Annotated in this window: 78 protein-coding genes and 6 tRNA genes (1 of these 84 cut by a window edge); 53 read left to right on the top strand and 31 right to left on the bottom strand. The window is 64.2% G+C overall.

From position 1 onward, the window contains the following. Positions 1-70 precede the first annotated feature (70 nt). Positions 71-874, bottom strand: a complete 804-nt coding sequence (locus BN2475_RS06695; protein ID WP_094778763.1) for an inositol monophosphatase family protein — start codon at positions 872-874, stop codon at positions 71-73. A gap of 569 nt (positions 875-1,443) precedes the next feature. Between BN2475_RS06695 and BN2475_RS06690 the strand changes: the two genes are divergently transcribed. Beyond that, entirely contained in the window at positions 1,444-2,307 is an 864-nt protein-coding gene (locus BN2475_RS06690) for an RNA methyltransferase (protein WP_094778762.1), read from the top strand. Positions 2,308-2,484: 177 nt separating this feature from the next. Continuing rightward, positions 2,485-3,321, top strand: a complete 837-nt coding sequence (gene cysE, locus BN2475_RS06685; RefSeq protein WP_094778761.1) for a serine O-acetyltransferase — start codon at positions 2,485-2,487, stop codon at positions 3,319-3,321. 279 nt (positions 3,322-3,600) lie between these two features. Here the strand turns inward: cysE and BN2475_RS06680 are convergent, their stop codons facing one another. The 4 genes from BN2475_RS06680 to BN2475_RS06665 all read right to left on the bottom strand — a co-directional run bounded on the left by BN2475_RS06680 (position 3,601) and on the right by BN2475_RS06665 (position 6,487). After that, positions 3,601-4,398 carry a UDP-2,3-diacylglucosamine diphosphatase gene (locus BN2475_RS06680; protein ID WP_094778760.1) on the bottom strand — a complete coding sequence of 266 codons (798 nt, stop codon included), beginning with the start codon at positions 4,396-4,398 and terminating at the stop codon, positions 3,601-3,603. Positions 4,399-4,435: 37 nt separating this feature from the next. Further along, positions 4,436-4,930 (bottom strand): peptidylprolyl isomerase, encoded by a 495-nt coding sequence (locus tag BN2475_RS06675; RefSeq protein WP_094778759.1) that lies wholly within the window; start codon positions 4,928-4,930, stop codon positions 4,436-4,438. A 130-nt stretch (positions 4,931-5,060) separates the two neighbouring features. Beyond that, a complete protein-coding gene (locus BN2475_RS06670; protein ID WP_094778758.1) occupies positions 5,061-5,642 on the bottom strand; it encodes a peptidylprolyl isomerase in 582 nt (193 codons plus the stop codon). Between the two features lie 56 nt (positions 5,643-5,698). Further along, positions 5,699-6,487, bottom strand: coding sequence for a tetratricopeptide repeat protein (locus BN2475_RS06665; RefSeq protein WP_094778757.1), 789 nt, complete (start codon positions 6,485-6,487; stop codon positions 5,699-5,701). Positions 6,488-6,719: 232 nt separating this feature from the next. Here BN2475_RS06665 and cysS point away from each other — a divergent pair, with 232 nt between their 5' ends. The 6 genes from cysS (at position 6,720) to BN2475_RS06635 (ending at position 13,786) form a co-directional block, all read left to right on the top strand. Continuing rightward, positions 6,720-8,117, top strand: a complete 1,398-nt coding sequence (gene cysS, locus BN2475_RS06660) for a cysteine--tRNA ligase (RefSeq protein ID WP_094778756.1) — start codon at positions 6,720-6,722, stop codon at positions 8,115-8,117. 47 nt (positions 8,118-8,164) lie between these two features. Continuing rightward, complete coding sequence (locus BN2475_RS06655; RefSeq protein ID WP_094778755.1) at positions 8,165-9,226, top strand: endonuclease III domain-containing protein; 1,062 nt, start codon at positions 8,165-8,167, stop codon at positions 9,224-9,226. A gap of 123 nt (positions 9,227-9,349) precedes the next feature. Then, complete coding sequence (locus BN2475_RS06650) at positions 9,350-10,321, top strand: acetyl-CoA carboxylase carboxyltransferase subunit alpha (protein WP_094778754.1); 972 nt, start codon at positions 9,350-9,352, stop codon at positions 10,319-10,321. A gap of 48 nt (positions 10,322-10,369) precedes the next feature. Next, positions 10,370-11,833, top strand: coding sequence for a tRNA lysidine(34) synthetase TilS (tilS, locus tag BN2475_RS06645; RefSeq protein WP_094778753.1), 1,464 nt, complete (start codon positions 10,370-10,372; stop codon positions 11,831-11,833). Positions 11,834-12,261: 428 nt separating this feature from the next. Next, positions 12,262-13,512 carry an aspartate kinase gene (locus BN2475_RS06640; RefSeq protein ID WP_094778752.1) on the top strand — a complete coding sequence of 417 codons (1,251 nt, stop codon included), beginning with the start codon at positions 12,262-12,264 and terminating at the stop codon, positions 13,510-13,512. Between the two features lie 180 nt (positions 13,513-13,692). Further along, positions 13,693-13,786 (top strand) — tRNA-Ser (locus BN2475_RS06635). Between the two features lie 345 nt (positions 13,787-14,131). On the opposite strand, the gene BN2475_RS06630 is transcribed toward BN2475_RS06635, so the two are convergent. The 4 genes from BN2475_RS06630 to BN2475_RS36310 all read right to left on the bottom strand — a co-directional run bounded on the left by BN2475_RS06630 (position 14,132) and on the right by BN2475_RS36310 (position 16,961). Further along, positions 14,132-14,740 carry a PAAR domain-containing protein gene (locus BN2475_RS06630; protein WP_094778751.1) on the bottom strand — a complete coding sequence of 203 codons (609 nt, stop codon included), beginning with the start codon at positions 14,738-14,740 and terminating at the stop codon, positions 14,132-14,134. Between the two features lie 95 nt (positions 14,741-14,835). Next, positions 14,836-15,153 carry a hypothetical protein gene (locus BN2475_RS33435; protein WP_143325736.1) on the bottom strand — a complete coding sequence of 106 codons (318 nt, stop codon included), beginning with the start codon at positions 15,151-15,153 and terminating at the stop codon, positions 14,836-14,838. A 6-nt stretch (positions 15,154-15,159) separates the two neighbouring features. Next, positions 15,160-15,924 carry a peptidoglycan recognition protein family protein gene (locus tag BN2475_RS06625; RefSeq protein ID WP_094778750.1) on the bottom strand — a complete coding sequence of 255 codons (765 nt, stop codon included), beginning with the start codon at positions 15,922-15,924 and terminating at the stop codon, positions 15,160-15,162. A gap of 425 nt (positions 15,925-16,349) precedes the next feature. After that, positions 16,350-16,961 (bottom strand): hypothetical protein, encoded by a 612-nt coding sequence (locus BN2475_RS36310; RefSeq protein WP_174641884.1) that lies wholly within the window; start codon positions 16,959-16,961, stop codon positions 16,350-16,352. Between the two features lie 267 nt (positions 16,962-17,228). Here BN2475_RS36310 and BN2475_RS06615 point away from each other — a divergent pair, with 267 nt between their 5' ends. Next, complete coding sequence (locus BN2475_RS06615; protein WP_094778749.1) at positions 17,229-17,570, top strand: hypothetical protein; 342 nt, start codon at positions 17,229-17,231, stop codon at positions 17,568-17,570. A 180-nt stretch (positions 17,571-17,750) separates the two neighbouring features. Here the strand turns inward: BN2475_RS06615 and fabI are convergent, their stop codons facing one another. Continuing rightward, entirely contained in the window at positions 17,751-18,542 is a 792-nt protein-coding gene (gene fabI / locus BN2475_RS06610) for an enoyl-ACP reductase FabI (RefSeq protein ID WP_094778748.1), read from the bottom strand. Positions 18,543-18,700: 158 nt separating this feature from the next. Between fabI and BN2475_RS06605 the strand changes: the two genes are divergently transcribed. The 5 genes from BN2475_RS06605 to BN2475_RS06585 all read left to right on the top strand — a co-directional run bounded on the left by BN2475_RS06605 (position 18,701) and on the right by BN2475_RS06585 (position 25,324). Beyond that, a complete protein-coding gene (locus tag BN2475_RS06605) occupies positions 18,701-20,692 on the top strand; it encodes an extracellular solute-binding protein (RefSeq protein WP_094778747.1) in 1,992 nt (663 codons plus the stop codon). Between the two features lie 54 nt (positions 20,693-20,746). Next, the gene (locus tag BN2475_RS06600) at positions 20,747-21,784 is read left to right on the top strand and encodes a microcin C ABC transporter permease YejB (protein ID WP_094778746.1); all 1,038 of its coding nucleotides are present in this window, start codon (positions 20,747-20,749) and stop codon (positions 21,782-21,784) included. Beyond that, positions 21,784-22,890, top strand: a complete 1,107-nt coding sequence (locus BN2475_RS06595) for an ABC transporter permease (RefSeq protein WP_094778745.1) — start codon at positions 21,784-21,786, stop codon at positions 22,888-22,890. Before BN2475_RS06600 ends, BN2475_RS06595 begins: the two co-directional genes overlap by 1 nt. Further along, positions 22,887-24,521: an ABC transporter ATP-binding protein gene (locus tag BN2475_RS06590; RefSeq protein ID WP_094778744.1), complete on the top strand. Its 1,635-nt coding sequence runs from the start codon at positions 22,887-22,889 to the stop codon at positions 24,519-24,521. Before BN2475_RS06595 ends, BN2475_RS06590 begins: the two co-directional genes overlap by 4 nt. Before the next feature lie 137 nt (positions 24,522-24,658). Further along, positions 24,659-25,324: a C40 family peptidase gene (locus tag BN2475_RS06585; RefSeq protein ID WP_094778743.1), complete on the top strand. Its 666-nt coding sequence runs from the start codon at positions 24,659-24,661 to the stop codon at positions 25,322-25,324. 198 nt (positions 25,325-25,522) lie between these two features. On the opposite strand, the gene BN2475_RS06580 is transcribed toward BN2475_RS06585, so the two are convergent. Next, entirely contained in the window at positions 25,523-26,470 is a 948-nt protein-coding gene (locus tag BN2475_RS06580) for a patatin-like phospholipase family protein (protein ID WP_094778742.1), read from the bottom strand. Positions 26,471-27,090: 620 nt separating this feature from the next. Here BN2475_RS06580 and gltX point away from each other — a divergent pair. The 7 genes from gltX (at position 27,091) to BN2475_RS06545 (ending at position 30,057) form a co-directional block, all read left to right on the top strand. Beyond that, on the top strand, positions 27,091-28,500 hold the full coding sequence (gltX, locus tag BN2475_RS06575; RefSeq protein ID WP_094778741.1) for a glutamate--tRNA ligase: 1,410 nt from the start codon (positions 27,091-27,093) through the stop codon (positions 28,498-28,500). A gap of 121 nt (positions 28,501-28,621) precedes the next feature. Next, positions 28,622-28,697 (top strand) — tRNA-Ala (locus tag BN2475_RS06570). Positions 28,698-28,862: 165 nt separating this feature from the next. Then, positions 28,863-28,938: transfer RNA gene (locus BN2475_RS06565), tRNA-Glu, on the top strand. A gap of 104 nt (positions 28,939-29,042) precedes the next feature. Then, positions 29,043-29,119, top strand: a tRNA-Asp gene (locus BN2475_RS06560). 61 nt (positions 29,120-29,180) lie between these two features. Beyond that, positions 29,181-29,256: transfer RNA gene (locus BN2475_RS06555), tRNA-Glu, on the top strand. A gap of 83 nt (positions 29,257-29,339) precedes the next feature. Further along, positions 29,340-29,416, top strand: a tRNA-Asp gene (locus BN2475_RS06550). Between the two features lie 176 nt (positions 29,417-29,592). Then, complete coding sequence (locus BN2475_RS06545; protein WP_094778740.1) at positions 29,593-30,057, top strand: GNAT family N-acetyltransferase; 465 nt, start codon at positions 29,593-29,595, stop codon at positions 30,055-30,057. A 26-nt stretch (positions 30,058-30,083) separates the two neighbouring features. Here BN2475_RS06545 and BN2475_RS06540 read toward each other — a convergent pair whose 3' ends face one another. Continuing rightward, complete coding sequence (locus BN2475_RS06540) at positions 30,084-30,983, bottom strand: AraC family transcriptional regulator (protein ID WP_094778739.1); 900 nt, start codon at positions 30,981-30,983, stop codon at positions 30,084-30,086. A gap of 419 nt (positions 30,984-31,402) precedes the next feature. Here BN2475_RS06540 and BN2475_RS06535 point away from each other — a divergent pair, with 419 nt between their 5' ends. Next, positions 31,403-31,804 (top strand): gamma-glutamylcyclotransferase family protein, encoded by a 402-nt coding sequence (locus BN2475_RS06535; protein ID WP_094778738.1) that lies wholly within the window; start codon positions 31,403-31,405, stop codon positions 31,802-31,804. 124 nt (positions 31,805-31,928) lie between these two features. On the opposite strand, the gene aceB is transcribed toward BN2475_RS06535, so the two are convergent. Together aceB and BN2475_RS06525 are read right to left on the bottom strand one after the other, a co-directional pair. Further along, complete coding sequence (gene aceB, locus BN2475_RS06530; RefSeq protein ID WP_094778829.1) at positions 31,929-33,530, bottom strand: malate synthase A; 1,602 nt, start codon at positions 33,528-33,530, stop codon at positions 31,929-31,931. 83 nt (positions 33,531-33,613) lie between these two features. Next, a complete protein-coding gene (locus BN2475_RS06525) occupies positions 33,614-34,435 on the bottom strand; it encodes a haloacid dehalogenase type II (RefSeq protein ID WP_094778737.1) in 822 nt (273 codons plus the stop codon). Positions 34,436-34,611: 176 nt separating this feature from the next. Here BN2475_RS06525 and BN2475_RS06520 point away from each other — a divergent pair, with 176 nt between their 5' ends. Together BN2475_RS06520 and BN2475_RS06515 are read left to right on the top strand one after the other, a co-directional pair. Beyond that, complete coding sequence (locus BN2475_RS06520; protein ID WP_094778736.1) at positions 34,612-35,514, top strand: LysR family transcriptional regulator; 903 nt, start codon at positions 34,612-34,614, stop codon at positions 35,512-35,514. A gap of 223 nt (positions 35,515-35,737) precedes the next feature. Then, positions 35,738-36,172 (top strand): universal stress protein, encoded by a 435-nt coding sequence (locus BN2475_RS06515; RefSeq protein ID WP_094778828.1) that lies wholly within the window; start codon positions 35,738-35,740, stop codon positions 36,170-36,172. Between the two features lie 265 nt (positions 36,173-36,437). Here BN2475_RS06515 and aceA read toward each other — a convergent pair whose 3' ends face one another. From aceA to BN2475_RS06495, 3 genes are all read right to left on the bottom strand, one after another. After that, positions 36,438-37,742 (bottom strand): isocitrate lyase, encoded by a 1,305-nt coding sequence (gene aceA, locus BN2475_RS06510; protein ID WP_094778735.1) that lies wholly within the window; start codon positions 37,740-37,742, stop codon positions 36,438-36,440. A 412-nt stretch (positions 37,743-38,154) separates the two neighbouring features. After that, positions 38,155-39,771 carry a DEAD/DEAH box helicase gene (locus tag BN2475_RS06505; RefSeq protein WP_094778734.1) on the bottom strand — a complete coding sequence of 539 codons (1,617 nt, stop codon included), beginning with the start codon at positions 39,769-39,771 and terminating at the stop codon, positions 38,155-38,157. Positions 39,772-40,310: 539 nt separating this feature from the next. After that, positions 40,311-40,580 carry an acyl-CoA-binding protein gene (locus BN2475_RS06495; RefSeq protein ID WP_094778732.1) on the bottom strand — a complete coding sequence of 90 codons (270 nt, stop codon included), beginning with the start codon at positions 40,578-40,580 and terminating at the stop codon, positions 40,311-40,313. Between the two features lie 159 nt (positions 40,581-40,739). Between BN2475_RS06495 and tsaB the strand changes: the two genes are divergently transcribed. The 4 genes from tsaB to BN2475_RS06475 are packed head-to-tail and all read left to right on the top strand — an operon-like array spanning position 40,740 to position 44,299. Then, complete coding sequence (gene tsaB / locus BN2475_RS06490) at positions 40,740-41,594, top strand: tRNA (adenosine(37)-N6)-threonylcarbamoyltransferase complex dimerization subunit type 1 TsaB (protein ID WP_094778731.1); 855 nt, start codon at positions 40,740-40,742, stop codon at positions 41,592-41,594. After that, positions 41,591-42,085: a ribosomal protein S18-alanine N-acetyltransferase gene (gene rimI / locus BN2475_RS06485; protein WP_094778730.1), complete on the top strand. Its 495-nt coding sequence runs from the start codon at positions 41,591-41,593 to the stop codon at positions 42,083-42,085. The genes tsaB and rimI overlap by 4 nt, the downstream gene beginning before the upstream one ends. Further along, positions 42,072-43,274 (top strand): uracil-DNA glycosylase, encoded by a 1,203-nt coding sequence (locus BN2475_RS06480; protein ID WP_174641881.1) that lies wholly within the window; start codon positions 42,072-42,074, stop codon positions 43,272-43,274. Before rimI ends, BN2475_RS06480 begins: the two co-directional genes overlap by 14 nt. Continuing rightward, entirely contained in the window at positions 43,274-44,299 is a 1,026-nt protein-coding gene (locus tag BN2475_RS06475) for a DUF1853 family protein (protein ID WP_094778729.1), read from the top strand. The genes BN2475_RS06480 and BN2475_RS06475 overlap by 1 nt, the downstream gene beginning before the upstream one ends. A gap of 100 nt (positions 44,300-44,399) precedes the next feature. On the opposite strand, the gene thiD is transcribed toward BN2475_RS06475, so the two are convergent. Both thiD and lplT read right to left on the bottom strand, forming a co-directional pair. Next, positions 44,400-45,206 carry a bifunctional hydroxymethylpyrimidine kinase/phosphomethylpyrimidine kinase gene (thiD, locus tag BN2475_RS06470; protein ID WP_094778728.1) on the bottom strand — a complete coding sequence of 269 codons (807 nt, stop codon included), beginning with the start codon at positions 45,204-45,206 and terminating at the stop codon, positions 44,400-44,402. Between the two features lie 91 nt (positions 45,207-45,297). Then, positions 45,298-46,605, bottom strand: coding sequence for a lysophospholipid transporter LplT (lplT, locus tag BN2475_RS06465; protein ID WP_094778727.1), 1,308 nt, complete (start codon positions 46,603-46,605; stop codon positions 45,298-45,300). A gap of 218 nt (positions 46,606-46,823) precedes the next feature. Here lplT and alr point away from each other — a divergent pair, with 218 nt between their 5' ends. The 3 genes from alr to BN2475_RS06450 all read left to right on the top strand — a co-directional run bounded on the left by alr (position 46,824) and on the right by BN2475_RS06450 (position 49,950). Next, a complete protein-coding gene (gene alr / locus BN2475_RS06460) occupies positions 46,824-47,894 on the top strand; it encodes an alanine racemase (protein ID WP_094778726.1) in 1,071 nt (356 codons plus the stop codon). A gap of 258 nt (positions 47,895-48,152) precedes the next feature. Further along, on the top strand, positions 48,153-49,529 hold the full coding sequence (gene radA / locus BN2475_RS06455) for a DNA repair protein RadA (RefSeq protein ID WP_094778725.1): 1,377 nt from the start codon (positions 48,153-48,155) through the stop codon (positions 49,527-49,529). 142 nt (positions 49,530-49,671) lie between these two features. Then, a complete protein-coding gene (locus tag BN2475_RS06450) occupies positions 49,672-49,950 on the top strand; it encodes a DUF2866 domain-containing protein (protein ID WP_094778724.1) in 279 nt (92 codons plus the stop codon). 10 nt (positions 49,951-49,960) lie between these two features. Here BN2475_RS06450 and BN2475_RS06445 read toward each other — a convergent pair whose 3' ends face one another. Then, positions 49,961-51,019, bottom strand: a complete 1,059-nt coding sequence (locus tag BN2475_RS06445) for a CoA transferase (protein ID WP_094778826.1) — start codon at positions 51,017-51,019, stop codon at positions 49,961-49,963. Between the two features lie 100 nt (positions 51,020-51,119). Continuing rightward, positions 51,120-53,102, bottom strand: a complete 1,983-nt coding sequence (locus BN2475_RS06440) for an ATP-binding cassette domain-containing protein (protein WP_094778723.1) — start codon at positions 53,100-53,102, stop codon at positions 51,120-51,122. Between the two features lie 135 nt (positions 53,103-53,237). Between BN2475_RS06440 and BN2475_RS06435 the strand changes: the two genes are divergently transcribed. Next, complete coding sequence (locus BN2475_RS06435) at positions 53,238-53,717, top strand: glutathione peroxidase (RefSeq protein ID WP_094778722.1); 480 nt, start codon at positions 53,238-53,240, stop codon at positions 53,715-53,717. A gap of 79 nt (positions 53,718-53,796) precedes the next feature. Here the strand turns inward: BN2475_RS06435 and cls are convergent, their stop codons facing one another. The 6 genes from cls to dapC form a co-directional block, all read right to left on the bottom strand. Further along, the gene (gene cls / locus BN2475_RS06430) at positions 53,797-55,248 is read right to left on the bottom strand and encodes a cardiolipin synthase (RefSeq protein WP_094778721.1); all 1,452 of its coding nucleotides are present in this window, start codon (positions 55,246-55,248) and stop codon (positions 53,797-53,799) included. 208 nt (positions 55,249-55,456) lie between these two features. Then, complete coding sequence (gene prmB, locus BN2475_RS06425) at positions 55,457-56,341, bottom strand: 50S ribosomal protein L3 N(5)-glutamine methyltransferase (protein ID WP_094778720.1); 885 nt, start codon at positions 56,339-56,341, stop codon at positions 55,457-55,459. Positions 56,342-56,357: 16 nt separating this feature from the next. Continuing rightward, a complete protein-coding gene (dapE, locus tag BN2475_RS06420) occupies positions 56,358-57,497 on the bottom strand; it encodes a succinyl-diaminopimelate desuccinylase (protein WP_094778719.1) in 1,140 nt (379 codons plus the stop codon). Positions 57,498-57,647: 150 nt separating this feature from the next. After that, entirely contained in the window at positions 57,648-58,013 is a 366-nt protein-coding gene (locus BN2475_RS06415; protein ID WP_094778718.1) for an ArsC family reductase, read from the bottom strand. Beyond that, on the bottom strand, positions 58,013-58,840 hold the full coding sequence (dapD, locus tag BN2475_RS06410) for a 2,3,4,5-tetrahydropyridine-2,6-dicarboxylate N-succinyltransferase (protein ID WP_094778717.1): 828 nt from the start codon (positions 58,838-58,840) through the stop codon (positions 58,013-58,015). Before dapD ends, BN2475_RS06415 begins: the two co-directional genes overlap by 1 nt. A gap of 91 nt (positions 58,841-58,931) precedes the next feature. Next, on the bottom strand, positions 58,932-60,149 hold the full coding sequence (gene dapC / locus BN2475_RS06405) for a succinyldiaminopimelate transaminase (protein WP_094778716.1): 1,218 nt from the start codon (positions 60,147-60,149) through the stop codon (positions 58,932-58,934). Between the two features lie 675 nt (positions 60,150-60,824). Here dapC and BN2475_RS06395 point away from each other — a divergent pair. The 5 genes from BN2475_RS06395 to def all read left to right on the top strand — a co-directional run bounded on the left by BN2475_RS06395 (position 60,825) and on the right by def (position 69,809). Next, entirely contained in the window at positions 60,825-61,829 is a 1,005-nt protein-coding gene (locus BN2475_RS06395; protein ID WP_094778714.1) for a DMT family transporter, read from the top strand. 148 nt (positions 61,830-61,977) lie between these two features. Then, positions 61,978-65,508: a chromosome segregation protein SMC gene (gene smc / locus BN2475_RS06390; protein WP_094778713.1), complete on the top strand. Its 3,531-nt coding sequence runs from the start codon at positions 61,978-61,980 to the stop codon at positions 65,506-65,508. A gap of 106 nt (positions 65,509-65,614) precedes the next feature. After that, positions 65,615-66,913, top strand: a complete 1,299-nt coding sequence (locus BN2475_RS06385) for a cell division protein ZipA C-terminal FtsZ-binding domain-containing protein (protein ID WP_094778712.1) — start codon at positions 65,615-65,617, stop codon at positions 66,911-66,913. Between the two features lie 254 nt (positions 66,914-67,167). After that, positions 67,168-69,279: an NAD-dependent DNA ligase LigA gene (ligA, locus tag BN2475_RS06380; RefSeq protein WP_094778711.1), complete on the top strand. Its 2,112-nt coding sequence runs from the start codon at positions 67,168-67,170 to the stop codon at positions 69,277-69,279. Continuing rightward, complete coding sequence (def, locus tag BN2475_RS06375) at positions 69,276-69,809, top strand: peptide deformylase (protein WP_094778710.1); 534 nt, start codon at positions 69,276-69,278, stop codon at positions 69,807-69,809. Before ligA ends, def begins: the two co-directional genes overlap by 4 nt. Before the next feature lie 155 nt (positions 69,810-69,964). On the opposite strand, the gene BN2475_RS06370 is transcribed toward def, so the two are convergent. The 3 genes from BN2475_RS06370 to map are packed head-to-tail and all read right to left on the bottom strand — an operon-like array spanning position 69,965 to position 75,490. Beyond that, positions 69,965-72,064, bottom strand: coding sequence for a pseudouridine synthase (locus BN2475_RS06370; protein ID WP_094778709.1), 2,100 nt, complete (start codon positions 72,062-72,064; stop codon positions 69,965-69,967). 6 nt (positions 72,065-72,070) lie between these two features. Next, the gene (locus BN2475_RS06365; protein WP_094778708.1) at positions 72,071-74,650 is read right to left on the bottom strand and encodes a [protein-PII] uridylyltransferase; all 2,580 of its coding nucleotides are present in this window, start codon (positions 74,648-74,650) and stop codon (positions 72,071-72,073) included. Between the two features lie 30 nt (positions 74,651-74,680). Further along, positions 74,681-75,490: a type I methionyl aminopeptidase gene (gene map / locus BN2475_RS06360; protein WP_094778707.1), complete on the bottom strand. Its 810-nt coding sequence runs from the start codon at positions 75,488-75,490 to the stop codon at positions 74,681-74,683. Between the two features lie 641 nt (positions 75,491-76,131). Between map and rpsB the strand changes: the two genes are divergently transcribed. The 16 genes from rpsB (at position 76,132) to BN2475_RS06280 (ending at position 92,391) form a co-directional block, all read left to right on the top strand. Then, positions 76,132-76,872, top strand: a complete 741-nt coding sequence (rpsB, locus tag BN2475_RS06355; RefSeq protein ID WP_094778706.1) for a 30S ribosomal protein S2 — start codon at positions 76,132-76,134, stop codon at positions 76,870-76,872. A gap of 193 nt (positions 76,873-77,065) precedes the next feature. Next, positions 77,066-77,947, top strand: a complete 882-nt coding sequence (gene tsf, locus BN2475_RS06350) for a translation elongation factor Ts (protein WP_094778825.1) — start codon at positions 77,066-77,068, stop codon at positions 77,945-77,947. A 216-nt stretch (positions 77,948-78,163) separates the two neighbouring features. After that, positions 78,164-78,877 carry a UMP kinase gene (gene pyrH / locus BN2475_RS06345; protein ID WP_094778705.1) on the top strand — a complete coding sequence of 238 codons (714 nt, stop codon included), beginning with the start codon at positions 78,164-78,166 and terminating at the stop codon, positions 78,875-78,877. Between the two features lie 99 nt (positions 78,878-78,976). Beyond that, on the top strand, positions 78,977-79,537 hold the full coding sequence (gene frr / locus BN2475_RS06340) for a ribosome recycling factor (protein WP_094778704.1): 561 nt from the start codon (positions 78,977-78,979) through the stop codon (positions 79,535-79,537). Positions 79,538-79,599: 62 nt separating this feature from the next. Further along, entirely contained in the window at positions 79,600-80,382 is a 783-nt protein-coding gene (uppS, locus tag BN2475_RS06335) for a polyprenyl diphosphate synthase (protein ID WP_094778703.1), read from the top strand. Then, positions 80,376-81,197 carry a phosphatidate cytidylyltransferase gene (locus BN2475_RS06330; protein WP_094778702.1) on the top strand — a complete coding sequence of 274 codons (822 nt, stop codon included), beginning with the start codon at positions 80,376-80,378 and terminating at the stop codon, positions 81,195-81,197. Before uppS ends, BN2475_RS06330 begins: the two co-directional genes overlap by 7 nt. A gap of 10 nt (positions 81,198-81,207) precedes the next feature. Next, positions 81,208-82,413, top strand: coding sequence for a 1-deoxy-D-xylulose-5-phosphate reductoisomerase (locus BN2475_RS06325; protein WP_094778701.1), 1,206 nt, complete (start codon positions 81,208-81,210; stop codon positions 82,411-82,413). Positions 82,414-82,420: 7 nt separating this feature from the next. Continuing rightward, positions 82,421-83,815, top strand: coding sequence for an RIP metalloprotease RseP (gene rseP, locus BN2475_RS06320; RefSeq protein ID WP_094778824.1), 1,395 nt, complete (start codon positions 82,421-82,423; stop codon positions 83,813-83,815). Between the two features lie 66 nt (positions 83,816-83,881). Beyond that, positions 83,882-86,194: an outer membrane protein assembly factor BamA gene (bamA, locus tag BN2475_RS06315; RefSeq protein ID WP_094778700.1), complete on the top strand. Its 2,313-nt coding sequence runs from the start codon at positions 83,882-83,884 to the stop codon at positions 86,192-86,194. 46 nt (positions 86,195-86,240) lie between these two features. Next, positions 86,241-86,762 carry an OmpH/Skp family outer membrane protein gene (locus BN2475_RS06310; RefSeq protein ID WP_174641886.1) on the top strand — a complete coding sequence of 174 codons (522 nt, stop codon included), beginning with the start codon at positions 86,241-86,243 and terminating at the stop codon, positions 86,760-86,762. 87 nt (positions 86,763-86,849) lie between these two features. Then, positions 86,850-88,049, top strand: a complete 1,200-nt coding sequence (gene lpxD / locus BN2475_RS06305; protein WP_245841161.1) for a UDP-3-O-(3-hydroxymyristoyl)glucosamine N-acyltransferase — start codon at positions 86,850-86,852, stop codon at positions 88,047-88,049. Positions 88,050-88,233: 184 nt separating this feature from the next. Then, entirely contained in the window at positions 88,234-88,698 is a 465-nt protein-coding gene (gene fabZ, locus BN2475_RS06300; RefSeq protein WP_011488858.1) for a 3-hydroxyacyl-ACP dehydratase FabZ, read from the top strand. A gap of 113 nt (positions 88,699-88,811) precedes the next feature. Continuing rightward, positions 88,812-89,600 (top strand): acyl-ACP--UDP-N-acetylglucosamine O-acyltransferase, encoded by a 789-nt coding sequence (gene lpxA, locus BN2475_RS06295; protein WP_094778698.1) that lies wholly within the window; start codon positions 88,812-88,814, stop codon positions 89,598-89,600. A 3-nt stretch (positions 89,601-89,603) separates the two neighbouring features. After that, positions 89,604-90,773: a lipid-A-disaccharide synthase gene (gene lpxB, locus BN2475_RS06290; RefSeq protein ID WP_094778697.1), complete on the top strand. Its 1,170-nt coding sequence runs from the start codon at positions 89,604-89,606 to the stop codon at positions 90,771-90,773. Further along, positions 90,770-91,522, top strand: a complete 753-nt coding sequence (rnhB, locus tag BN2475_RS06285; RefSeq protein WP_094778696.1) for a ribonuclease HII — start codon at positions 90,770-90,772, stop codon at positions 91,520-91,522. The genes lpxB and rnhB overlap by 4 nt, the downstream gene beginning before the upstream one ends. Positions 91,523-91,605: 83 nt before the next feature. Beyond that, the gene (locus BN2475_RS06280; RefSeq protein WP_094778695.1) at positions 91,606-92,391 is read left to right on the top strand and encodes a TrmH family RNA methyltransferase; all 786 of its coding nucleotides are present in this window, start codon (positions 91,606-91,608) and stop codon (positions 92,389-92,391) included. Between the two features lie 87 nt (positions 92,392-92,478). On the opposite strand, the gene ppsR is transcribed toward BN2475_RS06280, so the two are convergent. Beyond that, positions 92,479-93,039: the 3' portion of a posphoenolpyruvate synthetase regulatory kinase/phosphorylase PpsR gene (gene ppsR, locus BN2475_RS06275; protein ID WP_094778694.1), read on the bottom strand. The gene runs 255 nt beyond the window's last position; only the last 561 of its 816 coding nucleotides appear in the window; the start codon falls outside the window, past its right edge; it ends in the stop codon at positions 92,479-92,481.

Genomic DNA, 93,039 nt, shown 5'->3' with positions numbered 1-93,039 from the left:
GCCGATGCCGATGCCGACGCCGATGCCGATGCCGATGCCGACGCCGACCCGGGCTCGGTCCCAGGCGGGCTTAAGCCGACTGCTGACGCGTGCGGCTGAAACGCGACAGGATCGGAACCATCTGCGCGTAAATCTTCGGGTTGCCTGCGACGATTTCGCCGACGTGCAGGAAGTCCGAGTCGCCGGTGTAGTTGCCGACGAGGCCGCCGGCTTCGGTGATCAGCAGGCTGCCCGCGGCGACGTCCCACGGACTCAGGCCCTGCTCGAAGAAGCCGTCCATGCGGCCGGCGGCGACGTTCGCCAGATCCAGCGCGGCCGCGCCCGGACGGCGCAGGCCGGCGCAGGCAGCGGTCATTTCAGCGAACTGGCGGCCGTACGCTTCGAGGGTGTCCGTTTCGCGGAACGGGAAGCCGGTGCCGATCAGGCCGTCGGCCAGCCGGTCGCGCTTGGCCACGCGGATGCGGCGATTGTTCAGGAACGCGCCACGGCCGCGCGATGCGGTGAACAGGTCGTTGCGGGTCGGGTCATAGACCACGGCCTGCGTCACGGTGCCCTTGTGCGCCAGCGCGATCGACACGCAGTAGTACGGAAAACCGTGGATGAAATTGGTGGTGCCGTCGAGCGGATCGATGATCCACTGGTACTCGGATTCGTGGTCCGATTTGCCGGATTCTTCGGCGAGGATGGCGTGATCGGGGTAGGCGGTCTTCAGCGTGTCGATGATCGCCGCTTCGGACGCCTTGTCGATCTCCGTGACGAAATCGTTGTGCTGCTTCTTGCTGACCTGGATCAGATCGAGGTCGAGCGACGCGCGGTTGATGATCTGGGCTGCGCGGCGCGCGGCCTTCACAGCGATATTGAGCATGGGATGCATGAGACTGGATCCTTGTGCCGGGGCAGCACGGCTGCTTGCCGGAAAATGAGCGCTAAACCTGCGCTAACTGGGCACCCTCGAAGAGGCGCGAAAAACAGCACGGAACGCTCGCCCGGCAAAAGACCGGTGCGCATTCCGCCGACGGAGACGAATTGAATAAGAACGAGGCGCACGGCTTGGCGGGGGCTTGAGCCGGACGCGAATTGGCGTATTTTACCTGAGTCCGGGCGTCGCGGCAGCGTTGGCGGCGCGGGCGGGCAAGAGGGCTGGAATCTGGCCGCGATCGGTCCGAGCTCTGACCCGGGACGGCCGCGGCGTGAAGGCCGCATGGCGGCTGTGTGGCTGTTCCATAGCGGCTACGTAGCGACCACATAGCGACCACATGGCTGTGACGTAGCTGTGACGTGGCGGGGTGATGCGGCGGTGACGTGGCGGCGACTTGGTGGCCCCCCCGCCGCTGCCGGGTGGCCCGCCGTTCACGCGCGATCCGCTACGCCGCGCGAACGCGCGATTCAAAACCGCGCGAGGTTGGCGCTACCATACGCGTCTTTAGCCTGCAGAGTTGCATCGTGGACCACACCCACCATTCTTCCGATCCCACCGTGGCCGAGCTGCGCGGCGGTTTCACCTCGACGCGCTTCGTGCTGGTCGAGCCCAGTCATCCGGGCAATGTCGGCGCCGCGGCGCGTGCGCTGAAGACCATGGGCTTCTCGCGGCTCGTGCTGGTGTCGCCGCGCGTGCCGCACGTGCAGAGCGATCCGGAAGCGATCGCGATGGCGAGCGGCGCCGACGATGTGCTCGCCTCCGCGCATGTCGTGCCGACGCTTGCCGACGCGTTGAGTGGCGTGCACTGGTCGATCGCGCTGACCGCGCGGCTGCGTGAATACGGTCCGCCGCAATGGACCCCGCGCGCCGCGGCGGCCGTCGCGCATGAGCAGGCGGTGCACGGCGAGATCGCGTTGGTGTTCGGCAACGAGCGCACGGGCCTGTCGAACGAGGACGTCGAGCGATGCAGCGCGCTCGTGCATATTCCGGCCAATCCGGCCTACAGTTCGCTCAATCTCGCGCAGGCCGTGCAGGTGCTGGCCTATGAACTGCGTACGACGTATCTGTCGGCCGACGACGCGGCGAGTGAGACGCCCGTCGTGCGCGACGTGCGCGACGTGCGCGACGTGCGCGACGTGAGCGCGGGGCAGGGCGGCCCAGCCGGCGTGCGCGCGGCGAGCGACGAGATCGAGAGCATGTTCGCGCATCTGGAAAGCGCTCTGGTCGCGCTCGAGTTTCTCGATCCGGCCAACCCGAAGAAGCTGATGTCCCGCCTGCGCCGGTTGTTCGCGCGCTCCGGCCTCGAGCGCGAGGAAGTGAACATCGTGCGCGGCATCGCCAAGCACATTCTGCTGAAGACGCGGCGACCGGACGACGACGCTTCCTGAGCGCCGCATTCGTCCGACGACCTTGCGGGCAGCGTGGGCTTGCGGCAGGTTTTGCGCAATCGACCTACAATCCCGAAAACGTTCCAGGCTAAGCTGCCGCCGTGCTAAGCGGCAACCCTGCCGTCGCGCGTGACGTAGCGCGCCGGCGGTTCCTTCTCCCACAACACAGTCCCTGCCATGTTCACGAGACTTCGCGAAGACATCGCCACGATCCGCGAGCGCGATCCCGCCGCCCGCAGCGCATGGGAAGTCCTCACGTGTTATCCGGGCCTGCACGCGCTCGTGTTGCACCGGCTCGCGCATGCCTTCTGGCAGGCGAGGCGCCGCTGGCTTGCGCGTTTCATCTCGCAAATGGCGCGCTTCATGACCGGCATCGAAATTCATCCGGGCGCGACAGTGGGGCGGCGCGTGTTTATCGATCACGGCATGGGTGTGGTGATCGGCGAGACCGCGCAGATCGGCGACGACTGCACGATCTATCAGGGCGTGACGCTCGGCGGCACCTCGCTCACGCGTGGCGCGAAGCGGCATCCGACGCTGGAGCAGGGCGTGATCGTGGGCGCAGGCGCGAAGGTGCTGGGCGGCTTCACGATCGGCGCGCAGGCGAAGATCGGCTCGAACGCCGTGGTGACCAAGCCGGTGCCCGCACGGGGCACGGCGGTCGGTAATCCGGCGCGCATCATCGTCCCGGCGGCGGCGTTGGCCGCGGCAACGGCGACTGCGAACGGCGAATCCAGCGGCGCCGCGCACGGGGCAAAACGCGCCGCGGACAGTAGCGCGTTCTGCGCGTACGGCATCACGCCGAACGCGGACGATCCGGTGTCGCTGGCGATTCACGGCCTGATCGATCACGCCGCCACGCAAGCGAAGCGTATCGACGAAATCGTCGCTGCGCTGGAGCGGTTGGGCACGAGCCTCGAAGGCCTGCAAGGCGCGGATGCGGCGTTGCTCGATCTGCGGCGTCTGTCGGCCGCGATTGCGGGCAAGGTGGAAGGAGTGGCGGCGCAGCGCTAGTCGTCGTGCGCCTGGTGCGGCGAATGGTGGCGGGCTCCGTGCGGCTTCGCGCAGGGTGGCTCAGGGTGGCTCAGGGTGGCTTCACGCAGAGAGGCCTGGTTGAGCCGAGGCCTGGTCGAGCCGCCTTCGGTGAGCCAGTTTCAGCGAGACTGTCTCAGTGAGACGGTTTCAGCGAGACTGTTTCAATGAGATTGTTTCGCTTGGCCCAGCTTCGGGTGCACCTTCCGGCACACCTTCCTCAACGAGGCTTCACGCCTGACGGCTGCAACGATCCCACCATCAATCCAGCGGCAGCGCCCGAATCCCTTCTGCATCGATACGCAGATACCCGCCGCGGCGCTGGCCGTGATCGAGATCCCAATCCGGCAGCACCCAACGCGTGCCGCCCGGCTCACGATGCCGCGCCGGCAAATGTGTGTGTCCGTGAATGATCGTCGCCGTTTTCGACCTCTTGAACAACGCGGCGACGGCCTTCGGCGTCACGTCGTATTTCATCGATACCGGCCGCAAGCGGCCATGCTCGCTTTTCGCGCGCATGTTTTCGGCCAGCTTCTGGCGCCAGCGAAATGGCCACGCCAGAAACAGCATCTGCGCGAAACGGTTGCGCGCGACATTGCGGAACAGCTGATAGCCGTGATCGGCGGTGCACAGACCGTCGCCGTGCGCGAGCGCGACGCGCGTGCCGAACGCGGTGATCACGAACGGATCGGGCAGCCAGATCGCGCCAGCCGCTTTCATGAAACGCTTGCCGAGCAGAAAGTCGCGGTTGCCATGCATGATGTAGAGCGCGATGCCACGCTCGGACAATGTGTGCAGCAGCGTCGCGATGCGCGCGACGAACGGCTCGGCCAGCATGTCGTCGCCGATCCAGTACTCGAACAGATCGCCGAGTATGAACACCGAATCCGCCTGCTCGGCGGTGATGCGAACGAAGTGTTCGAACGCGGCGACCGTGCGCGGAATCGCCTCGCTCAAATGAATGTCGGAGAGGATATAAAACGGGCGTGCGGCGTGCGGGCGTTTGCCCTCGCCAGGCACGCCCGCGACGACGCTTCGCAGCGGCGTTTCTTGCAGCATTGAAGATGCCTGATGTCGGTTGGAACGCGCTGACGCCTTAGTCGACGATCACGGCCTTTTCGATCACGACGTCGTCGGTCGGCACGTCCTGATGGAAGCCCTTCGAACCGGTCTTGACCTTCTTGATCTTCTCGACGACGTCCATGCCTTCGACCACCTTGCCGAACACCGCGTAACCCCAGCCCTGCGGCGTCGGCGACGAGTGGTTCAGGAAGTCATTGTCGTTCACGTTGATGAAGAATTGCGCGGTTGCCGAATGCGGATCGTTCGTACGAGCCATCGCGATCGAGCCATTGACGTTCTTCAGGCCGTTGTTCGCTTCGTTGTTGATCGGCTCGGCCGTCGGCTTCTGCTTCATGCCGGGTTCGAAACCGCCGCCCTGGATCATGAAGCCGTCGATCACGCGGTGGAACACTGTGTTGTCGTAGTGGCCGGTCTTCACGTAGTTGAGGAAGTTCTCAACCGACTTCGGCGCCTTGTCAGCGTCCAGTTCGAGTTTGATGACGCCGTGGTTCGTATGCAGTTCAACCATGATGGAATCCTTTGATGAACGGGGTGGATAAACGGCGCGGTGAGTCGTCATGCAATGACGACGGACCGCGCCGGGGCGTGGATTTTGCGTCGACGCGCATGCGCGCCCGAGCTTGAGCGCGTTCGCGTCCTTACTTGCCGACCACCGTGGCCGATTCGATCACGATCGGCTTTTGCGGCACGTCGCTCATCGGGCCGCGCGAGGTGGTAGGCGTGGCTTCGATTTTCTTCACGACCTCCATGCCGCTCGTGACCTTGCCGAACACCGCGTAGCCGCTGCCGTCCGGATTCGGATAGTCGAGGCCGGCGTTGTCCACCGTGTTGATGAAGAACTGCGCGGTGGCCGAATTCGGATCGCTGGTGCGCGCCATCGCCAGCGTGCCGGCCATGTTCTTCAGACCGTTGCGGCTTTCGAGCGGAATCGGCGCGCGCGTCGGCTTCTCAGCGAAGCTCTGCGTGTAACCGCCGCCCTGGATCATGAAGCCCGGAATCACGCGATGAAAGATCGTGCCGCTGTACTGGCCGGACTTCACGTAGTCGAGGAAATTGGCAACCGTCTTCGGCGCTTTCTCAGGATACAACTCGACGCGGATGTCGCCATCCGATGTCTTGAGGAGGACGGACGGATGCGCGGCCTGGGAACCGGACTGGGCAAAGGCGGGTGCGTTTGCGATCAGGGCGGCGCTGCCGAGCGCCAACATCAACCATTTCATGAAAATCCTCGGGGTTGGGAAAACAAGTGCCGCAGGCTGCCAAAACCGTGCCGGCTTTACTGTGACGGCGCCATGTAAGGCGGCATGGCGAGTGAGCCGTTCGTGCCGCCGAACTGGAAGCTCGGCATCTGCATGAGGTTCGACGGAGCGTGCGCCGTTTCGCTGGTGGCTGGCGCCGCGGCCTGTTTGGCCGGGGTACGGGTCTTGGGCGGCGAGACGATCTTCTGGATGTCCGCGAGACGCTGCGTGGTCGTGGCGCTCGCCTTGCCGAGACCCTGCGCGTGACGGTAGGCCTCGTTGGCCATGCGCAGGTACAGGTCGCCGAGATTTTCGTACGCGAGGCCGTAGCCCGGATTGACCTTCGTCGCGGTTTCGAGCGCGGCGCGCGCTTCGGCGAACTGGCCTCGCTTCGCGTAGAGCGCCGCGAGGTTGTTGTACGGCTCGGGCAACTCGGGGTAGAGCTGCGTGAGTTCGGTGAAAGCGGCGATCGCTTCGTCGTCGCGATTCAGGTGCGCGAGCACCGTGCCGCGCTTGAACTTCGCCTGCACGTCGTGCGGATTCGAGGCGATGCGCGCGTCGAGCTGGGTCAGCGCGGCTTGCCAGTTTTTCTGCGCGATCGACGCATCGACTTCCGGCGTGTTGTCGCGGGTAGCGGGGCCTTGCGGCATGACCGCGGCCTTCTGCGCATAGACGGCCGCAGCCGGCACAACCGCAAGGGCAACAGCCACGGTGACGCGCATGGCGAGGGCACGCGTCGCGTCACGGGTAATGCCGCGCGTGACGCCGCTGAACGCCGTCGCGGCGAGGGTCGCAGCGCTGCGCGCGCGGCCGCTGGAAGGTTTCATAGGCTCAGGTCTGGATGTTATACTCCGACCCATTCTAACAAAAGGTCTGCGCGTTCCGTCGAACCGCCGACTGTCTTTTCGCCACTCGTGGTCGTCTCCGCCTTGATCGCAGCCTGACCGCCGCACCAGCTGCACCGGTTTTGCTGTATGCGACGCACCCGCCGTCTCGTTCGCGGGGCCCGGCGCGCACGAAACACAATGCGGATTTCTTTCGGCCCACGCACCGTTCTCTATGGAATCACTGCGCATCTACAACACGCTCGCGCGTGACAAGCAAACCTTCGTGCCGCTGCGAGCAGGCGTCGTGCGGATGTACGTCTGCGGGATGACCGTGTATGACTATTGTCATGTCGGCCATGCGCGGGTGATGGTCGTGTTCGACATCGTGCAGCGCTGGCTGCGCACGCTCGGCTATGACGTGACCTATGTGAACAACATCACGGATATCGACGACAAGATCATCCGGCGCGCCGTCGAGAACGGTGAGACCATCAAGTCGCTGACCGATCGCTTCATCAAGGCGTTGCATGAAGACGCGGACGCGCTCGGCATCCAGCGGCCCGACATCGAGCCGCGCGCCACTGACTTCATCCCGCAGATGCTCGGCATGATCGAAACGCTCGAGGCGAACGGCTACGCGTACCAGGCGAGCGACGGCGACGTCAACTACGCGGTGCGCAAATTTGCCGGCTACGGCAAGCTGTCGGGCAAGTCGCTCGAGGATCTGCGCGCGGGCGAACGCGTCGCGGCCAACGACGCCAAACAGGACCCGCTCGACTTCGTGCTGTGGAAGCAGGCGAAGCCCGACGAGCCCGCCGACACCGGCTGGGACTCGAAGTACGGACGCGGCCGTCCGGGCTGGCATATCGAATGCTCAGCAATGGGCTGCACGCTGCTCGGTGAACAGTTTGACATTCATGGCGGCGGCCAGGACCTGCAGTTTCCGCACCACGAAAACGAAATCGCGCAGAGTGAAGCTGCTACCGGTCAAACCTTCGTCAATTACTGGATGCACAACGGCTACGTACAGATCGACAATGAGAAGATGTCGAAGTCGTTGAATAATTTCTTTACGATTCGTGAAGTGTTGGCGCAGTACGATGCGGAAGTCGTGCGTTTTTTCATTGCACGCGCGCACTACCGTTCGCCGTTGAATTACAGCGATGTGCACATCGACGACGCCCGCAACGCGCTCGCGCGTTTGTACACCGCGCTGAAGGACGTGACGCCGGACGCCGCCGCGCTCGACTGGAACGAAGCGCACGCGCAGCGTTTCCAGGCGGCGATGAACGACGACTTCAACACACCGGTCGCGGTGTCGGTGTTGTTCGAGTTGGCAACTGAAGTGAACCGCACGCGCGACCCCGCGCTGGCCCGTCAATTGCGCTCGCTCGGCGCGGTGCTCGGACTGCTCGGCCGCGAGCCGCGTGCGTACCTGCAGCAGGCAGCGGGCGCCGCGGTCGAAGGCGCGCTCGAGCCCGCCGCGATCGAAGCGAAGATCGCCGCACGCGTGGCGGCCAAGCAGGCGAAAGATTATGCGGCAGCAGACCGGATCCGGGCTGAATTGCTCGAGGCCGGTGTTGCACTTGAAGACAAACCCGGCGGGTTGACCGAGTGGCGGCGCGTGTGAGCGCACCTCGTACTTCCCTTTGATCGACTCGCCAGGCAGGAGGCAGGATGGCAACGGCCACGAAGACGCCGGCTGAACGAGCCGCGTCTCAAAAAAACGCGCAAGCCGCGGCAAAGCCGACACGCTCGTCGGCTCGCGCGGGCAGCGGCGCGGTACAGAAGGCATCGTCGAAAGCCGCCGGGATGGCGGCGAAGAACGCAGCCGCCGCGGCGTCGGGGGACGCGCAAAAAACTGCCGCCAAACGCGCGCTCAATGGCGCATCGGCACCCACGTCCGCTACGTCAGCTGCAAAGCGCGCAAGGACCTCGCGCGCGAAAGGCAATGGCGCATTGCCAGCCGACCTCGCGGGGGATGTGCAGGAACTGGCGCGCGGCGCGAGTGCCGGTGAAGTCGTGCGCAAGACGCGTGCTTCGGCAAGCGTCGACGGCGAAGCAGCGGACGCGAGCGAAGTCGCCGTGCCCGTGCAGATCGGCGGCCTCACGCCTGAAGTTACGCGTCCAGCGTACTGGGACAAGGCGTGTGCGGACCTCGTCAAGCGCGACCGCATTCTGAAAAAGCTGATTCCGAAATTCGGACCGGTGCATCTACTGAGCCGCGGTGATCCGTTCGTGACGCTCGCGCGTTCGGTGGTGGGGCAGCAGATTTCGGTCGCGTCCGCGCAGGCAGCGTGGGCGAAGATCGAGGCCGCGTGTCCGAAGCTGGTGCCGCAGCAGTTCATCAAGCTCGGTCAGGAGAAGCTGACCGCGTGCGGGTTGTCCAGGCGTAAAGCCGAATACGTGCTCGATCTCGCGCAGCATTTCGTGTCCGGTGCATTGCACGTCGGCAAATGGACGTCGATGGAAGACGAGGCGGTGATCGCCGAGCTCACGCAGATTCGCGGCATCGGCCGCTGGACAGCGGAGATGTTCCTGATCTTCAATCTGTCGCGTCCCGATGTGCTGCCGCTCGACGACCTCGGCCTGATCCGCGCGATCAGCGTCAACTATTTCAGCGGCGAGCCGGTCACGCGCAGCGAAGCGCGTGAGGTCGCGGCGAACTGGGAGCCGTGGCGCACCGTCGCCACCTGGTATATGTGGCGTAGTCTCGATCCGCTGCCGGCCGACTATTGAGAACACTGAGCGTGGTCATTTCGAAAACTATTGGCTTTTAAAATTCGATAGTTGAGAAATGGTTTTGACATCGGCGAGCGCGGTTAGAATACGCGCTGCCGGTAAGTCCAAGGATTACAACCAATGAAGACCACTTTTCTGGATTTCGAGCAGCCGATCGCTGAACTCGAAGCGAAGATCGAAGAATTGCGCTTCGTGCAGGACGATTCGGCCGTCGATATTTCGGAAGAAATCGAGCGGCTGTCCAAGAAGAGTCAGCAGCTGACCAAAGATCTGTACGCGAACCTCACGCCCTGGCAGGTTTCGCAAATCGCCCGTCACCCGCAACGCCCGTACACGTTCGATTACGTGAACGAGCTGTTCACCGATTTCCACGAGCTGCATGGCGAGCGCAGCTATGCGGACGACCTGTCGATCGTCGGCGGCCTCGCGCGTTTCAACGGGCAGGCCTGCATGGTGATCGGCCATCAGAAGGGCCGCGACACCAAGGAGCGCGCGCTGCGCAACTTCGGCATGCCGCGTCCGGAAGGCTATCGCAAGGCTGAGCGCCTGATGCGTCTCGCCGAAAAATTCGGCCTGCCGATCTTCACGTTCATCGATACGCCGGGCGCGTATCCGGGCATCGGCGCGGAAGAGCGCGGCCAGTCGGAGGCGATCGGCCGCAATCTGTACGTGATGGCCGAACTGAAGACGCCGCTGATCGCTACGATCATCGGCGAGGGCGGTTCGGGCGGCGCGCTCGCGATCGCGGTCGGCGACAGCGTGCTGATGCTGCAGTTCTCCACGTATTCGGTGATCTCGCCGGAAGGCTGCGCATCGATCCTGTGGAAGAGCGCTGCGAAAGCGTCGGAAGCCGCCGAAGCGCTCGGCCTGACCGCGCATCGTCTGAAGGCGCTCGGGCTGATCGACAAGATCGTCAACGAGCCGCTGGGTGGCGCGCATCGCGATCCGAAGGGCATGGCCGCGTTGTTGCGCCGTGCGCTCGCCGACTCGCTGCGCCAGTTCCAGGGCATGAGTATCAACGACCTGCGTCAACGCCGTTTCGAACGGCTGATGGCGTACGGCAAGTTCAAGGAAACGACGCCGGGCGCCTGAGCCCGCGCGTGTTCCCTTTCGTCCACCGGCGCTCGACGCGCTAGCGACGTGACTCCCTCCGCCAAAATGCCCGCCGACCGCTTCGTTATCGAGGCGGTCGGTTTGGCGCTGGCCACGCTTGCCGCCGACGCCCGCATCGCGATCGCGTTCAGCGGCGGTGTCGATTCGAGTGTGCTGCTCGACGCGGCGGTGCGCGTCGCGGGCGCGTCGCGTTGTATTGCGCTGCATGTGCATCACGGGCTGAGTCCTCATGCCGATGTGTGGCTTGCGCATTGCGCGACCTTTGCGCATGAGCGTGGCGTCGAATTCGACGCGCGCCGCGTGGTGGTGGCGCGCGATGCGGGTGTGAGCATCGAGGCGGCGGCGCGCGATGCGCGGTATCGCGCGCTGGACACGATGTGTTCGGCCCACGATGTCCATACGCTATGGCTCGGGCAGCACGCCGACGACCAGGCGGAAACCGTGCTGCTGCAACTGCTGCGCGGCGCAGGTCTGGCGGGTCTGGCGGCGATGGCGCCGGAGTTTTCGCCGGCCGGCGCGTGCGCCACACGCGTGAGGCCCTTGCTTCATCTGCTGCGCGCGCAACTCGAGCAGTATGCGAGCGTGCACGCGCTGCGCTGGATCGACGACGAGTCGAACGCGGACACACGTTACGCGCGCAATGCATTGCGTCACGAGGTGACGCCGGCGCTGGCCGTGCACTTTCCCGGTTTTCGTGACGCGCTCGCGCGCACGGCCGCGCATGCGGCGTCGGCGCAACGTCTGCTCGACGCGCTCGCGCGCATCGACATGGAGGCGGCGTGCCGGGACGAAGGACGCGCGCTGTCGCACGACGCGCTGCTAGCGTTCGACGACGATCGTGCGCTCAACCTGCTGCGCTACTGGATGCGCACACTGGGTCTGGTAGCGGCATCGAGCGCGCGCCTGACCGATGCGCTGCGCCAGTTGCGCGAAGTCGGCGCTGCGGGTGACGGGCATCGTCTGCGTATCGACCATGCGGGGCAGGCGTTGCGCAGCTATCGCGGCCTGCTTTATTGGGAAGCGGGCGACAGCAGCGAACCCGCCGACGAAACCGCGCTTGCCGCGCGTGAGATCAGCGAACTCGTGTGGCAGGGTCAGTCGATCTGGCGGTTGTCGCAGTGGCGTGGCACGTTCGTGTTTGCGGCGGTGGAGCCGGCCGGCGCCGATGCGAACGTAGCAAGCTGCTGCGCCAACGCCCGCGACGTTATTCCCGTCAGCGTTCTTCGGCGCGCCGTGTTGAGCGCACGTTCGCGCAGCGGTGGCGAACGGATGCGCACGGGTTCATCCGCCGCCGCGAACCGAACCTTGAAGAACCTGTTCCAGGAGCGCGGTATTCCCGCGTGGAAGCGCGACGTGCCGCTCCTTTACGTCGGCGACGAACTGTTGTTCGTGCCGTTGCTCGGCGTGAATCGTGCAGCGTTACCCGAATCGCTGGATTTCGCCGGACCGTGCGTCGAAGTGCTCTGGCGCGAAGATCTGCTGGTCGCGTGAGCGGCTGGACGCGCCACCCGAGGCGTGGCTGATGCCCACGTGATGCCCACTTGGAGCCCACCTTGAGGCTCTAGCCGCCGAAGCGGAAAAACGCGTAAATCCGCACAAAACCCGGCCTTTGCGGCCCCGATTTCGCGCATTTCAATCGTCGTTGCGGCTTGTCTTTTTGCGCTCAATCGGGTACGTTTACTTGTTTGCCCGACCCGATTTCACCATCGCTTTTGTCGCTATCGTCGGTTTCCGAGCGTGATCCGTCGTTTCCGGTCAGCCATTAGCGATCATTCCCGGGCAAACCCGCGCGTGCTGCACGCGTGCTGCACTCACGCCGCCACACACTTTGCCGCCGTTCACAAGACGTTGCGCCCCTGTGCTTTGGTGCGGTTGTCTCCAGCGCGCCAGCGCGGTTTCTCCTCCAGTTCAGAACGACAATGGCACTCATCGTACACAAATACGGCGGCACCTCGATGGGCTCGGTCGAGCGCATCAAGAACGTCGCCAGGCGCGTCGCGAAATGGCACAAGGCTGGCCACAAGATGGTCGTCGTGCCGTCGGCAATGTCCGGCGAAACCAACCGCTTGCTCGGTCTCGCGAAAGAAATCACGACCCAGCCGAGCCCGCGCGAACTCGACATGATCGCCGCCACGGGCGAGCAGGTCAGCTCGGGACTGCTCGCCATCGCGCTGCAGGAAGTCGGCGTCGAGGCGGTCAGCTACGCCGGCTGGCAAGTGCCCGTCAAAACGGATAGCGCGTTCACGAAAGCGCGCATCAGCGAAATCGACGGCGAGCGCGTGATGCGCGATCTCGACGCGGGCAGGGTGGTGGTGATCACCGGCTTCCAGGGCATCGATCCCGAAGGCCACATCACCACGCTCGGCCGCGGCGGCTCGGATACGTCGGCGGTGGCGGTTGCGGCCGCGCTGAAAGCCGATGAGTGCCTGATTTACACAGACGTCGACGGTGTGTATACGACCGACCCGCGCGTGGTCGAAGAAGCGCGCCGGCTCGATCACGTGACGTTCGAGGAAATGCTGGAAATGGCCAGCCTGGGTTCGAAGGTGCTGCAGATCCGCTCGGTGGAATTCGCCGGCAAATATCAGGTGAAGACGCGCGTGCTGTCGAGCCTGACCGATCCGCTGATGCCGCTCGACGCCGAAATGAAGTCCGGCACCCTGATTACTTTTGAAGAAGACGAGACCATGGAAAAAGCAGTCATCTCGGGCATCGCGTTTCAGCGCGACGAAGCTCGTATCGCCGTGATGGGCGTGCCCGACAAGCCGGGCATCGCGTATCAGATTCTCGGCCCGGTGGCGGACGCGAATATCGACGTCGACATGATCATCCAGAACCAGAGCGTCGAAGGTAAAACGGCGTTTACATTCACGGTCGGCCGCGGCGACTATCAGCGCGCGATGGACATCCTCACCGGCCAGGTGAAGGACCACGTGCAGGCCGAGCAGGTGCTGGGCGATCCGAAGGTGTCGAAGGTGTCGGTGGTCGGCGTCGGCATGCGTTCGCACGTCGGTATCGCGAGCACGATGTTCCGCACGCTGTCGGAAGAGGGCATCAACATCCAGATGATCTCGACCTCCGAAATCAAGATTTCGGTGCTGATCGACGAGAAGTACATGGAGCTCGCAGTGCGCGCGCTGCATAAGGCGTTTGAACTGGATCAGGCATAAATTGCCTGCACGACGGGACGCTTGCGAGCATCCCGTTTGCTTTACAGGGCCAATGTGAACGAAATGCGGCGGCAATGACAAAGCTGGCACAAAAAGTGTTCTTCAGACATTGACCTTCGCGGTTCGGCCCGCTATCATCTTGGCTTCGTCGCACTGACTCCCTGTGCGACAGAAAGTTTGGGAGACGTGGCCGAGAGGTCGAAGGCACTCCCCTGCTAAGGGAGCATCTGGGCCAAAACCTGGATCGAGGGTTCGAATCCCTCCGTCTCCGCCAGCAATGGTGGCGAAACCCCGTAAGTTCAAGGACTTACGGGGTTTTTGTTTTTCCGACCCACAAAACAACCCACGTCGCGGCACGGCACAAAGTTATAGGTGCGCCTGCATCGTCCTAGGTGGAGCCAAATTGTCGCGCGCTGCGCCTTTTCGGCATGCCATCCGATGTGTGAAGTATGGGGCTTGTCTCGACTGTGCCCGGCTTCAGAAACAGTCTTCGCAATTGAGCTAGCAAACAGGGCGACGCGCACAACCTCGCCGAGCGTGCAGCGCCGCCCGATGACGGCGGCGGGTGCGCGGATCAGCACAACCTTGGCTTCTTCACGTACAGGGCTAACGGATAGCGTCAGCTTCCCGATGCATTGAGTTTGCGCCTGGGCGAGCTGAAAACGATGTGGATATCGATGGGCTTCTCACCATCGGTCGCAATCTGTGCGTAACCGTTGCTATCGGTCCTTCCAGACTGTCTGGCACCATCAACGTTTGCGATGAATTCGCGGTCATGCAAGGGCTCGCCGGTTGTGCTGTCGACGATGGCGAACCAACGTGCATGCTTCGGCTCGACAGGCAGTGCTGGCGGGGGGGCCGGCTTCTGGGGGCTCGTTGCTTCACGTCTGGCATCGTCGGTGATGGACCATCGCGTTCCGTGGATCGCAATGACGCGCGGTGGGGTCGAACAGTTGCAGTGAATCTCATCCCCGCCGACTGCCTGGCGGCGGGCTCCCCCGGCCAGATCGATCATGCGGCGATTCTCACTGATCCCCGCGCCGCCGACGATGACTCCCGTGCTTTGGCATGCACCACACCAGGCACTATCGCCAATGTAGACCACACTTCGGATTTTGCCGTCATCTCCCTTTACCGTGGCGGCGCGATGGCCTTCGCGTGCAATAACGTGACTATCCTCGTGACTCGTTAGCGGATCGCCGTCCACAGCCGCGTAAAAAAGTCCCATGTAGTTTCCTTTGCTATTTCTCCCTCAGATGGGTTTTGAGTGCAAGCGAGAAAAAGCTTGTGCTCGACCACCCACAGGGAAGCTGTTGAATCAGGTTACTGAATTTCTCGAAGAATCTGCGCCCTACAACCCTCAAGTGACTTTGAGTCATTGAAAGGCACGCCGTAGGCATATTTGCAAAAATCGGAAAGCTCTCTGCGGACATTGGTTGATAGTTCATTGACGGGAGGAGCATCACCTTCATTTGCAAACGGATTGACAAATTCCCTTCTTAAAGTCGGAAATTTCTTTAAAAAATAAATCTCATGCTCGTCATGATCGATATACGAATAATAATAGCCGACATATAAATTAAAAATGAGTGTCAGCACTGCTGAAATAATAAGAATAGCTGAAAACATCTTTTTTTTCATGGTAGATCACTTTCCCGGCGCAGATAGCGATAACCTCGAACGCAGCAATTTCACAACGTCCATCCCAAGATTGCCAGGGCAGGCTCGTCCAGTATTCGTTGCCAATCTTTGATATTCCCTGTGTCCGCCCAGTCTGGAAATATTAAAAAAATATTTTAAGACGCCACACAAAGCTGTAGCAGCCTGAATCTGAGTCGGGGTCGGCTTATCATGCCCTGAAATGGTCCGATCCGTTAGAATCCCGCGAATATTTTTGAGCTTATCAAAAATCGATAGACTGCTGTATTCCTGTTCATAGGCCTCACCTGCCTCAACAAAGTCAGACAGAAACACAATGCCAATTTTTCCGGAATTGCTGCCAGCCACATGCTCACCAACAAACCGAATATCACGGGCTTCATATATCTCGCCCTGACATGAAACTGCATAGTGGTATCCCGCATCATCAAAAGGCGGGCTTCTGCCCATATCTTCCGCCTGTACGCGCTGCATTTCTTCAATAGACGGCGCGCCACAAGAATAGCTGCGGCCCGCGTGGTGCATGACGATATCCTGATAATCCCAATGGCTTTCCCGCATCACACCTCTCGGGGGCTTTGCGTGCCACGCTGAACGCTCAATCAACCTGTAACCTTTTCGTGCAAGCGCTTTGATGATCGCCTGACGGGTAGCGGCGCGGTCATCGATCGATATTGCGATGGCGTTCTGCTTGTCGCCATTCTTTTCCGTAGTTGAAGAGGTCCAAAAATTGCGACTATCGTAGTCGGCCATTATTTTAGATTCCTGATGTATTTAGTTTTCGCGCGGGAGAATGGAAAGCGACGTGAATGCTCACAGACTGTTCGCTATCAGTCTCGATTTTTGCGTAGCCCTGTTCATCAGTTTTGCCGGTTAGCTTGGTGCCAGCTACCTTCGACTACCGCATAGCAAATGCTCATGTTGGTTTTCCGGTTTGTCGCTTACGCGTTTTGTTCCGTTTGTCGTGCAAGTGCGTCATTCCCAAATAGACAGTGTACTCGCCGGCGGGTTCAGTATTGACTGCGGCAATGAGGCTCCAAATCTCGTTTTAATTCTGCCCATTGCTCATTCAGACTCCTTTTAAGAAATAGGTTCGGACTGTACGAATCACGCTAGCACGGTCTGAGATTCTGGTGCAATCAGCCGATTCTGATTTGTTGTTAATCATGCTAAATTAATCAAACTGCGGTTCGCGGATCGTGCGGCGCGTCGCATGCTGATGCTCTCTCCTGGGCATCATGCCGCCGCCCCGTGCGCTCCCATTCAGCGCGGGTCACGCGCTCCTTGAATATCTCGATCAGAAGCTCCCCAAGGTCGTGATTCTTCTTCGTGGCACCCAGCCAGCCCTTGATGAGCCTCAACGCAGCTAGCAAACGGGTCACGCGTGCGCGGGCCTGGCCATGCTCCAGCGAGCCTGGCAGGAATGAGTTGATTGATTGCTCGGCAGCAGAGAGCGCGCAGATGAATTCGGGGCGTTGCTGTTCGAGCGTTCGAACATTTTCCACCTCAGACAACTTTTGTAATTCCGTCGCTACGGGGAAATCGCGGTGTGCAATTGCCCGCTGGCCCGATGGGCCGGACAGGACCCGCGGCCCTTCGGACCGGCCCCGTTCACCACGACCGCCCCGCTGGAGCGGATCATCATAAAGACCGGCGGCGCGCGTGGCGGTGCTGGCCGCCTGTACCGCCTTGCGCCGACGCTGTACGTGATACGCCGACAACGCCGCGTGTGCCACCATGTCGAGCGCCGGTCGCGCGTTGCCGTCGCGGTCGGTCCAGACCTTTGGCATCAGTGACACCGCCGGCGTCGATCCGTTGTCGTGATGTCTGCAACGACGGTGTGGCGATGAATGCAACGCGCACATCACGCACGGATTTGCCCGACACGTTTCCGATTACGCGCACGGCATCTTCACGAATGCGCCCGCATGTAACCAGACGTTACGGACGTCCGGCAATGCGATCTTCCGCATCAGTTATTACAAACTTGAAATGCGTGCTACGCCGCCTTGCGCTATATTTCCGCCAACAAAACACATTCTTTTGATGGGTGATCAATGAAGTCCATTCGTCTTGTTCCACTTCTGATCGGGGTTGTGACGTTGGGCGCATCGGGTGCTGCAATGGCCGGGGTCAACATTGGCGTCAATATCGGCATTCCCGCGCCGGTCTACGTCGCGCCGGCTCCGGTATATGCACCGCCGCCTCCGCCTCCGCCGCCTGTTGTTTATCAGCCGGCCCCTGTGTACTACGGCGGCCCAGGGATCGTGATCGGCTGGCATGGCGACCGTTATTGGGACGGCCGTCGCTACTGGGAGCGCGATGACTGGTATCGCCATCACCCGCAGGGCCACGGCTACGGCCACGAGCACTACGATCACCGTCGTGGCTGGCACTAAGCTGTAGCGCGCGATCAGGTCAGCGTCGCAAATGAAAAAAACCGCCCGGAAAAAGGGCGGTTTTTTACATTTGCAGCACACACCGGCGCGCGGTTGCGGCGGCAACGATCGAGGCAGCGGTTGGAGTCATGCGCTATGCCGCGCACGCATTCATCGCCACGCAGCGAGCGCGTTCATCATCTACTCGGCCACGGCAGCCATGCCGCCCACCACCGCACTGAAGCCGCTATCGACGTGCACGATTTCCGCCGTCACGCCGGCTGCCAGATCCGACAGCAGAAACGCGGCGGTATTGCCGACCTGTTCGATCGTCACGTTGCGTTTGAGCGGCGCATTCTGCTCGACGAATTCGAGAATCTTGCCGAAGCCTTTGATGCCGCTCGCGGCGAGCGTCTTGATCGGTCCCGCCGAAATGCCGTTCACGCGCACGCCCTGCGCGCCGAGCGATACCGCCAGATAACGCACGCTCGCTTCGAGCGACGCCTTCGCGAGTCCCATCGTGTTGTAGTTCGGAATCGCCCGTTCGGCGCCGAGATAGCTGAGCGTGAGCAGCGCTGCGTTCGGTGTGAACATCGATTGCGCGGCCTTTGCGAGCGCCGGGAAGCTGTAGGCGGAGATGTCATGCGCAATGCGGAAGTTTTCACGTGTCATGCCGTCGAGGAAATCGCCTGCGATCGCTTCGCGCGGTGCAAAGCCGATCGAGTGGACGAGACCGTCGAGGCCATCCCAGCGTTGCTTGAGCGACGCAAAGAGGGCGTCGATCTGCGCATCATCGGCAACGTCGCAGGGGAACACCAGATCACTGCCGAACTCGGTGGCGAATTCGCTGATGCGGTCCTTGAAGCGCTCGCCGACGTAGGTGAATGCCAATTCAGCACCTTCGCGTCGGCAGGCTTGCGCGATGCCGTATGCAATCGAACGGTTCGACAGCAAGCCGGTCAGCAGGATACGTTTGCCGGCGAGGAAGCCCATGAAACCTCCTGAACGATTTGCGCGCCATGCACGCGAAGGTCGCGCACGGCGCGCGCTCTTCCAGCGCAGATGGCGCGGATTAGAGGGCGTGGATTAATTGGGTAGAATTCTCTCACATTGCAATTGCCCCTAAATTGCCCTCTATTCAGCAAGGCCCTATGACAACTGGCTCGCGACGGGTTCAAACGCCTCGCGCATTTCGGCGCAGCGTGCGGTGCAGCGCGATTCACGGACCCTCGCGTTTCGGTCTCGCAGCGCTGCGGCGCGCATGGCGCTCGGCCAGCGCGCTCGCGTCAGCGTGCGCGCTCGCCTTGGCCGGTCTGCTTGCAGCGCCGCAGGCCCATGCCGTTCACGCGATCGCGCAATACGGCACGCCGAAATATCCGGCCGGTTTCAAGCACTTCGATTACGTCAACCCGGATGCGCCGAAAGGCGGCACGCTGGTGCTGGCCAATCCGAGCCGCCTCACGAGCTTCGATAAATTCAATCCGTTCACGCTGCGCGGTAATACCGCGCCGGGTGTGGACCTGCTGTTCGAGAGCCTGACGATCGGTAGTAGCGACGAAGTCGCATCGGCGTACGGGCTGCTCGCCGACGACATCGACATCGCGCCGGACGGCTTGTCGGTGACGTTCCATATCAATCCGCGCGCGCGCTTTTCTAACGGCGATCCGGTCACCGCCGAGGACGTCAAGTTCTCCCTCGACACGCTGAAGAGCCCGCAGGCCGCCCCGCAATTCGCGTCGATCTTCAGCGAGATCACGCGTGCGGTGGTGGTCGATCCGCACACCGTCCGCTTCGAGTTTCGCCAGCGCAATCGCGAGTTGCCGTTGCTTGCGGGCGGCATGCCGGTGTTCTCGCGCAAGTGGGGATTGAAGCCGGACGGCAGCCGCATTCCGTTCGACCAGCTCGCGTTCGAAAAGCCGATCGGCAGTGGCCCTTATCTGATCGAGCGCTACGACAACGGCCGCACCATCACGTTCAGGCGCGACCCGAATTACTGGGGCGCCGATTTGCCGGTGCGCGTCGGCATGTACAACTTCGATCGCATCGTCTACAAGCTGTATTCGGATAACACGGCGCGGCTCGAGGCATTCAAGGCCGGCGAGTACGATGCGTTGGTCGAGTATGTCGCGCGCAACTGGGTGCGGCGCGACGTCGGCAAGAAGTTCGATAGCGGCGAGCTGATCAAGCGTGAGTTCCCGCAACACAACGGCACCGGCATGCAAGGCTTCATGTTGAACACGCGACGGCCGTTGTTTCAGGACGTGCGGGTGCGCAAGGCGCTCGATCTCGCACTCGACTTTCAATGGCTGAACCGGCAGTTGTTCTTCAATCAGTACACGCGCATCGACAGTTTTTTTGCCAACACGGATTTGCAGGCCAAGGGCTTGCCTTCGCCGGGTGAACTGGCGTTGCTCGAGCCGTGGCGGGCGCAACTCGACCCCGCCGTGTTCGGTCCGCCGCCGAAGCAACCGGATACCGATCCGCCGGGCTCGCTGCGCGACAATCTGCTGCGGGCGCGTGCGCTGTTGCAGGAGGCCGGCTGGACCTATCGCGACGGTGCATTGCGTAACGCCAACGGCGACCCGTTCCAGTTCGAGATTCTCGACGACTCGGGCTCGGCCACGTCGATGGAGCCGATCGTCGCGACCTTCATCCGCAATCTGCAGAAGCTCGGCATCACCGCGACGTTTCGCGTCGCGGATTTCGCCGTCTATCAGAAGCGTCTTGACGCGTTCGATTTCGACGTCACGACGATCCGCATGCCGGACGTGCAGGTGCCGGGCTCGGAGCAGATCACCCGCTTCGGCAGCAAGGCCGCCGATACCCCCGGCTCCGACAACGTGATCGGTCTGAAATCGCCGGCGGTCGATGCGATTCTGAAGGCGCTCGTGCAGGCGCAGACGCGCGAGCAACTGGTCGACGCGACGCATGCGCTCGACCGGCTGCTGATGCATGGCTACTATGTCGTGCCACACTGGTACAGCGGCACGCATCGGGTCGCGTCCAGGCGCGGTCTTGCATGGCCGAAAACGTTGCCGCTGTACTATGGCGCGGAAGGCTGGATCACGTCGACGTGGTGGCACGAGCAGCCGCAGACCCAGCCGCAGCCGCAAGCACAGTCGCAAGCACAGCCGCACTCGTAGCCGTAGCCGCGTCAACGCGTCATTCACTCACTGCCTTCACTGGAACGCACGCTTATGTGGAGCTACATCGTCAAACGCCTGTTGCTGATGATCCCGACCTTGCTCGGCGTGCTGACGCTGACCTTCGTCGTGATCCAGTTCGTGCCGGGCGGCCCGGTCGAGCAGATGCAGCACGAATTGCGCAAGGGCGCCGAGAGCGGCGCGCCGTTCGGCTTGCGCGCGCATACCGGCGTCGACGCGCAACAGCTCGCGCAACTCAAGCAGCTTTACGGTTTCGACAAGCCGCCGCTCGAGCGCTACGTGCTGATGCTCAAGCGCTTCGCGACCTTCGACCTCGGCCACAGTTATTTCCGCCATCAAAGCGTGTGGTCGCTGATCGTCTCGAAGCTGCCGGTATCGATCAGCATCGGCTTGTGGACGTTCTTTCTGACTTATCTGATATCGGTACCGCTGGGCATCGCGAAGGCCGTGCGCAACGGCTCGCGCTTTGATGTCGCGACGAGTCTCGTCGTGCTGATCGGCTACGCGATTCCGGGTTTCGTGCTGGGAGTGCTGCTGCTCGTGCTGTTCGGCGGCGGCACATTTCTGCAGCTGTTTCCGCTGCGCAATCTCACTTCGGACAACTGGGCGCAGCTGAGTCTCGGCGCCAAGATCGTCGACTATCTGTGGCACATCACGCTGCCGATCACAGCGTCGGTGGTCGGCAGCTTCGCGATCGTCACGATGCTCACGAAAAACGCGTTTCTCGACGAGATCCGCAAGCAGTACGTGCTGACCGCACGCGCCAAAGGGCTGTCCGAAAAGCGCGTGCTGTGGAAGCACGTGTTCCGCAACGCGCTGCTGCCGCTGATCGTCGGATTTCCGGCTGCGTTCATCGGCGCGTTCTTCACGGGCAGCCTGCTGATCGAGACGCTGTTTTCACTCGACGGGCTCGGGCTGCTGTCGTATGAATCGGTGGTGCGGCGCGACTATCCGGTCGTGCTCGGCACGCTGTATCTGTTCACGCTGATCGGCCTCGCGACCAAGCTGATCTCCGACCTCTGCTATGTGTGGGTCGATCCCCGCATCCAATTCGAACAACTGGAGCGCTGATGAATCGAGCCCGCCTTTCAGTCGACGCGGCGGCGCGCACCGAAACCGCTCGCGCGTTCGCGTCGCCTTCGTCCGCGCGCCGCGTATGGCAGCGGTTTCGCCAGCAACGCCTCGGCTACTGGAGCCTGATCGTGTTCGTGGTCGCGTTCGCCGCGAGTCTCGCAGGTCCGCTATGGTCGAACGACAAGCCGGTGGTGGTGCGCTACGACGGCCATCTGTATTTCCCGCTCTTCAAAACTTACGCCGAGACCACGTTCGGTGGCGACTTTCCGACGCCGGCCGACTATCTCGACCCGTACATCAGGCACCGCTTCGATGCGCCGGGCAACTTCGCGCTGTATCCGCCGAACCGCTACTACTACGACACGCTGAATTACTTCTCGAAGGCGCCGAACCCGGCGCCGCCGTCGCGCGAGAACTGGCTCGGCACCGACGACCGCGGCCGCGACCTGTTCGCGCGCCTGCTCTATGGCTTCCGGGTGTCGGTGGAGTTCGGGCTCGTGCTCACGCTGATCGGCACGATACTCGGCATCGCCGCGGGCGCCGTGCAAGGTTATTTCGGAGGACGAACCGATATCATCGGCCAGCGTCTGATCGAAATCTGGAGCGCGATGCCCGAGCTGTACCTGCTGATCATTTTTTCGTCGATCTTCGAGCCGGGTTTCATCCTGCTGATCGTGCTGCTTTCGCTGTTCGGCTGGATCGGCTTGTCCGATTACGTGCGCGCGGAGTTTCTGCGCAATCGCCAGCAGGACTATGTGCGCGCGGCGCGCGCAATGGGCCTGTCGAACTGGCAGATCATGTGGCGCCATGTGCTGCCCAATAGCCTCACGCCGGTAATCACGTTCCTGCCGTTCCGCATGAGCGGCGCGATCCTTGCGCTGACGAGCCTCGATTTCCTCGGCCTCGGCGTGCCGTCGCCGACCCCCAGCCTCGGTGAACTGCTCGCGCAAGGCAAGGCGAATCTCGACGCGTGGTGGATCTCGTTGTCCACCTTCGGTGTGCTGGTCGCGATGCTGTTGCTGCTGACCTTCATGGGCGATGCGCTGCGCAACGCGCTCGATACCCGCATCGCCGACGCGATGCGCGCCGGAGGCAATCAATGAGCGCGACGGTTCAGAACCACGCATCGCAGGTGCCGGCGCCGCCGCTGCTGGAACTCGACCATCTGCAGGTGAGGTTCGGCGAGACCGTTGCGGTGAACGATGTCACGCTCGCGATCCAGCGAGGCGAACGGGTGGCACTGGTTGGCGAATCGGGCTCGGGCAAGAGCGTGACCGCACTGTCGATCCTGCGGCTCCTGAATGACGCGCAGGTGAGCGGGTCGATCCGTTTCGATGGCAAGGATCTGCTCGCGAGCAGCGAGCGCGAGATGCGCGGCTTGCGCGGCTCGGACATCGCGATGATCTTCCAGGAGCCGATGACCGCGCTCAATCCGCTCTATACGGTCGGCGACCAGATCGCGGAAACCATCGTCGTGCATGATGGCGTGACGGCGAACGAGGCGCGCAAACGCGCGGTCGCGCTGCTCGCGCGCACCGGTATCGCCGAACCCGGCAAGCGCGTGAACAGCTATCCGCATCAGCTGTCGGGCGGCCAGCGTCAGCGCGCAATGATCGCGATGGCGCTAGCGTGCCGTCCACGGCTTCTGCTGGCCGACGAGCCGACCACGGCGCTCGACGTGACGATCCGCGCGCAGATCGTCGAGCTGCTGCTGGAACTGCAGCGCGACGAAGCCAGCAAACGCGGCATGGCGGTGCTGCTGATCACGCACGATCTGAATCTGGTGCGCCACTTCGCGCAGCGCATTGCTGTGATGGAGCGGGGCGTGCTGGTGGAGAGCGGACCGGTCGAGCGGGTGTTCGAGGCGCCGCAGCATCCATACACGCAGCGCCTGCTGGCGAGCCGGCCGCAGCGCACGGTGGTGCCGGTATTGCCGATCTCGCCGGTGTTGCTCGAAGCGCGCGAGGTGTCGGTCGATTTCAGAACGAAGCTGCCTGGCTTTCGCGGCTGGTTCCGCTCGGGACGTTTCCGGGCGGTCGCGCAGGCGGACGTGTCCGTGCGGCAGGGCGAAACGCTCGGGATCGTCGGCGAATCGGGTTCGGGCAAGTCGACCCTCGCGATGGCGCTGCTCGGTCTGCAACGCACCGCGCACGGCGAGATCGAGTTTCAGGGCAGGCCACTCGGCACCTATCGCGGCGCCGAACAGACCGCGTTGCGCTCGAACATGCAGGTGGTGTTTCAGGATCCGTTCAGTTCGCTTTCGCCGCGCCAGACCATCGAGAGGATCGTCGGCGAGGGGCTCGCGTTACATCGGCCGCAGATGACATCACAAGCGCGGCGCGACAAGGTGATCTCCGTGCTGCGCGAAGTCGGCCTCGACCGCACGGTGCTGTATCGCTATCCGCATGAATTCTCCGGCGGCCAGCGTCAGCGGATTGCGATAGCGCGCGCCCTGGTGCTGGAGCCGCGCGTGCTGATCCTCGACGAACCGACCAGCGCGCTCGATGTTTCGATCCAGCAGCAGGTGCTGAAATTGCTTGCCGGATTGCAACAGAAGTACAACCTCGGCTTCGTTTTCATCAGCCACGATCTGGCGGTGATCGGGGCGATGGCGCATCGCGTGGCGGTGATGCAAAACGGTTGTATCGTCGAAAGCGGGGAGATTGAGAAAATTTTTGCGAACCCGTCGCATCCGTACACGCGAAAGCTGCTGAAAGCAGCGCTTGACCCTTGATTTTTCACCCTTTCACCAATTAGGTGCGCTTGTTGATTGAATTTTTCTATTTGTTTTGACACGTGAATACTTACTGGCTAGTATCGACCAAACTTTTTTTCGTAGCCCACTGATTTTCAGGCAAAAACTACAGACCAATGCAGCGCAGAAACCTGACCCAGGCTTGCACGCGCGTCGTCGCCGGGATGTTCATTGGCGTCTTGATGGCAGCAGCTCCCGGCGCGTTCGCCGATGAAGCAAGCAATTTCACCCAGAATGTCTCATATTCGACCTCTAGCGGGTCGAATTCTTTGTCCGCCTCCAGTTCGCAAAACGCTGCTTCCGACAGCGATAGTCGCGCCAAATCCTTCCTTTCCGGCATGGCCGGCAAAGCGGGAGACGTGGTGGTCGGCGCACTAAACATGATCGGCGTTCGCTACCGTTGGGGGGGCAATACCCCTGATTCAGGGCTCGATTGCAGCGGATTCGTGCGCTACGTGTTCCAGGATACGCTCGGCATGGCCTTGCCGCGCCGCGCGGAAGAAATGAGCCGCGTCGGCGAGAAGGTCCGCGTGAGCGACCTGAAGCCGGGCGATCTGGTGTTTTTCAACACGATGCGCCGCACGTTCTCGCACGTTGGCATCTATATTGGCGACAACAAGTTCGTGCATTCGCCGTCCACAGGCAGCACCATCCGTGTCGATGACATGGATAGCGGCTACTGGGAAAAGCGCTTCACGGGTGCGCGCCGGATCGAGGCATCCTTTCAGGAAGGCGAAGATCTGCGCAAGCGCGTGAATGCGACGATTGGTGCGAATAACTGATCCGCCTGAGTCCGCGGTGCCGTGTCTGGCATAAGAAAAAGCCTGCTTCGTTCGAAGCAGGCTTTTTGCATTGGGCGGCGGGCTTTTGCGCGCGGGCGCAGCGCTTTTGTGGCTCGGGTCGCGCCGGGATCCTCCTCGCGCGGCTGTACCGCTGCGCTGTCTGGTGGGCAACGGTGCAATCCGCGCCGCGCAGCCAGCTTACGCCGCGACGCGACGTGCGGCCAGCTTGCGTTGCAACTCCGGCATTATCCTCGCCGCCGCTTCTTCACCGGCCAGAATCGCGGCGTTGCGCTGCGAGAAATCACTGCCGCTCATCGCGGCCAGATTCGGCCGGATCACGACGTCGGCATACTTGTCGAGTTCATAGGCCTTGATCGTCTGGCCCATGATCGTGAAAGTCTGCATCAGCACATCGAACGAACTGGCCGTCAGACCGCTTTCCGGGCGCTGCGAGATATCCACGGCGATCACGAAATCCGCCCCCATCTTGCGCGCGAATGAAGCCGGCACCGGACTCACGAGGCCGCCGTCAACATATTCATGTCCGCCGATCTTCACAGGCTCGAAAATCGACGGCACGCTGCACGACGCGCGCACCGCGACGCCGGTATTGCCGCGCTGGAACAGGATTGGCTGGCCGGTTTTCAGATCCGTTGCGACCACGCCGAGCGGCTTGGTCATCTTTTCGATCGGGCGATTGTTCAGCGTCGTATTCAGGTAGTTCTGCAGCGCGACACCCTGCAGAAAACCGCGCGTGCGAAACGGCATGGCCCAGTCGCTGATCGAGGCTTCGTCCATGTTCAGCGCGAGCTTGTTCAGCGCAAAGCCGTTCATGCCCGACGCGTACAGTGCACCGACCACCGACCCGGCGCTGGTGCCGGCCACCAGATCGATCTGAATATTGCGCGCCTCCAGCGCCTTGATCACGCCGATGTGCGCGAAGCCGCGCGCCGCGCCGCCGCCCAGCGCCAAGGCGACACGGATGGGCCGCTGCGGCTTGTCAAGCGGTGGCGGGGGGAGCGTGGGGGTGGCGGCGACCGGGGTGCTGTCGGTTTTGCTGCCAGTGGTGGTGCAGGCGGCCAGTAGCGCGGAGGCGGCTGCCAATGAAAAGTTGCGGCGGGTAAGACGGGGCGACGAGGGTTTCAACGAATTCTCCAGCGACGGCGCGGGCGACGCAATCGGCGTCGTCGCGGGCCGCGATCAGGCTGATAGTCGGACGGCCGGAATCGCGGTGGCGATTCCACGCGCGATTGATCTATCTCCAACCGTCGCGCGCGCACATCATAAATCAAAGCCCTGCGCGCGCGTCGGCCTGGTAATGAAACGTTGCAGAGGAAGCCTTCGGTTGATGCGGCGCGCGGCTTTCGCGAGGCGCGGGCGACCCGGCTCCTGGGCGCTCGATGACGCGCGGCCGATGCATAGCCGACACGCGCGGACGCAGCGAGGCATGGCAGCGGCGCAATCAGGGGGGCGGCTCGCGTGTCTTGCAATCGCTGCGGCTGAACTGCTGACCAGCGCCGCATGCGAGTCCCGTCAGGCAGGCTGAACAAGCCGCCGCGGCAGGCGCCAACGCGCGTCGTCCGCGCGGCCATCAGCCGTTCGGACGAGGTCGGGCAACGCGCGTGCGGCGGGTATAATTCGGCTCTCGCATTTATTTCCTCCGCGTCCATGGACGGCGTTCCCGGCCGCATGGGCGCGCTTTGCTGCCGCGCTTCACGGGTGATATCCGCGTGAGGTGCCGGCGCCTGCTTTTCGAGTAACCGCTAATGACCACCTCCGTTCGTACCCGTTTCGCACCGAGTCCCACCGGCTTCATCCACCTCGGCAACATTCGCTCCGCGCTCTATCCGTGGGCGTTCGCGCGCAAGATGAACGGGGCTTTCGTGCTGCGGATCGAGGACACTGACGTCGAGCGCTCTACCACCGAATCGGTCGACGCCATTCTGGAAGGCATGGCGTGGCTCGGCCTCGATTTCGACGAAGGTCCGTTCTACCAGATGCAGCGGATGGACCGTTACCGCGAAGTGCTTCGCCAGATGCAGGACGCGGGGTTGGTGTACCCGTGCTACATGTCGACGGAAGAACTGGATGCGCTGCGCGAGCGGCAACGCGAAGCCGGCGAGAAGCCGCGTTATGACGGCACGTGGCGTCCGGAGCCAGGCAAGGTTCTGCCGCAGCCGCCCGCGGGCGTTCAACCCGTCATGCGCTTCCGCAATCCATTGACGGGCATGGTCGCGTGGGACGACGCTGTGAAGGGCCGCATCGAAATTTCGAACGAAGAACTCGACGACCTCGTGATCGCGCGCCCGGACGGCACGCCGACGTACAACTTCTGCGTGGTGGTCGACGATCTGGACATGCGCATCACGCACGTGATCCGTGGCGACGACCACGTGAACAATACGCCGCGGCAGATCAACATCCTGCGCGCACTCGGCGGCGAGCCGCCGGTGTACGCGCACTTGCCGACCGTGCTGAACGAGCAGGGCGAGAAGATGAGCAAGCGCCATGGCGCGATGAGCGTGGTGGGTTATCGCGACGCCGGGTATCTGCCGGAAGCGGTGGTCAACTATCTGGCGCGTCTGGGCTGGTCGCATGGCGACGCGGAAATCTTCTCGCGCGAGCAGTTCGTCGAATGGTTCGATCTGGAGCACCTGGGCAAGTCGCCGGCACAATATGACCACGACAAGCTCAGCTGGTTGAACGCGCACTACATCAAGGAAGCGGATAACGCGCGCCTCGCCGGGCTCGCCAAACCGTTCTTCGCCGAATTGGGTATCGACGAAGCTGCGCTCGCTCAGGGTGCGGATCTGCCGGTGGTGGTGGGCTTGCTGAAAGATCGCGCGGTGACGGTGAAGGAGATTGCGGAGAACGCCGCGATGTTCTACCGGGTTCCGGCCCCTGACGCCGAAGCGCTGGCGCAGCACATGACCGACGCCGTGCGTCCGGCGCTCGCCGATCTGGCCGCTGTGCTGAAGACGGTGGAATGGACCAAAGAGGCGATTGCCGCCGCACTGAAGGCCACGCTCGGTGCGCACAAGCTGAAGATGCCGCAACTGGCGATGCCGGTGCGTCTGCTGGTGGCGGGCACGACGCATACGCCGTCGATCGACAGCGTGCTGATGCTGTTCGGGCGTGACGTCGTCGTGAGCCGTATTGAAAAAGCGCTGGCCTGATGCGTTCGCGCGTGCATTGAGAGGGTTTGCATGCGGCTCGAAAAAAGTCGCATGTAATTGCTCAAAGGGTATTTACAAAGCGCAAATTGGTCTCTAAAATCTCGTTTCTCTGATGTGCGACGGGGGTATAGCTCAGCTGGGAGAGCGCTTGCATGGCATGCAAGAGGTCAGCGGTTCGATCCCGCTTACCTCCACCAACAAAGCAGAGTAAAGTTGTTCCGAAGTCCGGAAGTTGTAGAAAAAAAGACTTCACAAACGGTTGTAACGTAGTTAAGATAGCGGTCTTCGCGGTTGACGAAACGAAATAACTGACAAGTTAGCGTAAGTTGGCAGCGAGTTAGAGACAGATCTGAAAAGATTATGTCCCCTTCGTCTAGAGGCCTAGGACATCACCCTTTCACGGTGAGTACAGGGGTTCGAATCCCCTAGGGGACGCCAAACATCAGCGTCGCTTTAGTGTTCGGGTTTCAAGGCCCGATTGGCGGTAAAGCAGCGCAGCTTGCAGAGAAATAACCGACGCTCGCAAGCCAGATGTAAAGACTGGAGTGGTAGTTCAGTCGGTTAGAATACCGGCCTGTCACGCCGGGGGTCGCGGGTTCGAGTCCCGTCCACTCCGCCAGACAAAGCCCGTTCATACAAACCTGAACGGGCTTTTTCATTAAAGGTGTAAGCAGTACGTTGTCCCCTTCGTCTAGAGGCCTAGGACATCACCCTTTCACGGTGAGTACAGGGGTTCGAATCCCCTAGGGGACGCCAGAACTTCGGCGTCGTTCGGTTGGAAGTTTGAACGGCGCAGCAGGCGCATGAGTATCGCTCACACGCCGCGGTGCAAAAAATCTGGAGCGGTAGTTCAGTTGGTTAGAATACCGGCCTGTCACGCCGGGGGTCGCGGGTTCGAGTCCCGTCCGCTCCGCCAGATTTTAGAAAGCCCACTTCGCAAGAAGTGGGCTTTTTTTATTGCCGCTGACCATTGCCCCCGGGCGTGCGCTGGACGCGCTGGCCATCGCCCCTGAGCACGGTCGGGACAAACAGCCATTGCCAGCGCGCGCGGCCTGTTTTACCGTTGATCCGACTCATCCTCGCCGCGCCACCATGTTCGATCCAGCCGAAGCCCCGTCACCGTTTCATCTGCGCAGCGCCAGCATGGATGATTTCGAGTTCGCTGAGGCGCTGACCCGTAACAACATGGGCGGCTACTATGACCGGCACCATCTGGTATGGCGCAGCGATCTGTTCCTCGGCAGCTGGCGCGAATCGGAGAATTTCATTCTCGAACTGGCGGGCCAGCCGATCGGCGTGCTGCGCATCACGCAGGAGGGCGATTCGCTCCATATCCGCGACGTGCAGATCGCCGAAGGGTATCGGCGGCTGGGCGCCGGCACTTATCTGCTCGACATCTCACATCAATGGGCGCGCGAGCGTGGGCTGCGCGAACTGCAGCTGCGCGTGTTCGTCGACAATCCCGCGGCGCGGCTCTATCAGCGCAAGGGATACAAGCTCGCGGGGCCGCGTCTCGCGCAGCTTGGCGCGATCCGCCATCTGGCGCGGCGGGTCTGAGGCCGGAACTCCATTTTCCTGGCGTGCTAGCGTCCGATACCGCTCGGCGCATCCGCGCGATCCCGCGTCATGTCTTCGTCCGCGTCCGCCTTGCCGTGCTCGCCATGCTCCACGCGATGTTCCGAACCCCGCTCGATAAACGCACGCGGACTTTCGCCGAAGGCCCGCCGGAACATCGCGGAGAACGCGCTTTGGCTCTGGTATCCGAGCTCCTGCGCGACATGCGCGAGCGGCCGTCCCTGGCTCAATAGCGGAATCGCCCGCGCCAGAATCGCCTGCTGACGCCATTGCGAAAAACTCACGCCCAACTCCTGGCGAAACAGCCGCGCAATCGTACGCGTACTCGCGCCTACGCTGGACGCCCATTGTTCGAGCGATTCGCCATGAGTCGGGTCCGCGATCACGGCCTCGCATAGCGCACGCAGACGCTTTTCGTTGGGCATCGGCACGGACAGCGGCAGCGGCTCCGAGCGCGTCAGTTCGTCGAGCGCGAGGGCGCCGAGCAACTGCTCGCGCGCCGCTGAAATGCCAGGCGTATCGAGCGCGGCGATCACCTCACGCAGCAGATCGGAGACTTCGACGACGCGCGGCGTATCGAGTCCGGCCGGCACGGTGCTTTCGGTGATATAGAGCGTGCGCAGGAACGCGTCCTCGACGGCCACCACTTCGTGCGTCACATGCGGCGGCAGCCAGATTGCCCGCGACGGCGGCACCATCCATGTCGTGCCGGTGGTCGCGACGCGCAGCACGCCGCGCGACGCATAGGCCACCTGCGCCCACGCATGCGTGTGGCGCGCGATGTGCCAGCCCGACGGCATCGGCCGGGAGCGCACGCGGATCGGGTGCGTTTCGGACGGCTGGAACTCGGGCGGGATGTCGGCCACGCGAACGGAGCCCGACAACGCTGGGTCGGCGGACGAAATCATGGCAAGTTCGGTCCAGATGGTGGAGTGCTGGAAATTGCAAGGACCGGCAACACCGGGTCGCGGCGGCTCTGCCGCCACCAGTCGGAAGCCGCGTTGCCGGCGGGCTCCATCATTGTAGATGTTGGACCGATCCCGCCGTTGCATAATGTCCCGATCGCCGGGACTTCGAGGAAAGCGTAGTGAGTTTTGCCACCGCGGACTTGTGCGACGCGCACGAAGACCAGTTGGCACTCGGCGTGGCGCCGCTTGCAACCTGCCGGCAACGCTGAACTGAAATGCCAACCGGCCCCGGATCGAACCGAAGCCCCGAACCGAAGCCCCGAACCGAAGCCCCGAACCGAAGCCCCGAACCGCAGCCTCGAACCGAAGCCTCGAACCGGAGCTCCCCCGAACCCCTCATACCAGGAGAACCCACGACGATGCAGACCGTCTTTGTATACGGCACGTTGCGCGCCGGTGAAGTGAACGACATCAGCGAAGCCGCAGCGCGCAACGACGTCGCCGCGCCGAATCTGCTCGGCACGGCCACCGTGCGCGGCCACCTGTTCGACTTTGGCGCGTATCCGGGCCTCGTCGTCGACGAAGCGGGCGTCGACGTCGTTGGCGACGTCTACGAAATCGACGATGCGCTGGTCGCGGTGCTCGACGAAATCGAAGCCGTGTATCCGGGCGTCGAGGATCGCTTCGTCGCACGCGAGGTGATGGTGAAGGTAGACGACAGCGTCGTGAATTGCCGTTTCTATCCGGTCATACCGAGCGCGGTGAAGGGCCTGCCGGAAATCAGATCGGGCGATTGGGTCGCGTATCGCAGCACGCGCTGAGCGGATGCAGCGCACGCGTATGCCCACTGCGTGCAACGCGATACAAACGGGCCGGCAGACATGCGCCTGCCGGCCCGTGCCGCTGACACGCGCGATGCGTTGGCGGCCTTGAACGCCGGCGGCCTTAAATTTCCTCGTACAGCGGCAGCGTCAGGAAGTCGGTGAACTGCTCAGACGTCGACATCTGTTCGAAAATCTGCGCGGCGCGTTCATACGGTTTCGTATCACCACCGACTGCCTGCTTCACCTTGTCGAGTTCCTGCACCGACAACTCCCGCACGAGTTCGACCGTCACTTTGCGGCCGTCTTCGAGCTTGCCCTTGGGCGAGCGAATCCATTGCCACACCTGCGAACGCGAGATCTCGGCAGTCGCCGCATCTTCCATCAGGTTGTGAATCGGCACACAGCCATTGCCCGCGAGCCACGAACCCAGGTAGTGAATGCCGACGTTGATGTTGTTGCGCAGACCGGCTTCGGTGATCGGCGTCGCCGGGCGGAAGTCCATCAGGTCGGTGGCGGTGACCAGCACGTCGTAGCGTTGCTTGCCGATCTGGTTCGGCCGGTTGCCGAGCACCTTGACGAACTCTTCCATCGCGACCGGCACGAGGCCCGGATGTGCGACCCACCCGCCGTCGTAGCCGTCGTGGGCATCGCGCGCCTTGTCGGAGCGCACGCCGGCCATCGCCTTGTCGTTGGCCACCGGGTCGTTCTTGATCGGGATCAGCGCGCTCATGCCGCCGATCGCCGGCGCGTTGCGGCGATGACAGGTCTTGAGCAGCAACAGCGCATACGCGCGCATGAACGGCGCCGTCATCGTGATCTGCGAGCGGTCGGCGAGGCAGAAATTGCGGTCGACCTTGAACTTCTTGATTGCGGAGAAGATGTAGTCCCAGCGCCCCGCGTTCAGGCCCGAGCTATGTTCGCGCAGTTCGTACAGGATCTCGTCCATTTCGAATGCGGCGAGGATCGTTTCGATCAGCACCGTTGCGCGAATCGTGCCGCGCGGCACGCCGACTGCTTGCTGCGCGGCGACGAAGATGTCGTTCCACAGACGCGCTTCCAGATGGCTCTCCATCTTCGGCAGATAGAAGTACGGGCCCGAACCGCGTGCGACCAGCTCTTTCGCGTTATGAACCATGAAGAGCGCGAAGTCGAAGATGCCACCCGACACGCGTTCGCCGTCCACCTTCACGTGCTTCTCATCGAGATGCCAGCCGCGCGGACGCACGATCAGCGTGGCGACCTTGTTGTTCAGCTTGTACGACTTACCGTTCTGTTCGAGCGAAATCGTGCGGCGCACCGCATCCTTCAGATTGATGTGGCCGATGATCTGGTTATCCCAACTCGGCGCATTCGAATCTTCGAAGTCGGTCATGTAGGAATCCGCGCCCGAGTTCAGCGCGTTGATGATCATCTTGCGCTCGACCGGACCGGTAATTTCCACGCGGCGACATTGCAGGTCCTGCGGCAGCGGCGCGATCGTCCAGTCGCCGTCGCGCACGCTTTTCGTTTCGGCGAGAAAGTCGGGACGCTCGCCGGCATCGAGGCGCTTCGTGCGTTCCGCTCGCGCGTGCAGCAACTGCCGACGGCGCGCCTCGAAGCTGCGATGCAGCGCGGCGACGAGTTCGAGCGCGTCGCGCGTGAGGATCGTTTCATAGCCCGGCTTGATTTCGCCGGTGATTTCCATGCCTTGCGGCAGCGACAACGATGACAGTGGGTTTGCCATGGTTTCTCCTTGGTCGGTCAGATTGCAAAGATGCGGATGTTGAAAAAACGCTTGATTGACGTTACCGGGTCCGGTGGCGGCCGTCACGTGCCGGGGCTGTGGCGCGTGCGACTGCCGCCGGGATGGCCGGTGGCGCCTGGGTTGCTGCGGGTTCGGCCGGATCGGCCGGGTGGCGCGAGGGTCTGTAGAAAGGCAAGCAGATCGTGCATGGCACCGCCCGCGCCATGCGGAGTCACGCCGAGTTCTTCGGCGGGCGCGTTTTGCCGGTTGAGCCAGAACGTGGTGAAGCCGAACCATCCCGCGCCCGCCACGTCCCAGCCGTTCGACGATACGAAGACAATCTCGCGCGGTTGCGCGTCGAAGGCTCGCGTGCCGAGTGCATAAGCGGCGGGCGAGGGCTTGTAGGCGCGCACGGCGTCGACGGACAGAACATGGTCGAACAGCCCGGTCATGCCCGCGCTTTTGATGGCGATGTCGAGCATGTGCGGGTTGCCGTTCGAGAGGATCGCGAGACCGAAGCGCGCGGTCCGATCGGGTGTTGTGTCGCGCAACGTGCGCAGCGCGGGCACGGCATCGGGAAATGCGGACAGGCACGCGTATTCGTCCATCAGACGCTTCTCCGCCGAGCGGCCCAGCGTGAGCTGATGTTTTTTCGCGGCGAAGCGCAATGCGTCGAGTGTGATGTCCCAGAACGGGCGGTAGTGCGCGCCGGGCGCGTCGGCGGGATCGGCCAGCGTGCGCAGTTGCGTGTATTCGATCTGTTTCTGACGCCACGAGTGGGACAACGCGTCGCCGTGGCCGGGGAACATCTGCTCGGCGGCAGCGATCACCGAGTGCACGTCGAAAAGCGTGCCGTATGCGTCGAAAATCACTGCTTTGGGGGAGGGTGTCGTTGTGGCCGACATTGCCGTGCACTCCTGTCAGAGGTCGGGACGAATTGTATTAGTGCTGCTGGATGCTGAAAAAGAGGCTAAACATCACTTGATCTTTTACTTTCATGCACCTAATCTGACGCGCATCTACCACTTTCGCGCGTAGCCTCAAGGGGGACTTCCTTCGGAGCGCTCGGCGCGCACCATCCATGGACCGTTTCAAGCAAATCGAGACCTTTGCCGCCGTCGCGGCGAAAGGCAGTCTGTCCGCCGCGGCGTTCGCCGAAGGCGTGGCGCCGGCGATCATCGGCCGCCGCATCGACGCGCTCGAAGAACGCCTCGGCGTCAAATTGCTGGTACGCACGACCCGTAAGATCACGCTGACTTTCGAAGGCTCGGCGTTTCTCGAGGACTGCCAGCGCATCATCCACGACATGCAGAACGCCGAAGCGAGTGTGTCGGCCGGCGGCGTGAAAGCGAGCGGCCATCTGCGGTTGTCCGCGCCGGCAGGTTTCGGGCGCCGGCACGTCGCGCCGCTGGTGCCGGCATTCACCGTCGCGCATCCGGACGTGTCGATCACCCTCGATCTGTCCGATCGTCTCGTCGATCTGGTCAACGAGGGTTTCGATTGCGCGGTGCGTCTGGGCGAATTGCCGGATTCGTCGCTGGTGTCGCTCAAGCTCGGCGAAAACCGCCGCGTGTGCGTGGCGTCGCCCGCTTACCTGAGCCGGCGCGGCGCGCCGCACACACTGGCCGATCTCGCGCATCACAACTGTCTCGCGCTCGCCGCGAGCGCCAACCAGCAGCGCGGCTGGATGTTCCAGCAAGGTGACAAGGTCCTCTCGATCAAGGTGTCCGGCACGATGGAGTGCTCGGACGGCGCGGTGCTGCACGAGTGGTGTCTCGCGGGCTACGGTCTCGCGTGGCGTTCGTGGTGGGAGGTCGGCACGGAGATCGCGGCCGGGCGGCTGGTAAGCGTGCTCGACGAATTCGCCGCGCCGCCGATCGGCATCCACGCAGTATTCCCGCAGCGCCGCCATTTGCCGCTGCGGGTGAGGCTGTTTCTGGACTTTCTCAAACATACGTACGGCCATCCCGGATACTGGGGCTGAGGCTGAGGCCTGCCGACGCCGACGCTGCGCGGTCACGCACGATCACGCACGATCACGCACGATCACGCACGAGCGCGCGGGCAACGGGTTTTCGATATGCGGACAGACCCTCGGCGGATCCATACCCTCATTTGCGCGACCTACAATCGACTGAAGCGGCTTGCACGCCGAGCCTCGTGGGACGCTGACGCCGCGCTGCGCGCAGCCGGCGACGGAGGGCAAAATGTTCAGGCACATCCTGATTCCGACTGATGGTTCAGAGCTGTCACGTAAAGCGATCGACGGCGCGATCGATCTCGCGCAGGCCGTCGGCGCGCGTGTCACCGCCTACGCGTGTCTGCCGCAATATCCGTACTCGCCATTTTCGGACGTGGTGGTCGAGCCGCCGGCCGAGTTCCTGCAGCGCAGCGAGCGGGAAGCGCGCGTGCATCTGCGCGAAGTGGAGATGGCCGCGCGTCGTGTGGGCGTCGCGGTCGACAGTCACACCAGCGTTCATCCGGCGCCGTATCTCGGCATCATCGAAGCGGCGGAGAAGGGCGGCTGCGACGTGATCTTCATGGCTTCGCATGGGCGGCGCGGTCTCGGCAGCCTGCTGATCGGCAGTGAAACGCAGCGGGTTCTGACGCATACGAAGATTCCGGTGATCGTCTATCGCTGAACGGCAGGCGCGCGGCGTCCAGCGCCGACGGCATAAAAAAACGCGCCGGCGGTGAAGCCGGCGCGTCCATGTTCGCCGCGCGGTACGCACACGACGCGTTGCGCCGGCGGTTCTCCGCCGCGGCCCACCTTCCGACCGGCCGCCGAGGCCGACAGCGAACAGCCCCTCGGCGCGGTTCCTCCTGCGACCGCAGCTCTCTGCCGCAGCCGCCTGCCCGTCTTCTGCGTGCTCTTCTGCGCTCAGGCCATGCGGCCGGGCAAGCCGATCACGCGACCTTCTTGTCGAAGAACTGTTCGTCTTCCGTCGAACCGTGCAGCGCGGTCGTCGATGCTTCGCGTTCGACCGTTTGCGTCACGGCGTCGAAGTAGCCGGTGCCGACTTCGCGCTGGTGCTTCACCGCAGTGAAGCCCTTTTCGGCGGCGGCGAATTCAGCCTGCTGCATTTCGACGAAGGCGGTCATTTGATTGCGGGCATAACCATGCGCGAGGTTGAACATCGAATAGTTCAGCGCATGGAACCCAGCCAGCGTGATGAACTGGAACTTGTAGCCCATCGCGCCGAGTTCGCGCTGGAACTTGGCGATGGTCGCGTCGTCCAGATTCTTCTTCCAGTTGAACGACGGCGAGCAGTTGTACGACAGCAGCTGGTCCGGATATTCCTTGTGGATCGCGTCGGCGAATTTCTTCGCGAACTCGAGATCCGGCTTGCCGGTTTCGCACCAGATCATGTCGGCATACGGCGCATAGGCGAGACCGCGCGAGATCGCCTGCTCGAGACCTGGCTTGGTCCGATAGAAACCTTCCACCGTGCGCTCGCCGGTCAGGAACGGCTTGTCGTTATCGTCGACATCCGACGTGATGAGATCGGCGGCTTCGGCATCGGTGCGGGCCAGCAGCACGGTCGGCGCGCCCGAGACGTCGGCGGCCAGACGCGCGGCGGTCAGCTTCGCGACGGCTTCGCGGGTCGGCACGAGCACCTTGCCGCCCATGTGGCCGCACTTCTTCACCGACGCGAGCTGGTCTTCGAAGTGCACGCCCGCGGCGCCGGCTTCGATCATCGCCTTCATCAGCTCGAACGCGTTCAGCACGCCGCCGAAGCCGGCTTCCGCGTCGGCCACGATCGGCGCGAAGTAGTCGACGTAGCCTTCGTCGCCCGGGTTCTTGCCTTCCGACCATTGGATCTGGTCCGCGCGTGTCAGCGTGTTGTTGATGCGCTTGACGACGAGCGGCACCGAGTTGGCCGGATACAGCGACTGGTCCGGGTACATTTCACCGGCGACGTTCGCATCGCCCGCCACCTGCCAGCCCGACAGATAGATCGCCTTCAGGCCAGCCTTGACCTGTTGCATGGCCTGGTTGCCGGTCAGCGCGCCGAGCGAGTTGACGAACGGCTCGGTGTTTACGGCCTGCCACAGCTTTTCGGCGCCGCGCCTGGCGAGCGTGTGCTCAACCTGAACCGAACCGCGCAGACGGATCACGTCTTCCGCGGTGTAGGTGCGCTTGACGCCTTTCCAGCGCGGGTCGGTTTCCCATTGCTGCTTGAGTTGCTGCGCTTGCTGTTCGCGGGACATGGTGTTCTCCTTGGTTGCCTGAAATGGATGGGTGAGTCTTGTCTTCGTCGAAGCGCTGGACCGGTTGTCGTTTTGTTTCGCGAAGTCTTATATAAGAGTCTAGGCAAATCGAAGATCTTGAAATAGCCGCCGCGAGGCGTTTTTAGAATATTTATTGTCGTTTATATTCAGTAACTTATTGACGACGTTCCGCATTAAGAAATGATTTTTTCCATCTCGCAACGCCGCGTCTTGTGCCGTGCAGCACGGCTTTTTACGACGCAAAAAAATTTTCCATATCGTGAAATATGGGGAGGCACAATTGATGGGCGAAAAAAAACCGGTGCCTGAGCACCGGTTTCTTCTGACTGACGGACCGCGCGAGGCCGTCCGGGTCTTTTACACGCTGATGTTGGACCGCTAGTCGCGCGACTTAGCTGCCGCGACGCGCCGTACGCGGGCCGTCGCTGCGGCGTGCGCCGTAGCCGCCGTCACGCGAGCCGTAGCCGTCGCGCGAGCCGCCGTAGCCGCCGTCGCGCGAACCGCCGCCCGCCGACTTGCCGGCCCAGCCGCCGCCATTGCCGCCGCGCGAACCGCCACCGTTGCCGCCCGGCTTGCCCGAGCCGCTACCAAAGCGACGGCCGCCATTGCCGCCGCCCGGACGGCCGCGACCGCCAAAGCCGGCACGGCCGTTGCCCGACGGCGCCGACTTGCGCGGCTCGAAGCCTTCGACGACGTTGACCGGCAGCGGGGTACGCACGAAACGCTCGATGCGCTTGAGCGCGCCCTGTTCCGCATGATGCACGAGGCTGACCGCGATACCCGAGCGGCCTGCGCGGCCGGTACGGCCGATCCGGTGCACGTAGTCTTCGGCGAACTTCGGCAGGTCGTAGTTGAACACGTGCGTGATGCCCGGAATGTCGATACCGCGAGCGGCGACGTCGGTTGCCACCAGCACGCGCACGCGACGCTCGCGCAGTGCGCGGATCGTGCGGTTGCGCGCGCCTTGCGGCAGGTCGCCGTGCAGCGCGGCCGATTCGAAACCGGCGTCGGCCAGACGGCCGGCCAGCTGGTCGGCGTCCATCTTGGTGGCCGTGAAGACGATCGCCTGATCGAGGCCGGCGTCGCGCAGCAGATGGTCGAGCAGACGGTCCTTGTGATCGCGGTCGTCGACGTAGTGGACGGTCTGCGCGATGTTGGTGCGCTGCTCCATGCGCTGGACGATCTCGATACGCTCCGGATCCTTCAACAGACGGCTGGTCAGCGAACCGATCTTGCCGTCGAGCGTGGCGGAGAACAGCATCGTCTGACGCGTGGCCGGCGTGGCCGCGACGATCGTTTCGATGTCTTCGATGAAGCCCATGTCGAGCATGCGGTCGGCTTCGTCGAGCACGAGGATCTGCAGTTGCGACAGATCGATACGGCCGCGCTCCAGGTGGTCGATCAGACGGCCCGGCGTGGCGACCAGGATTTCGGGGTTCTTCGCCAGCAGCATCAGCTGTTGGCCGTAAGCGACGCCGCCCAGAATGCTGACGGTGCGCAGGCGCTTCAGGTGCTTGCCGTACGTGGCCGCGGCGGTCGTGACCTGCATCGCGAGTTCGCGGGTCGGCGTCAGGACCAGCATGGTTGGGCGGGCCACCGGTTGCGGGCGGCGCGTGCGCGCGCCGTCGGCCGGACGCGGCTCGCGCGGCTGGCTGGCTTGCGCCTTTTGCAGTTGGGCGAACCGTTCGATCGCGGGCAGCATGAACGCGGCGGTCTTGCCCGAACCGGTCGGGCTCGAGACCAGCAGATCGCGGCCGGCGATGCCGGCGGGGATCGCGCGTTGCTGTACCGGCGTAGGGTTCTGATAACCAGCAGCGGTCAGCGCGGAGACGACATCCGCGGACAGACCGAGCGACGCGAACGTCGGGCCTGCCGGCGCTGCGGTTTCAGCGGCGACGGCTTGCGGTGCGGCAGCTACGGCTGCGGCTTGTGCAGGTGCGTCGGCGAAACCGAGTGCCTGGTCGGCGATGGCGTTCAACGGGCTGCTGGGGGTGTTGCTCGAAGTCATGAGAATCCTTGGTATACAGGAAGTTAAAACGTCGGCGCCAATCGGCATACCCAAGTCGTCGGATTCAGCGAGCAAAGAAGCAGCGAGCAAATCGAAAAACGGGGGCAGCTCGCAACAATGAAGGCGAGCTTTTCGTTAGAAGCTGTATCGGATGCGACATGCCAACACGGCGTGCCGCCAGCCTGGGACATGATCGCCCGTAGAGGGCTAGGCAGGAGGGGACAGGTTCTAAACTGGATTGGAGCTAAACGCTACGAGGCGCTGCGCTGCAAGGCGCCGCTCAAGCAAAGCGGGCAAAGCAGTGAAGCGCAGGCGGCATTGTATAGGGTTTTGTTGCACTGCGCCACTGTTGGGAAATTTCCGGGCGGAAAAGTTTGTGCTGGGAGACAGGTTGTGGCCGTCGATCTGACGATCGCGACGGCGGAGTGGGTCTACGAAGCGGGGCGGGCGCTGGGGCTGGAATGGGTTTTCAGCTGTCTTTAAAGCACTTTTCCTAACGTCGCCAGCGACCACCCGCGACCCGCCACCGCGAGCCGGTGTCAGCCCGCCTCGCCGCTTTTGAGCGATTCGACCAGCTCGACGTACTGCTGCTTGGCCACATCCTGCGCGGTGCCCTTGAGCGCGGCCCACGCGTCATACTTGTATTTGCCGACGATGTCGGTGAAGCCCGGCTTGTCGCCGTGCACGTCACCCTCGCTCGCCTGCTTGAAGAGCGCATAGAGGCGCAGCAGCGTGAGATTGCCCGGACGCTCCGGCAGCTGCTTGACGTCTTGCTGGGCTTGGGCGAATTGGGTGTCGATGTCGGTCATGGTCGTCGTGCCCGTCGGGCGGGATCGGATTGAGGTCGGCCGACGATCATAACAATTGCCTGCCGCCGCGGGGCCGAGGGCTTATTCCAAACATCGGCTGCGGGCAGCGCGCCGAACCAAACCGCATTTGCGCGCGCGGTGCCGATTACAATACGGTCCATGACTCAAACTGTGCTCCTTGCTCTCGATACCTCGACCGAATTCTGTTCGGTAGCGCTGTTGTGCGCCACCGCCGACGCTGCCGGCCAACCCGGCGCCGCACCCCGATGCTGGGTACGCCACGAGCAGACCGGGGCGGTCTCCAGCACGCGCCTGCTCCCCGCGATTCGCGAACTGTTCGACGAAGCCGGCCTGCGACTGGCGGACTGTGACGCCATCGCGTTCGGCGCCGGCCCTGGCTCGTTCACTGGTCTGCGCACGGCCACCGGCGTGGCCCAAGGGCTCGCGTTCGGCCTGAACCTGCCGGTCGTACCGATCAGCACATTGCTGGCCTGTGCGGAAAGCGCCCGGCTGCGCGATTCGTCGGCGACGCGCGTGCTCGCCGCGCTCGACGCGCGCATGGACGAAATCTATTGGGCCGACTACGCGTGGGACGCCACGCAAGGCGAATGGCGCACCGTTCAGACGGCATCGCTCGACGCACCGGAGCGGCTCGTGCTGCCCGACGTGCCCTTCACGCTCGCCGGCAACGCCGCCGCGGCCTTCGGTGCGCGGCTGCCCGCGGTTGCCGCTGCGCGCAAGGTCGACGGTGAAGCGCTACCGCATGCGCTGCCGCTTGCGCACGCGGCGCTACGCGCATGGCGCGCCGGCCGCACGGTGCCTGCCGATCAGGCCGCGCCGGAATATGTGCGCGACAAGGTGGCCCAGACCACGGCGGAGCGGGTCGCCGAAAAAGCTGAAAAGGCCGCAAAGGCCGGGCAGGCGAGGCGCGACGCAGGGCTCGCGCAGGTCGCGGCCGATGCGACGCCGGCTGGCACACCCAATCCCGCAACTCATGGTGAGGCGCAGCAATGAGCGGCGTGCTGCTGGCGGACCGCTACATGTCGCCGATGACGGAAGGCGATCTGGACGAGGTCGCCGCGATCGAAAAGCTCGCTTATGAGTTTCCGTGGAGCCGGGGCAATTTCGGCGACTCGCTGCGCAACGGCTATTTCGGCGTCTGTCTGCGGCACGTCACCGGCGCGCTGATAGGTTATTGCGTGCTGATGCCGGTCGTCGATGAAATGCATCTGCTCAACCTGTGCGTGGCGCCGAGCGCGCAAGGTGCAGGCGCCGGGCTCGCGCTGTTGCGCGAGGCGGTGCGCATTACGCGCGCCGAAAAACTCGACGGCCTGCTGCTCGAAGTGCGGCCGTCCAATCATCGCGCGATCCGGCTGTACGAACGCTTTGGTTTTGCGTCGATCGGCCGGCGCAAGAATTATTATCCGGCGCGGCATCGCAGCCGGGAGGACGCCGTCGTGATGCGTCTTTCGTTTGCCACGGAGGGCACAGATGGCGCTGCATGAATCGGTATTGGCGGAGTTCGGACTCTCGCCGCTGTGGGTGCGTCGCGGGATGGCGGCGCCTCAGCCTGTCGATGAAGCTGACGTCGGGCAGGGCGCTGCCGCGCTGGCCGGCCAGCACGCGCGTCGTGACGAGGCGGGCGGGGCGGCGGCCGGGGCTACGGCGGCCGGGGCTATGCCGGCCGGGGCCGCGTCGGCAGGGACAGCGTCGGCAGGGACCGCGCCGGCAGGGGCCGAGTCGGGAGGGCTTGCGCAGGGCGCGCCGCGGCGCGAGATGCGCGCAGGCGCACTGCAAGCAGGTGAGCAACGGCAGGCCGATCCCGCGCCGACGCAGAGTGAACGCGGTGCGCCGATTCGGGAGCAAGGAGCGGCGCCGTCGGCGGGCGCACGCGAGCGATTCGACACGCGGCAGCAGCAGCCGGAGTCGCGGCCACAGTCGCAGCCCCAGCCGCAGCCCCAGCCCCAGCGTCCAGCCTCACAGCAGTCGCGAGCACCTGAGCCATCACTAGTCGACACACCGCCCGATGACGATTTCGCGTGGTTCGACGACCTGCCCGCGCATGCACCCGCCGACGCCCGCCGTGAATCCGCCGCGCTGCCGGCCATCAATACGCTCGACTGGGATGCCTTGAGCGAGCGGGTCGCCGGCTGCCAGCTGTGCCGCCTGTGCGAGAAGCGCACCAACACCGTGTTCGGCGTCGGCGATCGCGGCGCCGACTGGATGCTGATCGGCGAAGCGCCCGGCGAGAACGAAGATCGTCTCGGTGAGCCATTCGTCGGCCAGGCCGGCAAGCTGCTCGACAACATGCTGCGTTCGCTGATGCTCGCGCGCGACAGCAACGTCTATATCGCGAACGTGATCAAGTGCCGTCCGCCTGGCAACCGCAACCCCGAACCCGATGAGGTCGCGCGTTGTGAGCCGTATCTGCAACGCCAGGTATCGCTGGTCAAGCCGAAACTGATCGTCGCGCTCGGCCGCTTCGCCGCGCAAAGTCTGCTGAAGACCGACGCGAGCATTTCGTCACTGCGCGGCCGCGTACACGAATACGAGGGCGTCCCGGTGATCGTCACCTATCACCCGGCGTATCTGCTGCGCAGCTTGCCCGACAAGGCGAAGGCCTGGGCCGACCTGTGCCTCGCACGCGACACGTGGCGCGCGGCGGGCGGCGGCGAGTCGAACGCGGCGCAGTAATGGCCGCCGATGGACCGGCGGCGCGCGTCGTCGCCGCGCCCGGCACCCGTGCCGCGCTCCTCGACACGCTGCTCGACACATTGCGCGATGCGGCCGTGCGCGATCTCGCATGGCTGCTGTTGAGCGCCGACCTGTTGCGCCCGCAACCTCCGGTGGGCGCGCTCGCGAACCCTTTCGACACGCCAGCGGAACTTGAGGCTACCGTCGCCTGGCTGCGCCTGCTCGACACTGCGCCGGCTCCGCTTCACCGCGACCTCGCGGCGACGCGCGTCACGCGCCTCGGTCGATACGCCGAGCGGCTACTCGGTTGGTTCCTGCAACATGGACCGGCGGCGCGGCTGGTCGCGGCGGGTGTGCCGGTGCGGCGTGCGGGCGTCACGCTCGGCGAATGCGATTTTCTCGTGCAGACGCAGCGGGGCGAACGGCTGCATTGGGAGTTGGCGGTGAAGTGCTATCTGCACGCCGGCGAAGGGCGGGGGCAACTGGCCGACTACGTCGGCCCGAATCTGAAAGACCGCTTCGATCTCAAGCTCGCGCATCTGCTGAACCACCAGTTGCCGTTGAGCGCGCGCGAAGAGTTCGCGTCGGTCGGCCATGTGGGGCCGTGGACGCCGCAAATGTTCATCAAAGGCTGGCTGTTTTACCGGTATGGCGAGACCTCGCCGGACCCCGTCGAACTCGATCCGGCGCATGGCCGCGGCTGGTGGGTCACACGCAGCGAGTGGCCGGCGTTTGCGGCGTCGCATGCGCACAAGTGGCGGCCGCTGCCGCGGCTGGAATGGCTCGCGCCGGCGCGCGCTGTGCGGGACAGTGAGAAGCTTTTGCACGAGGGCGAGAGCGAGGCCGAGGCTGCGGGAGCGCCTTACGTCGATGCGCAAACGCTCGCCGCGCAGACCTCTCATCATGGCCCGACGCTGGTCGCCGCTTTTGGCGAAGACGGCGCGGGCGATTCGATCGAACGCTCGCGCGGCTTCATCGTGCCGGACGAGTGGCGCGCGCAGGCGCGCAGCTACGCACGACAGTAGCGCAGCGGCGGGCACAGGCAGTTGTGCGGGCACACGCACCAGCGAGGCACGAGCGCGCGACGCAACCGCTCAGCGGCGATGCCCGCCACGGTTCACGCTGTCACCACCACCGATAGAAATGATGCACCGGCCCCACGCCGCTGCCGACGTCCAGCCGATCGCTCGCCTGCAGCGCGCCGGTCAGATAAAGCTTCGCGTCGGACACGGCGCTCGCCAGATCGCCGCGTTGCGGAATCAGCGCCGCAATCGCCGACGACAGCGTGCAGCCCGTCCCATGCGTGTTCTTCACCGGCACGCGCGGACCGCCCAGACGCAGCGTGCCGCTGTCCTGCACCAGCCAGTCAGGGCTATCCGCCGCGCTCAGATGGCCACCCTTCATCAGCACCGCGCGTGCACCCAGCGCGCGCAGCGCTTCGCCCTGTTCGACCATGCCGGCTTCGTCGGTGGCGGGCTGCTCGCCGAGCAGCGCAGCCGCTTCCGGCAGATTGGGCGTCAGCAGCTCGGCGAGCGGCAGCAGTTCGTCACGCATCGCCGCGACCGCATCCGGCAGCAGCAACGCATGGTTACTCTTCGAGATCATCACCGTGTCGAGCACGATGTGCTTCGGCTTGTGCCGGCGCAGCGCGTCGGCGACCGCGCGGGCGATCGGCGCATTCGCCAGCATGCCGATCTTCACGGCGTCGATGCGGATATCGTCGAACACCGCATCGAGTTGCGCGGTGATGAAGCCTGCGTCCGGCGCGTGAATCGCGGTGACGCCACGCGTGTTCTGCGCGGTGAGCGCGGTGATCACGCTCGCGCCATACGCGCCGAGCGCGGAGAAAGCCTTCAGATCAGCCTGAATGCCGGCGCCGCCGCCGGAATCTGAACCGGCGATCGTCAGCACGTTGGGAATCGGTTGGGTCATGGTCAAGCGAGCAAGGAGGAAGGCGTGCGCACGCGGTTCGCAAGCGGGTCATTAGCGGGCCATAAACGGGCCACAAACGGGCCGCCGCTGGTCAGTGCTTGGCTTCGCCGATCAGCGCGACAGAGTCGAACGCGCGCTGGTTCGCCTGATGGCGCCGCATCACGAACCACATCATCACGCACACGAAGGTGCCGAACAGCACGATCACCACGTTGACCGGCACGTCGAGCCACACCAGCACCGCGTACAGGCACAGCATCACGAGCACCGACAGGTTCTCGTTGAAGTTCTGCACCGCGATCGAGTGGCCTGCCGACAGCAACACGTGACCGCGATGCTGGAGTAGCGCATTCATCGGCACGACGAAAAAGCCCGACAGGCCGCCGACCACCATCAGGAAAACATACGCGAAGATCAGGTAGCCCGGCACATGCATGCGGCCGAAATACAGACCCCAATGTGTGGGGAACAGGTCGCGCGTGTAGAACGCCATCAGCATCACGGAGATGCCCATCATGATGCCGACCGGCAGCACCGACAGCGACTTCTTCAGCGGTACGCGCGAAGCCGCAAAGATCGCGCCGGCCGCCACGCCGACGGCTACCACGGCCTGCAGGATGGCTGCCTCGGAGAGCGACATGCCCAGCGACACCTCGGCCCACTTCAGCACGATGAATTGCAGCGTCGCACCGGCGCCCCAGAACAGCGTGGTGACCGCGAGCGATATCTGGCCGAGCTTGTCGCGCCACAGCACGAGGAAACAGTCGGCGAAATCGGTGACGAGCCTGATCGGGCCGCGCTCCTGTTTCGGGTAGCGCGCGCCGGTGTCGGGAATGCGCAGATTGAACAGCGCGGCGATGATGTAGATGCCCATGATCACCAGCATCGCAGCTTCCGCGGGCGTATTGACGGTGGGGACGTGTGCCCTGAGGATCGGCGCCGCGATGTGCGGACTGATCAACGCGCCGCCGAGTACCGTGCCGAGAATGATCGAGCCGACCGTGGTGCCTTCGATCCAGCCGTTCGCGGCGACCAGCCGGTCAGGCGGCAGCAGCTCGGTGAGAATGCCGTATTTGGCGGGCGAGTAGGCCGCCGCGCCGAAGCCCACGATGCCGTACGCAATGAGCGGATGCGCGCCGACCAGCATCGTGATGCAGCCAACCACCTTGATGGTGTTGGTGACGAACATCACGCGTCCTTTCGGACGGGAGTCGGCGAAAGCGCCCACGAAGGCGGCAAGGACGACGTACGACAGCACAAAAAACAGCTTGAGCAGCGGTGTCATCCAGTTCGGAGCGTGAAGATCTTTCAGCAGTGCGATTGCAGCGATCAGAAGCGCATTGTCGGCCAGCGACGAAAAAAACTGCGCGGCCATGATCGTGTAAAAACCTTTTTTCATCTGATGCGATGCTGTCCTCGCCGCGGTCTGTCCGCCCCGGCCGTTTGTTATGCGTCCGGGCTTATGCCGTTCGAAATGGGTTGTGCGCACGGCTTTATATCATGAAAATAGCTGTATCCGGACTAGCACAATCCTTGATCGCACCGCCCAGCGGGCTGCCGAGCACTGAAAACGCCCTGTAAGCTGCTGATTCGCAAGCGTCTTTACGAAAACATCCCATGCCGCGCCCCCTCCTAGCCACGATTCATACCTCCGCACTTGCCAATAACCTTGCCGTTGCGCGGCGCTACGCCCCTAAATCGAAAATCTGGGCCGTCGTCAAGGCGAACGCCTACGGGCATGGCCTCGCGCGTGTATTTCCAGGATTGCGCGCGACCGACGGCTTTGGATTGCTGGACCTCGAAGAAGCCGTGAAGTTGCGTGAATTGGGTTGGGCCGGGCCGATTCTTCTGCTGGAAGGGTTCTTCCGGCCCACCGACATTGACGTCATCGACCGTTACAGCCTGACCACCGCGCTGCATTCGGACGAGCAGTTGCGCATGCTCGAAATGGCGCGCCTGTCCAAACCCGTCAACATCCAGTTGAAGATGAACACCGGCATGAACCGGCTCGGCTACCCGGTGGAAAAATTCCGCGCCGCGTGGGAGAGGGCGCGCGCCTGCCAGGGCGTCGGGCAGATCACTTTGATGACCCATTTCTCCGATGCCGACGGCGATCGCGGCATCGCCTATCAGATGGAAGCATTCGAGCGCGGTGCGCAAGGCATCGCCGGCGCGCGCAGCCTTGCCAATTCGGCGGCTACGCTGTGGCATCCGGAAGCGCATTTCGACTGGGTGCGCCCGGGCATCATCCTGTACGGCGCGTCGCCGTCGGGCGTGACGGCCGCAATCGATGGCACCGGGCTGCAGCCGGCGATGACGCTCACCTCCGAACTGATCGCCGTGCAGACGCTCAGCGAGGGCAACACCGTCGGCTACGGATCGGCGTTCAAGGCGCGCGGCTCGATGCGCATCGGCGTGGTGGCATGCGGCTATGCGGACGGGTATCCGCGGGTCGCGCCGGCAGGCACGCCGGTGATCGTCGACGGAGTGCGCACGCGGATCGTCGGACGGGTGTCGATGGACATGATCACGGTCGACCTCACACCGGTGCCGAGCGCCAACGTCGGCTCGCGCGTCGAGTTGTGGGGCACCGCGCTGCCGATCGACGACGTCGCCCAGGCGTGCGGCACGATCGGCTACGAGCTGATGTGTGCGGTCGCGGCGCGCGTGCCAGTGCGTGCGGAGTAACGCGCGTCGCGGTCCGCTGCGAGCGCGTTGGGCCTCCAGGTGCGATGGATCGCGGTGCGGCTCTGTGCGGGTTCGGTGCGGGCTGTTGCCGTGCCCGTTGCCCTCGCTAATGGCTGCTGGCTGCTTGCTGCATTTCCACCGCTTTCCCGCCGCATTCCCACTCGTTCGCGCCGTCCCCCGCGCGGTCGACACTGCCGGGTGGCCCAACCCGCTCATCACACTCCACAATCCCTAAAACAGTAACCCAGGCAATCACGCGTGGCTAAACCCAAGACCTTGTACATCTGCAGCGAATGCGGCGGGCAATCACCGAAATGGGCCGGTCAGTGCCCGTCCTGCCAGGCGTGGAACACGCTGGTCGAATCGGTTGCGGAAACGCCGTCCACGCATCGTTTCCAGTCGCTCGCGAAGAGCGCGCCGGTGCGGCGTCTGGCCGATATCGACGCGACCGACGTGCCGCGTTTTTCCACCGGCGTCAGCGAGTTCGATCTCGTGCTCGGCGGCGGTCTGGTGCCCGGCGGCGTGGTGCTGATCGGCGGCGATCCGGGCATCGGCAAATCGACGTTGCTGCTGCAATCGCTCGCGGAAATCGCCGCCGACAAACGCGCGCTCTATATCAGCGGTGAAGAATCGGCCGCGCAGATTGCGTTGCGCGCGCAACGACTGTCCTTGCTGGAGCCCGACTCGAAGGCGAGCGAGCTGCAGTTGCTCGCGGAAATCCAGCTCGAAAAAATCCAGGCGACGATCGCCGACCAGCGGCCCGACGTCGCGGTGATCGACTCGATTCAGACCGTCTATTCCGACGCGCTGACTTCCGCGCCAGGCTCGGTCGCGCAGGTGCGCGAGTGCGCGGCGCAATTGACACGCATCGCCAAGCAGTCGGGCACCACCATGATCATGGTCGGCCATGTGACCAAGGAAGGCGCGCTGGCAGGGCCGCGCGTGCTCGAGCACATCGTTGATACGGTGCTGTACTTCGAGGGCGACACCCATTCGTCGTTTCGTCTCGTGCGTGCAATCAAGAACCGCTTCGGCGCGGTCAACGAACTCGGCGTGTTCGCGATGACCGAGCGTGGCTTGCGCGGGGTGGCCAATCCGTCGGCGCTGTTCCTGTCGCAGCACGAGCAGTCGGTGCCTGGCTCGTGCGTGCTGGTGACGCAGGAGGGCACGCGGCCACTGCTGGTCGAAGTGCAGGCGCTGGTAGATTCGGCCAATGCGCCTAATCCGCGGCGGCTCGCGGTCGGGCTCGAGCAGAACCGCCTCGCGATGCTGCTGGCTGTGCTGCATCGGCATGCGGGGATCGCCTGTTTCGATCAGGACGTGTTCCTGAACGCGGTGGGCGGCGTGAAGATCACCGAACCCGCCGCCGATCTGTCCGTGCTGCTGGCGATCCACTCGTCGATGCGCAACAAGCCGCTGCCCAAGGGGCTGGTGGTGTTCGGCGAAGTCGGCCTTGCCGGCGAAATCCGGCCGTCGCCGCGCGGTCAGGAGCGTCTGAAGGAAGCGGCCAAGCTCGGCTTCTCGGTCGCGGTCATTCCGAAGGCCAATGCGCCGAAGCAGCCGATCGAAGGCTTACACGTCGTTGCGGTCGAACGCATCGAACAGGCTATCGACCGGGTCCGTACGCTTGAGTAGACGGGGGCTGCGTCGTCCGTGGGCGCTTGCGCCTGGTAATGCGCGGTAAATATCTCCATATTGGCTGTAACCTGGCTGGCATTTCTTTTTTCTAAGCTGCGGGGATATGCATCCCTTCTGATGCTCGAAAAAGGATCGCGCCTTGAAACAGTCACATGAAACCGTAGCCGAGCGGCCGATACAGGTGCGCGGCTGTCGTGTGTCCGCACCGATTCGCCAGCCGTGGGGCGGCGCCTGCCGGATCGTCGAATGGATCGATACGGCGGGACAGATATCGCGAGGGGTAGTGGCCGAAGATGCCACCGCCGCCGACGTGCGCGCCACGATCAACCGGCACGTAGAAGGCCGTAAGCACCTGCTTTACGACGACGAAAAGACGCCGCGCCAGACCCTGCCGCGGCAGACCGCGGCGCGGCGCTGAGCGCCGCACTTCAGCCGGCCGGGCTCCCGTCGTCGTCCGGTTCGCTTGTGCTTGCTGTCGCGTAGGCTTGTGGATTGAACAGCGGATGCTGCGCGGCTTGCGCCGCTGTCAGCACCGGCGACACACAACAGTCGAGTGGCTCCAGCAGCACAACCCAATCTTCCAGCGCTCGCGCGCCGATCACGTCGGCCAGTTCGAGCGTGAGCGCAACCGCATCCGGGCCGCCGATCGCCTGGCCGAGGCTCCAGTGGCGCGTCGCCCATTCTGGCCGGTCGAGCGCCATGCACAGCGTTTCCCAGAACTTCAGCTCGAGCGCGCCGACCGCAAGCCAGCGGCCATCGAGCGTGCGGTACAGGTTGTAGCAGGGCACGCCGCCATTCAGCAGACCGGCGCCGGCGGCCGGCGCGGCGCCCTCGTTGGCGAGGGCGACTTGCGCGACGACGTTGTGCGCATACGTGACATGGGTCATCGAGACGTCGACGAAGCGGCCTTCGCCGCCGCGCGACACGTGCCATAACGCGGCGAGAATCTGCGTGACCGCGCTCAATGCGCCGCCGAGCAGGTCGGCGATCTGAAAATTCGGCAGGATCGGGGTGCCGTCGCGGCTCGCCAGTTGATCGAGCACGCCGGCATAGCCGATGTAATTCAGATCGTGGCCCGCATGATCGACGAAGGGACCGCTTGCCCCGTACCCGCTGATCGCGCAATAGACGAGCCGCGGATTGACCGCGCGCAGCGTGTCGTAGCCGATGCCAAGCCGCTCCATCACGCCTGGCCGGAAACTTTCGATCAGCACATCCGCTTCCGCGGCGAGCGCACGCAACACGTTGCATCCCGCCGCGGACTTGAGGTCGAGCCGCGTTTCGCGCTTGCCGCGATTGACCAGCCGGTAGAACGCGCCGGGTCGTCCGGCCACGCGGTCGGCCGAGGATTGCATCATCGTGCGGGTGGGGTCGCCCGCGCCGGGGGCCTCGATTTTCAGCACGTCGGCGCCCAGCTCGGCCAGCCGCAGCGCGGCCATCGGGCCGGGCAGGAGGCGCGTCAGGTCGAGTACCCGCAGCCCTTGCAGCGCGGGCTGCGCCGATCCAGTCAATGACCCGGATGATGATGTCGCGGATGACAAAGCCAAGCTCCCGTGGTTGCCGGCGCGCACCGGAAACAGCGCGCCGCTAGCCGATCTGTTCGAGTTCCTCGTGAGTCTCGAGCCATTCGGCTTCGAGTGCTTCGAGGCGCGCATTCACGTCTGCCTGACGGCGGATCGCCTCCGTCAGCTTGCTCTTCTGCCCGGGCTCATAGCTGGCCGGATCGGCGACGAACGCATCGAGTGTCGCCTTCTCCGTGTTGAGCGCGTCCATTTCCTTTTCGATCTTCGTAATGCGGCTTTGCAGCGGTTTTTTCAGATGCGCGAGTTGCTGCCGCGTCTGCGCTTCGAGACGCCGCTGCTCCTTGCGATTCACGCTGTTATCCGCGCCGTCGGTCAAGCCGTTGGTTGACCCATTGCTCGACCCATTGACTGATCCATTGGCCGATCCTCCCGCCTTGAGCGCCGCGCGCTGTTCGGCGGCGTGTTGCAGCAGCCAGTCGCGATAGTCGTCGAGATCGCCGTCGAATTCCTGCAGGCGGTGCTTCGCGACCAGCATGAACTGGTCGGTGGTGGCGCGCAGCAGATGCCGGTCGTGCGACACCAGAATCAGCGTGCCTTCGAATTGCGCGAGCGCCATCGTCAGCGCGTGACGCGTTTCGAGATCCAGGTGGTTGGTCGGCTCGTCGAGCAGCAGCAGGTTCGGTTTCTGCCAGATGATCAGCGCGAGTGCGAGCCGGGCCTTTTCGCCGCCGGAGAACGGCGCGATTTTCGACGTGGCCATCTCGCCGGAAAAGTTGAAGCTGCCGAGGAAGTCGCGCAATTCCTGCTCGCGCGTATCCGGCGCAAGACGCGCGAGATGTTGCAGCGGCGTGTCGTCCGCGCGCAGCGTTTCGAGCTGATGCTGCGCGAAGTAGCCGATGCGCAGCCCCTTGCCTTCGCGCACATGGCCGCCAAGCGCGTCGAGCGTGCCGGCCAGCGTCTTGATCAGGGTCGATTTGCCCTGGCCGTTCGCGCCGAGCAGGCCGATGCGCTGACCGTTCTGGATCGACAGCGTCACGCGATCGACGATCGGAATCTCGATGCCTTGATCGCCTTCGCTGCGATAGCCGCAGCGCACGTTTTCCATCACCATCATTGGATTGGGCGCGGAATCGGGCGCGCGAAACTCGAACGTGAACGGCGACGCCGCGTGCGCCGGCGCGATCAGCTCCATCTTTTCCAGCGCCTTCACGCGGCTCTGGGCCTGACGCGCCTTGGTGGCCTGCGCCTTGAAGCGGTTGATGTAGCTCTGCAGATGCGCGACCGTGCGTTGCTGCTTTTCGTACGCGCTCTGTTGCAGCGCGATCTGTTGTGCGCGCAGCACTTCGAATTGCGAGTAGTTGCCGCCGTAGCGCTTGATCTGCTGTTGTTCGAGGTGCAGCGTGACATTGCACACCGAATCGAGAAATTCGCGGTCGTGCGAGATCACGATCAGCGTGCCGGGATAGCGATGCAGCCACTCTTCGAGCCAGACGATCGCGTCGAGGTCCAGGTGGTTGGTCGGTTCGTCGAGCAGCAGCAGGTCGGAGCGGCACATCAGCGCCTGCGCGAGATTCAGCCGCATGCGCCAGCCGCCCGAGAAGCTGCTGACCGGCTCGCGCGTTTGCTCGAGCGTGAAACCGAGGCCGAGCAGCAACGCTTCGGCGCGCGCCGGCGCGGTGTAGCCGTCGGCGTCCGCGAATGCGGCATGCGCTTCGGCTTCGGCCGCACCATCGTGCGCGGCGGAAGCGGCGGCGATGCGCGCTTCGATCGCGCGCAATGCGGCGTCGCCGTCGAGCGTGTAGGCGAGGGCGGTCTTGTCGGCGGCGGGCGTGTCCTGCGCGACGTGGGCGACCTGCCAGGTCGGCGGCATCGAAAAGTCGCCGCCGTCCGCATGCAGTTCGCCGAGCAGCACGGCAAACAGCGTCGACTTGCCCGCACCGTTCGCCCCAATCAGCCCGGCCTTTTCGCCGGGGTTGAGGGTGAACGTGGTGTTGTCGAAGAGCGGCTTGGTGCCGCGGGCGAGGCTGAACTGATTAAAGCGGATCACGAAGGGGCTGGCTGGAGAAAACCGCTATTTTAGACTGCCGCGGCTCGCGCCGGGCGCGCGGCCGGGATTGGCCATTCGGCCGACTGTTGCGGCGCTGCTTTTGGCATAGACTGACGGCTTTCACGGGGAGAGCACATGACATCGATCTATTCGTTTTCGGCGCGCACGCTCGGCGGCACAGAGGCGAGCCTCGCGCAGTACCAGGGCAAGGTTCTGCTGGTCGTCAACACTGCGAGCGAATGCGGCTTCACGCCGCAATACGCGGGCCTGCAGAAGCTATACGACACCTACGCGGCGCGCGGGCTCGCGGTGCTCGGTTTTCCGTGCAACCAGTTCGGCAAGCAGGAGCCGGGCGACGCCGCACAGATCGGCAGTTTCTGCGAGAAGAATTACGGCGTGACCTTCCCGATGTTCGACAAGATCGACGTGAACGGCGCGAACGCGCATCCGCTGTTCCGCTATCTGACGGGCGAGGCGCCGGGCCTGCTCGGGCTCGAAGCGATCAAGTGGAATTTCACCAAGTTCCTGATCGGCCGCGAAGGCAACGTCGTGAAGCGCTATGCGCCGTTGACCAAGCCCGAGGCGATCACCGAGGACATCGAACAGTTGCTGTGAGCCTGTCGTGCGCCCGCGTCTTGGGCTCGTTTTGAGCCCGTTTTGAGCCCGGTTTTGAGCCCATACGGCGGCGCGGCGCCTAGAGGATTGGCGAGAAGAGGCGCGCCACATGCATCAGCATGCGGCGCAGCGCGCTCGCTCGCCGATATTCGTTGTGGTCGATTTCACGCGACTCCGCGAAATCGTTCAGCAGCATCGTTTCGACTTCCAGTGCAAACCCGCGGTCCACGGTCAGCACCATGATTTCGAAGTTGAGCCGGAACGAGCGGTTGTCGAGATTGGCGCTGCCGATCGCGGCGGCCACGCTGTCGATCAGCACCACCTTCTGATGCAGGAAGCCCGGCTGGTAACGGAAGATGCGGATGCCCGCGCGCAGCGAATCGTACGCATACAGCGTCGAGGCGGCAAACACCACCCGGTGGTCGCGCCGGCTCGGAATCAGGATGCGTACGTCCACGCCGCGCAGCGCCGCGAGCCGCAAGGCGGAGAACACGGCTTCATCGGGCACGAGGTAGGGCGTGGTGATCCAGATCCGCTCGCGTGCCGCGTTGATCGCTTCGACGAAAAAGAGCGAGCAGGTTTCCTGTTTGTCGGCCGGACCGCTCGGCATGACGAGGCAGTGCATCCCCTGGCCAGCCGGATCGTCGGCCAGCGCGGCGGGCGGCAGGTCGAACTGCGGCAACTGCTGCGTGGCCCAGTGCCAGTCCTCGGTGAACACGAACTGGATGCTGGCGACCGCCGGGCCACGCACCTCGATGTGCGTATCGCGCCATGGCGATAGCGGCGGCTTGCCGCCGAGATATTCGACGCCCACGTTATGGCCGCCCACGAACGCGCGCTCGCCGTCCACCGCGACGATCTTGCGATGATTGCGGAAGTTCAGCTGCAGACGGTTGACGAACCGGCGATTGGTGGCGAACGGATGCATCTCGACGCCGGCCGTGCGCAGTGTCGCCACATAGCGGTGAGGCAGATCGTAGCTGCCGATGCTGTCGTACAGGAAGTAGACCCGCACGCCTTGTTGCGCTTTGGCGATCAGCGCGTCCTTGAACAGCGCGCCGAGCGCATCGTCGCGCACGATGAAGAATTGCACGATCACGTAGTGCCGCGCGCTTTCGATTGCCTCGAGAATGGCCTCGAAGGTGGCGACGCCGTTCACCAGCGTGCGCACGGAATTGCCGGGCAAAAACGGCATGCCGCCCAGACGCGTCAGCGAATGCACGAGCCTGACTCCGAGCTGCTGCGTGGGCAGCCCCGCGGACGAAGCCCGCGTGTCCCATTCCGGAGGATGCGCCCGCGTGCGCAGTAGTTCGTTTTCGACGCGGCGCGCGTCCGCGTAGCCGGCGAACTTGCTGCGGCCGAGAAACAGATAAGGCACCAGCGTCAGATACGGCATCGCGACGAGCGACACGGCCCACGCGATCGCGCCTTGCGAGGTGCGGGTATGGAGAATCGCGTGGCACGCCGCGACCACGCCGAGAATGTGGGCGAGGGCAACCAGCGGGCCGACATGAAGCAGGTCGAATTCCATAAGCTCGCGAAGAGTTGGCGAAGCGCTGTGTTTCGGGAAGCGGGTGCGGGCGCATACCTGAGCGGTGGTGCAACCCGAAGCGCGACAGCGTCAGACGGCATCGCGCTGCAAACCCGCCTCGAAAACGCCTTCAAACGCAACCCGCGCGACCCCTGCAGATGCCCGCCGCGCGCACCACGCCATCAGGCATCAAGGCGTTGACATGTCATCAGACCGGCAGGTCGGCGGCCTGAATCAGGAATACATTGTCGTCGCCGGCGCTGGTCGAGAGCCAGACCAGGTCGAGGCCGCCGAAGGCCGCTTCGACGTGCTCGCGTTCGTTGCCGATCTCGACGACCAGCACACCGTCTTCGGTCAGCCAGTTGCGCGCGTCGGCGATGATGCGACGCACGACGTCCATGCCGTCGGCACCACCTGCCAGCGCCATGTCCGGTTCGTGTTTGTATTCGGCGGGCAGCTGCTGCATCGACGCGGCGTTCACGTACGGCGGATTGCTGATGATCACATCGTAGCGGCGCTCGGCGAGCGGCGCGTACAGATCGCCTTCGAACAGCGCGATGCGATTGTCGAGCTTGTAGTCGATCACGTTGCGCCTGGCGACTTCGAGCGCCGGCGCCGACAGGTCCACCGCATCGACATCCGCATTCGGGAACGCGTGCGCGGCGAGAATCGCGAGGCAGCCGGAGCCGGTGCACAGCTCCAGCACCGCGCTCACCTGCTCGGGATCTTCCACGTAGGGTTGCAGGCCATCCTGCAGCAATTCGCCGATGAACGAACGCGGCACGATCACGCGCTCGTCAACATGAAAACGGAAGCCGTGCATCCACGCTTCCTGTGTGATGTACGCGGCCGGCACGCGTTCGGCGGCGCGCCGTTCAATGACGTTCAGCACGGCGTCGATTTCGGCCGCGGTCAGCCGCGCGTCGAGGAATGGATCCAGCAGGTCAAGCGGCAGATGCAGCGTGTGCAGGATCAGATAGGCGGCTTCGTCGTAGGCGTTGGCCGACCCGTGGCCGAACGACAGCTGAGCCTGGTTGAAGCGCGACACCGCGAAACGCAGCAGGTCGCGGACAGTGGAAAACGGAAGCGTCATCGCAAAGGGTCCTCGGTCAGGCGATCAGTTGTTCGAGCACGCGACGATACACGTTCTTCAGCGGCTCGATGTGTGCGAGTTCGATATGCTCGTCGATCTTGTGAATGCTGGCGTTTAGCGGACCGAATTCGATCACCTGCTTGCAGATGCGCGCGATGAAGCGGCCGTCCGACGTGCCGCCGGTGGTCGACAGTTCGGTCGTCACACCGGTTTCATCCTTGATCGCCTGCGCGAGCGCGTCCGACAGCTCGCCGCGCGGCGTGAGGAACGGCAGGCCGCTCACCGACCATTGCAGATCGTATTCGAGCCCGTGCTTGTCGAGAATCGCGTGCACGCGCGCCTGCAGGCCTTCGACCGTGCTGGCCGTCGAGAAGCGGAAGTTGAACATCACGTCGGCATGGCCGGGGATCACGTTGCTCGCGCCGGTGCCGCCGTGAATGTTCGACACTTGCCACGTGGTGGGGGGAAAGTATTCGTTGCCGTCGTCCCAGCGCTCGGCCACCAGTTCGGCCAGCGCGGGCGCGAGCAGGTGCACCGGATTCTTCGCCAGATGTGGATAGGCGATATGGCCTTGCACGCCCTTGACGATCAGCTTGCCCGACATCGAACCGCGCCGGCCGTTCTTCACCATGTCGCCGAACTGCACGCTCGAAGTCGGTTCGCCGACGATGCAGTAGTCCATCCGTTCGCCGCGTGCCTGCAGCGCTTCGACGACCTTGACGGTGCCGTCGGTGGCCGGGCCTTCTTCGTCGCTCGTGATCAGGAAGGCGATCGAGCCGCGATGCGCGGGGTGCGCCGCGACGAATTCCTCGCTCGCCACCACGAAGCCGGCGATCGACGCCTTCATGTCCGCCGCGCCGCGGCCATACAGCTTGCCATCGCGCTGGGTGGGCTCGAACGGCGACGAGTGCCACTGCTCGAGCGGGCCGGTCGGCACCACGTCGGTGTGGCCGGCGAACGCGAGCAGTTTGCCGCGCGTGCCGTCGGTGCCGCGCCTGACGGCCCACAGGTTGGTCACGCCGTTCGATTCGATCGTCTCGTGCTCGAAGCCGAGCGCGGACAGGCGTTCGATCAGGAGACGCTGGCAATGCTGATCGTCGGGTGTGACGGAGGCGCGTGCGATCAGTTGTTCGGTAAGGGCGAGGGTGCCAGACATGGATTCAGTACAAGCCACTTTGAAATGAAAAAATGCCGGCTGGCGGTTGAATAGCGCAGCCGGCAACAGCTTTTGAGCCACGCGGCGAGGCCGCGCGTACTTCTCGTTGCGCTCGGCCGCACGAGTCGGCTCGCGCGAGCCGCGCCGCGCTCAGGCGAATAGCGCAGTGTATTCGTCCGCGGAAAAACCGAGCGACTTGACCCGCCCGTTGACCACCAGCACCGGCCGCTTGATCACCGACGGCTTATGGATCATCAACGCGATCGCGCCCGGCTGGGTATCCGCGGCTGCCTTCATGTCGTCGGACAGGCCGCGCCACGTGGTGCCGCGACGGTTCAGCAGGGCGTCGAGTTTCACGTCCTTCAGCCAGTCCTGCACGAGCGGCTCGGTCACGCCGGCCTTCTTGAAGTCGTGAAACTCGAACTCGACGCCGTGCTCTTCGAGCCACACGCGGGCCTTCTTCACGGTGTCGCAGTTCGGAATGCCGTAGACGACGGTTTTGGTGCCGCGCGCCATCAATCGCCTCGCAGCAGCTCGTTCAGGCCGACCTTCGCACGCGTCTTCGCGTCCACCTTCTTGACGATCACCGCGCAGTACAGGCTGTGCGAGCCGTCCTTCGACGGCAGATTGCCCGCCACCACCACCGAGCCCGCCGGAATCCGGCCATACGTGACTTCGCCGGTTTCGCGGTCGTAGATCTTGGTGCTCTGGCCGAGGTACACGCCCATCGAGATCACCGAGTTTTCCTCGACGATCACGCCTTCGACCACTTCCGAACGCGCGCCGATGAAGCAGTTGTCTTCGATGATGACCGGGTTGGCCTGCAGCGGCTCCAGCACGCCGCCGATGCCCACGCCGCCCGACAGGTGCACGTTCTTGCCGATCTGCGCGCACGAGCCGACGGTGGCCCACGTGTCGACCATCGTGCCTTCGTCGACGTACGCGCCGATGTTGGTGTACGACGGCATCAGCACCACGTTCTTCGCGATGAACGAGCCGCGGCGCGCGATCGCGGGCGGCACCACGCGGAAGCCGCCGGCGGCGAAGTCTTCAGCGGTGTAGCTGGCGAACTTCGAGGGCACCTTGTCGTAGAACTGGCTGTAGCCACCAGCCGGCATCGGCGCATTGTCCTCGAGGCGGAACGACAGCAGCACGGCTTTCTTCAGCCACTGGTTGACGACCCAATCGCCGTCTTTCTTTTCGGCGACGCGCAGGGCGCCTTTGTCGAGTTGCTCGATGGCGTGGGCGACGGCTTCACGCACTTCGGCCGGCGCGGCCTTCGGCGACAGTTCGGCGCGGTTGTCCCAGGCGGTGTCAATGATCTGCTGAAGTTGTTGCGACATATGCGTGCTTTTTCTGAAGAGTTGAAGTCGGAAGAAGGGGATGCGGCGCGCCGGGCGTTCGCCCGGCAGCATTCAAAGCCGGGCGCACGACTCAACCGGCGAGCGCACGGCAAAAATCGACGATGCGCTGTGCGCCCTGCGTGCATTCGTCGACGTCGGCGACCAGCGCGAGGCGCACGAAATTGCGGCCGGGGTTCACGCCGTGCGCGGTACGCGCGAGGAACGAGCCCGGCAGAACCGTCACATTATAGTCGGCGTACAGGCGCTGGGCGAACTCGGTGTCCGTGAGGCCGGTGCGCGAGACGTCCGCCCACAGGTAGAACGCGGCGTCCGGCAGGCGCACGTCGAGCACGTCGGCGAGCATCGGCGTGACGGTGGAAAACTTCTGCAGATACTTCGCGCGGTTCTCGCGCACGTGCGTTTCGTCGTTCCACGCGGCGATGCTGGCGCTTTGAAACACCGTCGACAATGCCGCGCCGTGATACGTCCGGTAGAGCAGAAACGCTTTGAGGATCGCCGCATCGCCGGCGACGAAACCCGAGCGCATGCCCGGCACGTTCGAGCGCTTGGACAGGCTCGACAGCATGACCAGCCGCTCGTAGCCACGGCCGAGCTCGTGCGCGGCTTCGAGGCCGCCGAGCGGCGGCTGCGCTTCGTCGAAATAGATCTCGGAGTAGCACTCGTCGGACGCGATCACGAAGCCGTAGCGGTCCGACAGCGCGAACAGTTCGCGCCAGTCGTCGAGCGTGAGCACCGCGCCGGTCGGATTGCCGGGCGAGCAGACGTACAGAAGTTGCGTGCGGGCCCAGATGTCGGCCGGCACCGCCGAGTAGTCGCAGGCGAAATTGCGCGCCGGGTCGCTGTTGACGAAGTACGGCTGCGCGCCGCCGAGAATCGCCGCGCCTTCGTAGATTTGGTAGAACGGGTTCGGACAGAGTACGATCGCAGGTTCGCCGTCAGCATTGCGCCGTGGATCCAGCACCGTCTGCGCGAGCGCGAACAGCGCCTCGCGCGAGCCCGAGACCGGCAGCACCTCGGTGGCCGGATTGATCGGCGGCAGGCCGTAGCGCTGCGTGATCCACTTCGCGATCGACTCGCGCAGCGCCGGCGAGCCGAGCGTGGCCGGATAGGCGGCGAGGCCGCCGAGCGATGCCACCACCGCGTCGCGGATCAGCGCCGGCGTGGGATGTTTCGGTTCACCGATGCCGAAGCTGATATGCGCGAGGCCGGCCGGCGGCGTGACGTCCTTGAACAGCACACGCAGCTTTTCGAACGGGTAGGACTGAAGGGAATCGAGTAGCGGGTTCACGGAGCGGATCGAGCCTGATCGAAGATGGGCGCAGACGGATGCGGAGAAACTGGGCGCGCGCCGACCGACGGCAGGGCGTATCGAGTGCGGCAGACGGACCGACCGGGGACGGCGGCGAGCGGGTGATTATAGCGTGGCGCGCATGGCGTGGCGCGCATGGCGTGGCGCGCATGGCATGGGGCGCCACGCTGGGGCGAATAGCATGGGGCGCACGCCATGGGGCGCGGCTGCTCGCCGGCAGGCATGCGCCGGCGCCATGGGCTATGGTTGGCAATGGATGGAGACGGCGATTGCAGACGGCGCATGGCCCGGCACCGACGCAACCCGCCAGGTGGCGCATTCAATGCGTCACGGCGGGAATGAAGCGAGCCGCCGACGGTTCGCGCACCAACAAGCAGGAGCAGCAATGTACACAGCAGTCCCGCAGACAAGCGGACGAATCAGGGGAGAGCCCGTGGCGGTCCGTGGCCATCGCGTTGCGCGCACTGTCGCGGGCGATCCGGCCGGCCGCGCGGCAGACAAACCGGCAGATAAGCCGGCACATCATCCGGCGCATCATCCGGCGCATAAGCCGGCTGCCAGGCGCGCCACCAACCTCACGAGCGCGACCGCCAGCAATCTGACGACCCACTGCATAAGCAACGCCGCAGGCGCCCGCTCAAGGAGCCTGGCGCCATGACCAACTGGCTTCGCAACGGCTGGCCGACGCTCGCGATCATGCTCGGCGCTTCGGTGTGGGGAATGATCTGGTATCCGCTGCGCATGCTGGCGGCGCTCGGGGTCACCGGCACCGCGGCCAGTGCGCTGACGAGCGGCGCCGGCTGCCTGTTCGTGCTGCTGGTGCGCCATCGCGCGCTCAAAACCGTGCGCTGGCACTGGCTGCTCCCGGCGCTCGCGCTGGCCGCGGGCATCACCAACCTCGGCTTCGTGTGGGGCTCGATTCACGGCCAGGTGATGCGAGTGCTGCTGCTGTTCTATCTCACCCCCGCGTGGACTGCGCTCTTTGCACACTTCATCCTGCACGAACGGCTGAGCTGGGCGGGCGCGGGTCTGGCCGCGCTGTCGCTGGCCGGCGCGATGACCATGCTGTGGTCGCCGCAACTGGGGCTCCCCGTGCCCGGCAATCTCGCCGAATGGGCGGGCCTTGCCGGCGGCATGGGCTTTGCGATGAGCAACGTGCTGATCCTCAAGACCAGCCGCGTGCTGCCGGACATGAAGCCGGAAATGCGCACCGCGACGATCTTCGGCGGCGCGGCGATCTTCAGCGCGTGCGCCTCGCTGTTCGAGGCGATGCCCACGCCGCCCACCGGCGCGCATCTCGGCACGGCGGCGTTGCTGGTCGTGGGCCTGGGTCTGCTGCTGGCGTCGAACAACATGCTGGTGCAGTACGGGCTCGCCCGCGTGCCGGCCAACCGGGCGTCGATCATCATGCTGTTCGAGCTGGTGGTCACCGCGTTGTCCGCGTGGCTGTTCGCCGGCGAGATACCGGGACCGCGCGAATGGGCCGGCGGCGTGTGCATCGTACTGGCCTCGGCGTTGTCCAGCTGGGCGCATCGGACCAAGGTGTTGCCGCCCGATCCATCTACCGAGGACGTAGGCGTCGCGGCCGAGTGCGGCGCGCACAACAGCGGGCGCAACGACCATAAGGGCGGTAAGAATCGCCCACAGGCGATGGTATGATTGCCCCTCATTAGCCGGCGCATGCCTGAGCGCGTGTAGCCAGCGCCCGTATCGCGAAGATTGGCGGGCCGTTTCGCCGTAGCGGCGAACGGTTGGCGCGGCCTTCACGAGTCACCTATTACATCCCTTTTCAAACAGCGAAATCGCCGTGCGTCTGACCTCGATCAAACTCGCTGGCTTCAAGTCATTCGTCGATCCCACGCATTTCCAGGTTCCGGGCCAGCTAGTCGGCGTGGTGGGACCGAACGGGTGCGGCAAGTCCAACATCATCGATGCCGTGCGTTGGGTGCTCGGCGAATCGCGCGCCTCCGAGTTGCGCGGCGAGTCGATGCAGGACGTGATCTTCAACGGCTCGACCGCGCGCAAGCCGGGTAGCCGCGCCAGCGTCGAACTCGTGTTCGACAACGCCGACGGCCGCGCCGCCGGCCAGTGGGGCCAGTATGCCGAAATCGCCGTCAAGCGCGTACTTACGCGCGACGGCACCTCGAGCTACTACATCAACAATCTGCCGGCGCGTCGCCGCGACATCCAGGACATCTTCCTCGGCACCGGTCTCGGGCCGCGCGCCTACGCGATCATCGGGCAGGGCATGATCGCGCGACTGATCGAGGCGAAGCCGGAAGAGCTGCGCGTGTTCCTCGAGGAAGCCGCCGGCGTGTCGAAGTACAAGGAACGCCGCCGCGAAACCGAGAACCGTCTGCACGACACCCGCGAGAACCTGACCCGGGTCGAGGACATCATCCGCGAACTCGGCACGAACCTCGAGAAGCTCGAAGGGCAGGCGGTCGTCGCCACGCGCTACAAGGAACTGCAAACCGACGGTGAAGAGAAGCAGCGTCTCTTGTGGCTGCTGCGCAAGAATGAGGCGGGCAGCGAGCAGGAGCGCCAGCAACGCGCGATCGAACAGGCGCAGATCGACCTCGAGGCGCAAACCGCGAAGCTGCGTGAAGTCGAGGCGCAGCTCGAAACGCTGCGGGTCGCACATTATTCCGCCAGCGACGCGATGCAGGGCGCACAGGGCGCGCTGTACGAAGCGAATGCGGAAGTCAGCCGGCTCGAAGCCGAGATCAGATTCATCGTCGAATCGCGCAACCGCGTGCAGGCGCAGATCGCCGCGCTGGGCGCGCAGCGCGAGCAGTGGCAGTCGCAGGCCGAAAAGGCGCAGGGCGATATCGAAGACGCCGAAGAGCAGTTGGCCGTCGCCGAAGAAAAAGCCGCGCTCGCCGAAGACGAGGCCGCCGCCAAGCATGACGCGATGCCCGCGCTCGAAACGCGTTGGCGCGATGCGCAGACCGAGTTGAACGCCGAGCGCGGCGGGATCGCGCAGACCGAGCAGGCGCTCAAGCTCGAAGCCGCGCATCAGCGCAACGCCGATCAGCAATTGCAGCAATTGCAGCAGCGTCACGAGCGGTTGAAGCTGGAAGCGGGCGGGCTCGACGCACCCGACGAAGCGCAGCTCGAAGAACTGCGCATGCAGCTCGCCGAGCACGAAGAGATCCTGCACGACGCGCAGGCCCGTCTCGCCGACGCGCAGGAAACGCTGCCGCGCCTCGACGGCGAACGCCGCGCCGCGCAGGAGCGTGTGCAGGCCGAAAGCGCGCAGATTCATCAGCTCGACGCGCGCCTTGCCGCGCTCAAGCAGTTGCAGGAAAACGTCCAGACCGAAGGCAAGATCCAGCCGTGGCTCGAAAAGCACGAGCTGAACAGCCTGCCGCGTCTGTGGAAGAAGCTGCACGTCGAAGCCGGCTGGGAAACCGCGCTTGAAGCGGTGCTGCGCGAGCGCCTGGCCGCGCTCGAGGTGTCGAATCTCGACTGGGTCAAGGCGTTCGCCACCGACGCGCCGCCCGCCAAGCTCGCGTTCTACGCGCCGCCGGCGGCCGCTCAACCGGCCACTGCGCCGGCCGCCGCGCCGGCCGCATTGAGGCCGCTGCTGTCGCTCGAGCGGATCGACGACGCGGGCATTCGCGCGGTGCTGAACGACTGGCTCGGCCTCGCCTTCGTCGCCGACGATCTGCAGCAGGCGCTCAGCATGCGCTCGCAATTGCCGGAAGGCGGCTCGTTCGTCGTCAAGGCGGGTCACGTGGTGACGCGCGTCGGTGTGCAACTGTATGCCGCCGATTCCGAACAGGCCGGCATGCTGGCGCGTCAGCAGGAAATCGAAAATCTCGCGCGTCAGGTGCGCGCGCAGGCGTTGCTCGCCGACGACGCCAAGGCCGCCGCGATCCGCGCCGAGGCCGCGCACACGCAAGCCGCGCACGGGTTGACCGAGCTGCGTCAGCAGGCGGAGCGCGCAACCCAACGCGTGCACGCGTTGCAGATGGATGTGCTCAAGCTCACGCAGGCCCACGAGCGCTATACGCAGCGCAGCACGCAGATTCGCGAGGAGCTCGAAGAGATCAGCGCGCAGATCGAAGAACAGCGCGCGATGCGGGCGGAGTCGGAGGCGAACTTCGAGCGCCACGACGCCGAACTGGCCGAATTGCAGGCGCGCTTCGAAGATCATCAACTCGCCTTCGAAGCGCTCGACGAAGCATTGACCATTGCGCGCAGCGAAGCGCGCGATCTCGACCGCGGCGCCACCGACGCGCGCTTTGCCGCGCGCAACATGGCGAATCGCATCGACGAATTGAAGCGCAGCATCCAGGTCGCGCACGAGCAGAGCGAGCGCGTCGCAGGTTCACTGGAAGACGCGCGTGCCGAACTGGAAACGATCAACCAGCAGACCGCGCACACCGGCCTGCAGGACGCGCTCGACATCCGTTCGGTCAAGGAAGAAGCGCTGCATGCGGCGCGCCTCGAACTGGACGATCTCACCGCTAAACTGCGTGCCGCCGACGAAAGCCGCCTCACCGCAGAGCGCGCGCTGCAGCCGCTGCGCGAGCGCATCAGCGAATTGCAGTTGAAGGAACAGGCCGCGCGCCTGAACGGCGAGCAGTTCATCGAGCAACTCGCGGCGGCCGGTGTCGACGAAGCCGAATTGCAGGCCAAGCTGACGCCGGACATGAAGCCGTCGTACCTGCAAGGCGAAGTCACGCGCATCAACAACGCGATCACCGCACTCGGTCCGGTCAACATGGCCGCGCTCGACGAACTGAAGGCCGCAACCGAGCGCAAGACGTTCCTCGACTCGCAATCGGCCGACCTGACCAGCGCGATCGAAACGCTCGAAGACGCGATCCGCAAGATCGACGCGGAAACGCGCACGCTGCTGCAAGGCACGTTCGACGAAGTGAACCGCCATTTCGGCGACCTGTTCCCGCGCCTCTTTGGCGGCGGTCAGGCGAGGCTGATCATGACCGGCGACGAGATTCTCGACGCTGGCGTGCAGGTGATGGCGCAGCCGCCGGGCAAGAAGAATTCGACGATCCACCTGCTGTCGGGCGGCGAAAAAGCGCTGACCGCCACCGCGCTGGTGTTCGCGATGTTCCAGTTGAATCCTGCGCCGTTCTGTCTGCTCGACGAAGTGGACGCGCCGCTCGACGACGCCAACACCGAGCGGTTCGCCAATCTCGTGCGAGCGATGTCGAACAAAACCCAGTTCCTGTTCATCTCGCACAACAAGATCGCGATGGAAATGGCGCAACAGCTGATCGGCGTGACCATGCAGGAGCAGGGCGTGTCGCGGATCGTCGCGGTCGACATGGAAACGGCGGCCGGTTTCGCCCAGAATATCGTTTGAGTCAAAGCCTGCGCGGGCGCCCGCATTCAGCGCAGCGGCCCACGCCGCGCGACACGTGGAGCGCACGCAGCGCCGCGCAGATAGAAGAATTGCTGATGGAGCATGCATGGACGAGTTGACACTCGGTTTGATCGGCGCGGGCGCCGTAGTGGTCGGGGGCGTGGTCGTGTACAACGCGTGGCAAGGCGCGAAGGTGCGCCGCAAGATGCCGCGGCCCATGCCGACCGACACCGCCGAGAGTTTCGCGCGGGACGATCACGAGGAGCCGAGCCCGTTCATCGAACCGGCCCGGCCGACCACGCGCCGCGAACCGGTGGTGGGTTCCGACACTGCGGCCAACACCACGGCGGCGCGCGTCGAACCGACTTTCGGCGCGCCCGCGGGCGTTGCGCCGCTCGATACGCCGGCCGATATCCAGGCCGAGACGACCACGCCGAATGGCTATCCGGAAGCCGCGGGCGTGGCCGCAGCCGAGGGCGTCGAGCAAGTCGCGGCCAGCGAGGCGGCGCAGCCAACGCCAGCCGCGCGTAAGGCCGGCGAGCCGGTCGAGCCGATCCTGCCGGCGGCCACGACGATCTCGTCCGCGCCGCCTGCGATCGTCGACCGCCGGATCGACTGCATCGTGCCGATCCGGCTGAACGGGCCGGTCGCAGGCGACAAGGTGATTCCGCTCGCACAGCGTTTGCGCCGCGCTGGCAGCAAGCCGGTGCATATCGAAGGCAAGCTCGAAGGCGGCGCCTGGGAGCTGCTGCAAAACGGTGCGCGTTATGAGGAGCTGCGCGCGGCCGCGCAACTGGCCAATCGCAGCGGCGCGCTCAACGAACTGGAGTTCTCGGAGTTCGTGACCGGCGTGCAGCAGTTTGCCGACGCGCTCGACGCGTCGCCGGAATTTCCCGACATGCTGGAAACGGTGGCGATGGCGCGCGAGCTCGACGGCTTCGCCGCGCAGTGCGACGCGCAGTTGTCGATCAACGTGCTCTCCGACGGCGCGCCGTGGTCGGCCAACTACGTGCAGGCGGTGGCATCGCAGGACGGTTTGCTGCTGTCGCGCGACGGCACGCGCTTCGTCAAGCTCGACGCGCGCCAGAGCCCGGTGTTCATGCTGCAATTCGGCGACACCAACTTCCTGCGCGACGACCTCACGTACAAGGGCGGCCAGATGATCACGCTGGTACTCGATGTGCCGGTCGCCGACGAAGACATCCTGCCGTTCCGGCTGATGTGCGACTACGCGAAATCGCTGGCCGAGCGCATCGGCGGCCGGGTGGTCGACGACGGTCGTCGCCCGTTGCCGGAAACCGCGTTGCTCGCGATCGAAAAACAGTTGATGACGCTCTACGCGAAACTTGAACAGGCGGGTATTCCGGCGGGCTCGCCGGCCACGCGGCGGCTGTTCAGTCAGTAACCCGACGCGTCTCTCTCGTGTCTGTGGCGGCCGCACGATGTGCGGCCGTCGTCGTTTGTGGTGGCATGTGCCGCGGCGATTGGCGGCGATTGGCGGCGATCGGCGGTGTTTGGCGGCGGCACGTTCAAACGTCGCCGCGCATCGGCGACAAACGCGCCGGAGCCGGCCCAAATCCACCCGTTCGGCCGATGTAAAGGGGCACGCTTCCTGCGATAATTCAATCTCTGAATTTCACTGAAGAGCCCTCCGACAGCATGGCCCGACCCTCCGTCTCTCAACCCGCACCCAGCGCTCCGGCCGAGCGGGCCGCGTGGCTGCGCGCCGAACTCGAACGCGCGAACTACGCGTACTACGTGCTCGACCAGCCGGAACTGCCGGACGCGGAATACGACAAGCTGTTCAAGGAACTGGAGAGCATCGAGACGGAGCATCCAGATCTGATCGTGCCGGATTCGCCGACCCAGCGCGTGGGCGGCGCAGCGGCGAGCGGCTTCGAGCCGGTCGTACACGACCAGCCGATGCTGTCGCTGAACAACGGTTTCACCGATGAAGACATCGTCGCGTTCGACAAACGCGTTGGCGACGGGCTCGGCAAGAATGCGAGCGAGCCGCCGGCGCCGGTCGCTGCGGTATCGGTCGCTGCGGTATCGGTCGTTGCGTTCCCGGTAGATTATGCGGCCGAATTGAAGTTCGACGGCCTCGCGATCTCGCTGCGCTATGTCGACGGCCTGTTCGTGCAGGCCGCCACACGCGGCGACGGCACGACCGGCGAGAACGTCACCGAGAACGTCCGCACGATCCGTTCCATCCCGCTCAGGCTCAAGGGCAAGCGCGTGCCGCACGTGCTCGACGTGCGCGGCGAAGTGCTGATGTTCAAGCGCGACTTCGAGCGCCTGAATGAACGCCAGCGCGCCGCTGGGCAGAAGGAGTTCGCCAATCCGCGCAATGCGGCGGCGGGCAGTTTGCGCCAGCTCGACTCGAAGATCACCGCGCAGCGGCCTCTGTCGTTTTTCGCCTATGGCATCGGCGTGCTCGAAGGGGCCGGGATGCCGGCCACGCACAGCGAACTGCTCGACTGGTACAAGGAACTCGGCTTGCCGGTGAACGGCGAACGGGCGGTGGTGCAGGGTGCGGCAGGCTTGCTGGGCTTCTTCCACGCGGTCGGCGAGAAGCGCGATGCGCTGCCGTACGACATCGACGGAGTGGTCTACAAGGTCAACCGGCGCGATGAGCAGGACGCGCTCGGCTTCGTGTCGCGTGCGCCGCGCTTTGCACTGGCGCACAAGTTTCCCGCGCAGGAAGCGCTGACCCGGCTCGTCGCAATCGACGTGCAGGTCGGCCGCACCGGCGCGATCACGCCGGTGGCGCGGCTCGAGCCGGTGTTCGTCGGCGGCGCGACGGTCACGAATGCGACGCTGCACAATGAAGACGAAGTGCGCCGCAAGGATATCCGCATCGGCGACACGGTGATCGTGCGGCGCGCCGGCGACGTGATTCCCGAAGTGGTCAGCGCGCTGCTCGAGCGCCGCCCGCACGACGCCCGCGAGTTCGTGATGCCGACGCAGTGCCCGGTATGCGGCTCGAACATCGAGCGGCTGCCCGACGAGGCGATCGCACGCTGCACCGGCGGCCTGTTCTGTCCGGCGCAGCGCAAGCAGGCGCTGTGGCACTTCGCACAACGGCGCGCGCTCGATATCGACGGGCTCGGCGAAAAGATCGTCGACCAACTGGTCGAGCAGAACCTGGTGCGCACGCCGGCCGATCTGTTCAATCTAGGCTTTGCCACGCTCGCTGAGCTCGACCGCTTCGCCGAGAAGTCCGCTCAGAACCTGCTCGACTCGCTCGAAAAGGCCAAGCACACCACGCTCGCGCGCTTTATCTACGCGCTCGGCATCCGTCATGTGGGTGAATCGACGGCGAAAGATCTGGCGAAGCACTTCGGCTCGCTGGTTCCGATCATGGACGCATCGGTCGACGCCCTGCTGGAGGTCAACGATGTGGGGCCGGTGGTGGCCGAATCGATCCATCAGTTCTTCGCCGAAGACCACAACCGCACGGTGATCGACCAGTTGCGCGCGCCGGGCAAGGTCACGTGGCCGGAAGGGCCGCCCGCGCCCAGGGCGCCACAAGGCGTGCTGGCCGGCAAGACGGTGGTGTTGACCGGCACCTTGCCGAGCCTCGCCCGCGAAGAGGCCAAGGAAATGCTCGAAGCGGCCGGCGCAAAAGTGGCGGGGTCGGTGTCGAAGAAGACGGACTATGTGGTGGCGGGGGCCGAAGCAGGCAGCAAGTTGGCGAAAGCCGAGGAACTTGGTATCCCGGTACTCGACGAAGATGGTATGCGTAAGCTCCTGGAGGGGCAGTTATGATCCGTGAAATTCTCAAGATGGGCGATCCGCGCCTGCTGCGTATTGCCGATCCGGTCGATCACTTCGACACGCCTGAACTGCATGAACTCGTCAAGGACCTGTTCGAGACCATGCACGACGCGAACGGCGCGGGTCTCGCCGCACCGCAGATCGGCGTCAATCTGCAGGTCGTGATCTTCGGTTTCGGCCAGAACGAGCGCTATCCCGACGCGCCGCCGGTGCCGGAGACGGTGCTGATCAATCCGACCATCACGCCGGTGTCGCTCGATATGGAAGAGGGCTGGGAGGGCTGTCTGTCGGTGCCGGGCCTGCGCGGTGCGGTGAGCCGGTTTTCGATGATCAAGTATCACGGCTTCGATCAGTACGGCACTCCGATCGACCGCGTGGCCGAGGGTTTTCATGCGCGCGTGGTGCAGCACGAGTGCGATCACCTGATCGGCAAGCTGTATCCGATGCGAATCAACGATTTCGCGAAGTTCGGCTTCACCGACGTGCTGTTTCCCGATCTGGATCCGAACCACGACGACTGACGCCGCCGCGCGGTGTGCTGCGCGGCTGGAGCGCGCAAAGCCGCGGGCAGGCAACAAAAAACCCACGCCGATACGTGGGTTTTTTGTCGGTGAGCGGCCGTGTTTCGGGCGCCGGCTTGCGTGAACCGGTTCGCCTCACGCGGGCGTTCGCGTCATCAGAACGACTCGTCGGCCGCCAGATAGCGCCACTGGCCCGGCGGCAGCGCGCCGAGCATCACGCGGCCCATTCGCACCCGCTTGAGGCCAATCACTTCGAGGCCGACCAGTTCGCACATCCGGCGAATCTGGCGCTTCTTGCCTTCGCGCAGCACGAAACGCAATTGCTCGCCGTTCTGCCAGCTGACCTGGGCCGGCTTCAGCGGCACGCCTTCGAGCGACAGGCCGTGGCGCAGCAGCGCGAGACTTTCGGGCGGGAAGTGGCTTTCGACATCGACCGTGTGCTCGCCGTAGGCCACCCGCACCAGGTACTCCTTGTCGATCTCCGAATGACCGCCGATCAGCTGCTTGGCGATGCGGCCGTCCTGCGTCAGCACCAGCAAGCCCGTCGAGTCGATGTCCAGACGGCCGGCCGGCGCGAGTTGACGCAGATGCGCGACCGAGAAGCGAATCTCCGAGCGGTCGCCCTCCCAGCGATTCTCGGGCGTGACCAGTGTGATAGCCGGCTGATAGCCGTCTTCCGCCTGGCCCGAGACCAGACCAACGGGCTTGTGAAGCAGCACCGTCACCTGGCTCGCTTGCGCGGCTTCGGCGGCGGGATCGATCTCGATGCGCTGATCCGGACGAACCTTGGTGCCGAGCGTGTCGACGCGCTCGCCGTCCACCAGCACCCAGCCTTTCTCGATCCACTCATCGGCTTCGCGGCGCGAGCACAGACCGAGTTCGGACATCAGTTTCGACAGGCGCAGGGTGCCCGGCGCATCTTCATAATCGCGACGCGGGGTGCGCGGCGCGGCCTCGATGCCGGTATCGCGGCGCTCGGCGCGGGCCGCCGACGCGGAGTCGCGCGACTGCTCGGTGCGGGCCGGGCGGTCGTCGCCGAAACGGCGGGTGGCGGGCGGCTGTGTTTTGCCGAAGCCGCGCGCCGGGCGGTCGGCATGTTCGGCACGTTCGGTGCGTTCGGAACGTTCGGTGCGCTTAGCGTGGCGCGTTGGGCGGTCGCCGAATTCACGTTTGGCCGGAACCCGGTCGCCACGGTCGTCGCGGTTGCCGCGGTCGTCTCGCGGAGCGCGGGGCGGTCGGTCGGAACGGTCGCCGTAGCCGCTCTTGACGGGTTTCGCGAAGCTGCGTTCGCCACGCGCGGACGCACCGCGCTCGCCTTCGAATCGACGCGGGGCGCTGTCGCCGCGCGCTCCCCGTTCGCCGCCACGGCGTTCCTGCGACGCATCGCGGTCGCTGCCGAAACGGGGGCGATCGGCTGCATCGCGCTCGCGGCGCACCGGACGCTCGCCGCGCGGCCCGCCTTCCGACGGACGACCCGCGCCCGCGCGCTGGCCGCTGAATGGGCGGCGTTCGCCGTCGTCGCGACGCGGGGCGCGTTCGCCACGATTGCCCGTGCCTTCGAATCGACGGGGAGCGCGTTCGCCACGTTCGCCGCCAGCGCCTTCAAAGCGTCGGGGAGCGCGTTCACCGCGTTCGCCGCCAGCGCCCTCAAAGCGTCGGGGCGCGCGTTCACCGCGTTCGCCGCCAGCGCCTTCAAAGCGTCGGGGCGCGCGTTCGTCACGTTCGCCGCCCGCGCCCTCAAAGCGTCGGGGCGCGCGTTCACCGCGTTCGCCGCCAGCGCCTTCAAAGCGTCGGGGAGCGCGTTCACCGCGTTCACCGCCCGCGCCCTCAAAGCGTCGGGGTGCACGCTCGCCACGTTCGCCGCCAGCGCCCTCAAAGCGTCGGGGAGCGCGTTCACCACGTTCGCCACCTGCGCCTTCAAAGCGGCGCGGCGCGCGTTCACTACGCTCGCCACCGCCCTCAGACCGGCGCGTCGCACCCGCACCGCTCGCACCGCGTTCGCGCGAAAACGACCCTTCAGCGCGCGGTGCACGCGCACCGCCGCCCGCCGGCTTACCACCCGCCGGCCGCTTCGCGCCGCCACCGGCTGCGCGAGCGCCTTCATCCCGCGCCCCGCTGAATCCCGCCGTCGACGGTGTGGGTCCCGCCGGGCGGGTCGGGCGCGTCGGTTTGCGCGCCGACGCGCTGCCGCTACGGACTGGGGCGCGTTCGGACGAAGCCGGCCGCGGGTGCTTGGCTGTTAATTTGACTCGCATGAAATCTCACACTGCAATCGCGCGCAGCAGTTCGGTCTCGACCTGAATTTGCAGGCGATTGTCGGACAGACCGTGCCCATCCAGCAGGAACACGTCTTCGACGCGTTCGCCGAGCGTATTGATCCGCGCCGAAGCGACGCCGACCCGATGCTCGGCCAGCACACGCGCGATCGAATAAAGAAGGCCTGGCCGGTCGTTCGCCGACACGGACAGGATGTAGTATTGGCCGCGCTCGTCGGCCCGAAGATCGACGCGCGGCGTAACGGGGAAGGTCCGCGACAGCCGTGACAAACGGCCTTTCGACGGTCCCGGCAGCAGGGTGCCGTGTCCGGTGAGGCGCGCGGTCAGTTCCTGTTCGACCAGATTGGCAATGTCGCGATAGTGCACGTCTTCTTCGGTATGCGCGACGAGGAAATTATCGAGCGCATAACCATGGCGGGTCGTGCTGACCCGCGCATCGAGCACCGACAGGCTGTTACGGTCGAAATACGCGCAGATGCCCGCGAACAGATCGGGCTGATCTTTCACGTACACCAGCACCTGCAGCGCCTCGCCGATCGGCGACGGGCGGGCACGGACGATCGGCGTCGGCGTTTCGACATGGCGGAACAGCACGCGTGTCTGCCATGCGATATCGGCTGCGTCGTGGCGCAGGAAATAGCCGACGTCGAGCCGGTCCCACAGCGCCCGTTGCGCGCCTTCCGGCACGGTTTCGAGGCGCAGCAACGCGAGTGCTTCTTCCTGGCGGCACTTCAGTTCCGAATGCGCGTCCGGCCGTGCGCCACCGAGCACGGCCAGCGTGGTGCGGTACAGGTCCTCGAGCAGCTTGCCCTTCCACGTGTTCCAGACTTTCGGACTGGTGCCGCGAATATCGGCCACGGTCAGCAGATAGAGCGCGGTGAGGCGGCGCTCGGTACCGACCAGTTCGGCAAACCGCTTGATCACTTCCGGATCGCTCGTGTCCTGCTTTTGCGCGACCTGGCTCATGGTCAGGTGCTGCTGCACCAGCCAGACCACCAGTTCGCCGTCCTCGCCATCGATGCCGTGGTTGCGGCAGAAGCGCCGCGCGTCGACCATGCCGAGCGTGGAATGGTCGCCGCCGCGGCCCTTGGCGATATCGTGGAACAGCGCCGCCACGTACAGTACCCATTGCCGGTCGAAGTTGACCATCAACTGGCTGCAGAACGGGTACTCGTGCGCGTGCTCGGCCACCGCGAAGCGGCGCAGGTTGCGCAGTACCATCAGGATGTGCTGGTCGACGGTGTAGACGTGATACAGGTCATGCTGCATCTGTCCGACGATGCGCCGGAAATTCAGCAGATAGCGCCCGAGCACGCTGGTCTGGTTCATCAGCCGCAATGCGTGCGTGATGCCGGCCGGCTGCTTCAGGATGCTCATGAAAAGACGCCGGTTTTCCGGATCGCGCCGCCAGTGCTGATCCATGATGTCGCGGGCGTTGTAGATCGCGCGCAGCGTGCGCGCCGACAGACCCTTCACGCCGGGCGTCTGCTCATACAACAGAAAGGCCTCGAGGATCGCGTTCGGCTCGCGCTGGAACACGTCGTCGCTGGCGATTTCCAGCATGCCCTGCTTTTCGACGAAGCGATCCGACAGCACGCGCGTAATGCCGCTCGTGCTGGGGAAGAGTTGCGCCTCGATGTTCTGGATCAGGATGGTCGCGAGTTGGGTGACGGCCTTGGCGGACCAGTAGTAGCGGCGCATCAGCTGTTCGCTGGCTCGCTTGGTGACGGTCGGCTGGAAGCCGAAACTCTCGGCCACGGGCGTCTGCAGGTCGAACACGATGATGTCCTGACGACGCCCCGCAATCACATGCAGGCGCGCACGCAGCGCTTTCAGGAAGCCCTCGTTATGGCGCAGTTCGCGCGCTTCACGCTCGGTGATCAGCCCGCGTGCTTCGAGCTCGCGCCAGCTGCTGCCGAAACCGGCTGCCTGGGTGATCCACAGAATCAGCTGCAGGTCGCGCAGGCCGCCCGGGCTTTCCTTGATGTTGGGTTCGAGCGCGTACGGCGTGTCCTGAAACTTGGCGTGCCGCTGACGCATTTCCAGCACTTTCGCCTGGAAGAACGCCTTCGGGTCGAGCGCTTCGCGGTAGCGCGTGGCGAATTCGTCGAACAGCGCGGCGCTGCCCGTGATGCGCCGCGCCTCGAGCAGCGAGGTGCGCACGGTCACGTCGTTGGCGGACTCTTCGAGGCATTGCGACACGCTGCGCACGCTGCTGCCGAGTTCCAGCCCCAGATCCCACGCGAGGCTGATGAAGCGCTCGATGCGCGCTTCGGTATGCGCGGCCGGCGCGTCCGGCAGCAGCACGAGAATGTCGATGTCGGAGTGGGGCGCCAGCTCGCCCCGTCCGTAGCCGCCGACGGCCAGCAAGGCCAGTTCGTCCGGCAGCTCGCAGGTGTCCCAGGCGGCGCGCAGCGCGTCGTCGGTGGCGCGCGCGAGGGCGGCCATCAAACCATCCACGTTGGTGGCCGTTTTGAAGCGTTCCAGCAATTGGGCTTTGGCCACTTTGTAGTCCGCCTTGAGCGACGTGGCATGGGATTGGGCAACGGCTGGAACACTACTCATGGGCAGGCTTGCGCTCAGGTCGAAAGTCGGTCAGGCAGTGGCCGCGACCACCGGCGGGCGCGCAGGCGTGCCGGTGGAAACGGTCAGCACGTCGTAGCCGGTCTCGGTGACGAGCACGGTGTGCTCCCACTGTGCCGACAGGCTGCGATCTTTGGTCTTGACGGTCCACTGGTCGGGCATGGTGCGGATCTCGCGGCGGCCCGCGTTGATCATCGGCTCGATCGTGAAGATCATGCCCGCCTGCAGTTCGAGCCCGGTGCCGGGGCGGCCGTAGTGCAGAATCTGCGGGTCTTCGTGGAACACCGTGCCGATGCCGTGGCCGCAGTATTCGCGCACCACACTGTAGCCGTGGCCTTCCGCGTGCTTCTGGATCGCATAGCCGATGTCGCCGAGATGCGCGCCCGGGCGGACCTGATCGATGCCGAGCCACATGCATTCGAAGGTGGTCTGGACCAGCCGTTTGGCGAGGATCGAGCCTTCGCCGACGATGAACATGCGGCTCGTGTCGCCGAAATAGCCTTCCTTGATGACGGTGACGTCGATGTTCAGCGCATCGCCGTTCTTCAGCGTCTTGTCGCCGGGGATGCCGTGGCAGATCACGTCGTTGACGGAAATGCAGGTGGCTTTCGGGTACGGCGGATAGCCGGGCGGCTGATAATTCAGCGGCGCGGGCACCGTGCCCTGTTCCTTGAGCATGTATTCATGACACAACCGGTCGAGTTCGCCGGTCGTAATGCCGGCCGCGACGAACGGCGTGATGTAGTCGAGCAATTCGCTCGCGAGCCTGCAGGCGACGCGCATCTGCGCGATATCGTGTTCGTTTTTGAGCGTAATAGCCATGAGTCGGGCCTGAAATGCGATTTATTGCGGGATTATCGCACCATATTCCGGCTGTCGCAGGCTTTTGCGAGTGGGCTGGCGGGCTCGGCGGACGGTTTTGCCGGCGCGCGGCGGACGGTTTGTGGAAGTTTGCGCGCGACGCACTGGCGCGGGCACGCGACCGAGGGTCATTGCATGGTTTTGCGCTTCGGTTCCCGCCGCGCGGCGCCCACGACTCAGGCGGCGAGCGGCTCGGTGCAACCTCGCCGCGGTCGGCGGGAGCTACCCGCCCGGTTGAGTCGGCCAGTAGGCGCGTGCTATACTCTCTGGCTAAGTCAGTCCATGTCCCGCTTTTTCCGTTCTGTTGCCTCACATAGCCTTGCATAGAGGCAGTGATGGTGAAAGATGGACAAGTCGGAGAGCGGGAAAGTGGAAGAGTGGAAGAGGCTTATGGCTTCTCATGGTGCTTGCTGCGTAGATCGTGAGAAGTAAGTAAGGAAGAAGAAGTAAGTGGCGCTGCCGGAAGGCGGTCGCCGAATCGCAGTAGTCAGGCAGCAAACTCGCAAGCCGGCGCACCAAGGGTGTCCGTCGCGTTCAGCCCGATAGGGGCGGCGCGGCCGATACGGCAGCCGGCTTAAGACCCAACCCTCGCGGAGATTTTAATGGCAGTTACCATGCGTCAAATGCTGGAAGCCGGTGTCCACTTCGGTCACCAAACGCGCTTCTGGAACCCGAAGATGGCCCCCTTCATTTTCGGTCATCGCAACAAGATTCACATCATCAACCTCGAAAAGACGCTGCCGATGTACAACGACGCGCTGAAGTACGCGCGTCAACTGGCAGCGAACCGCGGCACGATCCTGTTCGTCGGCACGAAGCGTCAGTCGCGCGACACGATCGCCGAAGAAGCGCAACGCGCTGGCATGCCGTACGTCAACGCCCGCTGGCTCGGCGGCATGCTGACCAACTTCAAGACGCTGAAGGTTTCGATCAAGCGCCTGAAGGACATGGAAGCGGGCGAAACCGAGCGCATGAGCAAGAAGGAAGCGCTGCTGTTCGAACGCGAAATGGCCAAGCTGCAGAAGTCGATCGGCGGCGTGAAGGACATGGGCGGCATTCCGGACGCGATCTTCGTGGTCGACGTCGGCTATCACAAGATCGCCGTGACCGAAGCTAACAAGCTCGGCATTCCGGTCATCGCCGTGGTCGACACGAACCACTCGCCGGAAGGCATCGACTACGTGATCCCGGGTAACGACGACGCCAGCAAGGCAGTCGCCCTGTACGCGGCTGGCGTGGCTGACGCGATCCTCGAAGGCCGCGCGAACGCGGTCAACGAAGTGGTGCAGGCTGCACGTGGCGACGACGGCGACGAGTTCGTCGAGGTCAACCCGGAAGCGTAAAGCTGCCCCGTGGCCAGCAAAAAAGGGGGCTTTCTACAGGCCCCCTTTTTTTAAGCCGCGACATTGTTGTGGGGCGCCGCAAGGAGTGCCCGACGCGTTGTCCGTAAAAAATACGCGGAACGTGGAAACGAATTCTTGCCGCCGGTATCGAAGTGCGGGCGGCGTGTGACAGACGGAACTCAAGGAGCAAATGATGGCGGCAATTACCGCAAGCATGGTTGCAGAACTGCGCGCAAAGACCGATGCGCCGATGATGGAATGCAAGAAGGCGCTGACGGAAGCCGACGGCGATCTGGCGCGCGCCGAAGAACTGCTGCGCGTGAAGCTGGGCAACAAGGCCAGCAAGGCAGCGTCGCGCGTGACGGCTGAAGGCGTGGTCGCTTCGTTCATCGGCGGCAACGCTGGCTCGCTGGTCGAGCTGAACTGCGAAACCGACTTCGTTTCGAAGAACGACGACTTCCTGGCTTTCTCGAAGAAGGTCGCCGAGCTGGTCGCTACGCAAAACCCGGCTGACGTGGCCGCCCTGTCGGCGCTGCCGCTCGACGGCTCGACGGTCGACGCAGTGCGTCTCGCACTGGTCGGCAAGATCGGCGAAAACCTGTCGATCCGCCGTTTCGTGCGCTTCGACACCGCCAACAAGCTGGCAGCGTACCTGCACGGCACGCGTATCGGCGTGCTGGTCGAATACACCGGCGCGGACGAGCAGGTCGGCAAGGACGTGGCAATGCACATCGCCGCGATGAAGCCGGTTTCGCTGTCGTCGGACGACGTGCCGGCGGACCTGATCGCCAAGGAGCGCAGCATCGCTGAACAGAAGGCCGCTGAATCGGGCAAGCCGGCTGAAATCGTCGCCAAGATGGTCGACGGCAGCGTGCAGAAGTACCTGAAGGAAGTATCGCTGCTGAACCAGCCGTTCGTTAAGAACGACAAGCAGACGATCGAGCAGATGCTCAAGGCGGCCGGTGCGAGCGTGCAGAAGTTCGCACTGTTCGTGGTCGGCGAAGGCATCGAGAAAAAGCAGGACGACTTCGCAGCCGAAGTGGCCGCGCAGGTTGCTGCTGCAAAGCAACAATAAGCTTTAACGAAGCTTCACGTTGTACTGTTGGACCCGCGGCGAAGCAAGACTTTGCCGCGGTCGGCAGCGGCGCAAGGCTGCGCGCGGGTAGACCCTCGTTGCGCAGCCGCCGGCGGACCCGGGGTCCGTCAATTTGGCGACGCTTGCCCGAATCAGCATTTCACCCCTACATTAGTCCCTTGTTGTTGCCCTGTACTGCGCGATCTGGAAATCCCTATGCCCACTGCTTACAAACGCGTCCTGCTCAAACTCTCCGGTGAAGCTCTGATGGGCGACGATGCCTTCGGCATCAATCGTGGGACCATCGAACGAATGGTGGCGGATGTGGCCGAAGTGGTCCGTCTCGGCACGCAGCTTGCCGTGGTGATCGGTGGCGGCAATATTTTCCGTGGTGTGGCGGGCGGCGCAGCCGGCATGGATCGCGCAACGGCCGACTACATGGGCATGCTGGCCACCATGATGAACGCGCTGGCGCTGCAGGATGCGATGCGCCACGCCGGTATCGAGGCGCGTGTGCAGTCGGCGCTGCGCATGGATCAGGTGGTCGAGCCGTATATCCGGCCCCGCGCGATTCGCCAGCTCGAAGAAGGCAAAGTCGTGATTTTCGCGGCCGGCACCGGCAACCCGTTCTTCACGACCGACACGGCGGCCGCGCTGCGCGGCTCGGAAATCGGCGCTGAAGTCGTGCTGAAAGCAACCAAGGTGGACGGCGTCTATTCGGCCGACCCCAAGAAGGATCTGAGTGCGACCCGTTACACCACGATCAGCTTCGACGAGGCGATCGGCCGCAATCTGCAGGTGATGGACGCCACCGCGTTCGCCCTGTGCCGCGACCAGAAGCTGCCGATCCGGGTGTTTTCGATCGTCAAGCCGGGCGCGCTCAAACGCATCGTACTAGGCGAGGACGAGGGCACCCTCGTGCACGTGTAAACTCTCGTTTCACATAACGTGGGCTTTGACGCGAGCCTGGGCCGCCGCCGAACGCGCGCTGGCGGGTTCGCATCGTTTTGAAGGTTCGGAGGTTTGAAAATGTCTGTGGCTGATATCAGGAAGGGCGCTGAACAAAAGATGCAGCGTTCCATCGACGCGTTCAAGAACGATCTGTCGAAGATCCGCACGGGCCGTGCGCACACGGGCCTGCTCGATCATATCCAGTGCGACTATTACGGATCGCCGGTGCCGATTTCGCAGGTCGCGAACCTCACGCTGATCGACGCACGCACGATCGGCGTGCAGCCGTGGGAAAAGAAGATGGTCCAGGTCGTCGAAAAGGCGATTCGCGAGTCGGACCTCGGTCTGAACCCCGCCACGCAAGGCGATGTGATCCGCGTGCCGATGCCGGCGCTGACCGAAGAACGCCGGCGCGAACTGACCAAGGTGGTCAAGAGCGAAGCGGAAACGGCCAAGGTGGCCGTGCGCAACCTGCGCCGCGACGCCAACGAGCAGTTGAAGAAGCTCGTCAAAGACAAGGAAATTTCGGAGGACGACGAGCGTCGTGCAGGCGACGACGTTCAGAAGCTGACGGACCGGTTCGTCGCTGAAATCGACAAGCTCGTCGTGACCAAGGAAGCCGAGATCATGACGGTCTGAGGCTCTTTGCCTCAGCACGTTCAGGTTCTCACTTCTCATTTGTAGTCACTGTCCCGACGGCCATGACCTATACCAGCTCAACCGTGCGCGTGCCTGATGTCGCCGCGGTGCCGCGTCATATCGCGATCATCATGGATGGCAACGGCCGTTGGGCCACCCAGCGGCGCTTGCCGCGTGTGGCGGGCCACACGCGCGGCGTCGACGCGGTGCGCGCGGCCGTCGAGGCATGCGCGCGGCGGGGCGTCGAATACCTGACGCTGTTCGCCTTCAGCTCGGAAAACTGGCGCCGTCCGAACGAAGAGGTGTCGTTCCTGATGCGCCTGTTCGTCACCGCGCTGGAGCGCGAAATCGGCAAGCTGCACGCGAACGGCATCCGTTTGCGTGTGGTCGGCGATCTGGATCGTTTCGACGCGAAGATCCGCGATCTGATCAAGCGCGCGGAAACCAAGACCGCGCGCAACTCCCGTCTCACGCTGACCATCGCCGCAAATTACGGCGGGCGCTGGGACATCATGCAGGCCACCCGCAAGCTCGCCGAGCAGTCGGCGCTGGCGGGCAAGCCGGTCGAGGTCAACGAGGATTCGTTTGCCGAGCATCTGTCCATGGCTTACGCGCCGGAGCCGGACCTGTTCATCCGCACCGGCGGCGAGCGGCGCGTCAGCAACTTCCTGCTGTGGCAGCTCGCCTACACTGAGTTCTACTTTACCGACACGTTCTGGCCGGATTTCGACGCCGACGCGCTCGGCCATGCCATCGCTTCATACGCGGAGCGTGAACGCCGTTTCGGCCGCACCAGTGCTCAGCTCGAGCCGCAATCGCAAAACGTCGATTCGCTTCCATGCTAAAAACCCGTGTCATCACGGCGATCATCCTGCTGGCAGTGTTCCTGCCGATCACGCTGTTCGCGCCGGTGGGCGCGTTCGGCGCGCTGATCGCCTTTGTCGTCGTGTTCGCCGCGTGGGAGTGGGCACGTCTGCTCAAGCTGGGCGGCGCCGGTCCGGTGGTGTACGCGCTGGTGGCGGCGGTCGCGCTGGTCGCCAGCACGCAGCTCGGCACGGGGATTGAAGAGGCCCGCTCGCTCTTCAAGGCGGCCGCGATCTTCTGGGTGATCGCCGGTCCGTTCGTGCTGCTGCGCAAGCCCACGCTGGCGCAGGGCGCCTGGCGCACCTTTCTGTTCCTTGCCGGCATTGTGGTATTCGCCGCGTGCTGGCATGCTCTCGTCGCCGCGCGCATGCAGGGCGTGCCCTTCGTGCTGTCGCTGCTGCTATTGGTATGGCTTGCCGATATCGGCGCATACTTCTGCGGAAGGGCGTTCGGAAAACACAAACTCGCGCCCGCCATCAGTCCGGGTAAGACCTGGGAAGGCGCGATCGGCGGCTGGCTGGTGGTGATGATCGTCGCGGCGGCGGCGGTCGTTTTGCATGCGTTCGAGCCGACCCTGTATTCTGCGTTGCTGGCGCAATGGGGCGCCGCACGCGCACTGCTCGCACTGACCGCGCTGGTCGCATTCAGCGTGGTGGGCGACCTGTTCGAATCGATGTTGAAACGCCAGGCCGGGGTGAAAGATTCAAGCGGCCTGTTGCCGGGGCACGGCGGCGTGCTCGATCGCATCGACGCGTTGTTGCCGGTGCTGCCGCTTGCCATGCTGCTGCTCGGCTAGAGAAAGAGATATGCAAAAACGTCTGACACTGCTCGGTTCCACGGGCTCGATTGGAGACAGCACGCTCGACGTCGTCGCGCGTCATCCCGAGCGTTTCTCGGTTTACGCGCTTACCGCGCATCGCAACGGCGACAAGCTCATCGAGCAATGCCTGCGCTTTACGCCCGAAGTCGCGGTGGTGGGCGACGCCGATACGGCGGCGCGCGTCGCAACGAAACTGCGCGAAGCGGGTTGCCAGACCGAAGTCACATACGGGCCGCAAGCGCTCGTCGAGGTATCGCAAAGCGCTGGCTGCGATACGGTGGTGGCGGCGATCGTCGGCGCGGCCGGCCTCGCGCCGAGCCTCGCCGCGGCGCGTGCCGGCAAGCGCATCCTGCTCGCCAACAAGGAAGCGCTGGTGATGTCCGGCGCAATCTTCATGGACGCGGTGCGAGACCACGGTGCCGTGCTGCTGCCGGTCGACAGTGAGCACAATGCGATTTTCCAATGCCTGCCGCGCGAAGCCTCGCTGCACGGCGGTGTCTCCAAAATCATCCTGACCGCTTCGGGCGGCCCGTTCCGTACCCGCGAACCGGCGACGCTCGTCGACGTCACGCCGGACGAGGCGTGCAAGCATCCGAACTGGGTGATGGGCCGCAAGATCTCAGTCGACTCGGCCACGATGATGAACAAAGGCCTCGAAGTCATCGAGGCCCACTGGCTGTTCGGCTTGCCGGGCGAGCGCATCGACGTGCTGATTCACCCGCAAAGCGTGATCCACTCGCTGGTCTCTTACGTCGACGGTTCGGTGCTTGCGCAACTGGGCAACCCCGACATGCGCACGCCGATCGCGCATGCGCTGGCGTTTCCGGACCGGGTGGAGTCGGGCGTCGCGCAGCTCGATCTCGCGGAGATCGCGTCGTTGTCGTTCGAAAAGCCGGATTACACGCGTTTCCCATGCCTTGCGCTGGCGATGAAGGCGCTCGCCGAAGGCGGCATTGCGAGCGCGGCGCTGAACGCCGCGAACGAGATCGCGGTCGAAGCGTTCCTCGCCCGCCGGATCGGTTTCATGACGATCGCGCAGGTGGTCGACTCGGTGCTCAATGCTTTGCCGAACCGCAGCGCGCACGCGCTCGACGACGTGATCGAAGCGGATGCCGCCGCGCGTCGCGCCGCTGCCGAATTCATTGCGCGTCTGCCCGACGGCGCCCGTCGCACGGAACGCGCCGTCCAGTGAGGCGTTTATGAACCTGCTGATCGAACTGCTGGCTTTCGCGGTCGCGATTGGCGTGCTCGTGGTCGTTCACGAGTACGGGCACTACAGCGTGGCGCGTCTGTGCAAGGTCAAGGTGCTGCGCTTTTCGATCGGCTTCGGCAAGCCGCTGTTCCAATGGGTGAGTCCGAAGACGGGCACCGAGTGGATCATTGCCGCGTTGCCGCTCGGCGGCTACGTAAAGATGCTCGACGAGCGCGAAACCGGCACTGCGCCGATTCCCCCCGAAGACTTGCCGCATGCGTTCAACCGGCAGTCGGTCTGGCGGCGCTTTGCGATCGTCGTGGCGGGTCCGGTCGCGAACTTTCTGCTGGCCATCGTGCTGTTCGCGCTGGTATTCGCGACTGGCGTGACGGAGCCGGCGGCCGTCATCGCGACGCCCGCGCCGAGTACCGCGGCGGCCGTGGCCGGCTTCGAGGGCGGCGAAACCATCGTCGCGGTGCGCACCGGCAACAGCGACGTAGCCGAGCCGGTGCGTTCATGGTCGGACCTGCGCTGGAAGCTGCTGGGCGCCGCATTCGATCACAAGCACGTCGTGCTGCGCGCGAAAGACGCGCATGGCACCTCCGATTTCCCGATCGATCTGCGCGGTATCGGCGAGAAAGACATCGACGACGATTTCATGTCGCATCTCGGTTTCGAGCCGGGCGGCGGCAAGCTGACGGTGGCCGGCGTGCAGTCGGGCAGCGCGGCGCAGAAGGCGGGCATCGTCGCGGGCGATCGTCTGCGCGCGATCAACGGTACGCCGGCCGATAACGCCACGGCCTTCATCGCTTATGTAAAATCGCACGCCGGCGTGCCGGTGATGTTGCAGGTGGAGCGCGGCGGCCGTGGCGGTCATCCGGCAGGTCAGCTCGAAGACATCAGCATCGTGCCGCAAGCGCAGCGCGATGCCGCGACCGGGCAGCAGATCGGCCGCATCGGCGCGGAACTGGCGACCCAGGTGCCGTCGATCGACGTGCGCTACGGGCCGCTCGAGAGCCTGCAACTGGGCGCGCGCCGCACGTGGGATCTCGCGATTTACTCGGTGCGCATGTTCGGACGGATGATCGTCGGCGAGGCTTCGCTGAAGAATCTTTCCGGTCCCGTGACGATTGCCGATTACGCGGGAAAGAGCGCACGTCTGGGTCCTTCCGCATTTTTGTCGTTCCTGGCCCTTGTCAGTATTAGCCTTGGTGTACTGAACCTGCTACCAATTCCGGTATTGGACGGTGGGCATCTGTTATATTATTTGGTTGAAGCTGTAACCGGCAAAGTTGTCTCCGAACGCTGGCAACTCGTTTTTCAGAGGGCGGGTCTCGCCTGCATCGTCGCATTGTCGGCGATCGCGCTGTTCAACGATCTGGCTCGTTTAATCCATTTTTAAAGTGTCCGGCGGCGTTCACGATGGCGCCGTCTGACCTGATGCAGCTATACACACTGGGGAAGCACGTTGTTTAAACCTCATCGCTTTGTTCCAAAGACGGTTATAGCCGCGGCAGTCGCCGCGCATGGGCTGGTTGCTCACGCAACGACGCCCTTCGTGGTGCAAGACATCCGCATTGAGGGATTGCAACGCGTCGAACCAGGTACCGTGTTCGCGTACCTCCCCATCAAACAAGGTGACACGTTCAGCGACGACAAGGCGTCCGAAGCGATTCGCGCGCTGTACGCCACCGGCTTCTTCAACGACGTCAAGATCGCCACCGAAGGCAATGTCGTCATCGTGCAGGTGCTGGAGCGTCCGGCCGTCGGCACGATCGACTTCGCCGGCATTCATGAGTTCGAGAAGGACAACCTGATCAAGGCGCTGCGCGCCGTCGGTTTGTCGCAAGGCCGCTACTACGACAAGGCGCTGGTCGACAGGGCCGAGCAGGAGCTGAAGCGTCAGTATCTGACGCGCGGCTTCTATGCCGCCGAAGTCACCACCACGATCACGCCGATCGACCGCAACCGGGTGGCCGTGCTGTTCTCGGTGGCCGAAGGCCCGAGCGCGAAGATCCGCCAGATCAACTTCATCGGCAACAAGGCGTTCAGCACCGGTACGCTGCGTGACGAAATGCAGCTGTCCACGCCGAACTGGTTCTCGTGGTACACGAAGAACGACCTGTACGCGAAAGACAAGCTCACCGGCGACCTCGAAAACGTCCGCTCGTATTATCTGAATCGCGGCTACCTCGAGTTCAGCATCGAATCGACCCAGGTGTCGATCTCGCCGGACAAGAAGGACATGTATCTGACGGTCACGCTGCATGAAGGCGAGCCGTACACGATTTCGAGCATCAAGCTGGCTGGCAATCTGCTCGACCGCGAGGCGGAGCTGACCAAGCTGGTCAAGATCAAACCAGGCGACCGCTTCTCGGCTGAAAAGCTGCAAGCCACCACCAAGGCGATCGTCGACAAGCTCGGCGAATACGGCTATGCATTCGCGACCGTCAATGCGCAGCCGCAGATCGATCAGCAGCACCATACGGTGGACCTGACGCTGCAGGTCGACCCGAGCCGCCGCGTCTACGTGCGCCGTATCAACGTAATCGGCAACACGCGTACCCGCGACGAAGTGGTGCGCCGTGAAATGCGCCAGCTCGAAAGCTCGTGGTTCGATTCGAATCGCCTCGCGCTGTCGAAAGACCGTATCAACCGTCTGGGCTACTTTACCGATGTCGACGTGACCACGGTGCCGGTCGAGGGCACGCCGGACCAGGTCGATGTCGACGTCAAGGTGGCCGAAAAGCCGACCGGCGCGATCACGCTGGGTGCGGGCTTCTCGTCGACCGACAAGGTGGTGCTGTCGGCGGGCGTGTCGCAGGACAACGTGTTCGGTTCGGGTACCAGTCTCTCGGTGAACATCAACACCGCCAAGACGTACCGTACGTTGACGGTCACGCAGGTCGACCCGTACTTCACGGTCGACGGCATCAAGCGTATTACCGACGTCTACTACCGCACGTACCAGCCGTTGTACTACTCGACCGATTCGAGCTTCAAGATCGTCACGCTGGGTGCCGACCTGAAGTTCGGCATTCCGTTCTCGGAAGTCGACACAGTGTACTTCGGCTCGGGTATCGAGCAGAACACGCTGGATGTCGACGCGAACACGCCGGCGTCGTACAAGCAGTACGTTCAGGACTTCGGGCGCGTGTCGAACAACGTGCCGATCACCGTGGGCTGGTCGCGCGACGCGCGTGACAGCGCACTGGTGCCGAGCCGCGGTTACTTCACGCAGGCCAACGCCGAATACGGCACGCCGATCGGCGGTACCCAGTACTACAAGGCCGACCTCAACGCGCAGTACTATTATTCGTTTGCGCGCGGCTTCGTGCTGGGCTTCAACTTCCAGGGTGGCTACGGTAAGGGTCTTGCCGGCAAGCCTTATCCGATTTTCAAGAACTACTACGCGGGCGGTATCGGATCGGTGCGGGGCTACGAGCCGAGCTCGCTGGGTCCGCGCGATGCGAAGACGAACGACCCGATCGGCGGCTCGAAGCTGTTGGTGGGTAACATCGAATTGACGTTCCCGTTGCCGGGCACCGGGTACGACCGCACGTTGCGCGTCTTTACGTTCCTCGACGCCGGTAACGTCTGGGCCGAGCCGAGCGCCGCGGCTACGTCGACGGGTGCGAACGGCTTGCGTTACGGCTATGGTGTGGGTCTGGCATGGATCTCGCCGATCGGCCCGCTCAAGCTGAGCCTGGGTTTCCCGCTCACGAAGCACACCGGCGACCAGTATCAGAAGTTCCAGTTCCAGATCGGGACGGCGTTCTGAGCCCTGCCGCAGGCGGCTGGCCAACCACAGTATCGAGAGGATGACTTTGCTAACCGGTATATTTTCGAAGCGTGTAGCGTGCGCGATGGCGCTGGCAATGACCTTGGGCGTCGGGGTAGCGCACGCGCAGGAGGCGAAGATCGCCGCGGTGAATTCCGACCGCATCCTGCGCGAATCGGCGGCGGCCAAGGCCGCCCAGGTCAAGCTCGAAGCCGAATTCGCCAAGCGTGACAAAGATCTTGCCGATATGGCGCAGAAGCTGAAGTCGATGTCCGATTCGCTCGACAAGAACGGCGCATCGATGTCGCCGACCGATCGCGCGCAGAAGCAACGCGACCTGTCGCAGCTGGATACGGACTTCCAGCGCAAGCAACGCGAATTCCGCGAAGATCTGAATCAGCGCCGCAACGAAGAGCTGGCGGCTGTGCTCGATCGCGCCAACAGGGTCATCAAGCAGATCGCCGAGGCGCAACACTACGATCTGATCGTGCAGGAAGCGGTATATGTGAGCCCGCGCATCGACATTACCGACCAGGTGCTCAAGGCGCTGGCGGCGTCGGGCAACTGAACGCAGCCGGGTCGCCCACCGGTGCGCGGCAGCGCGTCGCGTGCTGGCAATCACAAGTTGGACTGAACAGCAGGAGACTGGATAGGCATGGCATTTACGCTCGAGGACATCGTCCAGCGATTCGGCGGTGAAGTAGTCGGAAACGGTGCGCAGCGCGTCGGCAGTCTGGCGCCGCTCGACCAGGCAGGCCCGGAGCAGCTGGCGTTCCTCGCCAATCCAAAGTACCTGTCGCAAGTCGAGACGACCCGTGCGGGCGCGGTGCTGATCAACGCCAACGACCTCGCCAAACTGGCGTCGCGCGATGCCAGTGCGCCCGGCGCCCGCCGTAACTTCATCGTCACACCTAATCCGTACGCTTACTTTGCGCGCGTCGCGCAAACCTTCATCGACCTCGCCACGCCGAAGCCTCAGGCCGGCGTGCACCCGAGCGCGACGATCGATCCGTCGGCGCAGATCGCCGCGAGCGCAGTGATCGGTCCGCGCGTCACGGTGGAAGCCGGCGCGGTCATCGGCGAAAACGTGCGGCTGGACGCGAATGTCGTGATCGGCCGCGGCACGCGCATCGGCGCGAACTCGCATCTGTATCCGAATGTCGCGGTGTACCACGGCTGCAAACTCGCCGAGCGCGTGATCGTGCATGCGGGCGCGGTGATCGGCTCGGACGGTTTCGGCTTCGCGCCGGACTTCGTCGGCGAGGGCGAGGCGCGTACCGGCAGCTGGGTGAAGATTCCGCAGGTCGGCGGCGTGTCGATCGCGGCAGACGTCGAGATCGGCGCGAACACCACGATCGACCGCGGCGCGATGGCCGACACGGTCATTGAGGAGTGCGTGAAGATCGACAACCTCGTGCAGATCGGTCACAACTGCAAGGTCGGTGCGTACACGGTGATCGCCGGCTGCGCGGGCATCGCGGGCAGCACGACGATCGGCCGCCATTGCATGATCGGCGGCGCAGTCGGGATTGCCGGGCACGTGACGCTGGCCGATCACGTAATCGTCACGGCGAAGTCGGGCGTGTCGAAATCGCTGCTGAAGCCGGGCATGTACACCAGCGCGTTCCCGGCCGTCAATCATGCTGATTGGAACAAGAGTGCGGCGTTGCTGCGCAATATCGACAAGCTGCGCGATCGTATCAAGGCGCTCGAAAGCGCCGCGGCCAACAGGCCCGGCACATCGGCCCAGACGGCGACTCATGCAGCGGGCGGCGCGGTAACCAACGCGGTAACCAACGCGGCAATCAATGCGGCAATCAACGTGGCAAGTCAGTCCGCAGGCGACAAAACCTGAGATTTCCGGGCAACGCGCCCGCACCGCGTAAAATGGCGGGCGAGCAGCATGAAGCAAAGTCGGTTGCCGTGACCGGGTGGCACGGCCGCCGGACCATGGCGGGCGCCGGCAGCACGCGTTTTCAACCCACCTGCACCAGCATCCGCAGTCATCATCGCGCAGTCAATGCGTGAGCAGAAACACCATGAGCACCGAAAAAATCAATCTCGACATTCATAAGATTCTCACGCTGCTGCCCCATCGTTACCCGATCCTGCTGGTCGACCGGGTGCTCGAACTCGAGCCGCACAAGAACATCAAAGCGCTGAAGAACGTGTCGATCAACGAGCCGTATTTCCAGGGGCACTTTCCGACGCGCCCGGTCATGCCGGGCGTGTTGATTCTCGAAGCGCTCGCGCAAACCGCGGCCCTGCTGACGTTTTCGGAAGAACCGAGCGACCCGTCCAACACGCTGTATCTTTTTGTCGGCATCGACAATGCGCGCTTCAAGCGCGTGGTGGAGCCGGGCGATCAGCTGATCCTGAATTGCACGTTCGAGCGTCATATGCGCGGCATCTGGAAGTTCAAGGCGCGCGCCGAAGTGGATGGCGTGGTGGCGGCGGAAGCCGACCTGATGTGCGCGGTACGGCACACGGACAAAGACGCCTGAGTTAGCGGCAAGGCAGTCAGCGCCCCGGGCGCTCAGCGACGCGACACGAGCGCGCTGGCGGCCCCCGGCGCAAGCCCATCCAGACAATGCAACAGAATCAGAAGCGAGGACGCATGAGCAGGATCCATCCCACTGCGATCGTCGAGCCCGGCGCCCAACTCGACGAATCCGTCGAAGTCGGACCGTACGCCGTAATCGGCGCACACGTGACGATCGGTGCACGCACCACGGTCGGTTCGCACAGCGTGATCGAAGGTCACACCACGATCGGCGAAGACAACCGGATCGGCCACTATGCATCGGTAGGCGGACGTCCGCAGGACATGAAGTACAGGGACGAGCCGACCCGGCTCGTGGTCGGCAACCGCAACACGATCCGCGAGTTCACCACGATCCACACCGGCACGGTGCAGGACGCGGGCGTGACCACGCTCGGCGACGACAACTGGATCATGGCGTACGTGCACATCGGGCACGACTGCCACGTCGGCAACAACGTCATTCTGTCGAGCAATGCGCAGATGGCCGGCCACGTGACGATCGGCGACTTCGCGATCATCGGCGGCATGTCGGGCGTGCATCAGTTCGTGCGCATCGGCGCGCATTCGATGTTGGGCGGCGCGTCGGCGCTGGTGCAGGATGTTCCGCCGTTCGTGATCGCCGCCGGCAACAAGGCCGAGCCGCATGGCATCAACGTCGAAGGCCTGCGCCGGCGCGGTTTCTCGCCGGATGCGATCTCGGCGCTGCGCGCGGCCTATCGCGTGCTCTACAAGAATGGCCTGTCGCTCGAAGAAGCGAAGCTGCAGCTGCGTGAGCTCGCGTCCGCTGGCGGCGACGGCGATGCGCCGGTGCAGACCTTGCTCGGGTTCGTCGAAGCATCGCAGCGCGGCATCATCCGCTGACCGATGGCATTGCAACCCAGTCCGTTGCGCGTCGCGATGGTGGCCGGCGAACCGTCCGGCGACCTGCTGGCGGCGTCGTTGCTCAACGGCCTCGCGAGCCGTCTGCCGGCCGGCACCCAGTACTACGGGATCGGCGGCCCACGTATGATTGCCACGGGTTTCGACGCCCACTGGCCGATGGAAAAGCTGACCGTGCGCGGCTATGTCGAAGCGCTGCGGCACATCCCCGGAATTCTCGGTATCCGCAACGAGCTCAAGCGGCAATTGCTGGCTGAGCCGCCGTCGGTCTTCGTCGGCGTGGATGCGCCCGATTTCAATTTTGGGCTCGAGCACGCGTTGCGCGACGCGGGTATTCCGACCGTCCACTTCGTTTGCCCGTCCATCTGGGCATGGCGCGGCGGGCGCATCAAGAAGATCGCCAAAGCGGTCGATCACATGCTGTGCGTGTTCCCGTTCGAAACAGCGTTGCTGGAAAAGGCGGGCGTCGCGGCGTCGTACGTGGGGCATCCGCTCGCCGACGAAATTCCGTTCGAACCCGACACGCTCGGCGCGCGCCGTGCGCTCGGCCTTGCACAGAGCGGTCCGGTCATCGCGGTGCTGCCGGGCAGCCGGCGCTCGGAGATCGATCTGATCGGCCCGACGTTTTTCGCCGCCATGGAAATGATGCAGCATCAGGAGCCGGGTCTGCGGTTCGTGATGCCGGCGGCCACCCCGGCGCTGCGCGAGATGCTGCGGCCGCTGGTCGACGCCCACCCCGGTCTCGCGCTGACCATCACCGATGGTCAATCGCAACTCGCGATGACCGCCGCCGACGCGATCCTCGTGAAGAGCGGCACGGTGACGCTCGAAGCCGCGTTGCTGAAAAAGCCGATGGTGATCTCGTACAAGGTGCCCTGGCTGACTGGCCAGATCATGCGCCGGCAGGGCTATCTGCCCTATGTCGGCCTGCCGAACATTCTGGCCGGGCGTTTCGTGGTGCCGGAAATCCTGCAGCACTTCGCCACGCCGCAGGCGCTGGCCGAAGCCACGCTGAAACAGTTGCGCGACGAAGCCAACCGGCGCACGCTGACGGAAATCTTCACGGAGATGCATCACGTGCTGAAGCAGAACACCGCGCAGCGTGCGGCCGAGGCCGTGGCGAGCGTCGTCGAAAGACGGACGGCGCGGCCGTGAGCGCTGCGCGCACACCCCGGCGCAACACCGCGAGCGTCGCTGGCGCGGCGTTGCGGCAGATCGGCCTGAACTTCGAGACGGTGGACGACATCGTCTGCGGCGTCGACGAAGCCGGGCGCGGCCCGCTGGCCGGTCCGGTGGTCGCGGCAGCCGTGATTTTCGATCCGGCGAAGCCGATGATTCGCGGGCTCGACGATTCAAAGGCGCTCACCGCCAGAAAGCGCGAAGAGCTGTACGACAAAATCGTCGACCGTGCGCTTGCATACTGCATCGCCTCGGCGACGGTCGAGGAAATCGACTCGCTGAACATTCTGCACGCGACCATGCTGGCGATGAAGCGCGCGGTGGAGGGGCTGTCGGTCGTGCCTACGCTCGTGAAGGTCGACGGCAACCGGTGCCCGACGCTGAGCATTCGCAGCGAAGCGGTGATCGGCGGCGATGCGCTCGTCAAGAGCATTTCGGCGGCATCGATCCTCGCGAAAGTCACGCGCGACCGGATGCTGCTGGAATTGCATCAGGTCTTTCCCGTCTACGGCTTCGACGCCCACGTCGGCTACGGCACGCCGCAGCATCTCGCGGCGCTGCGCGAGCATGGACCCTGCGTGCACCATCGGCGCTCGTTCGCGCCGGTGCGCGAAGCGCATCTGCGCTTCGGCACGGGTGTGCCGTTGCCCGCGGCTGAAGTCGTCGTCGTGCCCGGTGAGCTCATATCCGACGATGACGCCTTCGGCGAACCCGGCGGCATGTGAACGGCCACATAAACACCTTCTGAGCGCTGCGAGCGAATCGCGCGGCGCTGACTGTTTCCTTATTTTCTCCGCCTTCGCTGCCTGTGAAAGCCATCACCTCGCGGGACAATCCGCTCTACAAGCGCCTGAAGGCCTTGGCCGGCTCGACGCATCAACAACGTCGCGGCGGCCACGCGCTGCTCGAAGGGTTCCATCTGGCGAGCGCGTATCTCGACGTCGCCGGGCAACCGGAAATGTGCGTCGTCACCGATGGCGCGCTGCGTCACGACGAAGCGCAGGCCATCGTGTCGCGCATCGACGATCATCGCATCGTGACGCTGCCGGATGCGCTGTTCGGGCAGTTGTCGAATGTCGTGCACGGCGTCGGCATTCTGCTGCTGGTCGACAAGCTCGATATGCCGCTGCCCGACCAGATCATGCACACCTGCATCGTGCTCGATGGCGTGCAGGACGCGGGCAATGTCGGCTCGATCCTGCGCAGTGCCGCCGCCGCGGGGATTCAGCAGGTGTTTTGCGCGCCGGGCACGGCGTACGCGTGGTCATCGAAAGTGCTGCGCTCCGGGATGGGAGCGCACTTCCTGTTGCAGATTCATGAGGACGTCGAAGCATCGGCGCTGCTCGAGCGGCTCGCAGTGCCGATCGTCATTACGGATTCGCACGGTGCCGAGGCGATCTATGACTGCGATCTGAGTGGACCGCTCACGTGGGTGTTCGGCAATGAAGGGGCAGGCGTCTCGCAGGTCTGGCGCGATGCGGTGTCGTTGCGGGTGACGATTCCGCAGCCGGGTGGCATGGAGTCGTTGAATGTGGCGGCTGCGGCGGCGGTTTGCGTGTTCGAGCAGTGTCGTCAGCAACGCGCTCGCGCGTGAGGCGAGCCATAACCACCATACCCGCCGCCATACCCGCCGCCATACCCGCCACGCGCGGCCGCGCGCCGATCTCCCGTCAGGCGGCGCTCAATAAGACGGCCGGTCCAGCTTGATCTCCTGCAGGATCGTGGTCGCGATCTCTTCGATCGACTTATGCGTCGACGACAACCACTTGATCCCTTCGCGCCGCATCATCGTTTCGGCTTCGTTGATTTCGTAGCGACAGTTTTCCGGCGCCGCGTACTTGCTGCCTGGCCGCCGCTCGTTACGAATCTCCGACAGGCGTTGCGGGTCGATCGACAAGCCAAACATTTTCTGGCGGTGCGCGAGCAGTGGCGTCGGCAGCTTGCCGCGCTCGAAGTCTTCCGGAATCAGCGGATAGTTGGCCGCTTTCACGCCGTACTGCATCGCCAGATAAAGGCTCGTCGGTGTCTTGCCGCTGCGCGACACGCCGACCAGGATCACGTCGGCGTCGGCCAGATTGCGGTTCGACTGGCCGTCGTCGTGCGCGAGCGAGAAATTGATCGCCTCGATCCGGTTCTTGTACTCCTCAGTGTCCGCGTTCTGGTGGCCGCGGCCCATCGCGTGGCTCGACTTCAGCTCCAGCTCCAGTTCGAGCGGCTCGACGAACGTCTGGAACATATCCAG

This window comes from Paraburkholderia ribeironis (genome assembly GCF_900019265.1).
Taxonomy (GTDB): Bacteria; Pseudomonadota; Gammaproteobacteria; order Burkholderiales; family Burkholderiaceae; genus Paraburkholderia; species Paraburkholderia ribeironis.
The sequence above is the reverse complement of the archived record's forward strand: the minus strand, read 5'-3'. Positions and strand labels throughout refer to the sequence as shown.

What these genes read in the sequence shown, in the direction of transcription:
- aceB (WP_094778829.1), bottom strand. Translation starts at nt 33,530, where the DNA reads ATGGCAAACCCACTGTCATCGTTGTCGCTGCCGCAAGGCATGGAAATC.
- BN2475_RS06365 (WP_094778708.1), bottom strand. Translation starts at nt 74,650, where the DNA reads ATGAGTAGTGTTCCAGCCGTTGCCCAATCCCATGCCACGTCGCTCAAG.
- BN2475_RS06675 (WP_094778759.1), bottom strand. Translation starts at nt 4,930, where the DNA reads ATGGTTGAACTGCATACGAACCACGGCGTCATCAAACTCGAACTGGAC.
- BN2475_RS06540 (WP_094778739.1), bottom strand. Translation starts at nt 30,983, where the DNA reads ATGATTTCGTCCGCCGACCCAGCGTTGTCGGGCTCCGTTCGCGTGGCC.
- BN2475_RS06435 (WP_094778722.1), top strand. Translation starts at nt 53,238, where the DNA reads ATGACATCGATCTATTCGTTTTCGGCGCGCACGCTCGGCGGCACAGAG.
- frr (WP_094778704.1), top strand. Translation starts at nt 78,977, where the DNA reads ATGTCTGTGGCTGATATCAGGAAGGGCGCTGAACAAAAGATGCAGCGT.
- BN2475_RS06605 (WP_094778747.1), top strand. Translation starts at nt 18,701, where the DNA reads ATGACAACTGGCTCGCGACGGGTTCAAACGCCTCGCGCATTTCGGCGC.
- lplT (WP_094778727.1), bottom strand. Translation starts at nt 46,605, where the DNA reads ATGAAAAAAGGTTTTTACACGATCATGGCCGCGCAGTTTTTTTCGTCG.
- tsaB (WP_094778731.1), top strand. Translation starts at nt 40,740, where the DNA reads ATGACTCAAACTGTGCTCCTTGCTCTCGATACCTCGACCGAATTCTGT.
- cysS (WP_094778756.1), top strand. Translation starts at nt 6,720, where the DNA reads ATGGAATCACTGCGCATCTACAACACGCTCGCGCGTGACAAGCAAACC.
- BN2475_RS06505 (WP_094778734.1), bottom strand. Translation starts at nt 39,771, where the DNA reads ATGACTTCGAGCAACACCCCCAGCAGCCCGTTGAACGCCATCGCCGAC.
- lpxA (WP_094778698.1), top strand. Translation starts at nt 88,812, where the DNA reads ATGAGCAGGATCCATCCCACTGCGATCGTCGAGCCCGGCGCCCAACTC.
- BN2475_RS06385 (WP_094778712.1), top strand. Translation starts at nt 65,615, where the DNA reads ATGGACGAGTTGACACTCGGTTTGATCGGCGCGGGCGCCGTAGTGGTC.
- pyrH (WP_094778705.1), top strand. Translation starts at nt 78,164, where the DNA reads ATGCCCACTGCTTACAAACGCGTCCTGCTCAAACTCTCCGGTGAAGCT.
- prmB (WP_094778720.1), bottom strand. Translation starts at nt 56,341, where the DNA reads ATGACGCTTCCGTTTTCCACTGTCCGCGACCTGCTGCGTTTCGCGGTG.
- BN2475_RS06525 (WP_094778737.1), bottom strand. Translation starts at nt 34,435, where the DNA reads ATGTCGGCCACAACGACACCCTCCCCCAAAGCAGTGATTTTCGACGCA.
- BN2475_RS06590 (WP_094778744.1), top strand. Translation starts at nt 22,887, where the DNA reads ATGAGCGCGACGGTTCAGAACCACGCATCGCAGGTGCCGGCGCCGCCG.
- BN2475_RS06670 (WP_094778758.1), bottom strand. Translation starts at nt 5,642, where the DNA reads ATGAAATGGTTGATGTTGGCGCTCGGCAGCGCCGCCCTGATCGCAAAC.
- BN2475_RS06415 (WP_094778718.1), bottom strand. Translation starts at nt 58,013, where the DNA reads ATGGCGCGCGGCACCAAAACCGTCGTCTACGGCATTCCGAACTGCGAC.
- BN2475_RS06640 (WP_094778752.1), top strand. Translation starts at nt 12,262, where the DNA reads ATGGCACTCATCGTACACAAATACGGCGGCACCTCGATGGGCTCGGTC.
- BN2475_RS06330 (WP_094778702.1), top strand. Translation starts at nt 80,376, where the DNA reads ATGCTAAAAACCCGTGTCATCACGGCGATCATCCTGCTGGCAGTGTTC.
- tsf (WP_094778825.1), top strand. Translation starts at nt 77,066, where the DNA reads ATGGCGGCAATTACCGCAAGCATGGTTGCAGAACTGCGCGCAAAGACC.
- gltX (WP_094778741.1), top strand. Translation starts at nt 27,091, where the DNA reads ATGACCACCTCCGTTCGTACCCGTTTCGCACCGAGTCCCACCGGCTTC.
- alr (WP_094778726.1), top strand. Translation starts at nt 46,824, where the DNA reads ATGCCGCGCCCCCTCCTAGCCACGATTCATACCTCCGCACTTGCCAAT.
- rseP (WP_094778824.1), top strand. Translation starts at nt 82,421, where the DNA reads ATGAACCTGCTGATCGAACTGCTGGCTTTCGCGGTCGCGATTGGCGTG.
- BN2475_RS06475 (WP_094778729.1), top strand. Translation starts at nt 43,274, where the DNA reads ATGGCCGCCGATGGACCGGCGGCGCGCGTCGTCGCCGCGCCCGGCACC.
- BN2475_RS06665 (WP_094778757.1), bottom strand. Translation starts at nt 6,487, where the DNA reads ATGAAACCTTCCAGCGGCCGCGCGCGCAGCGCTGCGACCCTCGCCGCG.
- dapE (WP_094778719.1), bottom strand. Translation starts at nt 57,497, where the DNA reads ATGTCTGGCACCCTCGCCCTTACCGAACAACTGATCGCACGCGCCTCC.
- thiD (WP_094778728.1), bottom strand. Translation starts at nt 45,206, where the DNA reads ATGACCCAACCGATTCCCAACGTGCTGACGATCGCCGGTTCAGATTCC.
- map (WP_094778707.1), bottom strand. Translation starts at nt 75,490, where the DNA reads ATGGCTATTACGCTCAAAAACGAACACGATATCGCGCAGATGCGCGTC.
- uppS (WP_094778703.1), top strand. Translation starts at nt 79,600, where the DNA reads ATGACCTATACCAGCTCAACCGTGCGCGTGCCTGATGTCGCCGCGGTG.
- BN2475_RS06655 (WP_094778755.1), top strand. Translation starts at nt 8,165, where the DNA reads ATGGCAACGGCCACGAAGACGCCGGCTGAACGAGCCGCGTCTCAAAAA.
- BN2475_RS06370 (WP_094778709.1), bottom strand. Translation starts at nt 72,064, where the DNA reads ATGCGAGTCAAATTAACAGCCAAGCACCCGCGGCCGGCTTCGTCCGAA.
- BN2475_RS06625 (WP_094778750.1), bottom strand. Translation starts at nt 15,924, where the DNA reads ATGGCCGACTACGATAGTCGCAATTTTTGGACCTCTTCAACTACGGAA.
- BN2475_RS06395 (WP_094778714.1), top strand. Translation starts at nt 60,825, where the DNA reads ATGACCAACTGGCTTCGCAACGGCTGGCCGACGCTCGCGATCATGCTC.
- cysE (WP_094778761.1), top strand. Translation starts at nt 2,485, where the DNA reads ATGTTCACGAGACTTCGCGAAGACATCGCCACGATCCGCGAGCGCGAT.
- lpxD (WP_245841161.1), top strand. Translation starts at nt 86,850, where the DNA reads ATGGCATTTACGCTCGAGGACATCGTCCAGCGATTCGGCGGTGAAGTA.
- aceA (WP_094778735.1), bottom strand. Translation starts at nt 37,742, where the DNA reads ATGTCCCGCGAACAGCAAGCGCAGCAACTCAAGCAGCAATGGGAAACC.
- rpsB (WP_094778706.1), top strand. Translation starts at nt 76,132, where the DNA reads ATGGCAGTTACCATGCGTCAAATGCTGGAAGCCGGTGTCCACTTCGGT.
- def (WP_094778710.1), top strand. Translation starts at nt 69,276, where the DNA reads ATGATCCGTGAAATTCTCAAGATGGGCGATCCGCGCCTGCTGCGTATT.
- ligA (WP_094778711.1), top strand. Translation starts at nt 67,168, where the DNA reads ATGGCCCGACCCTCCGTCTCTCAACCCGCACCCAGCGCTCCGGCCGAG.
- BN2475_RS06480 (WP_174641881.1), top strand. Translation starts at nt 42,072, where the DNA reads ATGGCGCTGCATGAATCGGTATTGGCGGAGTTCGGACTCTCGCCGCTG.
- BN2475_RS06535 (WP_094778738.1), top strand. Translation starts at nt 31,403, where the DNA reads ATGCAGACCGTCTTTGTATACGGCACGTTGCGCGCCGGTGAAGTGAAC.
- BN2475_RS36310 (WP_174641884.1), bottom strand. Translation starts at nt 16,961, where the DNA reads ATGCCAAAGGTCTGGACCGACCGCGACGGCAACGCGCGACCGGCGCTC.
- BN2475_RS06630 (WP_094778751.1), bottom strand. Translation starts at nt 14,740, where the DNA reads ATGGGACTTTTTTACGCGGCTGTGGACGGCGATCCGCTAACGAGTCAC.
- BN2475_RS06515 (WP_094778828.1), top strand. Translation starts at nt 35,738, where the DNA reads ATGTTCAGGCACATCCTGATTCCGACTGATGGTTCAGAGCTGTCACGT.
- cls (WP_094778721.1), bottom strand. Translation starts at nt 55,248, where the DNA reads ATGGAATTCGACCTGCTTCATGTCGGCCCGCTGGTTGCCCTCGCCCAC.
- BN2475_RS33435 (WP_143325736.1), bottom strand. Translation starts at nt 15,153, where the DNA reads ATGAAAAAAAAGATGTTTTCAGCTATTCTTATTATTTCAGCAGTGCTG.
- BN2475_RS06520 (WP_094778736.1), top strand. Translation starts at nt 34,612, where the DNA reads ATGGACCGTTTCAAGCAAATCGAGACCTTTGCCGCCGTCGCGGCGAAA.
- BN2475_RS06585 (WP_094778743.1), top strand. Translation starts at nt 24,659, where the DNA reads ATGCAGCGCAGAAACCTGACCCAGGCTTGCACGCGCGTCGTCGCCGGG.
- fabI (WP_094778748.1), bottom strand. Translation starts at nt 18,542, where the DNA reads ATGGGCTTCCTCGCCGGCAAACGTATCCTGCTGACCGGCTTGCTGTCG.
- BN2475_RS06650 (WP_094778754.1), top strand. Translation starts at nt 9,350, where the DNA reads ATGAAGACCACTTTTCTGGATTTCGAGCAGCCGATCGCTGAACTCGAA.
- dapD (WP_094778717.1), bottom strand. Translation starts at nt 58,840, where the DNA reads ATGTCGCAACAACTTCAGCAGATCATTGACACCGCCTGGGACAACCGC.
- BN2475_RS06545 (WP_094778740.1), top strand. Translation starts at nt 29,593, where the DNA reads ATGTTCGATCCAGCCGAAGCCCCGTCACCGTTTCATCTGCGCAGCGCC.
- BN2475_RS06325 (WP_094778701.1), top strand. Translation starts at nt 81,208, where the DNA reads ATGCAAAAACGTCTGACACTGCTCGGTTCCACGGGCTCGATTGGAGAC.
- BN2475_RS06595 (WP_094778745.1), top strand. Translation starts at nt 21,784, where the DNA reads ATGAATCGAGCCCGCCTTTCAGTCGACGCGGCGGCGCGCACCGAAACC.
- lpxB (WP_094778697.1), top strand. Translation starts at nt 89,604, where the DNA reads ATGGCATTGCAACCCAGTCCGTTGCGCGTCGCGATGGTGGCCGGCGAA.
- rimI (WP_094778730.1), top strand. Translation starts at nt 41,591, where the DNA reads ATGAGCGGCGTGCTGCTGGCGGACCGCTACATGTCGCCGATGACGGAA.
- BN2475_RS06680 (WP_094778760.1), bottom strand. Translation starts at nt 4,398, where the DNA reads ATGCTGCAAGAAACGCCGCTGCGAAGCGTCGTCGCGGGCGTGCCTGGC.
- BN2475_RS06495 (WP_094778732.1), bottom strand. Translation starts at nt 40,580, where the DNA reads ATGACCGACATCGACACCCAATTCGCCCAAGCCCAGCAAGACGTCAAG.
- BN2475_RS06615 (WP_094778749.1), top strand. Translation starts at nt 17,229, where the DNA reads ATGAAGTCCATTCGTCTTGTTCCACTTCTGATCGGGGTTGTGACGTTG.
- BN2475_RS06695 (WP_094778763.1), bottom strand. Translation starts at nt 874, where the DNA reads ATGCATCCCATGCTCAATATCGCTGTGAAGGCCGCGCGCCGCGCAGCC.
- BN2475_RS06600 (WP_094778746.1), top strand. Translation starts at nt 20,747, where the DNA reads ATGTGGAGCTACATCGTCAAACGCCTGTTGCTGATGATCCCGACCTTG.
- fabZ (WP_011488858.1), top strand. Translation starts at nt 88,234, where the DNA reads ATGAGCACCGAAAAAATCAATCTCGACATTCATAAGATTCTCACGCTG.